Annotated in this window: 99 protein-coding genes, 6 pseudogenes and 1 riboswitch (2 of these 106 only partly in view); of the genes and pseudogenes, 58 read left to right on the forward strand and 47 right to left on the reverse strand. The window is 61.7% G+C overall.

Annotation, left to right across the window (positions count from 1 at the left end; genetic code table 11):
• The 4 genes from IMW82_RS13895 to IMW82_RS13910 form a co-directional block, all read right to left on the reverse strand.
• Window positions 1-227: the 5' end (the start) of a hypothetical protein gene (locus IMW82_RS13895; protein ID WP_211004949.1), read on the reverse strand. Its footprint begins 316 nt before the window's first position; only the first 227 of its 543 coding nucleotides appear in the window; it begins with the start codon at window positions 225-227; its stop codon lies beyond the left edge, outside the window.
• Window positions 228-472: 245 nt separating this feature from the next.
• A complete protein-coding gene (locus IMW82_RS13900; RefSeq protein ID WP_211004950.1) occupies window positions 473-1,156 on the reverse strand; it encodes a response regulator transcription factor in 684 nt (227 codons plus the stop codon).
• A gap of 126 nt (window positions 1,157-1,282) precedes the next feature.
• A complete protein-coding gene (locus tag IMW82_RS13905) occupies window positions 1,283-2,200 on the reverse strand; it encodes an NAD-dependent epimerase/dehydratase family protein (protein ID WP_211004951.1) in 918 nt (305 codons plus the stop codon).
• 10 nt (window positions 2,201-2,210) lie between these two features.
• Window positions 2,211-3,881 carry an ATP-binding protein gene (locus tag IMW82_RS13910; RefSeq protein ID WP_244754330.1) on the reverse strand — a complete coding sequence of 557 codons (1,671 nt, stop codon included), beginning with the start codon at window positions 3,879-3,881 and terminating at the stop codon, window positions 2,211-2,213.
• A 68-nt stretch (window positions 3,882-3,949) separates the two neighbouring features.
• Between IMW82_RS13910 and IMW82_RS13915 the strand changes: the two genes are divergently transcribed.
• The gene (locus tag IMW82_RS13915) at window positions 3,950-4,309 is read left to right on the forward strand and encodes a response regulator (protein WP_211004952.1); all 360 of its coding nucleotides are present in this window, start codon (window positions 3,950-3,952) and stop codon (window positions 4,307-4,309) included.
• A gap of 166 nt (window positions 4,310-4,475) precedes the next feature.
• The gene (locus IMW82_RS13920) at window positions 4,476-4,841 is read left to right on the forward strand and encodes a hypothetical protein (RefSeq protein WP_211004953.1); all 366 of its coding nucleotides are present in this window, start codon (window positions 4,476-4,478) and stop codon (window positions 4,839-4,841) included.
• A 52-nt stretch (window positions 4,842-4,893) separates the two neighbouring features.
• Here IMW82_RS13920 and IMW82_RS13925 read toward each other — a convergent pair whose 3' ends face one another.
• Window positions 4,894-5,340, reverse strand: a complete 447-nt coding sequence (locus tag IMW82_RS13925; protein WP_211004954.1) for a phosphohydrolase — start codon at window positions 5,338-5,340, stop codon at window positions 4,894-4,896.
• 666 nt (window positions 5,341-6,006) lie between these two features.
• Between IMW82_RS13925 and IMW82_RS13930 the strand changes: the two genes are divergently transcribed.
• A complete protein-coding gene (locus tag IMW82_RS13930; protein WP_211004955.1) occupies window positions 6,007-6,978 on the forward strand; it encodes an SOS response-associated peptidase family protein in 972 nt (323 codons plus the stop codon).
• 5 nt (window positions 6,979-6,983) lie between these two features.
• Window positions 6,984-7,622 (forward strand): hypothetical protein, encoded by a 639-nt coding sequence (locus IMW82_RS13935; protein WP_211004956.1) that lies wholly within the window; start codon window positions 6,984-6,986, stop codon window positions 7,620-7,622.
• Window positions 7,623-7,765: 143 nt separating this feature from the next.
• On the opposite strand, the gene IMW82_RS13940 is transcribed toward IMW82_RS13935, so the two are convergent.
• Window positions 7,766-8,758 carry a DNA-binding protein gene (locus IMW82_RS13940; RefSeq protein ID WP_211004957.1) on the reverse strand — a complete coding sequence of 331 codons (993 nt, stop codon included), beginning with the start codon at window positions 8,756-8,758 and terminating at the stop codon, window positions 7,766-7,768.
• A 168-nt stretch (window positions 8,759-8,926) separates the two neighbouring features.
• On the opposite strand from IMW82_RS13940, the gene IMW82_RS13945 reads away from it, so the two are divergent.
• On the forward strand, window positions 8,927-10,090 hold the full coding sequence (locus IMW82_RS13945; RefSeq protein WP_211004958.1) for a site-specific integrase: 1,164 nt from the start codon (window positions 8,927-8,929) through the stop codon (window positions 10,088-10,090).
• Window positions 10,087-10,395, forward strand: a complete 309-nt coding sequence (locus IMW82_RS13950) for a hypothetical protein (RefSeq protein WP_211004959.1) — start codon at window positions 10,087-10,089, stop codon at window positions 10,393-10,395. The genes IMW82_RS13945 and IMW82_RS13950 overlap by 4 nt, the downstream gene beginning before the upstream one ends.
• A 253-nt stretch (window positions 10,396-10,648) precedes the next feature.
• On the opposite strand, the gene IMW82_RS13955 is transcribed toward IMW82_RS13950, so the two are convergent.
• From IMW82_RS13955 to IMW82_RS13995, 9 genes and pseudogenes are all read right to left on the reverse strand, one after another.
• Window positions 10,649-11,605, reverse strand: a complete 957-nt coding sequence (locus IMW82_RS13955) for an IS30 family transposase (protein ID WP_211004960.1) — start codon at window positions 11,603-11,605, stop codon at window positions 10,649-10,651.
• Window positions 11,606-11,695: 90 nt separating this feature from the next.
• Window positions 11,696-11,875, reverse strand: a pseudogene (locus IMW82_RS13960) (helix-turn-helix domain-containing protein); the annotation flags it as partial.
• A 59-nt stretch (window positions 11,876-11,934) separates the two neighbouring features.
• Window positions 11,935-12,729, reverse strand: coding sequence for a phosphate ABC transporter ATP-binding protein PstB (gene pstB / locus IMW82_RS13965; RefSeq protein ID WP_211004962.1), 795 nt, complete (start codon window positions 12,727-12,729; stop codon window positions 11,935-11,937).
• Window positions 12,726-13,574 (reverse strand): phosphate ABC transporter permease PstA, encoded by an 849-nt coding sequence (pstA, locus tag IMW82_RS13970; RefSeq protein ID WP_211004963.1) that lies wholly within the window; start codon window positions 13,572-13,574, stop codon window positions 12,726-12,728. Before pstA ends, pstB begins: the two co-directional genes overlap by 4 nt.
• 10 nt (window positions 13,575-13,584) lie before the next feature.
• On the reverse strand, window positions 13,585-14,601 hold the full coding sequence (gene pstC / locus IMW82_RS13975) for a phosphate ABC transporter permease subunit PstC (RefSeq protein WP_345777135.1): 1,017 nt from the start codon (window positions 14,599-14,601) through the stop codon (window positions 13,585-13,587).
• Window positions 14,602-14,707: 106 nt separating this feature from the next.
• Complete coding sequence (pstS, locus tag IMW82_RS13980) at window positions 14,708-15,736, reverse strand: phosphate ABC transporter substrate-binding protein PstS (protein WP_211004964.1); 1,029 nt, start codon at window positions 15,734-15,736, stop codon at window positions 14,708-14,710.
• A 136-nt stretch (window positions 15,737-15,872) separates the two neighbouring features.
• Complete coding sequence (gene arsB, locus IMW82_RS13985; RefSeq protein WP_211004965.1) at window positions 15,873-16,952, reverse strand: ACR3 family arsenite efflux transporter; 1,080 nt, start codon at window positions 16,950-16,952, stop codon at window positions 15,873-15,875.
• The gene (locus IMW82_RS13990) at window positions 16,949-17,461 is read right to left on the reverse strand and encodes an arsenate reductase ArsC (RefSeq protein ID WP_211004966.1); all 513 of its coding nucleotides are present in this window, start codon (window positions 17,459-17,461) and stop codon (window positions 16,949-16,951) included. Before IMW82_RS13990 ends, arsB begins: the two co-directional genes overlap by 4 nt.
• Window positions 17,462-17,491: 30 nt before the next feature.
• Window positions 17,492-17,809, reverse strand: coding sequence for a helix-turn-helix transcriptional regulator (locus IMW82_RS13995; RefSeq protein WP_211004967.1), 318 nt, complete (start codon window positions 17,807-17,809; stop codon window positions 17,492-17,494).
• Window positions 17,810-17,860: 51 nt separating this feature from the next.
• On the opposite strand from IMW82_RS13995, the gene arsH reads away from it, so the two are divergent.
• The 3 genes and pseudogenes from arsH to IMW82_RS14010 all read left to right on the forward strand — a co-directional run.
• Window positions 17,861-18,646: an arsenical resistance protein ArsH gene (gene arsH / locus IMW82_RS14000; RefSeq protein ID WP_211004968.1), complete on the forward strand. Its 786-nt coding sequence runs from the start codon at window positions 17,861-17,863 to the stop codon at window positions 18,644-18,646.
• Window positions 18,647-18,666: 20 nt separating this feature from the next.
• Complete coding sequence (gene arsC / locus IMW82_RS14005) at window positions 18,667-19,071, forward strand: arsenate reductase (glutaredoxin) (RefSeq protein ID WP_211005092.1); 405 nt, start codon at window positions 18,667-18,669, stop codon at window positions 19,069-19,071.
• A 133-nt stretch (window positions 19,072-19,204) separates the two neighbouring features.
• Window positions 19,205-20,887, forward strand: a pseudogene (locus tag IMW82_RS14010) (DUF4158 domain-containing protein); the annotation flags it as partial.
• 64 nt (window positions 20,888-20,951) lie between these two features.
• Here the strand turns inward: IMW82_RS14010 and IMW82_RS14015 are convergent.
• The 3 genes and pseudogenes from IMW82_RS14015 to merR all read right to left on the reverse strand — a co-directional run bounded on the left by IMW82_RS14015 (window position 20,952) and on the right by merR (window position 25,423).
• A complete protein-coding gene (locus IMW82_RS14015) occupies window positions 20,952-24,035 on the reverse strand; it encodes a Tn3 family transposase (protein WP_211005093.1) in 3,084 nt (1,027 codons plus the stop codon).
• Between the two features lie 40 nt (window positions 24,036-24,075).
• Window positions 24,076-25,014 (reverse strand): annotated as a pseudogene (locus tag IMW82_RS14020) (site-specific integrase); the annotation flags it as partial.
• A 1-nt stretch (window position 25,015) separates the two neighbouring features.
• Window positions 25,016-25,423 carry an Hg(II)-responsive transcriptional regulator gene (merR, locus tag IMW82_RS14025; protein WP_211004970.1) on the reverse strand — a complete coding sequence of 136 codons (408 nt, stop codon included), beginning with the start codon at window positions 25,421-25,423 and terminating at the stop codon, window positions 25,016-25,018.
• A 65-nt stretch (window positions 25,424-25,488) separates the two neighbouring features.
• Between merR and IMW82_RS14030 the strand changes: the two genes are divergently transcribed.
• From IMW82_RS14030 to IMW82_RS14105, 16 genes are all read left to right on the forward strand, one after another.
• Window positions 25,489-26,094: a hypothetical protein gene (locus tag IMW82_RS14030; protein ID WP_244754335.1), complete on the forward strand. Its 606-nt coding sequence runs from the start codon at window positions 25,489-25,491 to the stop codon at window positions 26,092-26,094.
• A 124-nt stretch (window positions 26,095-26,218) separates the two neighbouring features.
• Window positions 26,219-26,440, forward strand: a complete 222-nt coding sequence (locus IMW82_RS14035) for a (2Fe-2S)-binding protein (RefSeq protein ID WP_211004972.1) — start codon at window positions 26,219-26,221, stop codon at window positions 26,438-26,440.
• Window positions 26,441-26,628: 188 nt separating this feature from the next.
• Window positions 26,629-26,913, forward strand: coding sequence for a DUF2282 domain-containing protein (locus IMW82_RS14040; RefSeq protein WP_211004973.1), 285 nt, complete (start codon window positions 26,629-26,631; stop codon window positions 26,911-26,913).
• Between the two features lie 8 nt (window positions 26,914-26,921).
• The gene (locus IMW82_RS14045; RefSeq protein ID WP_244754336.1) at window positions 26,922-27,797 is read left to right on the forward strand and encodes a DUF692 domain-containing protein; all 876 of its coding nucleotides are present in this window, start codon (window positions 26,922-26,924) and stop codon (window positions 27,795-27,797) included.
• Entirely contained in the window at window positions 27,772-28,521 is a 750-nt protein-coding gene (locus tag IMW82_RS14050) for a DNA-binding domain-containing protein (RefSeq protein ID WP_211004974.1), read from the forward strand. Before IMW82_RS14045 ends, IMW82_RS14050 begins: the two co-directional genes overlap by 26 nt.
• 84 nt (window positions 28,522-28,605) lie before the next feature.
• On the forward strand, window positions 28,606-28,968 hold the full coding sequence (merT, locus tag IMW82_RS14055; RefSeq protein ID WP_211004975.1) for a mercuric ion transporter MerT: 363 nt from the start codon (window positions 28,606-28,608) through the stop codon (window positions 28,966-28,968).
• Between the two features lie 19 nt (window positions 28,969-28,987).
• Window positions 28,988-29,266, forward strand: a complete 279-nt coding sequence (gene merP / locus IMW82_RS14060; RefSeq protein ID WP_211004976.1) for a mercury resistance system periplasmic binding protein MerP — start codon at window positions 28,988-28,990, stop codon at window positions 29,264-29,266.
• A gap of 19 nt (window positions 29,267-29,285) precedes the next feature.
• Window positions 29,286-29,714 (forward strand): organomercurial transporter MerC, encoded by a 429-nt coding sequence (merC, locus tag IMW82_RS14065; protein ID WP_211004977.1) that lies wholly within the window; start codon window positions 29,286-29,288, stop codon window positions 29,712-29,714.
• Window positions 29,715-30,017: 303 nt separating this feature from the next.
• Window positions 30,018-31,739 (forward strand): mercury(II) reductase, encoded by a 1,722-nt coding sequence (merA, locus tag IMW82_RS14070; protein ID WP_211004978.1) that lies wholly within the window; start codon window positions 30,018-30,020, stop codon window positions 31,737-31,739.
• A gap of 210 nt (window positions 31,740-31,949) precedes the next feature.
• Window positions 31,950-32,321 carry a mercuric resistance transcriptional repressor MerD gene (merD, locus tag IMW82_RS14075; RefSeq protein ID WP_211004979.1) on the forward strand — a complete coding sequence of 124 codons (372 nt, stop codon included), beginning with the start codon at window positions 31,950-31,952 and terminating at the stop codon, window positions 32,319-32,321.
• Entirely contained in the window at window positions 32,314-32,550 is a 237-nt protein-coding gene (gene merE / locus IMW82_RS14080) for a broad-spectrum mercury transporter MerE (protein WP_211004980.1), read from the forward strand. Before merD ends, merE begins: the two co-directional genes overlap by 8 nt.
• A 59-nt stretch (window positions 32,551-32,609) precedes the next feature.
• A complete protein-coding gene (locus IMW82_RS14085; protein ID WP_244754337.1) occupies window positions 32,610-32,822 on the forward strand; it encodes a DUF3330 domain-containing protein in 213 nt (70 codons plus the stop codon).
• 14 nt (window positions 32,823-32,836) lie between these two features.
• The gene (locus tag IMW82_RS14090; RefSeq protein WP_211004981.1) at window positions 32,837-33,844 is read left to right on the forward strand and encodes a CBASS cGAMP-activated phospholipase; all 1,008 of its coding nucleotides are present in this window, start codon (window positions 32,837-32,839) and stop codon (window positions 33,842-33,844) included.
• A 62-nt stretch (window positions 33,845-33,906) separates the two neighbouring features.
• Entirely contained in the window at window positions 33,907-35,253 is a 1,347-nt protein-coding gene (locus IMW82_RS14095; RefSeq protein WP_211004982.1) for an NAD(P)/FAD-dependent oxidoreductase, read from the forward strand.
• A 227-nt stretch (window positions 35,254-35,480) separates the two neighbouring features.
• Window positions 35,481-36,527: a DNA-binding protein gene (locus IMW82_RS14100; protein WP_345777136.1), complete on the forward strand. Its 1,047-nt coding sequence runs from the start codon at window positions 35,481-35,483 to the stop codon at window positions 36,525-36,527.
• A gap of 609 nt (window positions 36,528-37,136) precedes the next feature.
• Window positions 37,137-37,394 carry a hypothetical protein gene (locus tag IMW82_RS14105; protein WP_136257093.1) on the forward strand — a complete coding sequence of 86 codons (258 nt, stop codon included), beginning with the start codon at window positions 37,137-37,139 and terminating at the stop codon, window positions 37,392-37,394.
• Window positions 37,395-37,620: 226 nt separating this feature from the next.
• Here the strand turns inward: IMW82_RS14105 and IMW82_RS14110 are convergent, their stop codons facing one another.
• The 5 genes from IMW82_RS14110 to IMW82_RS14130 form a co-directional block, all read right to left on the reverse strand.
• Entirely contained in the window at window positions 37,621-38,985 is a 1,365-nt protein-coding gene (locus IMW82_RS14110) for a hypothetical protein (protein ID WP_211004984.1), read from the reverse strand.
• On the reverse strand, window positions 38,982-39,935 hold the full coding sequence (locus tag IMW82_RS14115) for an ATP-binding protein (protein ID WP_211004985.1): 954 nt from the start codon (window positions 39,933-39,935) through the stop codon (window positions 38,982-38,984). The genes IMW82_RS14110 and IMW82_RS14115 overlap by 4 nt, the downstream gene beginning before the upstream one ends.
• 3 nt (window positions 39,936-39,938) lie before the next feature.
• Window positions 39,939-41,813, reverse strand: coding sequence for a hypothetical protein (locus IMW82_RS14120; RefSeq protein ID WP_211004986.1), 1,875 nt, complete (start codon window positions 41,811-41,813; stop codon window positions 39,939-39,941).
• Window positions 41,800-42,483 (reverse strand): hypothetical protein, encoded by a 684-nt coding sequence (locus IMW82_RS14125; RefSeq protein WP_211004987.1) that lies wholly within the window; start codon window positions 42,481-42,483, stop codon window positions 41,800-41,802. Before IMW82_RS14125 ends, IMW82_RS14120 begins: the two co-directional genes overlap by 14 nt.
• A gap of 555 nt (window positions 42,484-43,038) precedes the next feature.
• Window positions 43,039-43,290 carry a hypothetical protein gene (locus IMW82_RS14130; RefSeq protein WP_211004988.1) on the reverse strand — a complete coding sequence of 84 codons (252 nt, stop codon included), beginning with the start codon at window positions 43,288-43,290 and terminating at the stop codon, window positions 43,039-43,041.
• Between the two features lie 345 nt (window positions 43,291-43,635).
• Here IMW82_RS14130 and IMW82_RS14135 point away from each other — a divergent pair, with 345 nt between their 5' ends.
• On the forward strand, window positions 43,636-44,103 hold the full coding sequence (locus IMW82_RS14135) for a hypothetical protein (RefSeq protein ID WP_211004989.1): 468 nt from the start codon (window positions 43,636-43,638) through the stop codon (window positions 44,101-44,103).
• Window positions 44,104-44,345: 242 nt separating this feature from the next.
• Here the strand turns inward: IMW82_RS14135 and IMW82_RS14140 are convergent, their stop codons facing one another.
• Entirely contained in the window at window positions 44,346-44,663 is a 318-nt protein-coding gene (locus tag IMW82_RS14140) for a helix-turn-helix transcriptional regulator (protein WP_211004990.1), read from the reverse strand.
• Between the two features lie 126 nt (window positions 44,664-44,789).
• Between IMW82_RS14140 and IMW82_RS14145 the strand changes: the two genes are divergently transcribed.
• The 6 genes from IMW82_RS14145 (at window position 44,790) to IMW82_RS14170 (ending at window position 62,427) form a co-directional block, all read left to right on the forward strand.
• Complete coding sequence (locus IMW82_RS14145; protein WP_211004991.1) at window positions 44,790-45,155, forward strand: hypothetical protein; 366 nt, start codon at window positions 44,790-44,792, stop codon at window positions 45,153-45,155.
• Window positions 45,156-45,250: 95 nt separating this feature from the next.
• Window positions 45,251-45,997: an SseB family protein gene (locus IMW82_RS14150; protein ID WP_211004992.1), complete on the forward strand. Its 747-nt coding sequence runs from the start codon at window positions 45,251-45,253 to the stop codon at window positions 45,995-45,997.
• Window positions 45,998-46,628: 631 nt separating this feature from the next.
• Complete coding sequence (locus tag IMW82_RS14155) at window positions 46,629-48,812, forward strand: type I secretion system permease/ATPase (protein ID WP_211004993.1); 2,184 nt, start codon at window positions 46,629-46,631, stop codon at window positions 48,810-48,812.
• Window positions 48,813-48,817: 5 nt separating this feature from the next.
• Window positions 48,818-50,239 carry an HlyD family type I secretion periplasmic adaptor subunit gene (locus IMW82_RS14160; RefSeq protein ID WP_211004994.1) on the forward strand — a complete coding sequence of 474 codons (1,422 nt, stop codon included), beginning with the start codon at window positions 48,818-48,820 and terminating at the stop codon, window positions 50,237-50,239.
• A 1,221-nt stretch (window positions 50,240-51,460) separates the two neighbouring features.
• Complete coding sequence (locus IMW82_RS14165; RefSeq protein WP_244754338.1) at window positions 51,461-58,924, forward strand: calcium-binding protein; 7,464 nt, start codon at window positions 51,461-51,463, stop codon at window positions 58,922-58,924.
• Between the two features lie 524 nt (window positions 58,925-59,448).
• Window positions 59,449-62,427 (forward strand): CHAT domain-containing protein, encoded by a 2,979-nt coding sequence (locus IMW82_RS14170; protein ID WP_211004995.1) that lies wholly within the window; start codon window positions 59,449-59,451, stop codon window positions 62,425-62,427.
• Window positions 62,428-62,687: 260 nt separating this feature from the next.
• On the opposite strand, the gene IMW82_RS14175 is transcribed toward IMW82_RS14170, so the two are convergent.
• Together IMW82_RS14175 and IMW82_RS14180 are read right to left on the reverse strand one after the other, a co-directional pair.
• The gene (locus tag IMW82_RS14175) at window positions 62,688-63,980 is read right to left on the reverse strand and encodes a hypothetical protein (protein WP_211004996.1); all 1,293 of its coding nucleotides are present in this window, start codon (window positions 63,978-63,980) and stop codon (window positions 62,688-62,690) included.
• A gap of 16 nt (window positions 63,981-63,996) precedes the next feature.
• Window positions 63,997-64,725, reverse strand: coding sequence for a trypsin-like peptidase domain-containing protein (locus tag IMW82_RS14180; protein WP_211004997.1), 729 nt, complete (start codon window positions 64,723-64,725; stop codon window positions 63,997-63,999).
• 549 nt (window positions 64,726-65,274) lie between these two features.
• Here IMW82_RS14180 and IMW82_RS14185 point away from each other — a divergent pair.
• From IMW82_RS14185 to IMW82_RS14210, 6 genes and pseudogenes are all read left to right on the forward strand, one after another.
• Window positions 65,275-65,418, forward strand: a pseudogene (locus IMW82_RS14185) (IS3 family transposase); the annotation flags it as partial.
• Window positions 65,419-65,599: 181 nt separating this feature from the next.
• Entirely contained in the window at window positions 65,600-66,658 is a 1,059-nt protein-coding gene (locus IMW82_RS14190; protein WP_280518375.1) for a DUF4238 domain-containing protein, read from the forward strand.
• Between the two features lie 65 nt (window positions 66,659-66,723).
• Complete coding sequence (locus tag IMW82_RS14195; protein WP_211004999.1) at window positions 66,724-67,236, forward strand: hypothetical protein; 513 nt, start codon at window positions 66,724-66,726, stop codon at window positions 67,234-67,236.
• Window positions 67,237-67,598: 362 nt separating this feature from the next.
• A pseudogene (locus IMW82_RS14200) lies at window positions 67,599-67,747 on the forward strand (leucine zipper domain-containing protein); the annotation flags it as partial.
• Window positions 67,748-67,920: 173 nt separating this feature from the next.
• Window positions 67,921-69,819 carry a hypothetical protein gene (locus IMW82_RS14205; RefSeq protein ID WP_211005000.1) on the forward strand — a complete coding sequence of 633 codons (1,899 nt, stop codon included), beginning with the start codon at window positions 67,921-67,923 and terminating at the stop codon, window positions 69,817-69,819.
• Entirely contained in the window at window positions 69,816-71,549 is a 1,734-nt protein-coding gene (locus tag IMW82_RS14210) for a hypothetical protein (RefSeq protein WP_211005001.1), read from the forward strand. Before IMW82_RS14205 ends, IMW82_RS14210 begins: the two co-directional genes overlap by 4 nt.
• Before the next feature lie 362 nt (window positions 71,550-71,911).
• On the opposite strand, the gene IMW82_RS14215 is transcribed toward IMW82_RS14210, so the two are convergent.
• Window positions 71,912-72,739, reverse strand: a complete 828-nt coding sequence (locus tag IMW82_RS14215; RefSeq protein WP_345777137.1) for a ribonuclease H-like domain-containing protein — start codon at window positions 72,737-72,739, stop codon at window positions 71,912-71,914.
• Window positions 72,736-75,144 carry a DEAD/DEAH box helicase gene (locus tag IMW82_RS14220; RefSeq protein WP_211005002.1) on the reverse strand — a complete coding sequence of 803 codons (2,409 nt, stop codon included), beginning with the start codon at window positions 75,142-75,144 and terminating at the stop codon, window positions 72,736-72,738. Before IMW82_RS14220 ends, IMW82_RS14215 begins: the two co-directional genes overlap by 4 nt.
• A 199-nt stretch (window positions 75,145-75,343) precedes the next feature.
• Between IMW82_RS14220 and lexA the strand changes: the two genes are divergently transcribed.
• The 11 genes from lexA to IMW82_RS14275 all read left to right on the forward strand — a co-directional run bounded on the left by lexA (window position 75,344) and on the right by IMW82_RS14275 (window position 88,482).
• Complete coding sequence (gene lexA / locus IMW82_RS14225) at window positions 75,344-75,964, forward strand: transcriptional repressor LexA (RefSeq protein WP_211005003.1); 621 nt, start codon at window positions 75,344-75,346, stop codon at window positions 75,962-75,964.
• Entirely contained in the window at window positions 75,964-76,587 is a 624-nt protein-coding gene (gene imuA / locus IMW82_RS14230; RefSeq protein ID WP_211005004.1) for a translesion DNA synthesis-associated protein ImuA, read from the forward strand. The genes lexA and imuA overlap by 1 nt, the downstream gene beginning before the upstream one ends.
• 12 nt (window positions 76,588-76,599) lie before the next feature.
• A complete protein-coding gene (locus IMW82_RS14235; protein ID WP_211005005.1) occupies window positions 76,600-78,003 on the forward strand; it encodes a DNA polymerase Y family protein in 1,404 nt (467 codons plus the stop codon).
• The gene (locus IMW82_RS14240; RefSeq protein ID WP_211005006.1) at window positions 78,000-81,071 is read left to right on the forward strand and encodes an error-prone DNA polymerase; all 3,072 of its coding nucleotides are present in this window, start codon (window positions 78,000-78,002) and stop codon (window positions 81,069-81,071) included. Before IMW82_RS14235 ends, IMW82_RS14240 begins: the two co-directional genes overlap by 4 nt.
• Window positions 81,072-81,472: 401 nt before the next feature.
• Entirely contained in the window at window positions 81,473-82,426 is a 954-nt protein-coding gene (locus IMW82_RS14245; RefSeq protein WP_211200246.1) for a LysR family transcriptional regulator, read from the forward strand.
• Window positions 82,427-82,524: 98 nt separating this feature from the next.
• Complete coding sequence (locus IMW82_RS14250) at window positions 82,525-83,235, forward strand: SDR family oxidoreductase (RefSeq protein ID WP_211005008.1); 711 nt, start codon at window positions 82,525-82,527, stop codon at window positions 83,233-83,235.
• 65 nt (window positions 83,236-83,300) lie between these two features.
• The gene (locus IMW82_RS14255; protein WP_211005009.1) at window positions 83,301-83,537 is read left to right on the forward strand and encodes a 4-oxalocrotonate tautomerase family protein; all 237 of its coding nucleotides are present in this window, start codon (window positions 83,301-83,303) and stop codon (window positions 83,535-83,537) included.
• Between the two features lie 86 nt (window positions 83,538-83,623).
• A complete protein-coding gene (locus IMW82_RS14260; protein WP_211005010.1) occupies window positions 83,624-84,826 on the forward strand; it encodes a YbfB/YjiJ family MFS transporter in 1,203 nt (400 codons plus the stop codon).
• 130 nt (window positions 84,827-84,956) lie between these two features.
• On the forward strand, window positions 84,957-85,367 hold the full coding sequence (locus IMW82_RS14265; protein WP_211005011.1) for a VOC family protein: 411 nt from the start codon (window positions 84,957-84,959) through the stop codon (window positions 85,365-85,367).
• A gap of 74 nt (window positions 85,368-85,441) precedes the next feature.
• Window positions 85,442-87,088, forward strand: a complete 1,647-nt coding sequence (locus tag IMW82_RS14270) for an acetolactate synthase large subunit (RefSeq protein WP_211005012.1) — start codon at window positions 85,442-85,444, stop codon at window positions 87,086-87,088.
• A gap of 2 nt (window positions 87,089-87,090) precedes the next feature.
• Window positions 87,091-88,482, forward strand: a complete 1,392-nt coding sequence (locus IMW82_RS14275) for an aldehyde dehydrogenase family protein (protein WP_211005013.1) — start codon at window positions 87,091-87,093, stop codon at window positions 88,480-88,482.
• A gap of 142 nt (window positions 88,483-88,624) precedes the next feature.
• On the opposite strand, the gene IMW82_RS14280 is transcribed toward IMW82_RS14275, so the two are convergent.
• From IMW82_RS14280 to IMW82_RS14300, 5 genes are all read right to left on the reverse strand, one after another.
• A complete protein-coding gene (locus IMW82_RS14280) occupies window positions 88,625-89,566 on the reverse strand; it encodes an aldo/keto reductase (protein WP_211005014.1) in 942 nt (313 codons plus the stop codon).
• A 17-nt stretch (window positions 89,567-89,583) separates the two neighbouring features.
• Window positions 89,584-91,038, reverse strand: coding sequence for an efflux transporter outer membrane subunit (locus IMW82_RS14285; protein WP_211005015.1), 1,455 nt, complete (start codon window positions 91,036-91,038; stop codon window positions 89,584-89,586).
• Window positions 91,039-91,054: 16 nt separating this feature from the next.
• On the reverse strand, window positions 91,055-92,551 hold the full coding sequence (locus IMW82_RS14290) for a DHA2 family efflux MFS transporter permease subunit (protein WP_211005016.1): 1,497 nt from the start codon (window positions 92,549-92,551) through the stop codon (window positions 91,055-91,057).
• Complete coding sequence (locus tag IMW82_RS14295) at window positions 92,548-93,561, reverse strand: HlyD family secretion protein (protein WP_211005017.1); 1,014 nt, start codon at window positions 93,559-93,561, stop codon at window positions 92,548-92,550. The genes IMW82_RS14290 and IMW82_RS14295 overlap by 4 nt, the downstream gene beginning before the upstream one ends.
• Window positions 93,562-93,689: 128 nt before the next feature.
• Window positions 93,690-94,253 carry a recombinase family protein gene (locus IMW82_RS14300; RefSeq protein ID WP_211005018.1) on the reverse strand — a complete coding sequence of 188 codons (564 nt, stop codon included), beginning with the start codon at window positions 94,251-94,253 and terminating at the stop codon, window positions 93,690-93,692.
• A gap of 185 nt (window positions 94,254-94,438) precedes the next feature.
• Between IMW82_RS14300 and IMW82_RS14305 the strand changes: the two genes are divergently transcribed.
• The 7 genes from IMW82_RS14305 to IMW82_RS14335 all read left to right on the forward strand — a co-directional run bounded on the left by IMW82_RS14305 (window position 94,439) and on the right by IMW82_RS14335 (window position 102,387).
• Window positions 94,439-94,816 carry a metalloregulator ArsR/SmtB family transcription factor gene (locus IMW82_RS14305; RefSeq protein ID WP_211005019.1) on the forward strand — a complete coding sequence of 126 codons (378 nt, stop codon included), beginning with the start codon at window positions 94,439-94,441 and terminating at the stop codon, window positions 94,814-94,816.
• Window positions 94,813-95,292 (forward strand): arsenate reductase ArsC, encoded by a 480-nt coding sequence (locus tag IMW82_RS14310; RefSeq protein ID WP_211005020.1) that lies wholly within the window; start codon window positions 94,813-94,815, stop codon window positions 95,290-95,292. The genes IMW82_RS14305 and IMW82_RS14310 overlap by 4 nt, the downstream gene beginning before the upstream one ends.
• A gap of 40 nt (window positions 95,293-95,332) precedes the next feature.
• Complete coding sequence (arsD, locus tag IMW82_RS14315) at window positions 95,333-95,701, forward strand: arsenite efflux transporter metallochaperone ArsD (RefSeq protein WP_211005021.1); 369 nt, start codon at window positions 95,333-95,335, stop codon at window positions 95,699-95,701.
• Between the two features lie 17 nt (window positions 95,702-95,718).
• A complete protein-coding gene (gene arsA / locus IMW82_RS14320; RefSeq protein ID WP_345777138.1) occupies window positions 95,719-97,482 on the forward strand; it encodes an arsenical pump-driving ATPase in 1,764 nt (587 codons plus the stop codon).
• Between the two features lie 10 nt (window positions 97,483-97,492).
• A complete protein-coding gene (locus tag IMW82_RS14325) occupies window positions 97,493-97,966 on the forward strand; it encodes a CBS domain-containing protein (protein WP_066692786.1) in 474 nt (157 codons plus the stop codon).
• Window position 97,967: 1 nt separating this feature from the next.
• Window positions 97,968-99,254 (forward strand): arsenic transporter, encoded by a 1,287-nt coding sequence (locus tag IMW82_RS14330; protein WP_066692783.1) that lies wholly within the window; start codon window positions 97,968-97,970, stop codon window positions 99,252-99,254.
• A 166-nt stretch (window positions 99,255-99,420) separates the two neighbouring features.
• Complete coding sequence (locus tag IMW82_RS14335; RefSeq protein WP_211005022.1) at window positions 99,421-102,387, forward strand: Tn3 family transposase; 2,967 nt, start codon at window positions 99,421-99,423, stop codon at window positions 102,385-102,387.
• A 243-nt stretch (window positions 102,388-102,630) separates the two neighbouring features.
• On the opposite strand, the gene moeB is transcribed toward IMW82_RS14335, so the two are convergent.
• The 3 genes from moeB to IMW82_RS14350 all read right to left on the reverse strand — a co-directional run bounded on the left by moeB (window position 102,631) and on the right by IMW82_RS14350 (window position 104,956).
• Entirely contained in the window at window positions 102,631-103,800 is a 1,170-nt protein-coding gene (moeB, locus tag IMW82_RS14340; protein ID WP_211005023.1) for a molybdopterin-synthase adenylyltransferase MoeB, read from the reverse strand.
• 144 nt (window positions 103,801-103,944) lie between these two features.
• Window positions 103,945-104,724, reverse strand: coding sequence for a carboxymuconolactone decarboxylase family protein (locus IMW82_RS14345; RefSeq protein ID WP_244754341.1), 780 nt, complete (start codon window positions 104,722-104,724; stop codon window positions 103,945-103,947).
• Between the two features lie 49 nt (window positions 104,725-104,773).
• Complete coding sequence (locus IMW82_RS14350; protein WP_211200248.1) at window positions 104,774-104,956, reverse strand: hypothetical protein; 183 nt, start codon at window positions 104,954-104,956, stop codon at window positions 104,774-104,776.
• A 184-nt stretch (window positions 104,957-105,140) separates the two neighbouring features.
• On the opposite strand from IMW82_RS14350, the gene IMW82_RS14355 reads away from it, so the two are divergent.
• Window positions 105,141-106,028 (forward strand): LysR family transcriptional regulator, encoded by an 888-nt coding sequence (locus IMW82_RS14355; protein ID WP_211005024.1) that lies wholly within the window; start codon window positions 105,141-105,143, stop codon window positions 106,026-106,028.
• Between the two features lie 254 nt (window positions 106,029-106,282).
• Here the strand turns inward: IMW82_RS14355 and IMW82_RS14360 are convergent, their stop codons facing one another.
• The 11 genes and pseudogenes from IMW82_RS14360 to IMW82_RS14410 form a co-directional block, all read right to left on the reverse strand.
• Window positions 106,283-107,290: an ABC transporter ATP-binding protein gene (locus IMW82_RS14360; RefSeq protein ID WP_211005025.1), complete on the reverse strand. Its 1,008-nt coding sequence runs from the start codon at window positions 107,288-107,290 to the stop codon at window positions 106,283-106,285.
• On the reverse strand, window positions 107,290-108,045 hold the full coding sequence (locus IMW82_RS14365; protein ID WP_211005026.1) for an ABC transporter permease subunit: 756 nt from the start codon (window positions 108,043-108,045) through the stop codon (window positions 107,290-107,292). The genes IMW82_RS14360 and IMW82_RS14365 overlap by 1 nt, the downstream gene beginning before the upstream one ends.
• 8 nt (window positions 108,046-108,053) lie before the next feature.
• On the reverse strand, window positions 108,054-108,965 hold the full coding sequence (locus IMW82_RS14370; RefSeq protein ID WP_211005027.1) for an extracellular solute-binding protein: 912 nt from the start codon (window positions 108,963-108,965) through the stop codon (window positions 108,054-108,056).
• Complete coding sequence (locus IMW82_RS14375) at window positions 108,962-109,312, reverse strand: hypothetical protein (protein WP_211005028.1); 351 nt, start codon at window positions 109,310-109,312, stop codon at window positions 108,962-108,964. Before IMW82_RS14375 ends, IMW82_RS14370 begins: the two co-directional genes overlap by 4 nt.
• Window positions 109,309-109,896 carry a molybdenum cofactor guanylyltransferase gene (locus IMW82_RS14380; RefSeq protein WP_211005029.1) on the reverse strand — a complete coding sequence of 196 codons (588 nt, stop codon included), beginning with the start codon at window positions 109,894-109,896 and terminating at the stop codon, window positions 109,309-109,311. Before IMW82_RS14380 ends, IMW82_RS14375 begins: the two co-directional genes overlap by 4 nt.
• Complete coding sequence (locus tag IMW82_RS14385) at window positions 109,865-110,374, reverse strand: molybdenum cofactor biosynthesis protein MoaE (RefSeq protein WP_211005030.1); 510 nt, start codon at window positions 110,372-110,374, stop codon at window positions 109,865-109,867. The genes IMW82_RS14380 and IMW82_RS14385 overlap by 32 nt, the downstream gene beginning before the upstream one ends.
• A gap of 1 nt (window position 110,375) precedes the next feature.
• The gene (locus tag IMW82_RS14390; RefSeq protein WP_211005031.1) at window positions 110,376-110,636 is read right to left on the reverse strand and encodes a MoaD/ThiS family protein; all 261 of its coding nucleotides are present in this window, start codon (window positions 110,634-110,636) and stop codon (window positions 110,376-110,378) included.
• Window positions 110,633-111,886, reverse strand: coding sequence for a gephyrin-like molybdotransferase Glp (glp, locus tag IMW82_RS14395; RefSeq protein ID WP_211005032.1), 1,254 nt, complete (start codon window positions 111,884-111,886; stop codon window positions 110,633-110,635). The genes IMW82_RS14390 and glp overlap by 4 nt, the downstream gene beginning before the upstream one ends.
• Window positions 111,883-112,896, reverse strand: coding sequence for a bifunctional molybdenum cofactor biosynthesis protein MoaC/MoaB (gene moaCB / locus IMW82_RS14400; protein ID WP_244754343.1), 1,014 nt, complete (start codon window positions 112,894-112,896; stop codon window positions 111,883-111,885). The genes glp and moaCB overlap by 4 nt, the downstream gene beginning before the upstream one ends.
• 3 nt (window positions 112,897-112,899) lie before the next feature.
• A complete protein-coding gene (moaA, locus tag IMW82_RS14405) occupies window positions 112,900-113,883 on the reverse strand; it encodes a GTP 3',8-cyclase MoaA (RefSeq protein ID WP_211005033.1) in 984 nt (327 codons plus the stop codon).
• Window positions 113,877-114,012, reverse strand: a riboswitch (molybdenum cofactor riboswitch). It overlaps the preceding gene by 7 nt.
• A 259-nt stretch (window positions 114,013-114,271) precedes the next feature.
• Window positions 114,272-115,045: pseudogene (locus IMW82_RS14410) on the reverse strand (IS1595 family transposase); the annotation flags it as partial.
• A 157-nt stretch (window positions 115,046-115,202) separates the two neighbouring features.
• Between IMW82_RS14410 and IMW82_RS14415 the strand changes: the two are divergent.
• Window positions 115,203-115,343: the 5' end (the start) of an arsenate reductase (azurin) small subunit gene (locus IMW82_RS14415; RefSeq protein WP_211005034.1), read on the forward strand. 408 nt of this gene lie beyond the right edge of the window; 141 of the gene's 549 nt are visible here — the first part of the coding sequence; its start codon is at window positions 115,203-115,205; the stop codon falls past the right edge of the window.

Below are 115,343 nucleotides of genomic sequence, written 5' to 3' on the forward strand. Positions count from 1 at the left end.
CCCACGACGTACATTGCCGTCGCGCCTTGGGCGATTTTTCCGTATTCAGCAATGTCTGCGTCGGTGGAGAAAGACATCGACGCTAAGTGCAACCCCGCCAGCCCTTCCTTGACGACGCATGTGACCGTGATGCAAGACGAGACCGCAGGATAGAAGATCTCCAACTTGTCGACCCCGTACCACTCCTGCCCCTGAGTCTTGATCCCGTTCGAGTTGAGTTTCTTCATGACGCTCTCCTTTCAGAAATGGCGGGTGACCCCGAAGCCCTTGGCGGGTCGACATCAACAAATTTACTGAACTCCTAAGGGCCGGTGCCGGGCTATTTTCACTTCGGCCGCTTACGTGAGCCAAATTGATCAGGCACCAGCCAAAGGACATGCGTGGATGTGAAGGAGTGGCTAGTCACGAGGCATCTTGGCGCTGCTCGGGGGCGGTGATCGATGGGCGCGTAGCGCTGAGCGCAGAACCACGCCTACGGCGGCGAATCGTCATCCAGCTCGCAAATGAGGCCATTGGCATACAGGTACGGCATGAGCTCGCTGCCGTCGCGCAGGTCGAGTTTCTTCAGGCCGTTGTATTTATGGGTCGTCACGGTGGAGTAACTCCGGCCCGTGCTGGCGATAATGTCGGACGCTTTGTCGCCCCGGCAGAACGCCAGGAGAATCCCGCGTTCGCTGTCCGTAAGGGAGGCCCAGGGGTGCACCTTGAGGGCCTTCATATCTATGCGCGCGTCGATGTGCGGTCGTTCAAGACTCGCTGCGACAACGGCATCCACGAGCTCGGTGGCCGGGCTGCTCTTGGATACGTAGGCCATTGCACCGGCGCTCATGACCGCCCTGACCAGAAACGCGCTCTCGTCGGCGGAATACACCACCACGCGCGCCTGGGGGTCGGTCTCAAGAACCGCGCGAACCAACGCCGCTCGCTTGAGCTCGCCAGGCATAACGAGGTCCAGCACGATAATCCGGGGCAGGGAGCTCGGAGTCGCGCACAGGTCGAGGAGCGCGCGGCTGCAGAGCGCCGTTTCGAATTTGTCACTCTCCGTGCCCAACCAGCTCTCGCAGATCTGGCACACAGCTAGTGACACCGACGGATGATCGTCGGCCACAACGAACGCGAACTGACCGCGGAGCTGGCGGGGCACTATGGTGTCCATTCCAGCTCCTGCCGCCGATTCCAGGCGGACATGTTGCGTTGCGTTGTGGGCGCGATACTCATGTGGATGACAACATCATCCTCCTTGTTGCATTGTTGTCTCGACCTGACCGGACCAATTGACTGGTCAGGCCTTGTTGAGCGACTTGAGAGCGTCCTTTCTGGCATCCCAGGCCGATCGCTTGGCATGCCAGCCCAGATCGCGCGTGGCCTTGGCACAGGTGGCCGTGGACGTCGTATCCAGCATCGCGATCAGAGTGAGCAGGTCCTTCTGCATGAACAGCCGACCGAGTTTTGCAAAGGCTCGAACGACGCCGAATCGCACTCGGCGGATCTTGCGGCCTTCCTCCTGACCCTTGCGGATGTAGTCGCCGCCTAATGCGATGATGTCCGGAGCCGCGAGGTTGTACAGCCCACTCACGTTTTGCTGCAGGCCGGCGATGACGGCATCGACGACGTCGTCCTCGTGGACAACCTGCTGCTTGGGCTGCTTGGAACCGAAGTCGAGCCACACTGGGAGCAGGAAAATTTCACGTAGGAACTTCCGCGCCTTTGCGCCGACGATCAGGTGCGCGCGGAACTGGATGGCATCAGGCAGGTTCTGCTGGATGTACTTCTCGACAGCCAGCTTGTGCTGCGCGTAGGGGAACCAGGTCGGGGGTGCTGGCACCAAGGTCTCAGCCATGTTCTCCCCGCTCCCGTAGACCGAGATACTGCTCATGTTGATGAACTTGCGCACGCCGGCGGCTCGCGCGGCGTTGACCACTTTCGCGCTTCCATCCACGTTGACGCTACGCATTTCCGCTTCGGAGCGCTTCTCTTGGGCGACGACGAACGCGAGGTGAATCACGGCATCGTGGCCCTGCATGACGATCGGGAGCTGGTCGTCGCGGATGTCTAGCTGCGTGTTCTTGAATTTGTCGTGAGTAAAGGTGCCTGGCACCACGTCGACGCCAGTGACCGACTCCACGAAGGACTGTTCGCACAGGACAGGGAGAAGCGCCGAGGCAAGACAGCCAGAGGAACCGGTGACAAGAATTTTCATAGATGACTCATCATGGAGTGGATAGGACGTCGACTTGCTGATCGTTCCGCGTAGGACGCAGCCGCTCGACTGTTGCAAGGAGCGTAGTGGGGTGCAAAGGCTTCTGAAGCGCGCCGTCAAGGAGACTTGTTTCGAGGGCTTGCGTGAAGACAGACGGTCTGCTGCCCATTTTGTCGGCACTGATCGCGATCAGCCGCATAGCTGGCTGGCGTTCCCGGATCGCTGAGGCCAACTCAATACCGTTCATGCCGGGCATCCGGTAATCGAGGACGCATATGTCGTAGCGATTGCCGGCATCGATTGCAGCAAGTGCCTCGACGCCTGACGCCGCCGAGTGAACTACGTAGCCCGCTTCGCGGAGCACGCCGGACCAGGCATTGCGACTTTGGAATTCGTCGTCAACGAACAACACCGTCGCCGATTGGGTCACTGCCGACTGTGCCGATGAAGGCGAACTCACGACGGACGGTACGACCGAGCGCTCGGCAATGGTCACTGGTGCGTGTAGGCGGAAGGTGGACCCAGCGCCGGAGCTCGTAAGGTCGACCCTCCCGCCGATCCTTTCAATGGTGTCTTTTACAATGGCGAGGCCAAGGCCAAGTCCGTCGACGGTCGCGGGGACGGAGCCGCGGTGGAACCGGTTGAAGATGAGCTGCTGCTGGTCTGCTGGTATTCCAACACCGTCATCAGAAACGTCGAACACGAGCCCGCCCGGTTCCTCGGCCACTGAGAGCGTCACACGCGACCCGGCAGAATGCTTCGCCGCGTTGTTAGCGAGATTCATCAGGCAAATCGAGAGCGAGTGATAGGGACCATGAACGGTGCCAAGCATGCCGCCGCGGGCAAATTCGATATGGATGCCGCGACTTTCTGCCAAAGGCTTGACGATGGTCGCTACCTGTTTCAGTAGATCCGCAGGAATGAAGGATTCGTCGGGCTCGTCGTAGCTGAGATCCTCGGCGGCCGATCGACCAATGATGGCGCGGATCTGGCGGGTCAACTGGTAGGCGTTGATGCGAATGCCGTCGACGGATGGTGGGGTGAGCTGGCAGTAACCGATGATGGAGCTCACCGGCGTCAGCAGGTCATGGGACACGTCGGAAATGAATCGCGTTTTGGTCCGATTGGCTTCGTCGAGGAGCTTGTTGGCAGCGTCCAATCGCTCAAGAAGTTTGATCATTTCCGTCATTGGCCGCATCAGCGCCAGCGGAATGATGATCAGGGTGAACAAAAGCGTGAGGAACACACCGAGGTTCTGCCAGTTCGTCACGAGAGCGGAGACGATGAAGGTAACGCTGGTGAGGAGCATGCCGAGCTTGAGGTAGAGCGGGCTGCGGTAGCGCAGGCCATAGCCGATTGATACCCAGAGCAAGACTGCGAACATGCCCATCATGCCGCTGCCGAAGCCGATCATCACCAACCCAATGATCGAGCAGTCGTAGATGAGGGCACCAATGTGACGGAGACGGTCACGACCAACTCTGCGCCACGCCATGCCCAGCCAAAACAGGGTCGCGAGGAAGGCTAGGACCGTAATGTCACGCAGATATGTGGTGTCGTACTGCGAGAAGCAGTAGGCCATGCACGAGACAAGTATGACGACGCGAAGATAGGCTTGGGCCAGCTCGCGCCGATCCTCGTTGATGCAGACCTTGCCTTCCAGTTGGCTTAATATATTCATCCCTGGCTCTTCGCGTTGGTCGGTGTTTACCGGAGCGTGATCGTCAATTTAATTCGAGCGAACGACTCATGTGGGTCTTGGTCATTGACGATGCAGTATCCAACACCATCTTCATCACCGAAGCGCTCAAAATGCTCGACCACCGTGCGGTCGTGTCACACGACCCTTTGGCGGCGCTCCTGCTGCTTGACCAGATGGCGTTCGATTGCATACTTGTTGACTTCCACATGCCGAGTATCAATGGGGCAACCTTCTTGACGTCACTGCAAGCCAAGCTGGCCACCTCAAACTCGATGATTCCCGTCTTCGTGATGACTGCGGACAGATCACCTGACCTGGTAACCCAAGTCACCAACCTGGGTGCCCTCACGGTATTGCACAAACCCGTCGGCATCAGCGTCCTTGGAGCCGCGCTGAATAGCCTTTGACGTTGGTTTGCGCCGACCGCTCCCCGCACTCGACAGGCGGATAATACCGCAATCCGGGGAATACTCCGTACGGCGCCGTACCCTGTAGGCGGTGGCTCACTCGTACGAACGGGCCTGGTTTCGCCGCAGATGGTTGTTAAGTCCAGTGGAGACAGAGGCTCTCGCTATGTTCGACCAAGACAATCTCGCGGTCGAGGTAGGCTCTCAACTCGCCATCATGGCGCAGGTGAACCGGGTGGCATGCATCCGATACGCGAACGCGCTGCTAGCGGAGTTGGAAGGAGCTCTGATCGCCGGTACGAAAGACGCCGTCACGGGTTCCCCGGTGGCCGCTTTCGAGCAGATCCACGCGCTGAAGAACCTGGTAATCCCGACGGGCTCTCAGCCTCTTCTTTCCGCGTGCACCGCACTCCACGCCCGCGCTGCCTGGTCGCGGCACCGAGTCGAGGTCGCTGCCGACTTTACGGCAATCGCCGAGGCTACCCTGAATCTGGTACAAGCGTTTCGACGAGAATTGGACGGCGGCACCTAAGGTTGAACAAGTACGGGCCAACCGTTCACCAATGGCTCGGGTCCACGATAGGTCAGGACGCGTCGAGCTCGAGCGCGCGGCGCGCGTGCTGATACTTGGCGGACAGCCGCGTGGCTATGTGTTCAGGTAGAAGTGCAAGGCGATCGGGGTCGGCATTGTCATCGAGGTCGGCACGCTTGACGGCCAAGGCTACGGGTGAGGTTCTGATCCGGTCGTAGTACGTCTCCGTAGGTGTGGAGCGCGTGCGAGTGAGTAGCCTAACGGCGTCGACGATGGCAACTGGAAACGTGTTGACTTCCGAGGCGTACGCCGGGCAATCCTCGAGGACGTCATGAAGCCACGCGACAGCTTCGGCTCGGTAGTTGCCGGCGACGGCCGCGGCGACACGGGCCACATGATCCGTGTATGGCCTCCCAGCCTTGTCAACCTGGTGAGCATGAGCTTTCAACGCGAGGGCCTTGGCTCTGGAGACCGTGTTGGCGTCGATGATGTTCACCATGGGAGATTCTGCCGGAAGTCCGTAAGGAGTGTAGTGCGGCTACACAGCGACCAAATAACCGTTCAGCCTTGGCGGGTGTCCGCGGCCCTGCGGAGGACGCGGCGTTCGGCGTCGGAGATTGGCATGGGACGATCAGGACGTGGCTGGGTACCGACAGCTTTCCGTGCTCGACGAAGCCACTGCAGGCACTGGGCGGGCGTCATCGCTGAGTCGTGGATCGTGACGGACCGGGCACCGAGCCATGAGAGCACATATACGGCATCAGCGGGAGCTATCTCCCGTCGAAGTTGGCGTTCGACCCGTATGGCTTCGTTCAAGCAGCGGCGCTGCTTCATGGTGGCCGCACGCCGAAGTGCCGCTTGGGGATTCGCAGCCCCCATGAGTGCCGCCGGAGCGCTGACTGGATCGACAAGCGACGCGTAGCCTCGATTCGTGCAGGTCAGCGAATCGTCCGTCCGTGTACGCACCTTTCGATCCTTCATGGTCGAGTCTCTTGAATTCTGATACCCACCCATCTCACGGTTCGAGACAGACGTTCACCCTTCGGGATATCAAGCCTGTTCTATAGGTCACAACGTGGGTGGTGGTCAGCCGCGTAGACGAAACCAATATCATGCCAACTTCGCGTTACCATCAAGCTGTCGCTTGGCCACAGGAAATCTGATCATGTGCTTTTCCGCGTGCGAATGGGCCGACTACCGCCACTTCGTCAGAACCTTCGGTGCGATCATGTCCATCGGAGAATACGTGCGGCTTTTCAGCGATCGCGCACGTGGTGCAAAGATCAAGATTCCAAAGGCGATGACGGACGCCTTCGCCAATCCGAAGTCAGATCAGGAACGACAGGCGAAAGCTTTCATCGCCGAGTTCGATGTCGCACAGGCAGGCCTGCTGGAGCAGGAACTATTCAAGCAAAAAAAGCGCCTGGCAGATGCCGAGCGGGTGTTGGTTGGTCCGAAGCCCACGAAGAAGGCGACGGAGGACCGGCGCATCGCAAATCAGAAGATCCCAGATATCCAGGGGAAGCTGGCTGATCTTCATCGGACGGAACCGCAGGCCCGTGACTCTCGAATTTTCCCCGACAGTTACGCTTCGGTGATGCTCGTGCGGGAGGGGAAAAGGGTCGTGATGCCCATGCGCTATCACTGCCGTCCAGAAGGGATGCCCGCGTCAATCGACAGAACGAAGGATGGCCGGGTCTCCGGCACGTACAACGCGCGCCGGGACAATCTGGAGCGCTTCTGGAGAAACCAGTTTGGGCATACGCATGCTGTGATGGTCGTGAACCGGTTCTATGAAAATGTGGCTCGCCACACCATGGAACATCGCGATCTCGCCCCAGGCGAACGGGAAGAGAACGTCGTGCTTGAGTTCAATCCTGAGCCGGCACAGGACATGATCATTGCCTGTCTCTACTCGCATTGGACGTCGGCAACTGAGGATCTATGGTCATTCGCGGCCATCACGGACGAGCCACCACCGGAGGTCGCCGCCGCTGGCCATGACCGGTGCATCATTCAGATCAAGCCGGAGCACGTCGACGCCTGGCTCAATCCGGATTCCGCCAATACCTCCGCGCTGCAGGCCATCCTGGATGATCGTCCGCTCGCGTTTTATGAGCATCGGCTCGCGGCGTAATCCTCATGTTGAAGGATCTGCTTTTCGCGTCGGACGCGTTCCAGAAAGCAATGGAGCGCCAGTTGGATCAAGCTCCCCCTCTGCAGTTGGAGGAACCTCGCCACCGATCGGCTGCTGTGGCAGCCATGCTATCAATCGAGCACGGCTCGGCTGCCCGAGGATGCTTTGCAGTGGACTGTCCCCACTCTGGAACTTCCCTTATCAGGCTTCAGTTCGAAGCGTTGGTGCGCGGAGCATGGGCGCTCTACGCCGCGCCTGACGAGGCCATCCAACTGATGAGTGGGCCGCTGACCATGGAATCGGATGTCGCTGCTCGAAAGCTGCCTGGTGCAACGGTGATGCTAAAGGAACTCATGGAAAAGGCACCTCACGGCTTGTCCGAACCGCTTCGACAGTTCCACGCCGCGTTCTGGCATGGCCTAAATTCCTACGTGCACGCAGGCATCCATCCCCTACACCGCAGCGGCAACGGCTATCCCGTTGCATTGGCTGGTCAGCAGTTGCGAGGGAGCAACGCAATTCTCCACTTCGGCTATCGCCAGTTGGCGGCACTTTCTGGCTCGCAAGCGATCATGCAGCGCATCACCGAACTGTGGATGGAGTACGCGCCCTGCTTGCCGGTCGAGGTCTCTACGGCTAATTGAGGTACGGCCGGGATTCTGGAAATTTTCGCAGGAATGCAGCTAAGTAACTGTATTAAGCCTAGTAATAGCAGTTTCTGCGGAGCTGGTGGCTTACGCTGAACAACTCCCGGACGCTGAAGCTCGGCATTGAAAATGCCTCTTCGTCACTGTCCCTTGGAGTCCACACGTTTCTTCCGCTGGGCAGGTTTGCGCGTTTCGCCGGTGCTTTTCTTTGTACCTGAGGCCTTGGCAGCCAGCAATTGCAAAGCCAGTTCCATTCCATCGATTTGCCCCCGGTTCGATAGCACCTGCCGCGTCAACGTCTGCCGTTCGGTCGTGAGGGTTTCGATCTGTGTGCGCTGCTGTTCGAGCTTTTGAAGCTGTTCGCGGTATCGCAAACGTAATTCGGTAAGCTCCGTTTGCTGCTCCTCATGTCGCCGCTGAGCCTTGGCCAGCGCCCTTTCAGCATGACGCTGCCCTTCGCGTGCTTCATCGATCTGCCGGAGCATATGGTCCTGCGCCGCTTCCAGTCGCTGGGTGGTGGTACCGAGTTCGGTCTGAAAGGCCAGGTCACGCTCGGCAAGACGAGCCTGAAATTCGGTGGATTGCTTCTCCTGGGCGGCGATTGCTGCTTCTTGTTGACGCATGGATTCGGTACGTAGACTGGCGATTTCCTGCTGCAACCCGCGGATCTGGCCAAGCGCATCGTTTTTTGTTGCACTCTCACTGACCAGCCGCTGCTGCAGTTCGGCCAACTGCTCGCCGAGCTGCGCCACCTGCTGCACTCGCTGCTGTCCGTCGGCCATCGCCGCATCGCGCGAGGCCGTGGCTACGTCGCGTTCTACTTGGATCGAGCTCAGCTCGGCTTCCATTGCCTCACGCTGTTCGGTAAAGGCCCGCTCCCCTTGTTCCACGGCGGCGACCCACAGCGAGCGCATGGCGTCGGCCACTGCCGGTGGCAAGTCGGCACTGAGCGCGTCGACTTTCGTTCGCTCGTCTTTCCACAGTTTCAACTCATCGTTGATGGTGGTTCGACTGCCCTGCTGGATGACGGCATAGATCTGGTCAACGGTGATTTCGTGCGGCCGTTTCGCGCCAGCAACGAGCTGGGCGGCGGCTTCACGGGTACGTTGACGGGTATCGCTGACACGGCTCATGGGTAGTTCCAGTCGCTCAGAGGGTCGATTTTGAAGAATATGAACTGTGTATATCACAGTATTACGTTATATACATAACGATTCATCCATGAAATTTACGATAACTCCTATAATCGAAAGTCTTTTGGCAGTACGCTGCTTCTCCCGTGGTGCCGGACATCGGAAAGCATGACTGAGCCTGCAGCGAGCCTTTTAGCCTTGCCCCAAGCGTTGCCGCCCGCTCTGTCGGGATGCGCCGGCACTAACCGCGCCCCGGCCAGCGTGGCGCGGCAGATCGCCGCCAACGACGACGTAGCCGCGATTGGCTTGTGGCTGGCGGAATATCATGACTCGCCGCATACCTTCCGCAGCTACCGCAAGGAGGCCGAGCGATTGCTGCTTTGGGCCACGCAAGTGCGTGGCAAACCCGTGTCGAGCCTCACCCGCGAAGATGTGATCGCCTACGAGGCATTTCTTGCCCATCCCCCTGCAGCTTGGTGCGACGCCGATCTCGCCCGTCGGGGCGAGCATCGACGACTACTCGTCGGACCATTGGCCGAGCGTAGTCGGCGCCAGGCCTTGGGCATTCTGGCGGGCTTGTTCAACTACCTCGTGCGCGCCGGCTATCTCGCCGGCAGCCCGTTTGTGTTGCAGCGACGGCGGGCACGTCGCGGAACACGACGCACGATCGAACGCTACCTGGACCGTGCCCTCTGGGAAGAGGTATTACACGTCGTCGACGGTTGGCCACAGACAACCGCGCGGGAACGGCAACGCTACGAACGCGCTCGCTGGATCCTGCGCTTCCTCTATGAAACCGCGCTGCGGGCCGCCGAAGCCGCAGCCGCCGGCGAAGGCGACTTTCAACATATCCGTGGCCGGTGGTGGTTGCATACCGTGGGCAAAGGCGACGTCGAAGGCACGATACCCCTGAGCGAGGGTCTCATGGAGGACTTCGCACGCTATCGGCGTTTCCACGGACTGCCTGCATTGCCTTCGGGCGACGGCAATATCCCGGCCATTCTGGGCATCGCCGGACGTCCGTCCCTGCTGACGCCCACGGCGATCTACCAGATCGTCAAGGACACCTTCCGGCGCGTGGCAGAGACGCTGCAACGACAGGATGAGGCCAAGGCCACACGTGTGCGCCGTGCATCGACGCATTGGCTACGGCATACGGCCGCTACGCATCAGGCCGAGGACGGCACGCCCATCCATCACATCCAGCAGAACCTGCGTCACAGCTCCATTGGCACCACATCGATCTACCTTCATGCCGAAGAGGATGCACGACATGCCAGCACCACGAAAACACGCGACGAGCCATCGGTGTCCTACGGAGACGTGTCATGACTGACCCCGACGATCGTTTTGGTATGCCGGAGAGCGCGTTCAAGGCGGCCCGGGAAAGCCATGGCTTGGATAGCCCGGTTTTTCGGGCGGGAATGTACGTACCCACCCGCCATGAGGTGGCCACATTGCCGGCCACTCAGCTCTCATCGATCGTGATCGACTGGATGTGGGAAAGTCCATCAGAGTTGATTCCAGACAACGCGCAGATCGGGGCGCTGCGGGAAATACTATTGGCCCGTTCTGACGTCGATCTACCCGAAGTACAGCAGTTGATCGCCGAGTGCGATGACTACTTGAAGGCGTAGCTCTACGTCGTCGGGTTTGCCCGGTGGCACAGACCTCATTCTAGTGAGGCGCGCCGCCGTCTGGGCGAGACGGATACCTTTTTAACGGCGGCCTTTTTCGGCGAGCGCGAGGCCTTGACGACGATGCACGATTCACCGCTGGCACTGCAGCAGTTTTCTGTCAAGAACCCGACCAGTCCATTCATGGCATCGATGATCGGTGCGTAGTAGACGAAACGCCCTGTCTGCCGGCTGGTTACCAGGCCCCGCGGATTCAACTACGAAGTGCACCACGGTTGAAGGAGATATCGAAAACGTGTTGTGGCGTACGGAAGTCTAAACGTTTCCTTGGCCGTTGGTTGATCTTGTCTTCAATCGCTTGAATGTCGGCGTCGGAGTAATTGCTCAAGTCACATCTCTTGGGCAGGTACTGCCGTATCAAGCCGTTGGTGTTCTCATTGGTGCCGCGCTGCCAGGAGGAGTACGGTTCGGCGAAATAGCTCCGAGCGGTCAGGGCGATGTCGACCAAGGCGTGCTCGGCGAACTCGCTACCGTTGTCCCAGGTCAGGGTATGCACGCGAGCTCGCAGGGGATGCAAGGCATGGATGATGGCGCGCATGACCGTGTCGGCCTCGCCGTTGGGCACGAGCCGCATGCGCAGCAGGCCGGACTTGCGATCGACCAGCGTCACGACCCGCGCCAGCCCTTTGCCGACGATGGTGTCGCCTTCCCAGTCACCCACCCGTTTGCGAGTCTCCACGATGGCCGGCCGCTCGGCGATGCGCCGCCCCCGAAAACGTTGACGCTGCCGCGGTGTGCCACAGCGATGGTGGCGGCGCCGTTGCTTGCGGCAGCGCAGATGCCGCCACAGCTCGCCACCGCGTTGGCGGTCGGCGGCGATGTGCTGATAGATGCGCTCGTGGCTGATGGATGCCTCGCTGGCGATCTGTACGGGGCTCCATTGCTCCGTCGTCAGCCGTGCTTCCACGGCAGCCCACTGCTCCGGCCCGATCCGAGCTTGCGTGCTCGCTGCATGTCGACGCTTCGCGCTCTGCCGTTGTGCGCTCCGCGCGTGATACTTGGCGGCGTCGCCCCGGTTGCGTCGAAGCTCCCGGCTGATCGTCGTTGCCGCGCGTTTCAACTCCGCGCTGATTTCGCGAGCCGAAAAACCGCCCCTACGCAGGTGCTGAATCTGATAGCGTTCGTCTTGGCTCAGGTGTGTGTAGCTCATGTGCAGTTCCACTTGGCGGTGAAGCTGTGCAGGCTACCGCACCTGCGCCGCTCCACGGCTTTGGGTGGTGCACTTCAGAATTGAACTCGCCCCCGCGTGCAAGAGTTCCTTCAAGTGGAACGACAGCGTGGCATTGGGAATGTCGAGTCGCTCGCCAATCGTGCCCACGGGCAGACCTTCCGGTCCTTGCGCTACCAACAGGCGAAAGATCGCCAGGCGCGACTCTTGCGCGAGCGCCGACAGCATCTTGACGGTCTGTGAGGTTTGCATGGTCGAGCATCTAGCAGCGAAGGTACGTGTCGATAGTGTAGCGAACTGGCCATCCGGCGCTACCCGAACCGACCGGTCACATAGTCGTGGGTCGCTTTCTTGTCCGGTGCCGTGAATATCTTCTCGGTCGGCCCCTGTTCGATCAGCTCACCGCGGTACATGAAGACCGTGCGCTGCGCCACACGCGCGGCCTGATGCAGATTGTGGGTCACAATAATGATCGTGTAGTCGGTGCGAAGTTCGTCGATCAGCTCTTCAATCTTCGTGGTGGCGATCGGATCCAGCGCCGAGGTGGGTTCATCCATCAACAGGATTTCCGGTTCGATCGCGATGGCCCGTGCGATACACAGCCGTTGCTGTTGGCCTCCGGAGAGTGCCAGCGCGCTCTTGCGCAGGTTGTCCTTCACCTCATCCCAGAGGGCGGCTCGGCGTAGCGCCAGCTCCACGCGCTCATCCAGCTCGCCGCGCGACAGCACTTCGTGGTGGTTCAGGGCCAGCGCAAGGTTGTCGTACACCGACATGGTGAAGGGGATGGGCGCCTGGAACACCATGCCGACTTTCAGACGCAAAGCCGATAGATCGTAGCTAGGCGCAAGAATGTTCTCGCCATCGAGCTCCACCTCACCTGCCGCACGTTGACCGGGATAGAGGCTGTAGACCCGGTTGAGGACGCGCAACAAGGTCGACTTGCCACAGCCGGACGGGCCGATGATCGCGGTAGCCTTGCCGGGCATGAAATCCACGCTGACCTTGTTCAAGGCCTGCTGCGCGCCATAGAAGAAGTCCAGATTGCGGACGCGCAGGTGTGGCTCGATGCTGTCGACCATCAGGGTCATCTCGCTCTTGACGTTCATGAGCGCAGTTTTTTGCTGCGATTCAACAAGGCCCTGGAACTCACTGCCAGCACCAGCACGAACATGGTCATGACGAAGGCACCAGCCCACGCGTAGGCGTGCCACTGGTCGTAGGGGCTCATGGCGTACTGGAAAATGACCACCGGCACGTTGGCCATCGGGCCGTTCGGGCTGGCATTCCAGTACTGGTTATTCAGCGCCGTGAAAAGGAGGGGCGCGGTTTCGCCACTGATCCGCGCCAGTCCCAGAAGAACACCGGTGAGGATGCCTGTGCTGGCCGCGCGTTGCAGTACACGGACCGAGACCTTCCATTTGGGAAGCCCCAGCGACAATGCCGCCTCGCGCATGCCGCCGGGCACGAGCTGCAGCATTTCATCCGTCGTGCGCACGACGACCGGCAACAGAATGATCGCCAGCGCCAACCCACCGGCCCAGCCGGAGAAATGCCCCATCGGCCGGACGACGAGCTCATAGACGAACAAACCGATGACGATGGAAGGCGCACTGAGCAGGATGTCATTGGTGAAACGAATCACCTGACCCATGCGACTACGCCGCTGGAACTCGGCCAGGTATGTACCGGCCAGCACGCCGATGGGGGTGCCGATGATCAGGCCGATCATCGTCATCAACAGGCTGCCATAAAAGGCATTGAGCAGACCGCCGGACTCGCCCGGCGCCGGCGTCATCTGGGTAAAGAGCTTCAGATCCAGCGCACTCGCGCCCTCGAAGAGGGTCGTGCCCATGATCCAGATCAGCCAGCCCAGACCAAACAGAGTGGCCGCCGTCGACGCCACCATGACGAGCGCATTCATGAGTTGGCGACGTCTATAGAGCGAGTTCATAGCCAGCGCCTCATGTCATCGCTCCTTCGCGACGCGTCGCATGCAACAGCAGGCGAGCCAGTGCGAGGATCACGAACGTCAGGACAAAGAGAATGAAGCCCAGCGCGATCAGTGATGACAGGTAGATGTCGGAATCGGCTTCGGTGAACTCGTTGGCGATGGCCGCTGCGATGGAGTTGCCCGGCTGCATCAGCGACAGGCTGAACTCGTGCGCATTGCCCAGCACGAAGGTCACCGCCATGGTTTCGCCCAGGGCGCGTCCAAGGCCGAGAAAGATGGCACCAATGGTCGCGGTGCGGCTATTGGGCAGCACGATGTCCTTGATCACTTCCCAGCGGGTGGCACCGAGCGCGAAAGCGGACTCCTTCAGCACCGTCGGCGTGGCCAGGAACACGTCCCGCATCACTGCGGTAATGAACGGGATGATCATGATGCCGAGAATGATACCGGCGGTGAGCATGCCGATGCCGATCGGCGCACCGTCGAACAAGCGACCGATGCCCGGCAGCGTGCCGAGGTGATCGATCATCCAAGGCTGGATGTGTTCGGCCATGAAAGGCACGAAAACGAACAGGCCCCACATGCCATAAATAATGCTGGGAATGGCCGCGAGCAGCTCGATGGCCGCGCCGACCGGACCGCGCAACCATGGCGGGGCGATTTCAGTGAGGAAGATCGAGATTCCCAGGGCGACCGGGACAGCGATCACAATGGCGATGGTGGCTGTGACGATCGTGCCCCAGATGGGCACCAGCGCCGAAAACTTGTGGGCGACCGCATCCCATTCGGTACTGGTGAAGAACGACCAGCCGAACGTATGGAAGGCCAAGCGCCCGCCCCATGCCATCGACAAGGCAGCAGCGGCCAGCGTGAAGAACACCAGATAGGCAGCGCCACCGGTGAGGCCGAGAAACAGCCGATCGGCGATGCGATCACTGATGCGTCGTTGACGACGGCGCGGCGCGCGTCGCGGTCGGCCAGATGGACCGGGCATCAATGGTATCGAAGGTATCAAATCGTCTGCCATCACCGACCACCTCGCACTGGGAAAAGGTGCCGCCCATCCAGGAGGCCCGGATGGGCGGCGTGGTAGCGCGGTGACGGAGCTACCAGGCACGATCACCGCACAGCCATTACTTGAAGTTCTTGGCCCAGTAGGCTTCGATCTGCTTGACCAGATCCGGGGGCAGCGGCACGTAATCCAGCGCGTTGGCCTGCGGCTGACCGTGTTCCAGCGACCACTTGAAGAAGGCGCGGACGGCGGCACTGCGCTCGGCATTCTTCGGCTGCTTGTACATGATGATGAAGGTGGTGGCCGTCACTGGATAGGCATCCGGGCCGGGGGCATCCGTCATGACCAGATCAAAGTCATTCGCATGAACCCAATCGGCGGTGGCCGCTGCGGCCTGGAAGCTCTCCGCGTTCGGCGCGACAAACTTTCCGGCCCGATTCTTGACCAGGCCGTAGCTCATCTTGTTCTGCATCACGTAGGCGTATTCGACATAGCCGATCGCGTTGGGAACCTGCTTGACGTAAGCGGCCACACCTTCATTGCCCTTGCCGCCCAAGCCGGTGGGCCACGCCACCGACGTGCCTTCACCCACCTTGGTTTTCCACTCCGGGCTTACCTTGGACAGGTAGTTGACCCAGTTGAACGTAGTGCCCGAACCGTCCGAACGATGCACGACCGTGATCTTCGCATCGGGCAGCTTCAGCCCCGGATTGAGCGCGGTAATCTCCGGGTCGTTCCACTTGGTGACCTTGCCCAGGAAGATGTTGGCCAGAAGGGGGCCGGTGAATTTCAGCGCGCCCGGTTGGATCCCGTTGATGTGCACGACGGGCACCACACCGCCGATCACCGAAGGGAACTGACCCATGCCAAGCGACGCAAGATCATCGACCTTCATCGGCATGTCGCTGGCACCGAAGTCCACCGTGCCGGCCTTGATCTGCGCGATGCCGCCACCGGAGCCGATCGACTGGTAGTTCACCTGCACACCGGTCTGCTGGTTGTAGGCCGACGACCACTTGGAGAGGATGGGATAGACGAACGTCGAGCCAGCGCCGGTGACTTCGGTGGCCGCTTGGGCGACGGTGCACAACGCGAAGCTGACGGCCAGGCCAAGTAGAGCGCGGCGTGCCAAGGTAGTGACGTGGAGCATGGTGGGGTTCTCCCTGTGGGTAATCTTTTATCTATATTTCTATAGACGTGTGATTATCGAAATGTAGGCGCAGAAGATGACGCTTGTATGACAGCAAGTCAGGGAAGCGAGGGGCGTGTGGCGGCCCCTCGCGGCCTCAGGCTCGCGCTTCGTACCACCCGCGCGAACGATTGACGATGCGCACCACGGAAAGCATGACCGGCACTTCAATCAGGACGCCCACCACGGTGGCCAACGCTGCGCCCGAATGCACGCCGAATAGCCCGACGGCCGTGGCGACGGCCAGTTCGAAGAAATTGCTTGCACCGATCAGCGCCGAAGGACCGGCCACGCAATGGGGCACACCGAACCGACGGTTCAGCAAGTAGGCTAGGCCGGAGTTGAAATACACCTGGATCAGGATCGGCATGGCCAGCATGGCGATGATCGCAGGCTGTTCGAGGATCTGCTGGCCCTGAAAGCCAAACAACAGCACCAGGGTCGCCAGGAGAGCCACCAAGGATACGGGCCCTAATCGATGCAGCATGGCCTGCAGCTTGTCAGGGCCGCCGTGCGAAAGCATCCACCGGCGCAGCGCCACGCTGATCGCCACTGGTACCACGATGTAGAGCAGCACCGACAGGAACAGGGTGTTCCAGGGCACGGTGATCGAGGAGATGCCCAGCAGCAACGCCACAATCGGTGCGAAGGCGACCACCATGATCGCGTCGTTCAGGGCCACCTGACTCAGTGTGAAGTTTGGCTCGCCGTTGCACAGGTTGCTCCATACAAAGACCATGGCCGTGCACGGTGCCGCGGCCAGCAGGATCAGGCCGGCGATGTAGGAGTCGAGCTGGTCAGCTGGCAGGTAGCCGGCGAACACATGCCGGATGAAAATCCAGCCCAGCAGCGCCATCGAGAACGGTTTGACCGCCCAGTTGATGAAGAGCGTCACGCCAATCCCTTTCCACTGGCGGCGTACCCCGGCCATGGCGCCGAAATCGATCTTCAGCAGCATCGGGATAATCATCAGCCAGATCAGTACGGCCACCGGCAGGTTCACCTGGGCGACGGACATGCTGCCCAGTGCCTCGAACGAACCCGGCAGCAGATGTCCCAGCAAGGTGCCCACCACGATGCAGAGCAGCACCCAGACGGTGAGATACCGCTCAAAGAACCCGATGCGCGCTGGCACCGGCTGGTCGGCGGCTACCGTGTCGACATTCAACTGCGTCATGCGTCGTCCTCGTCATCATCAGAAATCGTGCCGATATGGTCGAGCGCCTGCTTCAGCGCGTCTTGCGACATTGTCTCAACCGGTAGATTCATAAGAGCCATCAGCCGATAAATGATCAGCGTATGCGCCCGCCGGAACGCTGCATCGATCACGATCGCATTGCCTTTGACGGCGGCCGGATCGGGCAGACCCCAGTGTGCACGTACAAAATTACCGAACAGGACGGGGCAAGGCTCCTTGTCCGCACTGTCGCAAACGGTGATCACGATATCGAGCGGCGGTGCATCGTCGCCGACAAAGCGATCCCAAGATTTGCTCGACAGGTTTTCAACCGATATCCCTTCGCTGGCCAACAATTCCAGCGCATAGGGATTGACCTGTCCGGTCGGCTTGCTGCCGGCGCTATAGGCCTCGAAACGACCTTTGCCCAGATGATTGAGGGTGGCTTCCGACAGGATGCTGCGTGCGGAATTGCCGGTGCATATGAATAAAACGCGGCACGGATACATGACGATGCTCTCGGGTGAAGAAGGAAGTGGTCAGACGGGTTTCATGGGCTGGCATCGCTCCGGATGCCCATCGCAACAATGCTGGGTGAGGTAGTCGACCAAACCCTGCATGGCGGAGAAGTTGGCGCGGTAGCGGATGTAACGTCCTTCGGAAAAGGATTCGGCAAGACCGGCATGCACCAGGCCCTTCAGATGAAATGACAGGGTGGAGCCGCTCAAGCCCGCGTGTTCGCTGATCTCACCGACCACAGCGCCGTCTGGACCGCAGGTCACGAGGTAGCGGAAGATGCCAAGACGGCTGTCCTGAGCAAGCCCGGCAAGGGAGCGAATGGCGGTGTTGGTTTCCATATTTCTATGATGATAGAATAATAGAATCAAAGCAACCGGGACGTACGAACGATGACCCTGCAGGATCTGCCCCACATTGCAGCGGATGTGCTGGAAACGCCGAGCTTGGCCAAACTGGCATTGCCGGCGGACTCCCGCCATGCGCCGCGCATCCTGATCCTGTATGGCTCGCTGCGACCCCAGTCGTTCAGTCGCAAGCTGGCGTTGGAGGCCGAGCGCATCCTGCGGCAGTTCGGCGCCGAAACGCGGGTGTTCGATCCGCACGAGCTCCCCATTTTGGACAGCGTGCCCAACGCGCATCCCAAAGTGCAGGAGCTGCGTGCGCTGTCCTTATGGTCGGAGGGCCAGGTCTGGGTCAGTCCGGAGCGACACGGGGCGGTGACGGGCGTGTTCAAGAATCAGATCGACTGGCTGCCCCTGGAAGACGGCAGTGTGCGCCCGACGCAGGGACGTACCCTGGCGGTGATGCAGGTCAGTGGCGGGTCGCAGTCCTTCAATGTCGTGAACGCACTGCGCGTACTCGGCCGCTGGATGCGCATGGTGGTCATCCCGAACCAGTCGTCAGTCGCCAAAGCCTGGCAGGAGTTCGACGACGCCGGCCGCATGAAGCCCTCGCCGTTCTACGATCGCGTCGTGGACGTGATGGAAGAGCTGTTCAAGTTCACGCTGATGGTGCGCGATCGCAGCGACTACCTGGTCGACCGCTACAGCGAGCGCAAGGGTGCGGCCGAGGCGCACGCCTTGTTGGTGGCCGCCGGCGCAATCGAAGTGCCTGCGCCGGCTCCGGTGGTGGTGGAATCGGCCAAGACCCGTTGCTGCGCCAGTGGAGGGTGCTGACGATGAGCACGGCGACACCGATGACCGCCACGATCTATCACAACCCGGACTGCGGCACCTCACGCAATACGCTGGCGCTGATCCGCCACGCCGGCATCGAGCCCACCGTGATCGAATACCTCAAGACGCCGCCGAGCCGCGAGCAACTGATCAAGCTCATCGACGAAGCCATGCTCACGCCGCGCGAGGCCCTGCGCGAAAAGGGAACGCCCTTCGCCGAGCTGGGATTGGGCGAGGCCGGCATCACCGATGACGTCATCCTCGATGCCATGTTGGCGCATCCGATCCTGATCAATCGTCCTTTTGTGGTGACCGCTCTGGGCACACGGCTATGTCGTCCCTCGGAAGTCGTGCTCGACATCCTCCCGCCGATCACCCTGCCGTTCACCAAGGAAGATGGGGAAGTTGTCGTGGGCCGTCCGTAGCGAGGGCCTCGGCGATCGTCCCGGTTGCTGACCCGCGTGGGTGTTTTGCGCGGGCCGTCAAGCCGTCGGGATTTCCATGCTCTACCTTTCGTCTTTGTGGCTTCGGCCTGCACGTGTCGGATAGCGGATTTGCATGAGCACGATTCAGGATACGGCCTATCCCCGATTGAAAAAGGATCTCAGCGTCCGCGACCTGACGGCGATTTACACGCCCACCGCCGACGAGTGCGCTTTTGCCGTGGCGATCTCCGCCCGTAAGCCGACCCAGGCCTTGCTGCTGATCCAGCTCAAGATCCTTCAACGCTTGGGCTACGTCGAACCGCTGTCAACATTGCCACGAACGATTGTCGATCATGTCTGCGGTAGCACCCAGATGCGCGTTCCCACCGCGCGCGAATTGAAGGCGTACGACGCATCGGGTAGCCGCTCGCTGCACCTGCAGAAGATTCGCGACTTCGTCGGCGTGCGCCGGTTTATGGACACCGATTGGACCTGGCTGGAACAGATCGCTCGCGAGGCGGCTTCGACCAAACAGGAATTGGAGGACATCATCAATGTCCTTATCGAAGAGCTCGTGCGGCAGAAATATGAGCTGCCGGGATTTACCCAGCTCGTGCGTGCGGCGCGTGCCGCGCGCAATGCGGTCAACTCGGCCATTTTCAAATCGATCGACGGACAATTGTCGGCCGAGCAACGCCAGATGCTTGATGATCTCATCGTACGGCGGCGTGGCGTCACCCTTTGGGATCAACTCAAACAGGAACCGAAACGGCCCACCGTTCGCGAAGTAGCCAAGTTTCTTGAGCATATCCGCTGGCTCAGAAGCCTGGGCCACGGTCTACCCGATACGCGCGAGATGGCGGTGACCAAACGCCATCAGATGATGCTGGAAGCCCGTGCGTTGGACGCCAAGGACATCCGTGCCGTCAAGCCGCTCAAGCGTCATACGTTGGCCGTGCTGCTGATCCAGTCCCAGCTGGAAAAAGCCACCGACGATGTCGCGAGCATTTTCATCAAGATCATGCACGGCATCGACAACCAGGCCGAGGAGCGTCTGCGCCAGTACCGATTGGATCATGCCGAGCAGACCGATCGCCTGATTGGCCAGTTTCGCGAGGTGCTGGCCGCCATGCAGGAGGGCGAGTCGGCCAAGAGCCGCGTGGAAAACATGGAACGGGTGCTGGGCGACGATCCGGAACAGTGGATCATTCAATGCGATGAGCATGCCGCCTTTGCGGGGAATAATTATCTGCCTTTCATGTTGAAACCTTACAGCGACAAGCGTGCCTTGCTGTACCAATGCCTGGAAGTGCTCGAACTTCAATCCAGCTCACAAGACGATACGCTGGTCAGGGCCATCGCCTGGATCCGGGAATGGCGCACGGCACGCCGCGAACACCTCGATGTCGCGGTCCTTCCCAAAGGGATCGACCTGAAGCGTTGGCTGCCCGATGCCTGGCACCGTTTGGTCGTGGTGGTGTCGCCCGACGACGAACCACGCATTCACCGAAAATACCTTGAACTGTTCATCTGCATGTCGATCATGAAAGACCTGCAGTCCGGTGATCTGTACTCAGCGCACAGCAACGATTTCGATGACTACCGCGAACACCTCGTATCGTGGGAGGAGTACGGCGGCGAACTGGGCCGCTACTGCGAGATCACCTCGCTGCCCAAGGACGGTGCCGGCTTTGTCGCCCAGCTCAAGGCAGAGATGTCGACATTAGCCAAGCACGTGGACGAAAGCTTTCCCGAGAATGATTTCGTACGGATCGGCGACAACGGTCTGGTCATCCAGCGGCTCGAACGCAAGCAGGCTATTTGTGCCCATCCCCCGATATTATAAAATAGCTTTCACATCAATATCTTGATGTTCAATTTTAGGCTATTCCGGGATCATTGAGGTCATGGTTCGCCTGGTTCCAGTTGACCAAGTCCACCAAGCGCGCGGCTAACGCATCGAGATCGACCCTGGTCTCGCCGGGACTGAACTCGAAGGTGCCGAACAAATTGATGTTCTGCCAAGCCACCGGCGACATGCCTCTGAGTATCTCGATGGCGGCCTCGTCTCCCGCGGTGAGCTTTTGGTCATAAATGCGAGAAAGCAACGCTGTGTTGTAGTAGATGATCGCGTTGGCGATCAGGCGCGAGCAGTCGTTCCAGATCTGCTGTTCTGCTTCGGTTTGCACGCGAAATTTTCCGCTATTGACGTAAGCGATCGCGCGGCGGAAGCGATGGTAGGCCTCACCTCGATTGAGCGCCTTCTGCACGCTCTGACGCAAGCCGACATCGTCGATGAAATCGAGGATGTAGAGCGTCCGGTAGATGTTGTCCAGTTCCCACAGGGCTTTCTTGGTCTGATTCCGCCGGGCATAACTGCTCAGCTTGCGGATGATCGTGGCCTGGGTCACCTCCTTCTGCCCCAAGGACGCCATGATCCGCTGGATATTGGGCCACTCGGCCACGATCAGCGCCTCATTGACCTTGCGTGCTGGCTTGATGAGAGCATTGCCGTACTGATTCGGTGATTTGAAGCTGACCAAGGAATCGACCTTCGTACGCAGATCGCGGTAGCGCGGCGCGAAGCGATAACCGAACGCGTGCAGCACCCAGAAATTGACCTGGTTGGTGCCGTGGGTGTCGGTCGAATGCTGTTCGGGCTTGATCTCGGAGGTATTGTTGAACAACAAGTCGAACACGTAATGACTCTCGTGCTCGTGCGCACCGATGACCTGCCCGTTGATCGGCACGTGGTTGGCCACCACCGTGCAGACGCTGACACCTTTTTTCATGCCGAAATACTTCGGTGAGTGTCGCGCGTTGATCGTGTCGATCTGGGTTTCGATGCGCTGACCGTCGCTGCTCGAATGCAAGTGATTGCCAATATTGAAAAGATGAAACGCCGACAACTGTGCTGTGGCATTGCTGATGGCATCGTTGGCGCCGCGTATGGTCTCCTGCCGCAGGAAGCTGCGGGCGGTGGCCAACAAGGAGGCATGGCTGAGACCGGAGACTTCGGCCATCTTCCACAATCCCATATTGGTACCCATGGCAACGATGCAGGCGAGAATCTCGCGAGGGTCCGGCGGCTGCTTAACGTAGCGCTCCAGCACATGCGAAAACGCTCCAAGAAATCCCGTGTTTCCGGCCACAAACCACAACAGATCGGCAATGCCGATGCCCGGAATTTGCGCGTAGAACGGGTTGTTGAGGGACTCGTCAAGAGCGGGATAAATCAGGTTCCAGCGTCGTTTGTCGCCTTTGCCGCGCACCGTGATGTGCGCATTGTCGCCATCGGCGATGTGGGCGTTCACCGCTTGAAACTTCTCGTCCAGCTGAGTGCGCAACGCGGCCAAGGTCTCTTCAATAGGGGCCTGCAGGATCGGGGCATCGAGGTCGCGCAGCACCGCCTCTTTGTCGATCCAGCGCTCATCACTGATCAGATCATCCTCGAAGCGCCGATATTCGTTGCTGTCCATGACGAATACATTGCCGGCCTCCATCGCGTCGCACAATAAACGATAGACCAGAAATTCGTACCGATCGACGTCGAGCCGCTTGGCTCGCCCTTTCTCATCGGCGGTGGTGAACAGATAGCCACGTAACCGCTTGGGAATGAGGTCGACGGGAAACGAGGCCGGGTCGATCTGTCGTGGGGTATGCCCCAGCCGCAGATGGCCTTGCAGGAAATCGACGGCCGCCATGAGTGGCGCATGTTCGACCCGGCCAGCGAAATCCAGATCGGTGAATAGGTGACGCAGGTTTCGCTTGAAGGTCGGCGAGAGCGTGGTGTAGTACGCCCACTGGAAACCGACCTTGTCGAAGGCGATGTTGCGCATGTAGTCGGCCACCAGCGGAATGCGCTCGGGACCCAGGTAGCTAAACGCTTTGGCTTTTACCGTCGCGAACGAGGCATTATCAGGAATCGTATCGTCGACAAACAGATGAAGCACCTCACCGGCGGCCTGCAGATGCTCGCTCGCATCGGTCAACGCTTGCCGCATCGCTTCTTCGCTGGCCAGTTTGGCCTGCTTGCCGTAACCCTCCACTCGAACCATGAACGCTTCGATCAAATGGTCGTTGATCTGCCGGTAGCGATGGTAGGCGAAACACAGCAGGTACAGTCGTGTGGTGGCCGGCGCCATGCGCTGCAGCTTGTAGACGGTGTAGTACATCACAAGGGATGCGAAATATTTGCCACTCTCCTGCGAGATACCTGCCGCTGCCAAAAACTGCTGAGCGAACGCATGCAGCGGTTGGAAGAGCTGACGTCGTTCGACTTCTTGCTTCAGCGCCTTGTAACTGAAATCGTTCGGTTCGTGTTTGAGAGCGCTGATTCGATACATGGATTCACCGGCTTGCAGCAACGCGTCGAGCTGGCTGCGCATGTCGGGCGTCAGCGCCTGTTCCAGCAAACCCGCCAGTCGCACGCGCTCGTTGGTGACTACCAAACCGATGATGTCTTGGAACGTGCTGTAGGCCGGTGTAACAAGGCGTTCTCGTTCCACGTAATGGAGCGCTTCGCGCAGCAGGTAGCGCGGTTGAGTCGAGCGCATGGCGATATGCTGGATGCGCTCAATCAGTGCCCCCCGTGCGGAACGGTTCCACGGGCGAACATCGAGTAGTTGCAGAACGAGCTTCTGCAGTGCGACACGTGTCGGTTGCGTGGGGGACTGAATGGCCTTCCAGGGGTTACCCGGGAAATGCCGCGCGAGGATGTGATTCACATCCTCGCGCACGGCTTCGGGTTCAACGTCGAAGAACTGTCGCTTGGCTTTGAAATAACCCAGCTGCAGCACGAGATACACACCAGTCGTACCCCGACGCGCCGCTACCGCCGCGTGCTCGGCGGCACTCAGGTCGAAGTACAGCAATCGTTCGTCTTCTGTGAAACGTGGCAGGCCGTAAAGTTCGTCGATTTCTTCGCCGGCGAGGATCGCCAAGCGGTGCTGGTTAGTCGTCATCATGTCCCACGTGCAAGGTAACTATGTCGGCCAGCCCACGTTCGATGCGAGCCTGCGCGAAGGGATCGTTCCCTTCGAGGTAGCGCATGGCCGAGTGCACATCTTTCCAGCCGACGTATTCCATCAGCGCCTTCACATCCCAGCCGTTGGTATTGGCCCAGCCGGCAAAGCCCCGTCGCAGCGAGTGACCGCTGTAGAGGTCCGGGGCGGACAGGCCGGCCCGAGTGAATAAGCGTCGCAACAGCGGAATGATGCTATTGGCGTGTAGCGGGCGTTCCGGCACGTGCCCCCAGCGATCGACCTGGCGAAATAACGGCCCCTGGATGAGCTGCGCGGCGGCAATCCAGTCCCTCGTGGCCGTGACGGGGCACCAGCGCGACAGCGCCGGAACGCGAAACGTGGTGCCCTCGTGCTGACGATCACCCTTCGTGCGTGGAAGGAAGCAAGTCATCCCCTGACCCGGCACGAGCTGAAGATGCTCGACCTGCAGGCCAATCAGCTCGTCGCTGCGGAAGCCTCGCCAGAAGCCGAGCAGAATCAGGGCACGGTCACGCCGGTACCGCAGAGCTGCGGCACCGTTGCTCCGTCCAAGCGCACCTTCGATGACCAGGTCGAGCCAATCGACAACTTTGGCCAGTTGGATCAGTTGCAGAGGCTCGGCCCGCTTTTCCATCGCTGGATGCAGGGCCTGGATTCCCTTGAGCACCTGTTTCACGACGGATGCGCCGGTTGGATCGACAAATCCTTGCGCAGTGTGCCATTGCGCAAGTGCAGCGAGGCGCTGCTTGAGCGTATTGATCGACAAAGTGCCGGCATAGGCGGCCAGATAGCGCGCCACGCTGTCGGCAGTGGCCGGCAAGTGTCCACCCCAGGTAACTTCGAAATGACGCACCGCCGACGCATAGCTGCGCCGGGTATTGGCGCGCGTGGCGGCGGCGAGGTACCGATCGATCGACGGAGGTGGCGGAGAAGCACTCATCTCAGCCACTGTGCAGTGAGGCAATCAGGGGACAGGCAATCGTGCCGTGATGCGAATCGCACTGAGCCACCAGTCGGGACAGGACCGTCTCCATGCGCTTGAGGTCTTTCAGGCGCGCGCGCACGTCGACCAGATGCCGCGCGGCGAATTCCGCCGCCTCGCTGCAATGGGTGCCATCCTCCAACGTGAGCAGCTGCGCGATTTCGTCGAGGCTGAAACCCAGCCGTTGGGCGGATTTGATGAATTTCACCCGGGCGACATCCACACCACCATAGCGCCGGATGCTGCCGTACGGTTTATCCGGTTCCGGGAGCAGGCCCTTGCGTTGGTAGAACCGAATGGTTTCCAGGTTGACCCCGGCGGCTTTGGCAAACGAGCCAATGGTCAATGGCTCTGAACTGCTTCCCATACCGGTTGACTCCGTATATGACTACGGAAGTAGCTTACGCCCGGTTCATCCCTTTGGAGAAGCCCATGTCCGTGTCCGTTGGCATCTACTCGGTGCCGCTTGTGTGCGAGGCGGTGCCGCAGATCGGTTGCGGGTGCCTTGCCAAACCCGTGTTGGCACGCCTGGAGGTTCATCCTGATATTGCAGAGGCTTGGCTACACCATCGCGGCGACGTGATCGCAATCAAATGGCTGCGTGAGCTTGGGGTCGACCAGCAGGTCGGCCTCCTGCGTGCTGCCCTCGGCGGTGACGGTGACAGCCAGGTGGCTTTGGTAGCTGCCGCGTCGTCGTCGCCGTTGCTTGCCACATTTCCGAACCCTTCGTACTGGTACCAGCGCGAGACAGTCGATCAGCTCAGTCAGGAGGAGGCGCACACCATCGCCGCCCGTCTCGTCCAGCGGCTGTCGCAAGCACGCGTTCCGTTGCCCGATGGGACTGCGCTGCAATGCGATCTCGCGTGTGCGCTACAAGAGGTTCTTGTGGTCGACGAGGCCATGCCCATCGAAGCTCGGCTTGCCCGGCTACTCGGGGTGGCGCGAGACACATTCCAGCAGCATCTCGGATCACAGGCATTGTCGCAGCTGGATGCGTGGTTGACGCCCGCGGCGCTCCTACCCGAGGACGCGGGTTGACGTGCCGACTTCGCGCCGTGGATCGTGGATACAACCCCGTGTTTCAGGCTAATGCAGGGGCCGACGCCTGCGATCTGCAGCGTCTCAGGCTACGGCTGGACGGCTTCGCCACGCGAGCTGGATCATGAATGACGTTTGCGTGTGCAACAGCGTGACCGAGGAGGACATTCGCCGCGCGGTGGTGGCAGGGGTGCGCAGTTTCGAAGCATTGCAGTGGCTCACCGGTTGCTCGGGTGGCTGCGGAGGCTGCGAGCAGGAAGCACGCCAGCTGCTAAGCGACATCATCATGGAAATCGCATGCGCACATCCGACCTTCCATCTCAGGCCGGGTCAAGATGGACAGTAGGCGTCGGCCAAGGCTCCCGTGGGTCTTGGAAAATCCACGCTTGATGTCGTACCAAAGTACGGGAGTAGGCTCTGCGCCAATAGCGGGCATTGACCGGTCGCGCGATTCGAAGATGAGGATGTCGCTGTCCGCGTGTCACCTTCAAATGAAGGCCGGAGTGTTTCTGGCCACGTACTGGAGAGTTGAGAATGAACACCGCAGCCATTCTGAAATCCGTTCTGGCAGGAGGACTCACGTTGGGCCTGACCACCGTCGCTTCGGCCGCAGGCATGCAGAGCAAACCGATGTCGATGAGTCACATGGAGAAGTGCTACGGCATCAACGCGGCGCAGAAGAACGACTGCAAAGCTGCAGGCCACTCCTGCGCCGGCCAGGACACCAAAGCCCGCGATCCAAACTCGTTCGTCGCGGTGCCCAAGGGCCTGTGCGAGAAGATCGACGGCGGCAAACTCGAACCGGCACAAAAGGGCTGAGCAACGCCATGATGCACGACGCGAGCACGCTCGCGGCGCGACCGATCTCAGCTCCTTATGGAGTCGGGATCGGTCTGCGCGCGCCACACCTGCAGCGGGTGTTGAGCGAACGTCCGCGCGTGGCGTGGTTCGAGGTGCACAGTGAGAATTTGTTTGCAGACGGCGGAGCACTGCATGCGGCGATCGAGTATGTGCGCGCCGACTATCCGCTGAGCCTGCACGGTGTCGGCCTCTCGCTGGGATCGGCCGACACATTCGACGACGAGCATCTGGCGACGCTGTGTGCGCTGGTGCAACGCTTCGAACCGGGGCTGGTTTCCGATCACATCTGCTGGGGCGCGATCGGCGGCATCCACCTCAACGACCTGCTGCCGCTACCGTTCACCCGGGAGGCGCTGGATCTGATGGTGACGCGCGTGCAGCAGGTGCAGGACGCGCTGGGCCGCGAGTTCCTGGTCGAGAACGTTTCCAGCTATCTCACGTTCCAACACGCCGAGATGAGCGAGTGGGAGTTCGTCGCCGAACTGATACGTCGCAGCGGCTGCGGCCTGCTTCTCGACGTCAACAACGTCTACGTCAATAGCGTCAATCACGGCTTCGACGCGCATGCTTATCTGCGTGCGATGCCGCGCACGGCGGTGCGCGAGATCCACCTGGGTGGATTTACTCGCAAGACCGATCTCGCGCTACCGCTATTGATCGACAGCCACAGCCGGCCGGTGGATGCTGAAGTCTGGGCGCTTTACGCCGAGGCACTGGACCTGTTCGGCCTCGTGCCCACCCTGATCGAATGGGATCAGGACATTCCCGAACTTGAGGTGTTGCTGGCGGAAGTCGGTCGCGCCGAGGCCCTGTTCAATGGTCACCGCACCCACATTGCTTGAGTTGCAACGCGGTTTCGCCAACGCCGTGCTCGATCGCGGCAGTGACTTCGCGCAGTGGGTTGTCAGTGCCGGCCTCGCCCCCGCTGCACGGTTGCAGGTGTACGGTAACGCCATCGCCAGTACGCAGATTGAAACGCTGCGCGCCACGTACCCCGCGGTGCGAGCCTTGGTCGGCGAGGACTTCTTCGAAGCCACCGCGATGCGCTATCGCCTGCATCATCCGTCGACGCGCGGCAACCTGCAGGCGTTCGGCGGCGCCTTCGCCGCGTTTCTGGCTACGATGCCCGAAGCGGCAGCATTTGCCTATTTGCCTGATGTGGCGCATTTGGAGTGGCTACGCCAGCAGTCCGCACTGGCCGCTGAAGCATCGCCACTGGCCCCGGCCACGCTCGACGACACGCCACCGTTACCCTGGCAGTTGCATCCCAGCGTGCGCCTGCTGGCCAGTGCGCATCCGGTGCTGACGATCTGGCGTTACGCCACCGCCCCCGAAGACGAGCGGCTGCAGCTGGATGGTCGCGGCGAACAGGTCGTGTTGTGGCGCGATGGCGGTGAGGTGGCGATGACAGTGCTGGACGCAGCGAGCTTCGCCTGCATCGCCGCGCTGATCGATACGCGTGATCTGGAGGCCGCGCATGCGGCGGCGCGGGCCATCGACGGGGCATTCGATCTCGCGGTTTGTCTGCGCAGCCTGCTGGAGCACCAACTGATCGCAGCGGGTTGACGCTAGAAATCCTGGCGCTTGACTCTGTACCTAAGTACGCGAATAGAGTGCTTCCATAGCTTCCCCATCCATGCAGAGCCCTCCATGAAAAATACCCAAGGCATCCAGAAAACAGGTTCCGGCGCTCTTCTGGCCGGGGGTATCACCGCACTACTGGCGTCGACCTGTTGCCTTGGTCCGCTGGTCTTGGTCGCCCTTGGGTTCAGTGGCGCCTGGATCGGCAACCTGACCGTGCTTGAGCCGTACCGCCCGTACTTTATTGGCGCAGCGCTGATCGCGATGGTCTTCGCCTGGCGACGCATCTACCGGCCTGCCGCGGCGTGCGCGCCCGGTGATGTCTGCGCTGTGCCGCAGGTCAGGACCACCTACAAAGTCTTGTTCTGGATCGTCGCAGCCCTGGTGCTCGTGGCACTGACCTTTCCCTATCTCACCCCGCTGTTTTACTGACCCGTCGGAGGATCCACCCATGAAGAAACTTGCCGCTCTCATCGTCCTTGCCAGTGCCATTTCCGCGCCTGCCTGGGCGGCTACGAAGACCGCCACCCTGTCGGTGTCCGGCATGACGTGCGCCGCGTGTCCCATCACCGTCAAGAAAGCGCTGTCCAAGGTTCCCGGTGTCGAAAAGACCGAGATCCTGTTCGACAAGAAGGAAGCCGTTGTGACCTTCGATGATGCCAAGACCAGCACGCAGGCACTCGTCAGCGCCACGACGGATGCGGGCTACCCCTCCACCGTTAAGCACTGAAGCGTCCAAGGCCATTCCCATGTCCCTTCCTAATCCTCTTACGCGCACGGCCGACAAAGCCGGCGTGATCGGTGCCATCGTCACGGCGATGGGCTGCGCGGCGTGCTTTCCCGCCCTCGCCAGCCTGGGTGCCGCCATCGGGCTGGGCTTTTTGAGCCAGTATGAGGGCGTGTTCATCCGTTACCTGCTTCCGCTGTTCGCCGTCCTCGCCTTGCTAGCCAATGTGATCGGCGGACTTCGTCATCGGCAATGGCCACGGATGATCCTTGGCATGATCGGTCCCGTCCTGGTGCTGGCGGCCGCCTTGCTCATGAGCACCATGGGGTTGCCCACGGCGTGGTTGCTCTATCCCGGTCTGGTGTTGATGGTCGCGGTATCGATCTGGGATCTCGTATCCCCGCCGGGAAAAAGTCACGGCGGAGCGAGCCGAGACCGCACCTGCTGCTGAGTGGCCGCCATGACCTTCGGCTGGCAGGGACCTTGGATCGAGCCCGCGAATAGCCAACGGTCAGGCTCCTTGGCAATACATCCGGAGATGAAACACATGAAGGCGTGGCTGATTGCCAAGAAAACCGACCTCATCACAGCGGCGATCGTCATCGGCATCGTGCTTCTGTTGATCGTCGTGGTGCCCTATTGCTGCTGATCGGGCCATGCCGCGACTGCGATGTTGGTATGACCCTCTATCGATTCAACGGTGTGCCGCTCGGCTCGAAACCGAAGCGGCACACCCCTATTTGCCAGGAACATCATGAACGAACAAACCCTTTCCGTGACCGGCATGACCTGCGCGGATTGTGCTCGGCATGTCGAAAAGGCGCTCAAGACGCTCACCGACATCGTCGCGGCCGACGTCACCTACCCGCAGGGCGTGGCGCACATCCGCAGCATCCAGCCCTTGAGTCTGGATCAACTCAACGCGACCTTGCCGAAAAACTACCGCGTCGCCGCAGCTCCGTCATCGCACGCCGACATACCCGCGGCCAAGCCGTCCAGGCTCAACCAGGCGCTGGATTCGTTGGGCGGTCTGTTCAAGCCCCGCAGCGATGTCGACACCAAGCCCATCGATGCCGAGCAGCGTCTGCGTGTCGCTGTCATCGGCACCGGCGGCGCGGCCATGGCTTCGGCACTGAAGGCCGCGGAACTCGGCGCTCGCGTGACGGTCATCGAGCGCGGCACCATCGGCGGCACCTGCGTCAATATCGGTTGTGTGCCCTCAAAGATCATGATCCGCGCCGCGCACGTGGCGCACCTGCGCCGAACCAGTCCGTTCGATGATGGCATCTCCAGTATGGCGCCGGTGGTTCGGCGTGACCGACTGCTTGCCCAACAGCAAGGTCGTGTCGACGAACTGCGTCACGCCAAGTACGAGGGCATTCTCGACACCAACCCCAACATTCAGCTGCTGCATGGCGAAGCGCGTTTCAAGGACGCGCACACGCTGGTCGTCAAGTCGATGGCGGGGGATGAATCGGAGGTCTCCTTCGATCGCTGCCTGATCGCCACCGGTGCCAGCGCGGCGGTTCCGCCCATCCCGGGCTTGAAGGAAACCCCGTATTGGACATCCACGGAGGCACTGGTCAGCGGCACCATTCCGCCAAGACTCGCTGTCATCGGCTCGTCAGTGGTTGCGGTGGAGCTGGCGCAAGCGTTTGCCCGATTGGGCAGTCACGTGACGATCCTGGCGCGCAGCACGCTGTTTTTCCGTGAAGATCCAGCCATTGGTGAGGCCATCACGACGGCGTTCCGCGCCGAAGGCATTGAGGTCTTGGAGCACACGCAAGCGAGCCAGGTCGCGTATACGAACGGTGAATTCGTGCTCACCGCCGGGCGCGGCGAAGTGCGTGCCGATCAACTGCTCGTCGCGACCGGCCGCACCGCCAATACACGCGGTCTCGCGCTGGATGCCGCGGGTATTGCCGTCAATGCCCAGAACGCCATCGTAATCGACCGCAGTATGCAAACCAGTGCGACGCACATCTACGCTGCTGGCGACTGCACCAACCAACCACAGTTCGTCTACGTGGCGGCCGCCGCCGGTACGCGTGCCGCCATCAACATGACCGGTGGTGAAGCGGTGCTGGACTTGACCACGATGCCAGCGGTGGTGTTCACCGAGCCCCAGGTCGCAACCGTGGGCCTAAGCGAAGCGGAGGCTCACCTGAAAGGTATCGAGACCGATAGCCGCACGCTTTCACTGGACAATGTGCCACGGGCGCTCGTCAACTTCGACACCCACGGGTTTATCAAGCTGGTCGCTGAGGCCGGCAGCGGCCGGCTCATCGGGGTGCAGGCGGTCACGCCAGAAGCGGGCGAGATCATCCAGGCTGCCGCACTGGCCATCCGGGCACGCATGACAGTGCAGGAGCTCGCCGATCAGTTGTTCCCGTACCTGACGATGGTCGAGGGCTTGAAGCTGGCGGCGCAGACCTTCACCAAGGATGTAAAACAGCTGTCGTGCTGCGCGGGATAGCCGAAAGGAAGGTAGAACCATGAGCTGTTGCAGCCTGCCAGTGGTCGAGTGCGTTGTTTGCGGTACGTGGATTCCTTACGACTCAGTGTTCGTGTTTGAGGACGGACAGGATTCCGAACCGGTTTGCAGCACGGCATGCCGCGCTGCCTTCCTGAAGCCGCGCTCCTTCACCGAGGAACGCGGCAAGGCGAGCATCGAAGCGAGACGACCGTGACCGCCTACACGATATCCAAACTGGCGCAGGACGCTGGCGTGAGCGTTCACGTGGTGCGCGACTACGTGTTGCGTGGCTTGGTCCACCCAGCGTGGCGCACAGAGAGTGGCTACGGCATCTTTGATGGCCCGGCGTTGGCGCGGCTGCGATGCGTGCGCATGGCCTTCGAGGCCGGCATCGGCCTGGATGAGTTGGTTCGCCTGTGTCACGCGCTGGACCGCGGTACCACCGACGTCGAAGAATGCGTGGCGCGCCTACATTTGTGGATTGCGGCACGACGCGAGACGCTGGCGCTGCTGGATCAGCAGTTGGTGACGATGGTGACTGCCCAGTCTTCGCGCGCTGAAGCGGAAAGCACCCATGCGTAATACCGATCTCAACGGAGCAACACACACCTCGCGTGGGCGAGCCTACGCCTGGGGTGTGCTCGCCTTGCTGACGTGTCCTTGCCACCTTCCGCTGTTGGCACTCCTCCTGTCAGGGACAACCGCGGGTGCTGCGCTCAGCAACCACTTCGGTGTTGCCATCCTCGGGTTAGCCACACTATTCATACTGTCATTGACGAGCGCGTTGCGAGCCTTGCGGAAGCGGTCATGACCGTGTCGCCGGCCGACGGTGCGCTGATCACGAGACCTCGACCGCAGGGGGACCTCCCCATGAATACGCTCCACACCCCCATCGTCAATTGCGCGATCTGTTGCACAGAGATCCCGCTGAGCGCCGCGCTGACGCCGGAAGGCATGGCCTACGTCGCGCACTTCTGCGGCCCGGCGTGCTTGCAGCGTTTCTCGGCGCGCGCCGAGCACGAAACGGTGCCGGCGGCGACGCCTTCCTCGGAAAGTAACAAGACGGATCAGGCTCAGAGCTAAACGCCCTGTCACCCATGAATCCCGTGCCGCCCCCAACGCCTCATGCTGATCCCGCAACCTCGTTGTTTTCGGTGCTGACACTGGATGGCGGTGGCGCCCGCGGATACCTGACCCTCAAGATTCTCGAACGCGTCGAGGGGTATCTGAATATGCTGACCGGCGTCGTGCTTCCTTTGGGTGCCCGGTTCGACCTCATCTGCGGCACCTCGACCGGCGGGATCATCGCTCTGGCACTGGCGCTCGGCCAACCGGTGAGCGAGATATCGGCGTTGTACGAGGCACATCTGCCACGCATCTTCGGCTCAGCGATGCGGCGCTTCGGGTGGATGGGGAACTTCCGCCCCCGTTACCGCAGCGATGCGTTACGTGAGGCCATGCAAGCCTTTTTTGGCGACCTGACGCTAGCTGAGGTGCAGACCGATGTCTGCGTCACTGCAGTCTCGCTGATCAACGCTCGGCCTCATCTGTTTCGGAGCGACTATGTCAAGCCAGGGGTATGGCACGACGATGATCGCCTCGCCGAACTGGCGCTGGCCACATCCGCTGCACCGACCTTCTTCGCTGCTCATTCGACGGAACATCTGACCGACCTCGTCGACGGTGGGCTGTATGCCAACAATCCCGCACTGCTGGGTGTGGTCGAGGCGTTCCGGTTCGGCCGCCCGAGTCGTCGCGGCATCGCACCGCCCTACGATCTTGGTGCCACCTGTCTGGAACAACTGGCCGTGCTGTCGGTGGGCACCGGCGAACAATGCGCCATGCCCTACGACCCGGATCGCTTGCGTAGCGGTGGGCGCCTGGCTTGGGGCGCGCATTTCCACAACGTCGTCAACGAAAGCCAGTCGCAGTACATCAATCTGTTGGCGGCAGGCCTGCTCGGCTCGGCTTACCACCGCGTCAACCCCCACCTGGATTTTCCGATGGCCATGGACGAGGTACGCCGCCTGCCAGCACTGAAGAACCTGGCGGACCTATCCGAACAGGATGAGGAATTCCTACGCACCCGAATTGCCGCGTTCTAAATTACGTAGGGCCTTCACGTGTGACGGACAACAATCCCCTTACCGAGTTAAAGGAGAGCGCCATGGTCAAACCGTATGATCTCGTCGTGATCGGGACCGGGACTGCCGCGATGGTGGCTGCGATGCAGACACGTGCCGCCGGCTGGCGTGTGGCGGTCATTGATTACCGTCCCTTCGGCGGTACCTGTGCTTTGCGTGGTTGTGATCCTAAAAAGATGTTGATCGGCGGCGTGGATGCCACCGATCACGTCCGACGGATGCGGGGTAAAGGCGTGACCGGAAACGTCGCGATCGACTGGCCCGATTTGATGACGTTCAAGCGCAGCTTCACGGATCCCGTGCCGGCGAACCATGAACAGCGATATCGCGAAAAGGGGATCGATACCTATCATGGGCAAGCCAGGTTCACGGGGCCGAACACCATCGCGGTCGGTGATGACTGCCTCGATGCCAAACACGTAGTGATTGCCTCCGGTGCGGAACCGGTCAAACTGCATATCCCGGGCGAGGAGCATCTGGTCACCAACGAGGACTTCCTGGCGTTACCGGCGTTGCCGCAGCGTATCGTACTGGTCGGTGGCGGCTACATCGCGGCTGAGTTCTCGCACATCGCGGCTCGCGCCGGCGCACAGGTGACCATTCTTCAGCATGGTGCGCGCCTGTTGAACGGATTTGATCCGGATCTCGTCGGGTGGCTGATGCAGGCGTTCGATATCCTCGGCGTGGATGTGCGTCTGGAAACCACGGTCGAGGCGATCGAAAAAACAGTCGCTGGCTACCGGGTGCGCTCAAGCTCCCATGGTGAAAGAACGACCGTCGACGCCGATCTCGTCGTACACGCCGCCGGGCGAGCGCCTGCCCTGGAATCGCTCGATCTCGAAGCGGCGGGCATCGCCAACGAGCACGGTCGCCTCATTCTCAACGAGTACCTGCAGAGCGTGTCCAATCCCGCGGTTTTCGCGGCGGGCGACGCCGCCCAGGCCGGACCGCCGTTGACACCCGTATCGAGCCACGACGCAAAAGTGGTGGCTGCAAACCTCCTCAAGGGCAATCACCGGCGACCTGATTATCGGGGCGTGCCGAGCGTGGTCTTTACGATCCCGCCCATGGCGACCGTGGGGCTGAGCGAAGCCAAAGCCCGCGAGGAAGGGCTGAAGTTCAAGATGAAATCGCAAAAAGCCTCAGGCTGGTTCACGGCCCGCCAAGCGGCCGAGCCCGTCTACGGATTCAAGGTGTTGGTCGACGAGGCCAGCGATCGCATTTTGGGCGCCCATCTCGTGGGTCCGCATGCCGAAGAAGTCATCAATCTCTTCGCACTCGCGATCCGCCACGATCTCACCGCTGCGGACCTGAAGAACACGATATTCGCTTACCCAACCGGCGCCTCCGACATTGGTTACATGGTCTGAGCATTCGATTGATGCCCGGCCGTTCTGGCTAGCCGCTCAGTGTCAGGCATCTGTACGGGAGTCGGGCGCCTTTTTCGCGTCTAAGCAGCATCGGGCGGGATAATCCAACATTATCCCGCCTCAGAAATTACGTTTCTCTCTGACATTATTCGTATTGATTGGTATGTAATTACATGGTATGTAATGCATTATGAAATCCATCGGGGACTGGTATGGCACGTGGCGGCTTGTACAAGATCGAGGTCCAGAAGGCGCGAGACAGTCTGTTGGCGCAAGGAAAGCATCCGTCGGTCGACGCCTTACGGGTGGCCTTGGGTAATACCGGCTCCAAGACCACCATCCACCGCTATCTGAAGGAGCTGGAGGCCGAGGACGGGCCTCGTGTCGGCGCGACGGTGGCGATCAGCGATGCCTTGCAGGATCTGGTCGGCAGGCTGGCCGAACGCCTGCACGAGGAGGCCGAAGTCCGGATCACCGCGGCGCAAGAACGCATCACGGCGGAACGCCACGCGCTGACCGCAGCTGTGGAACAGCACCGCCAAGAAGCCACAGCGCTCAGCACGCAGCTTCAGCGCACCGATATCGCCCTGCAGGACGAAAAGGCTGCGCACGAACAGACCCAGCAGGGGCTTCGTGATCGCGCGTTGCTCGTCCAGCAGTTGGAGGAGCGGGTCGCCGGCATGGCTACTCGGTTGACCGAGCACGAAGCGCACATTCAGTCGCTGGAAGACAAACACCAGCACGCCCGCGATGCCTTGGAGCACTATCGGACGGCCGTCAAGGAACAGCGCGATCAAGAGCAGCGCCGACACGAACACCAGGTGCAGGGACTGCAGGTCGAGCTGCGACAAGCCAATGACACCGTCACGAGCAAGAACCACGAGCTACTGCAGCTCAACCGCGATAATGCCCGGATGACTGAGCATATCAATCAGCTCGACAAGGAGTTCCGCCAGTTCCGCACCGAGCATCAGAAACTGCAGCACGCCTACGACGCGAATCTGCCGCTGGCCAAGGAGCATCCGACCCTGCAGATGCGGTTGGCTCAGGCCGAACAAGGGCAGGCGCATCTGCAGGCCCAGCTCGGGGCGGCCGAAACTCAACTGACCACCGAACGGGACCACCGGCGAGAAGCGGAGACCCAGCGCGCCGCCAGCCAAGCACGGCTGGACGTATTGGAAGAAACATTTGCTCGACTGCGCAACGTCAATACATCTGACGCCCATGAGGCTGAAGTGGTACTGGATGCGGCCAAGAAACTTAGGCCGCAGTAACTACTTGAAAAACTTAGAAACACGTGTCGGACTATCGCTGTGCTTGGTACCAGACCGTGCCAGGAAAGTTATGCCAGCGCGCGCTCGTGCCAAGAGACTTATACAACGCGCGCCGGCATGCCAAGAAATTTATGCAATGGAACTCAATCGACCAAAAAACTTTGGCCGCTGAGTTGACCAAGGCGGCTAGCTTTCGCGAAACAGCCTGAGTGACCTCATCGCAGGTGTCGCTCCGCGAAGGTCCGACGTGCTCCGATCGATAACAAATGCGCTTCGCCACCCGCCAGCAGTCCGGATTTGCTCTACGGTAGCTCCAGCACGCGCCAAATCCATGGCGCCCCCAACGCGGGGAGAGTAGGCAGTGAAGTACCCAATGAGGCCAGCCGCCTGAGCCCGTCGACGAAAGATGCGGCTGAGCTCTTGCGATCTAAGAGCCAGTGACGAGGCGTCTTTCGGTCCCTTACGCCGTCCCCCGATTGGCCTAGCAAGCGGGCCGTGCAGAATACCCGCCGCTTCGCACCAACGAAGGACTCGCCTCAGGGTATCCGGCGAGATCCATCGCGTATCGGAGTAGGCAAATGCCGAACCGTTTTCAGGTATGAAGCAAACTTGGCCACTCCCGTCGGCGGATTCGATGATGTGCTCCCGGCAAAGCTCGACCAGTTCCGATGGCTTGAAGAGCGTGTCGAGAGCCAGAGCCAGCAATGCACCGTCGCGAAGTTCGTGCAGAGAGTCGCCGAGGGTAGCCAAGACCTTAGCGACGTTGACCGCATTCAATTCGTCGGCTTGCGAACGTTCAGTCTGTCCATTGAGCTCAAGCTTCGCCATGAGTTGATCCCAACGAGGCTTCCACGATCGCTGCTTTGACGGAGGGATGAATCCTCGGGCTTCGTGCGCTTGCCCTACGCTGTAGAGGAGGCGCCTGATCGTGGAGACTTTAAGGCCTTCGTCGATCGCATCCTCCAACCAAGCCGCGACTTGGTCCTCGGAAGCTGGGATCGGCATCACCTCCATCCGCTGGCACCACGAACAGTACCTCGCTAGGTCTGACTCAATAGCGACCCGTGTCCGTTCGCTGTGGCTATCCAGATGTTCATAGAGAGTCATAGGTGGTTCCTTGCGTGGTGGTTACAGGAAGCTGGTAGCCGATACGGATATGCAGCGTAGGGTCGAACGAAACCAGCGCGATCGGCTGGCCAAGAATCAGTGCGAAGTGGGGCTCCTCACGCCCGGATCGGATGTACTCGACTGTGGTGCGAATGTTGTCGATGGCACAAAGCGAAGTCAGATACGAAAGGGCATGCGCAAGCACCTTCGCTGACCGCGACTGCATCGCCCACAAGGTGAGCTCATCCATCGGTGTTAGCCAATCCGCGCCCGTGGTTGCTTCCGGCGATGCATAGACAGCAAGTAGCAACTGCCGTCCGACACTTTTTGCGCTGGCGATCGATGCGTTGACGGCAGCTGCAGGAACCCGATCCGGGTCGATTGTCAGGATTGGAAAGCCAAGCACAGAGATGTTCGCCGAGCTCACCTCAATAGTGGTCGCCGAGAAGTTCAGCGCATCGAGCTGGCGTCGGGCATCCAATCCGTACGCTACGACCTGATCGCAGTGCTCCTTGAGGACAGGACAGGGGAGGCCTGGTCGTAAGAAGGTTGGCTGCCACCACGTTCGCAGGATCGCTCCGACTTCCTCGTTGCTTGTCGCATGCCCGATAGAGTGTTCGTCGAACCCAGACCGTGCGAATGGAGAGGAGGCGCAAAGCTCGTCGCTGCCCCGAGGAAAGGCATTTTGTGAGACAAACCTGTAGTCCTCCCTCTTATAGAGGCGACCCGCGGGAAGAAGGCGAGTCGTCTTTCTTGTTCGACCCGTAGAGTGGAGATACTCGTGAATCGCGCGAGTCACCTGATCCTTCGGCCACTGATGCATGCCGAGTAGCGCTTTGTTGCGTTGGTAGTGATCAATCCCACAAGGACAGTGAAGAAGTCGGAAGTCGGCACTGCGCCCCTTGTGCGGTAGCAATGAGCGCCCACACGTACAATTTTTAACAAGGCCGTCTCCGTGCCACGGACAGGTCGCGATCCACGGCAACTGGTGGAGCATGGTGTGGAATCCATACGCAAGACACTGGCGGCAGCCGCGCAGAAGGTCTGCGTGAGCCTCGGATTTGTCGCTAAAGGGATGCCAGTCCTCCCAATGGTGCGGAAGAAGGTCATGCTCCCGACCCCAAAGCGATGCCTCCCAGCCGTCCATCTCTTTCCATGGAACGATTCCGCCGCGGAGCCCTGCTTGAATCGTGGAAGTTGTCTTGAGCACTTCGGGCAATTGCGTCAGCCAAAGGCCATTGAGCCGTGAAAGTCTGTAGGCGCGCCCAAAAGAGGAGATGTAGGGGACCTGTGCAAGATCGCCACCGATAAGCCTTTGGATCTTGGTAAGTGCCGCAATGTGTCTATTCATCCGCGCAACTGCCTCGCGCGAGAGAATTCCAATTTCAAGTAGCCAGCGCGCATGATGGCCTCCTTGATGCTTTCGTAGGAGAACTCTCGAAAGACCTCTTGGCCACCTGCGATATGAACCAGCAAGCGCTTGACGGCCAGTTCAAGAATCATCATCGGGAAGTCACTCTGGCCGTTTAGATTGGCCTCCTTTCGGATCTCGTCGACGGCCTTCACGAATTTCTGTGCATCACTGGCGAAGCGCCATCCCTTTTCGTACGCCTGAGGCGCGAAGTACGCGCTAAACGGGACACCCTCGTGTTCCATGGCGTCGTAGCGACCCAGCGCTTCCGCAATTTCAGCAATGCCGACCAAGCCACGAAAGGTGTGATCCGCCATAAAGAAACGGCGGACAACGTGCGGCGGCATGTCATCGATCTGGCAGCGCCGGTTATCCTTTTCAGCCGATGAGTCATCCGACTGGTTGACGAACACGCAGAAGAGCCGATACCCGTCCAGGCTTACGCCGTCGTCTATATTGGCGAGGTACTCATAGTCATCCTTGCTCAATCGCTGGGCTTCATCGATGAACAGGACGAATCGGCGGGCGGCCATCTGCTCGCACTCGGCTGAGATCCGGTCGACGATGTGAGAGAGGCGATCAATCGCTGCGGCCCGTGGATGGGACGTAAGGTTGAGCGCTCCTTGGATCACCTTATAAAAGACATTGTCCGATCCGTTACTCCGCCGCGGCATGCTCACCCACGCGGTCGGCGTGGGCTGCTTGAGCCAACTGGGGTGCGAGCGAAGGTAGCGGGACGCGGTGGATTTTCCGTCTCCGGATCGCCCGGCCACTTGAATGCCTCGGTAGCCATCCTCCAGCGCGATCAAAATAGCCTCGGCCAGGAGAATCGTCGGCCGGGTGGCGACTTCGGGACGCCCTTCATCTTTGAACATGGGATGCGTGCTCATGGATCAGTCCTTCACGTGGTCAAAGGAAACGCGGCCAGTGAGCGGCGTCTCCGTGGAGGGTTTCACGTCTTGAGGAGCGGCTGGGTCGGAAAACGACACGGTTATCGCCCCACTGGTGGTGAGTTGCATCAGGCGAGCGATCTGATCAGCGGCGTTCGCGCGGCCTTCTTGGCAGCTCTTGAGCGTGAAGGCTGCGTAGGCGGAAATCGCGCTGTGCGCGCCGCGGATTTCCAGTTCGCCACTCCGGCTCAGCTTGAGAATGCGACGGCGCGTGGTGATGTCGTGGCGATGGATGTTCCAGGGCGACGACGCGGTCAATGTGCACACGTGATTGAGCGATTCGTCGATGAGCACCAGCGTGCGCAAATCTTCGAGATCAATCTGGGCTTTGTAGTTACTACCCAACAGGTCCCAGTTCTTGTCGAGAGTAGGGTGGCGATAAACGACACCCATAAAACGCACATGGACGGGTTTATTGTGGCGCTGGGAGCCGCGAAACCTGACGGTACGAATTTCAGAGGTCAGTGCCTTGGCATCCAGTTCGTTGTGCGGCGGTGACGGCCAGAAATGCGGGGTATTGGGGTAGTTGAGAAGGATGTCGATCGGGCTGCGATTTTGCCGAGCGGGCAACGGCGTGATGTTGTAGCTGGTCATGATCACGTCCATGACGTCTTCCAGTGCCTGGAAAGAGATGGGGTGATCTGTGCTTCGCCATTCGGATACGGGCGTGGCCTTTTTCCCGAGGTGACGTGTCGGGATGTAGCCTCCGGGCAAATCGCGGAGTGCACCAATTTCCAGGCGGTTGAAGAAGTGCTCGACCGCGGGCCTCCCCTCCGGCGTGTGCGGTTTGCCCAAGTGCAAGATGCCGTCGTAATTGCCCACCCATGCTTCGAGGGGCAGGCTCGCCTTATGCGCCAAGGCGTTGTCCATCGCCGTGACCCGGCCACTCATGGCCCCGAACTCTAGGTTCTGCGGCATGGTCGCACCCGGCTCGTAGTTCAAATCGGGAACACAAAGCGCCCTTGGAGTCCACGGGCGCAGGGAGGATGCATAACATTGAGCGACATCGAGAGCGGTGTATCCGCGCCCGAAGACGATCTTCCACGCCAACACAGCGGAGGAGTCGACCTCAACGACAACCAGAACCCAGACTTTCGAAATCTTGAGCTTGATGGGTTCCCCGCGTGCGTTGGGCACTTCCAGCATGAAGTGCACATCTTTGCAGTGGGCATCAAATTCACAGCGGTCGTACGGTTGGCGATGAAACAGTTGGCTGAGCGACTGGATCTTGGGCTCAGGCAAAGTCGTTGCGTCGAGGTTGCCGGCAACGAGCGCGTCTTTGCGCATGCCCCTGATGTAGCGAGCAAACGCCCGTCTTCCCTTGTCTTTCTGGCCCAGCGGCCAACAGTTGTTGCCGAAGCGTTTCGAGACGATTCCGCGAATCTCTCGCATCAACCGGCAGAACGAGGGCGGCAATCTTCCGGGCGGCAGGGGCGCAATGAAAGTGCCGGTCAGATCCCGGACTTCGGGGAGTACTTTTAACAGGGACTTGAGCGCATAGGGCGCACCCTGGGTTGGAACGGAAGCAACCATCTCCGAGGTTTGGCGCGCACCCCAGGGCAGGCACGCCCGATAGCCGTACAGTCCTCCATCTGGGGCGACCGAAAAGGCCTTCGCGATCACGCTGGTGAGTGTCACTCGGTTGACCCCGTGGTCTATCGCCGCGTGACGCACCGAGGCGCCAAGTATGTAGGCCTGCAAGGCATCGCAGCGCGACTGGAATTGCGCCTGATGGCGATCGAGGACGAGCCTTTGATCCGGACGCTTCCAACGGAGCGCATCCGCCATTTGTGCAGCGGAGACGTCAGTAGCCATCATTCGCCCCCCGCGTCAGGCGACTGTGGCTGCTGAGCGGCAACTCCTTCTGAAACCCCAGCCAACCCTCGTGCAGCAAGGTGCACGTAGCCATACGCACTACATCTGCCGGGATTTGGCTCAACGACCCTTCAATTTGCTGGAAGGAGAGTGAGGTCACGACCGGAGAGAACAGCTCCTTCACCCTCCCAGCAATGGAGGGAACCTCGGCACGGCGTCGCGCTGCTTGGATGTGGGGTAAAAGGCGCAGGTAATTGGCAATGGATTGCGCTCGATGCTGCAGGTCGTGCTCAAAGACGAAACGTAGTGAAAGGCCTGCTCGATGGGCGGCCTGATCCCAAACGGTGGCGTCCTTGGCCTGGAGGCCGCCCTGGACACGTTCGCATTCCTCGATACCTTGGACTGCCCAAAAGGTTTCGCGGCCGTCGGTCCCGCGTGTCCAAAAGTCGAGCTCCACGGTACGGCCTGAATACAGCTCGAGGCTGCGTGGCCGCTCGACCACGGCTTCCGCCGCCGGGTCAAACTCGTTTTTGAGAAAAAAGGCCAGGCGGGTAATGCCGACAAGCGAGACGGCACGTGCGGCCTTTGGCGAATAGGTGATGTAGACATCCTCATTGCTGAGTTCGCTTGCGGTGAGGGCCCGTGGATCGAATGGAAGGGCTGCCGATGACATGAATTTTCTCCAAGTGAATGCGTCGACCCTGCCGGTGATGGCAGATCGATTGAGTGCAGGCTGGGGTGGTAGGCGCGTCCCAGACACGAGCGCCCGCTGGGCAATGCGCCCAGTCATGGAAGGCGTCGGTGGTGGGGCGCGCGTTTTGGCGCAGCGAGGACTAGCCGCTACGACGAAGGATTGGTGGCACCACGGAGCGCGTCGCGGCAGTTGGGTAGGCCGACGATGTGTAGATGCGTGGAGTTCTTGCGGCACGAATTTTCCCAATGGGTGAGTCAACTTCCTGGTTCGAAACCAGGCAGCGGGGAGCCGCGGCCGCCCAAGAAAGGGCGCCCGTTGCTTGACTAGGGAGGGGATCGCACACTAAATTGCGGGCAAGTCGTGTACCAGCAAAATCAAAGTCCGTAGCGTTGGCGCGCTGTGGGCTTTTTTTGTGCGCGCGGGATTGGCGGCTAAATCGACTAGACATCCATCGGATGGGACCTCCTGCGTCTACGGGGGCGGGTAGAAACCCAACCAAGGCGCTTGAGCTAAGGACTTCGGGGGTTGGGACGGTTAGTCAGGCTGGTTTGCCTGCTTGCGCGCCTCTTCGAGCGAAGCTAAATATTCCGCGACCGCCTCGGCGGTTGCGAACCATCCTCGCCGTCCCGTCATCTTGACGAGCTGCACAGGCAACTGACCACGGCTATTTGCTTTGCGGATGGCGCCAACGCTGGAGTACCTCAGCACCACGGCCAAGTCTGTCAGTGTCAGTACGTCACCGAATCGGGTGCGGAGATCCGCTTCGCGCTCTGTCTGAGTGGCCATCTATGCAATGTCTTCTGCAGTCTTGGTAGGGCGTGCTTGGTCACACGTCGGCCCAACGGTAGGGCTTGCTAGTGCTCGGATCGAGACTCGTGAGTTGGTGTGCAGCGCGCATTGCAAAACATTGGTCTAGACTTCACGACACTTCGGTGATAGGAGCGCGCAGGCGCGATGAGAACAGAACTACGCATCCTGGCAACCCGACTTTGGGTGCGGCACGCTTGGCAGGCGTCAGGTGACACCAAGATAGACGCGTTCATCGACCGATTCGACGCCTACGCATCACCTCAAAGTGGCGATGGCTTGAAGCGAACACTATTGAGCGAGTGGAGGCGCGGAAAGCGGTATGTGAGCGAGACCTGGGTCAATCGATTCGAGCAGGCGATTCCCGGGACGAAATGGGTCCACGCGGTCGGGACGTTGTTAACGCCGAACCGTCTGAGCGCCAACGCTGCTCGAGGTACGGTCTCACCATTTTTCGTGACGGAGCCCAACAACGAGAGACGATGGATCATGCTCTACGATGGTGCACCTTCGCCGACGGAATGGGAGGATTCTGCGGCACTCGCCCTGCGTGGTGACTTTTTCGGCTTCATCGCGATATTGGCGCTGGTTCGAGAAGCGTTCGCTTGTCTCGACTACGATCGCCTTTGTCAGCACCTGGCGGCTCTGTACACGCTACTACCGTCTATTGCTCGGATTGATTGGGTGCGCCCTGATGTGGGCCTGCTCATCCAGTGCATCGAAAGCATGATGGCTAAGGATATCTATTGGCTCCCAGCGCGTGTCGAGATCGATTGGCAAGAATTTTCGTGAAGAAGTCGAGTATCCCCGGCGCTGGGCTTACGATCCGCCGTGGATTGTTTCGAAGCGCGGCGATAGGCCCGAAAACGCGCCGAATCGACTATTACGCCGTCCGGTGCCCCTCTTAGGAGGGGGGTTGCCCTTGGCGGACTACGTCAGCCCACAGAAGAACGAGGTGCAACAAAACAATACGCCGCAGCGCACATCCTTTCTCGACCGGTTGTTGAATGGCAAGGAGGCCTAAGGGAGAGCACTTACGCGTGTTCAATGGCCTGTAGAAGCCTATCTTGCTCAGTGGCATCCAGCGCGCTGAAGGCACGGATCATTCGAGCAAGCCGTTCGTTGTCGGCGTAGAGATACGCCAGCGGCACGCCGAGCGCTTTCGCCAGGCGCTTCGCCGTCGCTTGATCCGGGGCATGAACGTCCTGCTCGTATCGATTGATGCGTGTGCTAGCCACGAAGGGATCCAGACCGGCGAGGATGCCCAGATCCTTCTGGGATAGACCGGCATCCTGACGCGCTTGCCTCAGCCGCTTGCTGAAGATGGATGACGGTTCGCTTGGGCGCGACATGGAATTCTCGTGGAGGATAACCCCTACGAGATTCGTTGCTTTGCCGCGTCGCCGATACTACGATATTCGTAGTTTTGCTGATAGCCTCAGCGTTTGGCCACCCTACGACCGATAGGAAACCAGTCCATGCTCCTGCAACTGGTGTTCGAAGATCAGTGGTCCATCCCCGTGCCGATGGACGATCGGCTCGGGGAGGCGCTTGGCGTGCAGCGTGAGCGGGCCTGCCACGAAGAGTTCGACCTCGCATTTGTTGAGCGCTTGTCAGAATGTTTTGCGAATTCGCTCGCAGCATGCCTTGATCCCGACCTGCAGCTGCCGACCGACAGCCAAGTGAAGTACGCGATGGACATCGCTCGCGAGTTGGGTGTGTCTTTACCTGCCGACGCGCTACGCTTCCGCGGTGCGGCGCACGACTTCATTGACCGCTTCGAGGACGTCTTTCGCGCGAACCGCGAAAGACGCCGGCGCTTGACGAGCCCACCCGGCGGGTAGCTTCGTCGGAATGATCTGCCAATACGGCGTCGGAACAATTCGTAGGTGCCGATCGCACCCATCGCCGACGCGAACCAACTTTCGTCGAATGTCGCATGCCCAAGATAGCCAGATCACCACTTGACGCGTTGCTTGAAGCGGCGAGGGCCGCCTCGAATCCCACGGATATCATGGATGCCGAGCAGCGCTTCTATAAGGCACTCATGGAGGCCACGGTGTATGCGCACGTTCCCACCGGACCTGCGCCGCCCGATCGCATCCGGTTCGTTCAGTTCATCAGGCCCGACAACGGACAGACGGTGTTGCCGTTTTTCAGTGATCGGGAACAAGCGGAGGTAGTGGCAGCCGCAGGCAAGGTCATGATCGTGGCCATGGCCGGGCGGCGGCTCTTTGAGCTGACTCGCGGCGCAACCCTGATACTCAACCCTAACCGAGATCAGCTGACGTTCTATCCGCCGGAGATCGGCGCTCTCCTGGAAGGCCGCCCGCTTGGCGTCTTTTCTAGGGAAACGCTGGGGACGAATGAGCAGGTCGGAGTGTGCCTACCATCCGTGCCGACGGATGCCTTGGTGCTGGCGCTCCGTGGTCTCTACGAGCGTGAGCCCTCCGTGCAAGCCGCCTATCTGGTGGAAGCCCACCGCGGGTCGGACGATTCAGACGTTTTCTTGTTGCTCACCTTGGTGGTGGCCAAGGGAAACAACGAACGTATGGTGCAGCTCACGACGCTGGAGCTGACCTCCGTGTCACCGCCGTTGGCGCTTCCCGTTACGATGACGTGCGTTCTTCCCGACGAGCCGCTCCCCGAGCTATGCCATCACGGTATCCAGTTCTACGGAACCTGAGAAGCCAAGGCCGTCGCTCACCACCGACATCCTGATACATCGGCAGCGTCTCGAAGCTGGCTTTGAGTCACGATCCTATGACTATCGGTGATTGGCGATCGTTATCAGGGTTAGGGCGTGTGCTTCGACCCGGAGCGGTTCTCGGGGCGCTCCGGCCGGGAGTGACATAGGGCTGGCTATCTCGGTGCTCCGGGTACGCCTTTGCGTCAGGGCCTTGGAAATTAGCTAAAGAATCGAAATTTCCTAACGCTTGGGCAGCGGAACTCCTTGAAGATGCGCGCTCCGCCGTGATGCAGACAGCTTTGCCGAGCTGACATTGTCGGCCCATGCCGTCAATGTTTATCAGGGAAGCCCGACACGACAAGCCCCAGTGAGCCGCCACCAGGCTTCTATTCAGATGCCCCTCTTACAACTGCGATCTACTTCACAAATGCCGAATTGTATTTGTCATCGTCCGCGGGCAGACTTAGTAAGAAATTACGGTTGCGCACGATGTTGCGTTTCGTAATGCAGGGGCGAGCGCATGCGTGTTGAGAACAGGTATTCCCCTCTGGAAAGAGGCCAATCCCTAACGCGTATTACGTGATGGATGCATGCCTCTCTAATCTTGTATGAGAAGCCGAGGCTGAGCATGGATGGCGCAGTAACTGCTGATGATCTTGCCGACGAACCGCAACGCGAAAAGCTTGAAACTTCGGAAGCGGCCGGTGCCGCAAACGATCAGCCGCTCCAAGGGCTGGTGTTGCTGGCCCAGTTTCACGGTATTGCGGCGGACGCGGCACAACTGCGGCACGACGCTGGCAGGGGCAATCAGCCTTTCGATGAGACCGCGCTGCTGCTCGCGGCTAAGCGCCTGGGCCTCAAGGCCAAAGTAGTCCGACAACCTGCCGAGCGTCTGGATCGCGTGGCGTTGCCCGCGCTTGCCCTCATGAATGACGGCACGGCGTTCGTCGTGGCCAAGGTCGACGATGCGAAGGTACTCATCCACGACCTTGCGCTCCAGCGTCCCAGCATCCTGTCCCGCCATGAGCTCTTGGCTCGTTATGACGGCCGTTTGCTGACGGTCGCCTCGCGCGCCTCGATGGTGGCCGAGCTGGCTAAGTTCGATTTCAGCTGGTTCATTCCGGCGGTGGTGAAGTACCGCAAGCTGCTGCTGGAAGTGCTGATTGTCTCATTCTTCCTGCAGCTATTCGCCCTGGTCACACCGCTGTTCTTCCAGGTGGTGATGGACAAGGTGCTGGTGCATCACGCGATGACCACATTGACCGTCATCACGGTCGGCCTGGTGGTCATCACGCTGTTTAATGTCGTCCTATCAGGGCTGCGCACGTATGTGTTTGCCCACACCACGAGTCGTATCGACGTGGAACTGGGTGCCCGTCTGTTCCGGCACATTCTCGCGTTGCCGTTGGCCTACTTCGAATCGCGTCGCGTGGGCGACACGATCGCCCGCGTGCGCGAACTGGAAAACATCCGTAACTTCCTGACCGGCCAGACGTTGACCTCGGTGCTGGATCTGCTGTTCACCTTCGTCTTTCTGGCGGTGATGTTCTTCTACAGCGGTTGGTTGACCCTGATCGTGGTGATCTCGCTACCGCTCTATGCCATCTGGTCCGCGGCCATCACGCCGACCCTGCGAGCCCGCCTCAACGAGAAATTCGTGCGTAGTGCGGACAACCAGTCCTTCCTGGTCGAAACGATCGCCGGCATCGGTACCGTCAAGGCAATGGCGGTGGATCCACGCATGGTGCGCACCTGGGATAACCAGTTGGCGGGCTATGTCAGTGCCGGCTTCCGCGTGACCCACTTGGCCAACATCGGCCAGCAGGGCGTGCAGCTGCTGCAGAAACTGGTCGGCGTCGCAGTCCTGTACTGGGGTGCCCAGATGGTGATCGACGGCACGCTGTCGGTCGGTCAGTTGATCGCTTTCACCATGCTGTCGGGCCAGGTATCCACGCCGATCGTCCGTCTGGCGCAGCTATGGCAGGATTTCCAGCAGGTCGGCATTTCGATGGAGCGGATGGGCGACATCCTAAACACCCGAACGGAGGCGGGTGGCAGCCGTATGGCGTTGCCGCCGATCCAGGGCCGGGTCACGTTCGAAAACCTCAGCTTCCGCTATCGCCCCGATACCGCCGAAGTGCTGGCGGGTATCAACCTCGACATCCAGCCGGGTGAGGTGGTCGGTATCGTCGGGCGTTCCGGTTCCGGCAAGAGCACGCTGACCAAGTTGGTGCAGCGACTCTATGTGCCCGAACGCGGCCGCATCCTGGTCGATGGCACTGATCTGGCGCTGGCCGATCCCGCATGGCTGCGGCGCCAGCTGGGCGTCGTGCTGCAGGAGAACTTTCTCTTCAATCGCAGCGTGCGCGAAAACATCGCGCTGATCGACCCGGGCATGCCGCTGGAGCGAGTGATTCGGGCGGCTGAATTGGCAGGCGCCCACGAGTTCATCGTGGAGCTTCCGCAAGGTTACGACACCATCGTTGGCGAACACGGCGCCAGCCTATCCGGCGGACAACGCCAGCGCATCGCGATCGCCCGCGCACTGGTGGCCGACCCACGCATTCTCATTTTCGATGAAGCCACCAGTGCACTCGACTACGAGTCGGAGCGCGCAGTGATGGCCAACATGCGTTCCATCTGCCAAGGCCGCACGGTACTGATCATTGCCCACCGGCTTTCCACCGTGAGGCATGCCAACCGCATCGTCGTCGTCGACAAAGGTCGCATCGTGGAAACGGGGTCGCCCGATGAATTGCTGAAGCACCCCGATGGGCACTTCGCGCACCTCTCCCAATTGCAGCAGGGCTGACGCACATGACGAGCAGAGTGGGCGCCATAGGGGACGTGCTTCGGCGCTACGGTCAGGTCTTTCGTGTGGCATGGGCGGAGCGTCGTGCCCTGGAGCCGATTCGGCGCACGCGCGAGGAACTGGCGTTTCTGCCGGCACATCTGGAGTTGGCCGACACGCCCCTGTCCCCGGTACCACGCCGGAGCCTGTGGGTCATCATGGCGCTGTTCACCGTGGCATTGCTTTGGGCCTGTGTGGGCAAGCTCGACGTCGTTGCCGTAGCCATGGGGAAGACGGTTACCAGCAGCCGGACCAAGGTGATTCAGTCAGCCGAAACGGCGGTGGTGCATCGCGTGCTGGTTCATGACGGTCAAGCAGTAAAACAAGGCGAGCTTCTCGTTGAACTGGACGCGACCGCGACTTCGGCCGATAGCAAAAAGGCTGAAGAAGCATTGATCAGCGCGCGACTTGCCGCCGCAAGATCCACGGCCTTGGTCAAGGCGATGGATGCAGGGGCGCTCCCGGCAATGGCGAACGAGGCCTGGCTGCCTGCGGATCGGTTTGAAGCCACCCGGCAACTGGCACTCAGTCAATTTGCTGCCTTCGCGGCCAAGAAGCAGAGCCTTGAGGCGATGGTTGCGCAAAAACAGGCGGAGCTGCGTACGGTCGAGTCGGCGATTGTTCCACTGGAGCAGTATCTGGAGATCTCGCGCACCCGGGTGGTGGACTACGAAAAGCTGCTCGGCAAGGGTTACGTTCCCAAGCAGGACTACCTGCAGCGCAAGCAAGAACGTATCAACGCCGAGCGCGACCTTGCTGGGCAACGCAGCCGCCAAGCGGAACTGCGTTCCGCCATCACCGGAGCGAGAGAAGAGTTATCGGTCACCGTGACCGATACGCGCCGTCAGTTGCTAGATGAGTTGCGTCAGGCGCGCGAGCAGATCCAGCAATTCGAGCCCGAAGTAGCCAGGACCACCCAACGCAATGCCCTCATGCAGTTGCGCGCTCCTGTGGCCGGTACGGTCCAACAGCTGGCGGTGCACACCGTAGGTGGTGTGGTCACGCCCGCCCAGCCCATTCTCTCCATCGTGCCCGAAAACGAGCAGCTGGAAGTGGAAGCTACGGTGCTCAACAAGGACATCGGCTTCGTGCAACCAGGGCAGCGAGCCACGATCAAGGTCGAGAGCTTTCCGTACACACGCTACGGTTACATTGAGGGCATCGTGGAGAGTGTCTCCCATGACGCCATTCAGGACGAGAAGCTCGGGTTGGTCTATCAAGCGCGGGTGAGGATGATGAAGACGGCGCTGGTGATCGATGGTGTAACTGTGCATTTGACCTCAGGGATGACTTTGACTTCTGAGATCAACACTGGAAAACGTCGTGTGATCAACTACATTCTTTCGCCGCTTCAGAGAGGGGCACAAGAATCAATGAGGGAACGATGAGAACAAGGTAGTTAATCGAACCACGGTAGTCATGAAGCTGGAGAAAGTCCAGTTGCCATTGCGAGAGCCCATGAACTTGAAGTCCATCAACACACGGTTCTCATGGGCACCGATGACCATTCGATTGGCTGGCATGGATTCGTGACAAGAGTCCTGCTTCTTGCGACAACAGACGTTTTCTCATGGGAGTCCATTACAGGAACATCTCATTCAGACATATCGCCGCGCACTACCGTTCACATCGATGGCGTAAATGCGGCTCAATGTTTCACACACAGGTAGGTCGTTATGGACAAAACGCTGCTTTCTCTTCTCCTTGATCAGAGTCACCATACTTCGCCTCGGAAACGTTTCACACGTGCCAGCTTGGCCGTCGCATTGATGACAATAAGCGCATTCGCGTCTTGCCCGCAGGTGTCGTGGTCTCAACAGGCCGTCTCTCCAAGTCCAGCAACGCAAGATGAGACCTTAGGTAAGCTTCGTAATGCAGCACTTCGACGCTGTGCCATAGCTAAGACGGAATACAACCTAACACCCGAAACGTGCCAGTCGCTCGTTAATTCACGCAGCGCGGCCTGCGCAACGCCTGCGAGGACGCAGCTATTGGGCGCTGGTAACAATGTAGACAGGCAGAAAGATGCCAAGCGATCCTTCATGGAATGCATTACCCCGCACTACTTCTGCCATGGCGTCGAAGTCAAGGACCTAGTGGAAGCCACGAAATACTGCAGGTCGTAAATTAATGGAGCGGCCGATAGCTCAAGGTCTTGGGGTTGAGTCACCGTACGTCGACGCAATGACTGCACGATCACCCGGTAGGGGCGCCAGGTCATCCCGACGGGTGCCGGCTATTCTCGCAGTCACGCTGCTGATGGTTCTACAAGTTCACGCACAAGAACAACCCATGACGGTAGCAGCCGTCTACGAAGGCCGAGCCTCGGATGATGTGATTTACGCGTTCAAAGTGAAGGGCATACGCCGGACGTTTCGCTGTGGGTTCTGTCCGTTCTATTTCCGAGACATCAAGCGCGGCGAACCCATGGAGCTGCACATCCACCGAGCCGCCATACTTTCTATCACGCTGCCGGACCGTAGGGTCATAGATGAGAAAACTGCTCGACCAAAGAAGTTCCTGTGGCTATTCAAGGTACTTCTATTTATCGGGTTGCCACTCCTACTTCTAAATCACGTCACTAAACGCAGGCATAAGGAGATGAAGCGATGAGTACTCTACCTAGTTGGCTGAAAGTGAAATACAACGTAACCACGAACCAAGTGAAGCTTTCCGCCAAATCCGGCACCCCAGGGGGCACGGCGGGATTTTCCGTAGATCCGCAAGGCAACGTCAGCGTATCCGGAGGTGCCGCGACATCCGGGGGCATGGAGGTCAAGGTTGCCGGGAACTATTCGATTGATGATGGAGGAACGTCCCTTTCAGCCGAGTCAATAACGCTGGGCGTTAAAATACCTGGGCTGTCCGTCGTCGGAGGGACAATTGGGATTAATTTGACTCCAGGACCATGGCTCCCGCACCCCACTGATCCCTACGCACCTCCTATTCCATCGGTACGTATCAAGGCGACGATTGGCACCAAGTATATTGAATTTGATCGGCGCATAGACGATGAGTTCACTACAGACAAATTGTTCGATCAGGAGCTCAACGGATTTTTGTCTGGTGGTTTGTACGGAAACGCTTACACGAAACTTCGTCATCGGAAGCGAGCGATTGACCAAGCGATCGAAGAGGCAGAGGGGAACATCAAAAGTGATAATACCTATCGGATTGTGCGCTACGACCCCGTGGCACTGGATCTTGACGGCGACGGCATAGTCCGGACGAAGGCAGAAGGGAACGCGGATGGGGCCCTGTTTGACAATGATGGTGACGGGATACGCGAAGCCACAGGTTGGGTCGATCCTTCGGACGGGCTATTGGTTCGCGATATCGACGAAAACGGGACCATCGACTCGGGAAGCGAACTCTTCGGCGACCAAACTCTACTTTCCAACGGTCAAAGAGCTTCGAATGGGTTTGCGGCTCTAGCTGATCTTGATTCAAATGGCGACGGAAAGGTGGATCAGTCCGACGCAGCATTCGGCTCCCTAAGGGCGTGGCGGGATCTGAACGGTAACGGCATCAGCGATGCTGGTGAGCTGTTCACTTTGGACCAGCTGGGTATCCTTTTCTTTAATACGAGCCTGACGAGCTCCGCTAACGCAGCAGTCGATGGCGGTCAACTGAAAGGTGGTGGCAGTTTCGAACGACGTAATGCCGATGGTTCCGTCTCCAGTCACGTCATGCAGGACTTCGACTTTGACGTTGACACGCTTCACACCCGCTATAGCGAAGCCGTGGTGATTTCTGAGCAGATCAAGCTTCTCCCAAGTCTGCAAGGCTTCGGCAAGTTGCGCGACCTTCAGGCAGCCTGTGTCGCGTCACCCGTATTAGCGCAACTCCTGGCAACCTACGCGACGGCGACTACGCGAGATGACCAGCGCTCCACGCTCGGAGCCTTGCTATTTGAATGGGCCAAGACTAGCCCGTCTTACAGCGACGACGACATCGTTCTCCACGCCTCGGGTGGTGTGCTGGATCCTAACTCCACGAATGTCATCAACCTTCGGCCCAACGAGGTTATTGCGAACACTCCACCCGTGACGCTGGATGACGACACGCGACACATGATTCGGGTCGTGGAGGCATTACTCGGGTACCAACCAATCACCGATCTCTGGTGGGGTAGCTCGACCATTGAGTCGTATCGCAAGGTGTACGACACGTTCTTTGAAGATTCGTATATGACGCTGGCGACTCAGACTCGTCTGAAGGCGTATATCGACGCCATCGGGTTGAGCGTGTCCTCGCAAACCCTTCGACTGAGCTTTGACTTCACAGCGTTGGATGAAGCGCTCACCGCGAGGCGAGTCACCGACCCGTCGAATGCCTTGCTGGACCTTGCTGAGTTGATGCAACTCCAGGGGGAGGACTATATCGGCATGGGTTGGGATCAGGGCGCGACGCTACTCAGGCAGTGGTTGGGAGAAAGTATTGATCAGCCAGGTGTTGCTAGCACGATGGCATCGATCGGCGTTTTCTTCAGTCAAGGCACGTCAAACTTTGCAGCGACCGGAAGCAGTAGCAACGATGTCATCGTGGGGCGGGATCAGGTGGCAGGCCAATCCGAGACCCTAACCGGTGGCGCGGGCGCTGACATCATGTTGGGTGGTGGCGGCTCCGACTCGCTAGAAGGCGGCGCGGGCGATGACATGTTGTTAGGAGATGACGGTAACGACTCACTCTCTGGGGGTGCGGGCCACGACATTCTTCAAGGCGGTAGTGGCAACGACTCTCTGCGAGGTGGGGTCGGTGACGACCAGCTCGTAGGCGATGGCGGCAATGATTTTCTTAGCGGCGACGCCGGTAGCGATCTCTACGTTTTTGGCCAGGGGATGGGGCACGACACTATCAATAACTACGACGTGTCGGCGGGCCGGAAGGACACGTTACAATTTGAAGCGGGGCTCTTACCGGAGGATCTACGCGTCTGGCGCAGTGGCGATGATCTTTGCATGCAGTTTATCGGCACAGATGATCGAGTCGATGTGCAGTACTACTTCCGCAATGACGGTGCCAGTGACTACCGCCTGGATGAAATCCGCTTTGCAGACGGTACGACGTGGAATATCGAGGCGGTGAAGGCCATGGTCCTCGTCGCTGGTAACGGCAACGACGATATCTACGGTTACGAAACCGACGATGTCATCGTGGGCAGCGCTGACAATGACTGGCTGGTGGGTCGCGGTGGTAACGACACGATCTCTGGTGGTGCCGGTGCGGACAGCCTCAGCGGTGACGATGGCAACGACACGCTTTCCGGCGACGATGGCAACGACTCGCTTTCGGGCGGTGCCGGCAACGACGTTCTGTACGGTGGAACCGGCGACGATCGTCTGGCCGGCGGTGATGGCAATGATCGCCTCACAGGTGGTACAGGCAGCGACTATCTGACAGGTGACGCCGGCAACGATACGTATGTGTTTGCGCGGGGCGATGGTCGCGACACCATCTACAACTACGACGCCGGTGTGGGTCGGATCGACAGCCTCGAATTCGCTGCAGGCATTGCTGCATCGGACGTAATCGCCACGCGAGTGGGAGACGACCTGTCGCTACAGATCAATGGCAGTGACGACCGTGTCTATGTGCAGCAGTATTTCCGGGACGAAGGCGCGGGCGCGTTCCGTCTGGATACGATCTGCTTCGCCGATGGGACCGTGTGGAATGTCGACGCGGTCAAGGCGCTGGTGCAGGTGGGTACCGATGGCAACGACATCCTCACCGGTTACGTAGGTGACGACGTGCTGTCCGGTAGCCTGGGCGACGATACGCTGACCGGCGGGGCGGGCAATGACACCTTGTCCGGTGGAGCCGGTGCCGATTTCCTCGACGGCGGTGACGGAGCGGACACGCTGTCGGGCGAGGACGGCAACGACACGTTGACCGCCGGGTTGGGCGACGACCATCTGCTCGGTGGTGCCGGCCTCGACGCGATATACGGCGGTGAAGGCAATGACGTGATGGACGGTGGCTCGGACCGTGATTGGCTTTCCGGTGAAGCGGGCGACGACCAGCTTGATGGTGGCGAGGGTGACGACGAGATCCATGGCGGTGCCGGAGCTGACACCCTGGCAGGCGGAACGGGTAGCGACCTTCTGTACGGCGGCCAAGGCGATGATCGCTATGTGTTTGCGCAGGGTGATGGCAAGGATAGGATCTCGGACACGGAGGGCCTGAGCACCCTCGCGCTTGACGGGTTGGCGGCTTCCGACGTGCGCATGCGTCGCGACGGTACCACCCTGGTCGTCCGGTTCGCGAGCAGCGCCGCCGACGAGATTCGTTTTGAGCAGTTCTTCGATGCGGCTACGGGACTGGCGAAGATGGCGTTGGCCATCGACACCGGATCGCTGTGGAGTCTTTCTCCTGAAGACATCGATGCGCAGGTGCTGCTGGGCACGTCGGTCGACGATGCCATCTTTGGCAATACGCTGGGCAACACCATCAATGGCCTGGCTGGCCTGGATGTCGTGCATGCCGATGCGGGCGATGATGTCGTCGATGGTGGCGATGGCAACGACCAGCTCTATGGTGAAGCTGGGAGTGACCAACTGGTCGGCGGTGCCGGTGACGATGTTTTGGAAGGTGGCGACGGCTTGGATACGCTTTCCGGCGGCATCGGCAACGACCAACTGAATGGCGGCACGGGCGAGGACATTCTGGACGGCGAGGATGGCATCGACCATCTGGCGGGCGGCGCGGGCAACGATGTGTTGCGCGGTGGTGCCGGCAACGACGTGCTCGATGGTGGCTCCGACCAGGACCAGATGTCCGGTGGTGCCGGCGACGACATGTATGTCGTGGATAACATCGGTGATGTGGTGGTCGAGGTGGCGGACGAGGGCGTGGACACGATCCAGAGCAGCGTCAGCTACACCTTGCCGGCCCATGTTGAACGCATGGAACTGTCCGGCTCCGCGTCAGTCGACGGTTTTGGCAACGCGCTCGATAACGAACTGATCGGCAATAGCGGCAGCAACCGTCTCGAAGGTCAGGACGGCGACGACGTGCTGCTGGGCAATGGCGGGAACGACACGCTTGTCGGAGGCGCCGGCAACGACCAGCTTGATGGCGGCTACGGTGTCGACCAGATGACCGGCGGCATCGGCGACGACACCTACGTCGTCGATACCGAAAGCGATGTCATCGTCGAGCAGGTCGGCGAAGGCTTCGATGTCGTCAATGCGCACAGCAGCTATTCCCTTTCCGGGAATATCGAAAAGCTGGTGCTCGTGGAAGGCAGCGGTGCCTGGCAGGGCACGGGCAACAGCAGCGATAACACGATACTCGGCAACTCATCCTCAAACCGACTGGATGGTGGCACGGGTGCCGACACGTTGACGGGTGGTCTAGGTGACGACACCTACGTCGTCGACAACGTGGATGACCAAGTTGTCGAAGCACCCAGCGAAGGCGAGGATACGGTCGAGTCGAGCATCGACTACGCGCTGGGTGCCACGCTGGAAAACCTCACCCTGCTGGGCACGGCCAATCTCAACGGCACTGGCAACGATCAGGACAACGTGTTGATCGGCAACGATGGTAACAATCGTCTGGAAGGCGGCTTGGGAGCCGATTCGCTGCATGGTGGGTTGGGCAACGACTACTTCATCGAGGAGTCGAGTGCCGATTGGGTCTACGAAAACGTCGATGAGGGGCTGGATACGGTCGAGCGCCGCTACGAGACCAATCTGGTGCTCAAGGACAATGTCGAGAACCTGATTCTGGCCAGCGGTGTCACGACCGGCAACGGCAACGAGCTGGACAATACGATCACCGGCAACACCGGCGACAACACGCTTGGCGGCTGGGACGGTGATGATCTGCTGCAGGGCCTGGCCGGTGACGATGCGCTGTTTGGCGGCAACGGCAGCGACCGTCTGACGGGCGACGCCGGCAACGACTACCTCGACGGTGGTGCCGGGATCGACCAGCTGGAAGGTGGCGCGGGCAATGACACCTACATTACCGACGATACCGCGGATGTCGCCATCGAAGCCGCGAATGCGGGCACCGATGCGGTGCAGACGACGGCGTCGTACACACTCTCCGCCAACATCGAGAACCTGTTCCTGATGGACGTCGCCGGTGCCATCAATGGTACCGGTAACGCGCTGGACAACTACCTATCTGGCAATAGCGCGGCCAATGTCCTGAACGGCATGGGCGGCAGCGACACCATGGTCGCTGGCGGTGGCGACGACTTGCTGATCGGTGGTACCGGCGACGACAAGTATGTCTTCGATGCGACCAGCGGCAGTGATGTGGTCGACAACACCGGCGGCGGCAACGATGGCGTCTTCTTCACCAACGGCGTGGACCGCGCTCGCCTGTCCTTTGGCCGGGACGGCGACGACTTGTTGATCTTCGTCGACGCCGCCACGACGCCATCGGTGCGCGTGACGAACCACTTCCTGGGTGGCGACGCGGCGATCGACTATGTGCAGCCCGATGGCGGCTTCATGCTGACGACGGCACAGATAAACCAGATCGTGGCTGGTGGCGGCACCGGTGGCCAGTACGATCAGGTTATCGAGGGCACGGCTGCCGCGGAGCAACTGGTAGGCAGTGCCGGCAAGGACCTGATCAAGGGACTGGCCGGTGACGACCAGCTGTTTGGTCTGGCGGGCGACGACATGCTGCAGGGTGGCGATGGTGACGACTACCTTGCTGGCGGTGATGGCAGCGGCAGCGGCTCAGGCGTGGATCGTTTGGAAGGCGGGGCTGGCAGCGACACCTTGAGCGGTGAGGATGGCACCAACATGCTCCTTGGCGGTGCGGGTGACGACAGCTACGTCTATGGCGGCGGGCAGGACACCATCGACAACACCGATGGGGGCTTCGACGGCGTGTTCTTCAACGACGGCATCACCGCGTCGCAGCTGGGCTTCAGCCGCGATGGCGATGATCTGGTGATCACGGTGGACGACAATACCAGCAGCACGGTGCGCGTCACCAACCATTTCCTGGGTGGCGACTACGCGATCGACTACGTGCAGCCGGCCAGCGGTTCGATGCTCGATACCGCCGCGATCAATGCCTTGGTGGGCGGCGGCAGCGGCGATCCCGGCACGCCGGGAGAACCCGGCAATGACAGTGACTACACCACCACCGTCGATGGCACTGCCGCTGGGGAGCAACTGCTCGGTACGAACGGGCGCGACCTCATCCACGGGCTGGGCGGTAACGACACCATTTTCGGCTTCGGCGGCGATGACAAGTTCGTCGGCGGTGACGGTGATGATTACCTGTCCGGTGGCAACGGCTCCTTCAGCGGCTCGGGTAACGACATCCTAATCGGCGGTGCTGGTGTCGACACCCTGGTGGGTGAGGACGGCAACGACCTGCTCCTTGGTGGAGTCGGCAACGACAAGTACCTCTGGCAGGCCGGTTCCGGCAGCGACGTGATCGACAACACCGGCGGCGGCACCGATTGGCTCTTCTTCAACGGCGTCAACCGCACGAGGTTGAGCTTCCATCGCAGCGGGGACGACCTGATCATCTTGGTGGATGGCGACGAAGCCCAGCAGGTGCGTGTGCAGAACCACTTCCTGGGTGGCGATCTTGCCATCAGCTATGTGCAGCCCAGCGACGGCTACGCAATTCCCGCCTCGCAATTTGGAAGCTTGCTCACGCCGTTACCTGCAGGTTTCACGGCGGCCAGCTTCTCGCCGTCGTCAACGTCTGCCATGAGTCTTGTGCCAGATGCTCAGGCCATGGCGTTCGGAACGAACGATGCCGCCAATTCGGTAACCGACAGCACGTCTTCCGAAGTCCTTTTGGACAAGCGCGGACGTCTCCACGCCGCACTATGGGATTGGCCGAGCGAGCAGGGTTCCATCCATCGTGAATCGCATGTTCGCAGCATAGATAGCGTCGCGCGCTTTGGAGAGGGTGTAAGCGTAAGTCGTGAGGCGCAGCAGTTGATCGAAGCCATGTCGCGTTTCAACCCCGTTTCCGGAGCATCGGAAAGTCACGAAAACAGTGCTTGGAACGGTTCAACTCTGACGCTGAGTCATGTCACGGATCACCCGTTCAAGCAGCGTTCCATGGTGTCCGCTTTGTAGTCGAGAACTGAAAGCACGTAAGGTTTGGGGTGCCGCTTCAAGTTTTTAGAGGCGGCACCTTCCAGGCCAAACAATGGCGACCGGTCTCGCGGGAGAGAGGCCGTTTTCGACGCCGACCCCCAACGAGGCCTAAAGGGTGACAATCCAAGTTGGGAGACTTCTACTGGGCGAAAAACCGATGCCCGCGCCGAATCGTTACACCCCAGATCCGAGTTACAGCGGACATTCGCCCACTTACTGGATGGGATCTTGCATGCCTTGCCCCTGCATATCTCCAAGGTGAATCATCTAGGGTTCCGGAGACACTTCTGAGAGATAGACTGTGGCTCAGACATCATGGACGTCGGGATCAGCGGGTCGCTATGAATCAGCAGAACGGTTATCGGAATTGGGAGCCAAGGATCCAGCAGGGACTCGCTCGGTGCGACCAAATGCTTGCCAATGGAGAGGTAGGAGCGGCGCTAGCGCTACTAGAAAGCTTAGGGCTGGCGAACGCGTCTGATACAAACATGCTAGGCGTCCAGATGCTGCACGCTGCAGGCTTGCCAGATCAAGCCTACAGAGAAGTAAAGCGCTTGGTACTTCCGGATGACCCTGCCCCAGAAGCATTGCTCCGCTTAGCGCATGTATGCGCAGACGCCGGTGCTGATGCAGAAGCGAAGACCTTTCTTGATCCTATAGGCGACGAAGCATTCCCGGTGGACTCGCTGTACGTAGCGTCCCGGATAGCCCAACGAATTGGCGCCACGGATCTTCAGGCCCATTTCGAGACGCGCATGATTAATGAATACCCCTCCTGTACCGGCGTCCAGAATCTTGTCTGGCAGCGGGCCCTAGCCGAGGAGCGCTTCGCCGATGCGGCGATGGCGCTCCACGCCGAGTTCATGGGCTCCCGTGAGTCCCTTTTTCGTTTGCAGCAGCTCGCAGATGCGGATTCGCCTGATATCGAGGCGATGGTGGGACTGGCCCACGTATCACGTGACAACTTGGTGCCCCTAGCTGTTCTTCGATACCTGCTTGCAAGACAGAAGGTCTTAGCGGCGCTTGAGGTCGGAGTCCGCCTCGTCGGATCGAAGAAAGAGGACGAGGTTAGAGGAATGCTGGCCGCTCTCGACGCATTTCTGCTGAGGAGAGGGGCAATTGATTTCTCGCTCGTTGAGTCCAGAGTTGTGGACATCATCAAGGGAATCGTTGGCTACTTGGCTGTGCGTCCGGAACGGGGCTACGTCCGACAGCGCCTGATAGAGCTGCTGTCAGTTGATCGAAGTGGCGACATCGGGCTACCACTGATCCTGAAGGTTATCTTCGATCTCATTGCTGAGGGAGGGCTCATCCTCGGCCCAGATATGTCGCCCGCACCTAGCTCATTTGGGGCGCTAAAGAACAGCAATTTCCCAGAGACTTGCGCGCAATGGCTCGTGGATCGAGAGCCATGTATACCTGGTAAGACCAAGCTGCCGCGCGAGCTAATCACTATTAATCCAGACGTGTGCATGGCAACCATCTGCGCGCTGATGAGTTCAGGGGCCATAGCAGTTGAGTCCGTCGAGGACACCAATGACTTGAAGAACTGGCTTCTCCTGGGGTGTGGTGTTGCACCTCACACCTCTGCGCCCGACTTCACAGTCGTTTTGTTCCGGGTGGCAATGACTAGGCTCGCTAACGCCGGATACCCACAACAGGCCAGAGACCTCTGCGAAGAGCTGCTCTCACAATGCAACGATTCACGGTCCAGGGCACAAGCTGCATGGTTCAGCATGGCCGATGTCTACAGTCGTCTCCAGGACCGTCGAACCAGCTTGGTTGCTTTTGCGTGTGCCATTGCAGGCCCCAACATCGGGCAGACGCCGCTGACCAACTTCAATGAGATCAACCTCTGGGTAAGACTGCTTAGGGAGTCCGAACTACTTGACCATGCCCTGGAAGCGTTGGAACTATCTAACAGCGCTTTGTGGTCTAGCGGAAGCTATAGCGAGCATCGGCACCAGCAGATCCATATTGGACTTACGATCGAGTTCGAAAGGCTCATTCGCGACGTCCCAGCCCGTGTCGACGAACTCCCTGACCTCCTCCGACGTGCCTCTGAAGGTGCGCGGGAGGCATTTGATAGAGGTGAGGAAGGCGTTCAGGCGATGACGCTGCTCGGCCAGCTCATCAGGCTTTCCAAGACCTTCAACGCTGATATTCCCGATGGGGTAGCTGAAACGTTGAGCCTACTGGCCGACAACCCCTTCTCATCAAAGCGGTTCGTTCAATCGCTGGTAGATAGCAAGGATCCGATCGGCGCTCTTTGGGTGCAATACAGGTCTTTAGAGCCGGCAAAGTTCGCTACCGATGCCGCGTACGACTCAGCGCAACTGACCGTCGCCGCTAGGACCATACTGACCCTTGAGCGCAATCGCGTAGAGCCCAAGGAGCTTTTGCTGGTGTTTGAGATTTTGGCTGACAGGGGCGTCGCCGCCCCGGGATGGACGCGGCATGCAAGCCCCCCTGTCGCGTTCGGATCCAATACGGAAATCACGGAAGTAGCCGAGTATCTGCGTGAACGTGGGATAGCGCTAGTGATGGCTTCGTTCGACAACCGCGGAGAGCTAGTCTCCCTGAGGTATGAGGAAGGTCAGTTCAGGCTTGTGGAAGAAAAAGCCTTCAGCTACGAAACCTTTAAGAAGTGGTCCAGGAAGTACCCATATGACTACTGCAAGGACGTAGGAACCCAGAGCTGGGAGAAGGAAGACACGATGCAACGGTCCCTGACCGGGTGTAAATGGGAGGCTCTCCCATCGAGCGCTACCCTTGTCGTGATGGAATCAGAACTGCGTTCGATGCCAGGCAATCTGCTGTGGACCAACAACGGCTTTTTCGGCACCTATCAACCTGTTGGTGCGGCACCGTCCCTAGCTTGGCTCGCGCAGTCGTTCAAACGCCTTCCTGCTGCCTCACCGCGACTAAACGCCTGGATATCCAACGCCGGGGATCAGACACAGACACTCAACGTACTACTTGGCTATCTGCAGGGAGAGTTTGAGGACCATGGCGTAGTATTGGATACCAGCAACCAGCCGCCCACCGCACTGGCAGGCTCGGATCTAGTGTTTATCGCGGCCCACGGACAAGTCTCTCCTGAGGGCAATTACTTCCATACTTTGAATGACGAGGGGACGCTGAAGGTCCCGGCTGACGTGGTCGCAGCGGCTGTTCGAAACTCGCGTGTGGCGGTGTTGTTTGTTTGCAGCGGTGGCCGCTCAGACAAGGTGCCGGACGCCAACACCACCAGTGGCTTAGCCAAGCAGCTTCTGTCCATGGGCTGTTTGACGGTCATTGCCTCCCCTTGGCCCATCGAAGCCATGGTCGCAGCAAGCTGGGCGCCGAAGTTCCTGAAGCATTGGAAGTCAGGCAAGGTCGCTGTTCAGGCCTGCCACGATGCGAACAAAGAAATTAGCGGTGATCCCTCTCGAACCTTGGCAATGAACCTCTATGGCGATCCCTGCCAGACATGGGTCTAGTCTCGTGACTTGAGAGTCGGAATCTCTACAGGCCAATTGTCCTAGAATCTGAATTGCCCCGGGTTCTGATCGACGTCCACCCCCGCCTTTATCGCAGGACGGTGCCTCATTTGAGGGCGGGCAAGCGATTAGGGCGCGTTATCGGGGGTAGGGCAATTCAATTAAAAGCCGCCGACAGCCCACAGAGGCTGTGACATCTGTGCCATTGGCAGCCGGCCTTCTTTTGGGATCACTGATCCACCTTCCAGTGATTGCAGAACTTAGAGGACTAGGACGGCGTTCAACTGGGTTTCGCACTCGACTTTGGATTTCCCATTGATCTTGATGGAGTCCGGGCTGAGTGCACCTGTTGGGTGCTTGTCCTTACTGCCGGCCTCTTGCAGCGCCCACAGAGCGCCGCGGGCCGCTATCCGTGCGTTCGGATCGCTGGGTGCAGCAACGCACGCTTTGAGGGCGGTAATGGCCTGCCCCTGCACCTTGTCGAAATCGGCCTTCGCGGCGGCGTTGGTAGCGTCCTCGGCTGCTGTCGCGTCGTTCCCGACGGAAGGAATCAATGCCCTCTGAAGCTCTTTGGTGATCGAGTCTTGAGTCGCTCCGAAGACATCTCCCACGAATTGCAGGAACTTGGAGGGGTTTTGGGTTTCGGTAACGAGGGCCTGCAGCAACATAGGAGTGGGCTTATTAAACGACTTGACGGTGAACCAGTTGCTTTCAAACGGGCTGCGCATCAGGAAACGCAGGTGGTCAATGTCGTCTTGAGAGGGGCATCCCCTCCCGGACGGATAGAGATGGTTTCTGTCAGTCGTTTTCCTTGTCCAGGCATCTTCAGCGCACATAGCGTCCTCAAGAGGACTCTTGGCTAACTTCAGTCGCTCGCTGAGCTTCATGGCACCAAGGGTAATCGTCGCACCACCGCCTTTTGAGATATCTGTGGCCGCCCCGACCTCGCTTAAGGCGAACGCGACCATCACGTAGCGCGTGCCCGAGGGACGCAGGAGGTTTCTGCTGGCAGGGCTGTTCAGGACGGCTTCCATCGGCATGATCGCGTTGGCCGACTTATCTGTAGACGTGGTAAACCTTCCAACAAAGTAGAAATCCGGCGTCGCTGCCAGATCGAGTCCAATGCGCCAGAACTTGCCGCTGACGGTGTCTGGCGTCGCTGAGAAAGACGCCCCAGGAACGCTGTAAAAATCGGCGCCGCTATCGTGGTGCTCTCTGAAGAACCACCCACGCGCCACGAAAACGCAAGGTGGAAGACCTTCATCGGTCTGGAGCTCGATATTCCGGCGGGCATTGAGTGTCTGCGTGTCCAGCTGACCGGCTGCCTTGATGGCGTCCCCGATTTTGGAGACGCCCTTCGCGATGACCGCCGAGCCTAAGGCCACAAGGAGCGCGCTCTCCCCCTGACCAGGACAAGGGCCCATCACAGTCTGGGTGTCGTAGTAGACATCTTTGCCTTTCAGCGCCGCAGGTGGCCCCTTGCTGCCGGCAACAGTCACGCACGATGACAGTAGGACAGCCCCTGCCAGCACAAATACGTACCGAATGAACATGGCACTCTCCTATGCCCTATGCCGTGATGCGGACGGCGCTGTTGAGGCAACCGTTCTCCGCGTGGGCCGCGCCCGTGAGATATTCCCGTGAATCTGAAAAATAGCCCACATGGATGCCGCACACTTTCTGGTGGTAGAAAATGGGACAGCCACTGTGGCCTTCGCCGGTTTCCGCCTCGTATGTGACGAAAGGACCCACCACGCGCCCGGTTCCCGCGTGCTCCACCAAGACGTCGCCCTGGAAACCGATCGCGCGATACAGTTCGTCGTCAGGCAAATCCAACTGTGCCTGGCAGTCTTCTCCCGCTATCGGATCGATGTGGATACGAGCGAGGTCGAAGGGCGAGCACGGTTGCCCGACGCCGCGGCGCCTGTAACCCGGGTCAATCTCGATGCTGCCTGAGGGCACCGGGATCCAGCTCGTGCTGTTCGCGAAACGGATGGAAAAGGTCTGGTACCCGGCGACGACATGGGCGGCCGTCAGAACAAGTCCGCTTGCGTGGTACCAGCCGCTACCCTGCGAGGTCACTGCGCCGTCGTCTCCGCAGCTAACCGCACAAATGCGCCGGTAGGGCGGCCTTGTTAGGTTGGGAGCGGAAACGGCCGTCCACCTCGGCACCTCTCCGCGATAACCGAACGTTCGGCTGGTGAAGTCACGAGTGATGGGGGGGCCGAGATCATCCACCTTCAGATATGCCCGCCCCGGGCTTGCTGGCTCTACGTTTCCATCCTTGTCGTTTGACATCGTCAGTCTCCTGCTGCGAAGAAAGAGACTGACAGACCGTGCCCGAACAACGGCGACTGTCTGTGGCAGTCGGAATGAAGGGTCGAATGAACAGATGGCAGCAAGAACGCCAGGTAGTAGTGGGGTAACTGGCGTAGCGGGGACAGCGCGAGGCTGGCGCGTGTGGTGGGGGGTGGCCAAGGCTCGGCGACCTGCAAGGCGACGGGCGGTCTGTCCGCCGACGAAAGCTGCGACCCACGCGACACGTCCATGACGCCTCCTGCGAGATCCCTGGCTAGCCTTTCCCCTGCGTGTACTTCGGCTGAATTGCTGACCGACCCGGACACGTGACGGGCGTACGAAAGTACGGAGAAATTATCGGGCTCGCCAAGATGAACTGGAAATGAATAAGCGGCGCTTCTGGTCGGTGTCCGCCGTGGTTAGCGGGCGCCTGGCTAAACGGTTCTATCAGGGCACGGCAGCGCAGCGCCGCGATGCCCACACGTGGTTTTACAAGGGCGCGTCTCGCACTGCTACTGCGATCAGTTGCATCACGCCAGCGAGCAGGTCAACAAGGGCTGGTTGATCGACTTCATGTCTGACGCCTTGTGGAATGGCCGACGCTTTCGCGCGTTCAACGTGATCGACGACTTCAGTAGCGAGGCCCTGGCGATCGAGATCGCCATCAACCTGCCTGCCGCGCGTGTCAGGCGAGCAACCGTGGGATGTGCAAGCGCAGACTCTGAGAACAGGAAGGATACGGTAGCAACCGGACATCGTCAGGTTATGGCTCTGCCTTGTGATTTTGCATGCGCTATCCAGCCCGGGTGCTTCTTGTCTCGACCGGTGAGACCACGCAGCCCTATGCTCGGCGAAGCCGATCAGGGGATACATGATGTCTGGCGTCAATCAGCACTACCTACCGCAGTTCCTCATGCGTGGCTTCGCCACGAAAGGAGGGACTATGAAAAGCCCCGTCTACAAAGCTGTTGAGCACCACAAGTCGCGTGGCGTGATGCACGCCCGCAACGTTATGAGCATTGGTGCGCAGCGGAACTTCTACGGCAAGGAAGGGCCTGAGTCCATCGACGACGCGATCGACCGCCTCGAGAGCAGGCTGGCGCCGGTGGTTCGTCGGCTCAATCTGGGCGAGCTGCTCTCAGACGACGACATCCCCCAGGTCGCTTCACTGGCGACGCATCTGGTGATTCGTGCGAAGCACATGCGCTCGCTTCTAGAAGATGGGTTCCGGGAGATGGGCGGGCTGATGCGGAGCTATGCAAATGATGGACACCTGCTCGAACGAGGCGTGCAGCGTATTGATGACGCGGAGCTCGCGCGGATGATCGAGGAGGAGGCAGCAAAGCGTCGTGTGACACTGACGCCGGGGCAGAGACACCTGTTCAAGAACCTGGCGAGGGCCAAAATTCAGCGGAAGAAATCGGATCCAGTCTTCAAAAGAGAGCTTTCTGAAATCATTGAGAGCGGGGCAAACAGGTTCGAGCAGGAGGCCGTCGAACGTTCGGAGCAAACCCACCTTAAGGCACTTGGTAAGGGGCTAGATCCTGCCCCGCGCGTTGCCCTGTTTCAGCAACTGACATGGTCGGTAGCTCACTTCTCAGGCGAGATGCTTATCTTGTCCGACGTACCTGTCGTGGCGTTTTCCGCAGATGGAAAGGGCATGAGCGCCGTCTTGCACAAAGACAATCCGCCGGCGTTGGTTGCCTTGCCCATCTCGACTGAGCGAGCGTTGATTGGTTCATCGGTCGAGGGGCAGTTGCCCATTGCCGATGACATCAATCGGGTAGGGGCTAAATTCGCGCACGAATTTTTCATTACCGAGCGCGCCACGGAGGTCACACGAGCACTTGTGGCCTCGATTGGTACTGCACCGACAATTTTCGATGACCCGGAATGGCGAGAGATCAGGCGAACGGCGCCGAAAGAAGACTAGACTTAATAGCGGACGCCTAGTTTGAGGAGGCAGACACACGTTTGTGGCAAGCGTTGGGGGAAAGAATGGACAAATATTCTGGATCGGATGACATCTATCAGGTATTGGTTGAAGAGTCTGAGGAAAATTGGCTGCTGGGATTGTTGGCGTTTGCGGTGGTTGAGGAGCAGCGAATCGAGTGGGTGAAACATCACCTTAAAACCACAGGTGTTTCGCCGGCGCCGGATGACATTCGGACGTGGTATGAATCACAACCCGAAAGCGTGCTGGTAAGAGCAAGAGCTGAGGCAGAGAATGCTCTGAAGAGTTACGGAGCAGAAGCGGTCGAAGAATTTGACGATGCGTATAGGAAAGAGATAGCCCAAGGAATTGTGGTGGCTGAGATACAAAAACTCGGCCGATGGTTGCCGCAATTTGGAATGAACGTTGCCGGCGGTGTTGTTTCATCCATTGTGTTTGCCGCCATTCTTGTTGTTCTAGCGCTTTTTGTTCTAAAAAATCCGTCGACTAACGACATCGCAACGAAGCTAAACAGTCAAATGGGAGCTCAAAATGGCCAAGTCGGAAGTAACAAGTAAGCGTGCAGCGTCATCGGCCTCAAAAGTTTTGCGCGACAGCGGATCTAGCAAGTCAGCGAAATCGGCTGCGGGTTCGGCGCTTTCTCAGAGAAGCACATCAAAAACGACGTCCTCTGGTGCAGCTTCGGCGGCATCTAAGGCGCTTAAGAATGCCGGCTCAAGCAAGGCAGCTCGGTCGGCTGCAGGATCGGCCCTAACGCAGAAGCCTAGCGGGCGTAGGTGATCGTGGCGATCAGCGACTGTTATCGTGGGTTGGGATGGGGATCGTCGTCCGGACGCAACCATTCGAATCTTGCCTGAGGAATCGGGGCACCTTTGGAAGATGGGTGTTGAGAAGTCAACCAAGCCCTCGGAAGCCCCGGATGAACCTGCATAAACGTGCCTGTCTGGTTCTTGCAGTCGAGCTCTGCTTGTCGAGCGGATCCTCGTTCAGGGCTTGCGCGTGGAAGAAGTGGCCCATGCGGCCGGCGTGAGCGTACGAACCGCCCCGAAGTGGCTCAAGCGCTTCCGTTGGGAAGGGCTTGATGGTCTCGTACGCCCGGCCAGAGAATTGCGAACTTAGCAAAGTAGGAGATGTTGTGCCCCAGGTTCGCCAACATTGGCAGCTAGCGCGCATCATAATTTCAACTGGCTATCCTTCATGTCGCGAGCTTCTAACCCACGGTGCGCGGTAGCCTGACGAACATGAGCGAATCCAAATCCAAGCTGGACGAGTTGGCCTGGCTGTCCCTGACAAAGCCGGACACAGCGAGCATTGAGGCTTTAGGGTTGACCTCTGACGATGTCAGCGAAATCTGTGACCTGTCGGACAGTCGGGTGTCCTTCCGCGATCCGGAGTACGCGAAGGAGAGAGCAATCCGACATATCCAGCTTGCCGTGATTGCTCCCGCTGCCAAGACGCCGTCTGAGATGTTCAAAGTATTGCAGCGGTGCTGGCTTGCCTCCGGGCCGACGCGCGAGAAGAACCTCTGTGGGCTCGCGTTGGCACGGCTCCATAACTCGGGCGAAATGGACGCCCTGCAAGCTGCGATCGAGGCGGTTCGAGAGGGAGGGGACGCGTTCGCCGTTTCCAGGGTGCTATCAGCGAGCCTGCCGTTCTTCGATGGAATCGACGTGCCCAACTTGCTGGTCCTGGCTGGGCTGGCAGGTCCGCAAGCGCTCCTTCACCACGCGGCAGGGGAATGGATGAAGGACCATCCCTCGTACCACGACGAGATCGTGGCCGGCTGCCTGGCCATTCGGAGCGAGGGATTGGTGCCGCTGCTGCGGACGGCGCTGATTCGGGGAGCTGCCGTCGACAGGGGTTCCTGGCTGGCGCGCATCCATGCGCTGGTGGTCGACAGCAATGAACTCGTTTCGCTGCCGGCAATCGAAGCTTTGGGCCTACTGGATTGGAGCGACGCCCGAACCGAGGACACTGAGAAGGCAGTCGAGGTGATCCGCTTAGGTCTGCAGTCGAGCGTAGAACGCCGGCTTGTGGCCGCAGTGGGAGCCGGCCTCAATCTGGTCAGCACCGCTCCCGATCAGCACAGATTGATCGACGAAATCGCCGCATTGGATCGACCCTATGTGGTTCAGCAGATTGGGGATCATCTGGCATACCGGGGCGAACATCTGAAAATGCAGCCGTGGTACCAGCAGAAGATCGACCTGCTGGCCACCAAGTCCGGACAGGGCGAGGGCGCCTATCACGGTCTTGATCACATCCTAGCTGCCCGCTGCAAGTCATCGGACAAATCCGCAAGTCTGCGGTGGCTGGACATGTGGGCAGCCGCGAACGCGAACGATACGCCGTCGTTTCCCAAGCGTTTTTCCGAGCTGTTCGAAGCTCTTGCGCAGGACAATGAGGCGCTTGGGGCGTTGCTCGCCAGATGGCTCAAGCACGACGACATCGGCATCGTGAAGATGGCGAGAAGCGTTCTCGACGATCTCGGCTTGCGCGAAAGAGGTGGTCTGGCATTCCCAGCATCCGTCCTCGACGGAATGTCTCAACCAAGCCTATTGCACCTGGTTCGTCGCATGCTGGCAAACGTTCTTCGCGAAGAACAGAGGATTTCCCTTGTCTGGTCGTTGACTCGCACGGATTCCGCGGAGTCTCGCACGTATTCGCTGGTGCGCGACGCGATGGTGAACTTTGTTGGCTATGACTATCCCACAGCAACCAGGGAATACCTGGAGGCTGTCGTGGTCAAGGAGGGACAAGCGCCGGCGGGGCAGTTGGCGCAGCAGATCCTAGAAGCAATGAAGGAGTACTACGACGCGCTGGATGCGTTGCCTGTGATCGAGGAACTGCGGCCGCTTTCCGAGGATCGCCATCGATTCGCAAAAGAACATTACCGTCTGACGAACAAGGCGTTCGAGGAGGCCAGTAAGAACTCCATCTTCCGTCAGATTGCCACCACAGTTCACCTCAAAGCAGGTCGCTCATCGTTCTCCATGCGGAACGGTGAAGTGGGTGAAAAGATGCACATGTCGTCCATGTCCCATTTCATGTCCCTGCCGCGCAGCGAGTCGACAGACAAGGTAGGTAGTGACCTGCAGCGCCTACAATTCAACCTGGACAAGGACGGCGGCGAGCAATGAAGCTGATTGTCAAGGAGTTCCTCAGTCAACTGAAGGAGTCCGGGGAGCTGGATCGCCTGCTTCCCGACTTGCTGGCGCGCATGAAGATCATTCCTATTAGCCGTCCCCAGATCGGGGTGCGGCAGAACGGCGTGGACGTTGCGGCCGTTGGCAGGGACAAGGGCGGAGCGAAAGCGCTCTTCCTGTTCGTGCTGAAAGTCGGCGACCTAGGGCGCCGGGACTGGGATGGCGGGGTCAATGCCGTGCGGGCGACGTTGAATCAGGTGAAGGATTCCTACCTGCACAGCTTCGTTCGTCCAGAGCACCGGAGTTTACCTGTCAGGATCGTGGTTTGTTCCACAGGCCAACTGAAGCAAGATGTGACGCAGGATTACAACGGTTATGTCGCTGACAACCAGACCGAACGTGTGAGCTACGAGTTCTGGTCAGGTGATGATCTTGCGGCTCTTATTGAGACGCATCTTCTTGACGAATACGCGATCGACCCATCGGAGCGCGCGGATCTTCGACGGGGCATCGCGCTGGTCGGTTCCAGGGATTACGACCTGCGACATGTATACAAGCTGCTGGATGCGCTTCTGCTGGGAAGCCACGACGGCAGCGTGCGTCCCACTACAGCACATCGAAAGAAGTTCATCCGTAAGCTGAGGACCGCAGCGCTTGTGTTAGAGATCATCTTCCGCTGGGCGAATGAGGAGGGAAATCTGCTAAACGCCTTCAAAGTTGGGGAACGATGCTGCCTATGGGCTTGGGAATTCATCCGGGTGCGCGAGCTGTTCAAGTATCGACCGGCGATGGCTTCGTTCAGGGACATCTACCAGATCCACGGTCGCATCTGCAGGGCCTACTATGACAAGGTAGGGCCGTACTTCATGGCGCGCGATGGGATTTCCGTCTATGCGGGCGAGAACGCGCTGGTGACGGGCAAAGTGTTCGAGCAGATCGGCGTGCTGGCCGAGATTGGGCTAGTGCAGCTTCAAAATTCCAGTGGCGAGGACGGTCAAGTCGCCGCCGGAAACGCCGATGCCATCGCAAAGGTCCTGGTTTCGCTGACCAAGAACAATCCCTCGTCCGGATCGCCACGCTATGACGAGAACGCGATCGAGCTGTCAATGGCGTTCATGCTGCTTCTGGGGACGGGCAACAATGAGGCTGCGGAGGCGTGGTTGGATGAGCTTGCGAACCGCGTGTCCTACTGTCTCAGGACGTCGAAATGTTTCCCGATTTCCACAGATTCCTTCGATGACCTGGTTGCTTTGGAGGTTGGGGAGCTAACGGAAGAGGAAGTCGGGAAATTGAAGGATCTCAGTACGCTGGTGCCGACACTCATGTACTGGAGCGTCGTGTTTGGCCATGACGTACTCTATCGCAAGTTGCAGAGCATCCAGGGGAGTATCTTTGATGGCATTTGCCTGCAGCTTTGGTATGCGGACGAAGCGACCGAGTCGCTCGTGTATCGTGAGTCTGCGCAGTACGAAAGCGGAACCACGGAAGCGCCCATTGTCTTCCCTGCGGATGTGGATGAGCTGATTGCGGGAGAGAAGAAGAAGCTGGATTCGAAAGCGATCGTCGGCTTGGACGCATTTTCAGCCGTTCGGTACGGCATGTTTGTGATGGTGATGATGGCGTGCCGGCATTACAGAACGCCATTTCCTCCGCAATTCTGGATGTCGTTTATTGTTGCCCGCTCGAGAGTGCCAGCCTCCGATCAGAACGATACAACCCCATAGGATTGCGATGGGCTTGGTGTGCCACCGTAAGCTCGAGGGCAAGGGCGACGTCTCCGGCAAGTCGCAATCACGCGCGACTGATCTCTGACCTGTTCAGTCCGGGCAGACGTGGTGTCCATGACGCAGGACGTGGGCGATGAAAGCCCTTTGTGCACTGGATACGAGACGACGCAGGTGACTCCATCGTCGCTAGTGCCGCGCAATCAGACGGCCCGTTGCTAGTGGGGGCGCGCGTGATGATGGCCGCAGAATTTCTGTCGAGTTCGATGGAAGTAATGCCTTGCGATCGAACCAGATAAGGCAAGGAAGAGCGATTAGATGGGGTTATCGGGCGTAGGGCACCGGGTCAGCTAGCCCGATGCCTAATGAGGCAGTCCGGCCAAGTGCAGTAACACGCCAGCCAAACTTTTCAAGTCTTGCGCGTTGTGTGCCAACACCCGCCTAAGATTCAATGCAGACCCTCCGCGCAGATAGCCGAGCCAGGCGGCGGGGGCTTCCGAGCCCGGCAAATCGTCTTCCCGTACTACGCCGAGCAGCTCGCGCTCGGCAGTGACCAGGCGGCAGTTTTCCCACACGCCTTTCCAGCGTCGACGCACGGGATGGAGCAAATCCAGATGACCGAGCCCGAACAACGGATCCGGCAATCGCGCCAGGCGGTAGCGCGCTTTCAGCAGGGGTGAGTCGTAGCACTTGCCGTTGTAGCTGACGAGCACGGTGTCGGGTTGCAGCCACTGGGCAAAGGTTCGCAACATCGCGGTTTCGGCGGCCATCGTGGTGGTGGTCAGCTGGCGCAGGCGAAAACGCCCGTCGGCCAGCCAGTCCGCCGCCCCGATCATCCACGCGCGCGTGCCGGTGCCGCCAGCAAGGCCGGTCGTCTCGGTATCGAAATGCAGCAGTCGGCCGTGGGCAACGGGTTCGTCCCAGCGCGCAAACGCGGTATCGATCAGCGCAGCAGGGCGTCCCCCATCCACGATCGCTTCGGTGAAGAACAGCCCTGGCGCGATCTCGGCTCCTGGCACGAACCGGTCACTGGACGGAGCACGTTGTGCCACGCCCTGCATGCGCGAGCGCGCCTGAATCAACCGGAACACGTCGGGCGCGAGGGCGGGTTTTGGCGTAGCCGCTTCGGACAGGCGCGATTGGCCTGACTCTGTGCGCAGCTGCCGCAACCGCGCCGCCAAGGCGCTCACAGCGCCACCAGCAGCGCCAGCACGCGCAACGCCAAAGCCTTGGGTGTCGTGGCCGCGTCCTCATCGGCCGCAAGCACCGGGCCCACGCAGCCCGGGCAGCCGCCGCGGCAATCGCATCGTTCGATGAGGGTCACCGATTGCGCCACCAGGTCTTCGCGCCGGTTGAACAGCGGTTCGCTCTGGCCGATGCCGCCGGGGAACGCGTCGTAGAGATAAACCGTCGGCGTGAACGGCGCGTCAGGCGCCAGAGCGGCAGGCTGCCCGTCGCTGCCGCGGATCTGGCCGCGGCCGCTGATGTCGGCGCTGACGAACCATGCACCGTCGCCGCTGCCCACGGACTTTTGCAGGTCGCGCGCCTCGGCCATCACGGCGACGGTCGCCACGATGTGGAGTGCGTAGGCCGCTCCAAGGAAACCATCAAGCGCCTGCTGTCGCTGCTCGAACGCCGCATCCAGCACCGCCTGCGGGAGCTGCCACCACACCGCCGTCGTGTGCAGTTCCTGGTCGGGCAGGTTGACGGGGCCGAAGCCGATGTTCTCGTGCGAGTAGAAGCGGATCTTCTTGTAGCCGGGCACGCGCCTCACGACATGCACCTCACCATGGTGGGCCTGCCCACATCCGGCGTTGGACGTGTCGAAGCAATCGAGCACCTTGAGTTTCGTGTAGTCGATCGCGTCGGTGTAGTAGTCCACGTGGGTGCGCGTGACGTAGGCCTTGCGGCCTTCCCAATCCAGCCGTTCGACCTGGTAGGGCACGGACTGGATCATGTGGATGGCGCCCTCATAGAGCGTCACCGGCGCAGCGGTGTAGTCGACTTCGGCAATGATCGTCTGGCGTCCGTTGGTGCGATCGACCACCACGAAGTTGCCGTCCGCCACCGAGCGCAGCGACACGGCGATGGCCGGGTAGCTGTCGGCGATCCACTCCCAGCGATCGCCTTCGCGATGCAGCACGCCTTCCTCGCCCAGCACGTCGAGCCAGGGCGTGGCGACTTCGGTGCCGAACATCTCGTCGCCGATGAAAGGCAGCTCGAAGGCAGCGCAACGAATGTGGTCGAGAAGGATCAGCGGCTGATCGGGCTGGATGCGTGCGTGCTCCGGCGGCGCGCCCTGGAAGAACTCCGGGTGTCGCACGAGGTATTGATCAAGCGGGTCGGAACTCGCCACCAGCACACCCAGAGCCGACTGCTGCCGGCGACCGGCGCGGCCAAACCGCTGCCACGTGGCGGCGACGGAGCCGGGATAGCCGTTGAGCACGACGACATCGAGACTGCCGATGTCCACGCCCAGCTCCAGTGCCGACGTGCTCACGATCCCGTCGATGGTGCCGGCGCGCATCTCGCGTTCCGCCGCACGCCGTTCCTTCGGCAGATAGCCACCGCGGTAGGCGCGGATGCGCGCGGGTTTGCGCGGGTCGCTGTCGAACACGTCTTTCAGATACTTCGTCAGCACTTCGACCATGGTGCGCGACTGGGCAAACACCAGCGTCTTCATGCCCGACTTGATCGCCAGGCGCGCAATGCGGTTGGTCTGCGACCGCGCCGAGGCGCGCAGGCCGAGATCGGCATTCACCACCGGCGGGTTCCACAGCAGCACATGCTTGTCGCCGGTCGGCGCACCGCTTTCGGTGATGGCAGCCACCGCATCCTCGATCAGCGCTTCGGCGTGCTCCTTCGGATTGCCGATCGTCGCGGAGCAGAGAATGAATTGCGGCGTCACGCCATAGAACGCGCACACGCGCTTGAGCCGGCGGATCACGTTGGCCACGTGCGAGCCGAACACGCCGCGGTAGGTGTGCACCTCGTCGATCACCACGTAGCGCAGGTTCTCGAAGAACTGCGCCCACTTGGTGTGATGCGGCATGATGGCCTGGTGCAGCATGTCCGGGTTGCTGACCACGATGTCGCCATGCAACCGGATCGCCTGGCGTGCGTCGCCGGGCGTGTCGCCATCGAAGGTGAAGGCTTTGACGCCCAGTTCGCCGGCCTGGTTGAGTTCGAGCAACTCGGCCACCTGGTCCTGCGCCAGCGCTTTCGTCGGAAACAGATACAGGGCCTTGGCGTGCTGCTTCATCGCCGCGGTGATGACCGGCAGGGTGTAGCAGAGCGACTTGCCCGAAGCGGTAGGCGTAACGATGGCGACATGCGCGCCGGATTGCGTCGCCGCCCATGCCTCGGCCTGGTGGCTATACAGCTGCTCGATGCCACGCGAGCGCAGGGCGTGTGCGAGCGCAGGTGGCAGATCGGCGGGCAACGGCGCGAAGGAACCTTCACGGCCGGGCACGACGAAGGCACCGGTTATCCTCGTCGCATACCGCTTCGAGAGCCGCTGGGCCAGCGTGCGGCCATCGCTGGGGTTGCGCAGGACCAGTTCATCGGATGCGTAGCGGTCGGGAAGGGCGTTCATGCGGTGGCCTGGTCGGATGATGGGCAGTGAATCGCGGCGCCATCTCATCCCGTGAGATGGCTTCGGCGGACGCTGGGACGGAAGCCGCATTCGAAGTCGGATGCGATCAGCGCGCTAAACCCTTGATCTGTCTCAGGTGGTCCGGCGCGGCTTTTTTCCATCTTTCATTTTCACCTATTTAGGTGAAACTATGTGAGCCATGACCATCCAGATCACCAGCCGCCAGTCGAACGTCCTTGCTTTCATCCGCGCCCGGATCGAGCGCGATGGGCAGTCGCCCACGCTCGAAGAGATCGGCGAAGCCCTGGGGATCGGCAATGTGAGCGCGGTGCTCAAGCACGTCCGCTCGCTCGAGGCGAAAGGCCGGCTGACGATCGAACCCAACCGCGCCCGCAGTATTCGCCTGGTGCGCGAGTCCGACCCCATGGATGCCGACACGCTCGATCTACCCCTGATCGGCCGCATCGCGGCCGGCGAACCCTTGTTTTCGGAATCACGGGTCGATCGCAGCCTGCGCGTGTCGCGCTCGCTGTTCCGGTTGCGGCCGGACTACCTGGTGAAAGTGGTTGGCGATTCGATGCGCGACGAAGGGATCCTCGACGGTGATCTGGTGGCAGTGCACGCCACGCCGGTAGCCCGGCACGGCCAGGTGGTCGCAGCGCGTGTCCGCGGCAACGAATTCACCATCAAGCGGCTGCATTGGAAGGGCGACGTGATCCGGCTGATGCCGAACAGTCCGGGCTTCAAGCCGATCGACGTGGACCCGACGGAAGACTTCGCGATTGAAGGTCTGTTTGCGGGCCTGTTGCGAGGCAGCTGATGAGCGCCGTGGTTCCGCTGTCCGCGTTGCTCGATGCCCGCCAGGTCTGGCGCGGTCGTGCTCCCGAGGTGCCGATCGGCGAGCAGCCTACGGGATGGGGCGCACTCGATGCCGTGCTGCCCGCAGGCGGTTGGCCCGAGGCTGCGCTGTCCGAAATCCTGCTGCCTGTCGATGGCGTGGGTGAACTTCGACTCCTGCTGCCCACGCTCGCCCGGTTGACCCAAGGTCAGCGCCACGTGGTGATCGTGTCGCCACCGTATGCACCGTGTGTCGCTGGCTGGCGTCAGCAGGGTGTCGACATGCGCCGGGTGGAAATCGTGGCTGCCTCCGAGAAGGATGTGCTCTGGGCGACCGAGCAGTGCCTGCGCTCAGGAAGCTGCGCCGCCGTGCTGGCGTGGCCGCATCACGCCGACGATCGCGCCTTGCGTCGCCTGCAGGTCGCCGCAGTCACCGGGCAGGCCCTCGCTTTCGTGTTCCGCGATCGCTCCCACCTTTCCAACGCCTCGCCTGCCGCGCTGCGACTGGAACTGGAAGCACCGCCGCGCCCGCAGGTCTGGGTGCGCAAATGCCGAGGCGGGGCCGTGCCCGCCCAGGCCATTCCCTTGCCGCGTTCTGTCCATTGATGGCGCTCAGACATGTTATGGGCCTGCATCAACCTGCCAAGTCTGGCGCTGGATGGGATTCTCCGACGCCGTCCCACGGAGGGACCGCTGGTGCTCGTCGACGGGCCGGTCAACGCACGCACGATCGTTTCGGTCAATGAAACCGCCCGAGCGGCAGGTTTGCATATCGGACAACGACTGAGCGCTGCGCAAGCGCTGTTGTCGCACTTCGAAGCGATCCCGTATGACCGCGAGTCGGTGGAACGGTGGCACCGGTTCCTGGCTGCCGTGGCCTACCGCTACAGCTCCGAGGTCAGCCTGCTGCCGCACGCGATCGTGCTGGAGGTCAGCAAGAGCATGGGCCTGTTCGGGCCGTGGCCACGGCTTGAATCCATGCTGCGGGCGGACTTCACCGACCTGGGATTCCGCCATCGCATGGCGGCGGCGCCGACCGCTCACGCCGCGCATGTGCTGACCACGGTGTCCGACGGGCAAGCGGTGCTGTCCGTCGACACGCTGCGCAACGCCCTGCAGCGGGTGCCGATCGCGAAGAGTCAGTTACCCGCGAATGCCATCACGGCACTGCCGAGCATGGGCATCCGCACCCTGGGTCAAGTGCTGGCGCTGCCGCGGGACGGACTGCGTCGACGCTTTGGCGCAGAACTGTTGGCGTCCCTGGATCGCCTGACCGGTGACCTGCCTTCTGGCCTGGCGTCGTATCGGCCGCCGGACACGTTCGATCTGCGCATCGAGTTGCTCCACGAGGTCGAGAACCAGTCTGCGCTGATTTTCCCGGTGCGGCGCATGGTGGATGATCTGGCCGCGTATCTGGCCGGTCGCGATGGTGGAGTGCAGCGCTTCCTGCTGCGCCTGGAGCACCGCGAGGGGCGTTTCACCGATGTGCCGGTGGGCCTGCTGACGCCGGAACGTGACGGCGCCCTGTTGTTCGAGTTCGCGCGCGGTCGATTGGAACACGTGACGCTGCCCGAGCCGGTGCTGGCATTGCGTTTGAGCGCCCGCGATCTGCCGGCGTTCGTGCCCGCGGGTCGCGACCTGTTCGACGAGCGGCCGGCGAATGCGTTGGCGATCGAGCAGTTGCGCGAGCGACTGCGCGCGCGGCTGGGCGATGGCGCGGTCTATCGGCTGGGCAGCACGCAGGATCCCCGGCCTGAGCGTGCCCAGCGCGAGGCCACGCATGACGAAGTGCCGATCGAACCGCACCCACGCCCCACCTGGCTGCTTCCACGTCCCATCCCCTTGCGCGGCGGGAACCCGATCATCCTGGCCGGTCCGGAGCGTGTGGAAACGGGTTGGTGGGATGGCGGTGAAGTCTGCCGCGACTACTACGTCATCGAGACTTCACTGGGGCAGGAGGCCTGGGCGTTCTGCGCGCCCGATGAGCAGACCGGCTGGATGATTCACGGGTGGTTCGCATGACGGCCTACGCGGAACTCCATTGCCTGTCGAACTTCTCGTTCGGGCGGGGAGCATCCAGTGCACGCGAATTGTTCGAGCGCGCGAAGACGTGTGGCTATGCCGCGCTGGCGATCACCGACGAATGCTCGCTCGCCGGCATCGTCCGTGCGCTGGAAGCGTCCCGTGAAACGGGTGTGCCGTTGATCGTGGGTTCGGAAATCCAGCTCGACGATGGCCCGAAGATCGTCGTGCTGTGTGAAACGAAGGAAGGCTATACGTCACTGTGCAGCCTGATCACGACGGGGCGACGCGCTTCCGGGAAAGGCACCTATCGCCTGACGCGTGCCGACGTGGCCACCGGCTTGCCGGGCACGCTGGTCCTGTGGGTACCTGACTTGATCGTCGACATGGCGCACGGTCGCTGGGTGCGGCAGACGTTCGGCGATCGCGCCTGGCTGGCCGTCGAGCTGCATCGCGGACCGAACGATGCGCGGCGGGTGCGTGAACTGGAAGCGATCGGTCGCGAGGTCGGCCTGCCGCTAGTGGCAGCAGGCGACGTGCACATGCACATCCGGCGGCGGCTGGCTCTGCAGCACACCCTCACCGCGATCCGTCACCGCGTGCCGATCGCTGAGGCGGGCGGTTTGATCGCGCGCAATGGCGAACGGCACCTGCGTCGCTGCCACGTGCTGGCCAAGCTTTACCCCGAAGCCTTGCTCGACGAGAGTGCACGGATCGCCGCGCGCTGCACCTTCACGCTCGACGAACTGCGCTACCGCTATCCGGCGGAACTCGTCCCGGAGGGTCATACCCCCACCAGCTGGTTGCGTCTGCTGACCGAAGAGGGAGCGTGTTGGCGCTGGCCCGAGGGCGTGCCGGAGAAAGTACACAAGCAGATCGAGCACGAGTTGGGATTGATCGAAGCGCTGCACTTCGAGGCCTATTTCCTCACCGTGCACGACATCGTGCGTTTCGCGCGCAGCCAGGGAATCCTGTGCCAGGGTCGAGGCTCGGCCGCCAACTCCTCGGTGTGCTTCGCGCTCGGCGTGACCGAGGTCGACCCGATGAAGATGAGCCTGCTGGTCGAGCGGTTCATCTCCAAGGAGCGCAACGAACCACCGGACATCGACATCGACTTCGAGCATGAGCGCCGCGAAGAGGTCATTCAATACATCTATCGCAAATACGGGCGGGAGCGTGCGGCCCTGGCGGCTACCGTCATCTGCTACCGCGGCAAGAGCGCCGTGCGGGATGTGGCCAAGGCCATGGGCTTGCCGCTGGATCAGGTCGATCAGTTGAGCCAGGTGTTCGCGTGGTGGGACGGCGATGAGTCACTCGCTGAGCGGCTGCGCGAGCGGGGGTTCGACCCTGAGAGCGCAGTCATCCGGCGCATCATCAAGCTGACAGCCGAGATCCTGGACATGCCGCGTCACCTGTCGCAGCACGTCGGCGGCTTCGTGATCGCGGATGCGCCCCTGAGCGAACTGGTGCCGGTGGAGAACGCTGCAATGCCCGATCGCACGATCATCCAGTGGGACAAGGATGACCTCGACACGATGAACCTGTTGAAAGTCGATTGTCTGGCCCTGGGCATGCTCACCTGCGTGCAGAAATGCTTGAACATGCTGCGCAACCAACGGGGGAAGGATTACACGATGGCCACACTGCCATCGGAAGATCCCGCCACTTACGCCACGATCCAGCGGGCGGACACGGTGGGTGTGTTTCAGATCGAGAGCCGGGCGCAGATGGCCATGCTGCCGCGACATCGCCCTGAGAACTTCTTCGATCTGGTCGTGCAGGTGGCGATCGTTCGCCCAGGTCCTATCCAGGGTGACATGGTGCACCCGTATCTGCGGCGCCGCAGAGGCGAGGAGCCTGTCGACTATCCGTCGGAAGAGTTGAAGGAAGTGTTCGAGCGCACGCTGGGTGTGCCGCTGTTCCAGGAACAAGTGATGAAGCTGGCCATGGTTGCCGCCGGGTATACCGCCGGGGAGGCGGATGGACTTCGGCGCGACATGGCCGCATGGAAGCGGCGCGGTGGATTGGAGAAGCACCGCGAACGCATCCTGACCGGCATGACCGATCGCGGCTACACCACGGCCTTTGCCGAGAAGCTGTTCGAGCAGATGAAGGGCTTCGGCAGTTACGGCTTTCCCGAAAGCCACGCGGCCAGTTTCGCTGGCATCGTCTATGCGAGCTGCTGGCTGAAGTGCCACGAGCCCGCTGCATTCGCATGCGCGCTTCTGAACAGTCAGCCCATGGGCTTCTACTCGCCGAGCCAGATCGTGCAAGACGCCCGGCGTCACGACATCGACGTTTTCCCCATCGACGTGCAGTGCAGCGATTGGGACAACACGCTGATCACTCGTGACGAAGAGCCTCCCGCGATCCAGCTTGGTTTGCGCCAGGTGCGCGGGTTCAATGAAGATACTGCACGGCGGATCATGGCGGCCCGCGCACAGCGCCCGTTCGCCGACATCGCGGATCTCTGCGCGCGAGCGGCCGTGGATAAACGCCATCAGGAGTTGTTGGCGCAGGCCAGCGCGTTGCGAGGTTTGTCGCGGCATAGGCACCACGCACACTGGGAGATCGCCGGCGTCGAAAAGCAGCTGCCGCTGTTTGGCAACGTCCGTCCGGCAGACAGCGAAGTGAAATTGCCGAAGCCGACGCAGGCCGAGGACACGCTGGCGGATTACGCGCGCACCGGCCTGACGTTGGGGGTGCACCCCATGGCACAGATCAGGGATCGGTTGCGTGCTGCCCGGTGTACCGACTCGCGGACGCTGCGCAAACGACCCCACAATACCTATGCGCGTGTTGCCGGGATCGTCACGATGCGTCAGCGACCTCAGACAGCCAGCGGGGTGACGTTCCTGACGATGGAAGACGAACACGGTCTGGTCAACGTCGTCGTCTGGCGCGATGTTGCCGAAACGCACAGACGGGCGCTGCTGGAATCAGAACTGCTTGGAATCGATGGACGATGGGAGGCGGTCGACGACGTGTGCCATCTGATCGCCAGTCGGCTGCTCGACATGAGCGAGCTGCTCGGAGGGCTGGATGTGCGGTCGCGAGATTTTCATTGAGACGGCGCAGAACGAGTGCGTGCACCGTAAAGCGGTGATCGCTCTTCAGTCAGCATGCGTCGGCGCAGCGCTGCAGATCACCGACTGCGGAAGCAAATTGCCATCTGTCGCTGGCAGATATCGACCCAAAGCCGACACTTGCTAATCCTCAATGCACCAGGTCTGACAGCCCCCTGCAAAAGCGGGGATGGCCTGCTTTCGATCAACGAATATCTGCTTCGCTTAACGAGTACGCTCTGAAAGTTAGTATTCAGATGTACTCCCGTTTCAGGGCAGAGACGCTATCGAGCTGGCCCATATGACGTGGAACCGCGCTTCGCGACCGCCCGATTGGGCAGGCGCGTAAGATCTCCAGTCCCGATGCTGTGCGAAGAGGCCTACCGGTGGACCGAATTGATGCCATGAGGGTCTTCATCGCCGCGCTGGACGAGGGCAGCTTGGCCGGTGCCAGCCGCCGGACCGGGCGCTCGGCGGCCGCAGTGAGCCGGGCCATCGCTTTCCTCGAAGCGCATGTCGGCGTGCCGTTGCTGCACCGGACCACGCGCTCTCTCAAGCTGAGCGAAGCAGGTGAACGCTATGCGCTCGCCTGCCGGAAGCTGCTGACTGACCTGGAGGAGGCGGACCGCCAGGCGGCGGGCGAGCGGTCGCTGCCGCGAGGGGTGCTGGCGATCTCTGCCACCGTTTTCACAGGCGTCGAGCTGTTGCGACCGATCGTCGACGCCTTCATGGAGGAGTTCCCCTCGGTTAGCGTGCGGCTGCAACTGCTGGAGCGTCCGGTGAACCTGATCGACGAGGGCATGGACCTGGCGCTGCGTATCACGCATCTGCCCGATTCCTCGCTCGTCGCACTCCCCGTCGGTGAGGTGCGGCGGGTCGTGGTGGCCTCGCCACGCTACCTCGCTACGCATCCGCGGATCAGCGAACTGTCCGACCTGGGCAAGCACCAGATCATCGCCATGGCACACATGGGACAGGAGTCCTGGACTTTCCCGCCCCAGGACGGCTCCTCCGTGCCGCATGCGGTGGCGTTCGTCCCGCGCCTGGTGGTCAACAACGTCAGTGCTGCTGTGGCGTCGGCCGTGGAAGGACACGGCGTGACCCGCGTGCTGTCGTATCACGTGGCGTCGGAGATCCGGCAGGGCTTGCTGCAGGTGGTTCTCGCCGAGGTGGAACCGCCGCCGGTGCCGGTACATCTGGTATCGCCGTATGGACGTCTATCGGTGCCGAAGGTGCGCGCATTCGTCGACTTTGCGCTGCCGCGCCTGCGCACGCGTTTTGCCAGCCTTGCGCGGGAGGCGGCGATGTCACCGCCGGCACCGATTCGTGCGCGACGCGGAAGAATGTCTGCCGGATAGCAGGGATTCGCAATGCTCCGGGGCGAGCCTAGATTGCCAGGCATCGGGCAGTTGCCCGGTCGGCTTCAAGCCGCATCCCATTCCCGGAGACGCATCCCATGAACAATCAACAGAAAGTCGCCATCGTGACCGGCGCATCCCGCGGTATCGGCGCGGGCCTGGTCAAGGCATTCCGTGACCGCGATTACCGCGTGGTCGCCAACGCCCGTTCCATCCAGCCGTCCAGTGACCCTGGCGTTCTCGCCATTCCGGGCGACATCGCCGATCGCTCGGTTGCGCAACGGATCATCGCCGAAGCGCTGGCCCAGTTCGGTCGCATCGACACGCTGGTCAACAACGCCGGCATCTTCACCGCCAAGCCGTTCACCAGCTTCACGCTGGAGGACTATGCGAACAACCTGGCGGTCAACCTCGACGGCTTCTTCCACATTACCCAACTGGCCATCGCGGAGATGGAGAAGCAGGGCAGTGGCCACGTCGTGAGCATCACCACCAGCCTGACCGACCACGCCATCGACGGCGTCCCGTCGGTGCTGGCTGCACTTACCAAGGGTGGCCTGAACGCAGCGACCAAGTCGCTGGCGATCGAGTACGCCAAGCGCGGCGTGCGCGTGAACGCGGTCTCGCCCGGCGTGATCAAGACGCCGATGCATGCGCCGGAGACGCACGGCGCGCTCGCCGGCCTGCACCCGGTGGGCCGGATGGGCGACATCGCCGACATCGTCAACGGCGTGCTGTACCTGGATTCGGCCGGGTTCATCACCGGCGAGATCCTTCACGTCGACGGTGGCCAGAGCGCCGGTCACTGAGTTCCCAGTAAAGCCGAGGGCGGGCGGCTCGCCGCTCGCCCTCGGCCCCCATCGAGGACACGATCATGCCCTACGTAAACATCCGGATTACCCGTGAGGGAACCGCTCCGGGCCGCAACGCGGCGACCGCCGAGGAAAAGGCCGCGCTCATCAAAGGCGTCAGCGAGCTTCTGCTGAACGTACTGAACAAGCCCGTGACGTCGACCTTCGTGGTCATCGACGAAGTGGACACCGACAACTGGGGCTGGGGCGGGCTCCCCGCGCTCGAATTTCGCAGACAGCAGGCGGGCGCGAAGAAGTAGCGGCTCCATCGCCGGCCGCCCTGCGGCCAGGCTGCGCACCTCGACAGGCCCGGCAGGGTTCGCTCCGCCGGGCTCGGAGATCTCACGTGTCGATATCCCTGGAAGTGCATCCGGTTTCGCCCTGGCGGGTCACCCTGGCAGGCTTCTGCGCGAGCCTGGTCGGCATCGGTTTCGCCCGCTTCGCCTATACCCCCTTGCTGCCCGCACTGGTGAGCGCCCACTGGTTCGCCGCCTCCAGCGCGGCCTACCTCGGGGCGGCGAACCTCGCCGGCTACCTGGCGGGAGCCGTGGCGGCGCGCCCGTTAGCGCGCGCCGTCGGCCCCCGCGCGGCGATCAACGGGATGATGCTGCTCGCCTCGCTCGCTCTGGCAGCCTGTGCGTGGCCGTTGTCGTTTGCGTGGTTCTTCGTGTGGCGCTTCGCCTCCGGCCTGGCCGGTGGCGTGCTGATGGTGCTGGCGGCGACGGCGGTGTTGCACCACATCCCACCGCACCGCCGCGGCCTGGCCAGCGGTGTCATCTTCATGGGTGTCGGTGCCGGCATCGCGGCCTCCGGCACGGTGGTGCCGCTGTTGATCCGCCAAGGCCTCGCGGCGACCTGGCTGGGACTCGGCGGCCTGTCGCTGGCGCTGACCGCGATGACGTGGAGAAGCTGGCCCCACGGCGCCGCGCAGGCCGCATCCCTGGCCGATGGCGCTCCGGACGCAGCCGGCCAGTCCACGGCGCTTCGCGCGCTGTATGTCGAATACGCATTGAACGCGGTCGGACTGGTGCCGCACATGCTCTTCCTGGTCGACTTCGTCGCACGAGGCCTGCATCAGGGCGTGCAGGTCGGGTCCGGCTACTGGGTGCTGTTCGGGTTGGGTGCGCTGATCGGGCCGGTGCTTGCAGGGCATCTGGCCGATCGCATCGGCTTCGGTCGTGCGCTGCGCCTGGCGTTCCTGGTCGAAGCGGCGGCCGTGGCGTTGCCGGCGCTGGGGCAGGGCGCGAGCGCACTGATGCTGTCCAGCGTCGTGGTGGGCGCCTTCACGCCGGGCATCGTGCCGCTCGCACTTGGCCGCATCCACGAGCTGCTGCCCCACCGTCCCGCGCAGCAACGCGCCGCGTGGAGCCGGGCAACCACGAGCTTCGCCGTCCTGCAGGCCACGGCGGCCTACGGGATGTCCTACCTGTTCGGAAGGGATGGCAGCTACACGCTGCTGTTCACGCTCGGCAGTCTGGCGCTGGTGGCGGCACTGGCGGTGGACGCTGCGCGTGGATGGCGGTACCGCACAAAAGGCATCGCGCAGTAGCGCGGCATTCTTCCGGTATGCGCAACAGTGTCTGCCGGACGTCAGCTATTCGTTTGGTCTCACTGGCGGCGTAATGTTGTCGGCGATTCCGGCCGGGCATGTGTCCGGCCATCATGCAGGAGTACGGTCTGTGGCAGACGCGAATCCCTACACCCTGGGTGTCGACCACGTCGGCCTCACGGTGAGCGACATCGAGCGCTCCCGCCGCTTTTTCGTCGAGTGCCTGGGCTGGAAGGTGGTGGGCGAGAATCCCGCGTACCCGGCCGTTTTCGTGTCCGATGGGATGACGCGGGTGACCCTGTGGCAGGCCGATGGCGACCACGTCGCGTTCGACCGGCGCCGAAACGTCGGCTTGCATCATCTGGCCCTGAAGATCGGGAACCTCGATGTCCTTTTGGAGCTTCACGCGCGCGTCTCGGCCTGGCCGGACGTGGTGGTCGAGTTCGCGCCCGAGCCGGTGGGCAAGGGGCCCAGGGTGCACTGCATGGTTCGGGAGCCCGGCGGCGTCCGTATCGAGCTGGTCTGTACGCGCTCGGGCTGACGGTTCATGCCGGGATCACCGGCGGCGGCTCGCATGAAGCACGCCGGGTCGCCTGGCTATCGTGGAGATAGGTCATGTTGAAAGCTTCGGATCTGTTCGTCGCCGCGCTCGAGAACGAGGGCGTGGAGCGCATCTTCGGCATCCCCGGCGAGGAAAACCTCGACCTGGTCGAGTCCATTCGCCGGTCGTCGATCCAGCTGGTGCTGACTCGGCACGAGCAGGCCGCGGCCTTCATGGCCGCGACCTACGGCCGGCTCACCGGCAAGCCGGGGGTGTGCATCACCACGCTCGGGCCCGGTGCGCTGAACCTCGCGACGGGGGCGGGATACGCGCTGCTCGGCGCCATGCCGATGATCATGATCACCGGCCAGAAGGCGATCCGCTCATCGAGGCAGGCGCGGTTCCAGATCGTCGACGTGATCGCCACGATGAAGCCGCTGACCAAGCTGTCGCGCCAGATCGTCTCGCCCACCATGATTCCCGCCATGGTGCGCGAGGCGTTCCGCGTCGCCGCGGAGGAACGGCCCGGGCCGGTATTGCTGGAACTACCCGAAGACATTGCCGCGGAGTCCTGCGAAGAGACCGCGCTGATTCCGGCGCATCCGATCGAGCTCCCCGTCGCGAGCACGGAGTCCATCGAACGCGCGGCGCGGCTGATCATGCAGGCGCAGGCCCCGCTGCTGATGCTGGGCGCGGCAGCGTCGCGTCCGCGCTCCTCGTCCGATCTCGCCACGTTCGTCCTGCGCACCGGCATCCCGTACTTCACCACGCAGATGGGCAAGGGCACGGTACCCGGCGGCAGCGAGCTCTATATGGGCACCGCGGCGCTTTCCGAGCGGGACTATGTGCACGAAGCCATCGAGCGGGCGGACCTGATCGTCACCATCGGTCACGACACGGTCGAGAAGCCGCCGTTCCTGATGGGCGCCAAAGGGCCGAAGGTCGTGCACATCGGCTACGAGCCCGCGCATGTCGAACAGGTCTACTTTCCCCAGGCCGAGGTGGTCGGCGACCTGGGGCCTTCGCTGCGGCAACTGGCCGATCGCGTCGAAGGGAACATCCCCAATGCGCAGGCGCTTCTGCCACTGCGCGAGGGCATCCTGAGCCGGATTGCTGCACGTGCCACCGAGGATCGCTTCACGCCACAGCGGCTGGTGCACGACGTGCGCGAGGTCATGCCGGCCGACGGCATCCTCGCCCTCGACAACGGCATGTACAAGATCTGGTTCGCGCGCAACTACCGTACGCAGGTCGCCAACACGCTCCTGCTCGACAACGCACTGGCGACCATGGGCGCGGGCCTGCCCTCGGCGATCATGGCCGCGATGCTGTATCCGGGGCGCCGCGTCATGGCCGTCTGCGGCGATGGCGGATTCATGATGAACAGCCAGGAGCTGGAGACGGCCGTCCGGCTCAAGCTCGACCTGGTGGTGCTGATCATCGAGGACCGGGCGTTCGGGATGATCCGCTGGAAGCAGGCGGTCGATGCGTTTCCCGATTACGGCATGACCTTCGACAACCCGGACTTCGTGACCTATGCGAAGGCTTATGGCGCGACCGGGACCCGGGTGGAGTCGGTCGGCGAACTGCGCCCCACGCTAGAAAAGGCGTTCACCGATGGCGGTGTGCAGCTCGTCGTGGTGCCCATCGACTATTCGGAAAACAAGCGCGTGCTGGTCGACGAGTTGCAGCAGCGCTTGCCCATCCAGAAGGAGGCCTGACCATGACACACCCACTGCAGGTAGTGCAGGCATTCGACCGCGCGGTGATTGCCGAGATAGCCGTCGACGATGCTGCCGCCCTCGAAGCCAGGCTCGCCACGGCCAGCCGCATGCTGCGCGACCGCGACGCGTGGCTGAAACCCCATCAACGCAGTGCCGTGCTGCTGCGCACCGCCGGATTGCTGCAGGCACGGCAGGGCCATTTCGCCCGGCTGATCGCCCAGGAAGGGGGCAAGCCGCTGGCGGATGCGACGGTGGAGGTGATCCGGGCCGTCGACGGATTGCGCAATGCGGCCGAAGCGATCCGCACCTTCGCGGGTCGCGAGATTCCGATGGGCCTGACGCCCGCCAGCGAAGGACGCTGGGCATTCACCACCAAGGAACCGATCGGGGTGGTCGCCGCCATCTCCGCGTTCAACCATCCGCTGAACCTCATCGTTCACCAGGTGGCACCGGCGATCGCCGTCGGTTGTCCGGTCATCGTGAAGCCGGCCGCCGTCACCCCGTTGTCCTGCCTCGGTCTGGTGGATCTGCTGCGCGAGGCCGGGCTCGACGAGGCGTGGTGCCAGACCTTCATCACCGACGACAACGCGCTGGCCGAGCGTCTGGCCACCGATCCGCGGGTGGCCTTCCTGAGTTTCATCGGCTCGGCCAAGGTCGGCTGGTACCTGCGAAGCAGGCTGCCTGCCGGGACGCGCTGTGCGCTCGAGCATGGCGGCGCCGCGCCGGTCATCGTCGATCGCAGCGCGCCGCTCGATGCCATCATCGAGCCGATCGTGAAGGGCGGTTACTACCACGCCGGCCAGGTCTGCGTTTCCACCCAGCGCATCTTCGTCCACGCGGACATCGCGGACGGCTTCATCGAGCGGCTGGCCGCCCGTGTCCAGGCGCTGCGGGTGGGCGATCCGTTGCTCGGGCACACCGAGATGGGCCCGCTGATCGCGCCGCGCGAGGCGGATCGCGTGCTGTCGTGGACGGACGAGGCGGTGTCTGCCGGCGCGAAGATCGTGGGCGGCGGACGCCTGTCCGAGACCACGCTCGCTCCCGCCGTGCTGCTCGATCCACCGACGGAGGCGAAGGTGTCGCAGCTGGAGATATTCGGCCCGGTCACCTGCGTCTACGGCTACCGGGATCTCGATCAGGCCATCGACGCCGCCAACGCGCTGCCCTTCGCGTTCCAGGCCAGCGTGTTCTCCTCGGATATCGCCCCGGCGATGCGCGCCGCCCGGCGCCTGGATGCGTCCACGGTGCTGGTCAACGACCACACGGCGTTCCGCACCGACTGGATGCCGTTCGCCGGTCGCCGGCAATCGGGTTACGGCGTGGGCGGCATCCCGTATTCGATGGAAGACATGTCCCAGGACAAGATGGTCGTCCTGCGCTACGAGGGTTAGCCCGCCGACTCCGCCCGCCGCGGCGGTCCTGGCCCGACGGCCTGCCTGCGCGGCAGGCCAAGGCGTTCAGCCCTTCTGCTGCCGGATGTGCAGCCCGGAACCTGACACCGATGCGGCCCCGACGGCCGCATTGGCGGCCGCATCAGCCGGCCTTGGGAACGAATCCCGGTACGCCGGTATCGACCACGGCATTCAGCCGGAACGTCGTCTCGATGCCGCTGCGCATTTCCTGCATGGCGTCTTCGGGCAACGGCGAGATCGCGAAGTTCTCCCGGATGTGCTCGGGGTTGGTCGAGGTGGTCAGGAAGGCACCGCCACGCTGCACGGCCCAGGCCAGGGCGACCTGGGCTGGCGTCCTGCCGAGCCGATGCGCGATGGCCTTGATCACCGGGTCGTCGGTGACGCGCGGTTCCATGCCGTGGCCCAGCGGGGCGAACGCGAGCAACACGATGCCGTGGGCCTGACAGAACTCCAGCAGCTCCCACTCGGGCAGGTAGGGATGGCATTCCACCTGCACCACGGCAGGCATGATCCGGGCCACCGCGACGATCTCCTTCAGCCGCTCCAGGCGGATGTCGGAAAGACCGATGAAGCGACACTTACCCTCGTCGACGAGCCGCTCCATCGCCCGCCATGTCTCCACCAGCGTCACTTCCCGGTCGTACGCGGGCTGGCCGTCCTCGTCGGTCGGATACTGTTCGTCGCCGGGCCGGAAGGCGTAGGGCGTGTGGACGAGGTAGCCATCCACGTAGTCGAGCTGCAGGCGCTTGAGACTCGCCTCGAGCGCGGGGCCGACCCGCTCCGGCCGGTGATTGTTGTTCCACAGCTTGGTGGTGACGAACAGATCCTCGCGCTTCACCGTGCCGGCATCGAAGGCCTCGCGCATCGCCTGGCCGACGACGTCCTCGTTGCGATAGAGCTCGGCGCAGTCGAGATGGCGAAAGCCGGTCTCCAGCGCCACCTTGATCGCCTGCCTGGCCGCGACGGGGTCGCGGATCAGGGTGCCGAATCCGACCGCGGGCAGCGTTCCGGCCCCGTTGGCCAGTGGGAGGGTGGATTCGTAAAGATGTTCTGCAGGTTGCATGTCGGTTCTCCAGGTCATCATTCGTTTTCGCGGGCCATCCTGAGGGCAAGAGCGCCATCGGAATGGCCACCCAGCGCAACGGAGAGCTGCGCCGTGTCGAGGTACTGCGCCGTCTTTGCGCGGAGTTGCCCGATCAATGCGCGCTGGTAGGCCCGCTGGGCGTCGAGTACCTGCGGCAGCCCGGTCTCGCCCGCCTGGTAGCCCGCCTGGCTGATCCGCAGGCCGGTTCCGGCGGCGTTCAATGCGCGCTGCTGCGCCGAGTATTCCTCGTTGTCGTGGTTGATCGCCTGCAACAGGTCGGCCACCTGGCCCAGCGAGCGGATCACCGTTTGCCGGTAGATCGCGAAGCTGGCCTGGTAGGCGTCGACGGCGCCGCGGCGGTTCGCCTTGAGGGTACCGCCGTGGAAGAACGGTCCGGTCAACGCCCCGGCGACAGCCCAAAGCGTGCCTGCGCCCGGTCCGGCCCGGCTCACCGATGCGGAGAGCTGCAGGTGCGGATAGAGGTCCGCGGTGGCCGCGCCGATCGCGGCGCTCGCCGCATGCAGTTCGGCCTCGGCCTCGAGGATGTCCGGGCGCCGACGCGCGAGCTCGGAGGGCAGGGTGAGGGGAAGATCGGCCGGCAGCACGAAATCGGATAGCGCGAAGTCCGGCGGCGTCCAGTCGGCAGGACCTTTCCCCGCAAGCACGGACAGCGCGTGCCGTGCCGTATCCCGCTGCTGCGCCAGCAGCGGCAGCAAGGTCTGGTCCTGCGCGAGCTGATTCAGCGCGAGCGCGACGTCCACCTGGGTCGCGCTGCCGTAGCGCTCGGCGGAGCGGACCAGCTCGAGGTTCCTGCGGTCGTCGGCCAGCAGCTCGTCGAGCGCGTCCATCTGCGCCCGCGCGGAGGCGAGCAGGATGGCCTGGCGGGCGACATCGCCGGTCACGGTCAGGCAGGCGGCATCGAATCGATGACGCTGCAGCTCGGCCAGCGCCGCCTGCTCCTCGATCCGCCGGCGGTTACCACCGAAGAGGTCGAAGTCGAAGCTGACCTGCGGGCCGACCGCGTACTGGGTGGCGGTGGTTCCGCGCCCTGTGCGTTGGCGCCCGCCCTGGGCGGCGACATCCACCTGGGGCAGCAGCGCACCACCGGCCGCGGCGACGGCTTCGTTCGCCTGGGCGATGGTCGCATCGGCAGCGTCGAGGTCCAGGTTGCCGGCGACCGCCTGGCGCATGACCTGGTCCAGCTTCGGCGAGCCGAACACCGTCCACCAGTCGTCAGCGGGCGCGCGATCCGTGTCGATGTGCTGCGCGCGTTCCGGCACGCCGGGCGCGGTGAGCGCCCGCTCAGCCTGCAGGTCGTAGTGGCGCGAAGCGGGTGCGGCCGGTCGCGAGAAGTCGGGGCCGACCATGCAGGCCGACAGGAGCAGGGCCAGGGCGGCAAACAGGGCCGCCCTGGCGACGCGCCAGGAAAGGGATGATCCAGACAGTTTCATGCGCGGCTCCGGCCTGTCAGAGGCGTTGGCGGGGTTTGCGGAGGAACAGGACGAGCGGACTGGCCGCGAGCATGACCAGCATCAGCAGCTTGAACTGGCCGATCACCGCGATCAGTGCCGCCTGGCCGGTGACCATCTCGTTGATCGCGCCGAGCGCCGGCCCAGCGAGCGGGCCGGCCGCCTGCGCGGCGACGCCGTAGGGCCGCAGATGCCTGGCGAGCGCCAGGTGCATGGCCTGGGTGTTGTTGTAGAAGTAGATCTGGACGATCGCGACGCCGATCGTGCTGCCATAGAGCCGCGACAGGTTGAACAGCACCGTGCCCTCGGCACGGAACGTCGGGTCCAGCGTGCCGAAGGCTTCCCGGGTCAGCGCGGGCATCATCATGCCGAGGCCCGCGCCCTGGAGTGCACCGGCGACCATCACCGGCATGCCATCCATCAGCGGCGAGTAACCGAGCATGCGCCAGTTGGCATAGATCACCAGCGCCATGCCGAAGGCCACCAGCAGCCGGTTGTCGATCACTCGGGGCGCGCGCCAGGTCAGCATCAACGCGCCGATCAGCGCGGCGCCGCGTGGGATCGTGAGGTAGCCGGCGGTGTCGGCGGGGTAGCCGAGCAGTTCCTCCAGCATCGGCGAGGTCAGCGCCAGCGTCGGCAACAGCACGAAGCCGAAGGCGAAGAAGATGATCGCGCTGAGCCCGAAATTGCGGTCCCGGAAAAGCGCTTTGCTCAGGAAGTGCTCCCGCCGCGTCAGCGCGTGCACGATGTACAGGTAGAAGCCCAGCGCCGAGACGACGGCTTCCACCCGGATCTCGGTCGAGGCGAACCATTCCAGGCGCTCGCCGCGATCGAGCAGCATCTGCAGCCCTGCGACGCCCAGGGTGAAAGTGAGCAGCCCGAAGAAGTCGAATGGCGGCCCCTTGGCGAATTTCTTCTCGGGCAGGTACAGCCCCATGGCCGGCAGGATGAACGCGACCATCGGCAGGCTGAACCAGAACAGCGCATGCCAGCCGCAGTACTCGCTGAGCCAGCCGCCGATGCCCGGCCCGCTGAGGATGCCGAGCAGCGAGGTCACGCTCCACACCATGCCGATCCGCCCGTGTCGCAACGGCGGCAGCTCGTCGAGCAGGATCGCCATGGACAGGGGCGCGAGCGTCCCGCCCGCGGCCCCCTGGAAGATGCGCGCGACCACGAATTGCAGCGGTGTGGTTGCCAGCGTGTCGAGCACCAGCGCCACGCTGAAGAGCACGATGGACGTCTGGAACACGGTCTTGCGCCCGAACCGCGCAGCCAGCCAGTGCATCAGCGGCATCACGATGGCGCTTGCCGCGATGTAGGAGGTGAACACCCAGCCGATCTCGTCGTCGGTCATCGACAGGCCGCCCTGGATGTGCAGCACCGCGGCATTCGGCAGCGAAATGTTGACCGCCTGCATATAGGTCGCGAGCAGGGCGGCGGCGACGATGGCGCGATGGCCAAACGACGTCGTGCCCGGGGCAGGGGACGTGCTCACAGGCGTGCGTCCGCGACAGTCCCGGCCGGAGTCCGTTGCACCCCGGTATCCACCCGTGCGGTCACGCTGATGCCGGAATACAGCGGCCAGCGCGCGTCAGTGGCATCGAGCTCGAGGCGCACCGGCAGGCGCTGGACCACCTTCACCCAGTTGCCGGTGGCGTTCTCCGGCGGCAGCACCGAGAGATCCGACCCGGTACCGGGACTCATGCTGACCACGTGGGCGTGGAACGGGTGCCCGGGATAGGCATCCACCTCCACGGTGGCCGGCTGCCCCGGGCGCATCCGGGTCAGGCCGGTCTCGCGGAAGTTGGCCTCGATCCAGACGTCGCGGCTGGAGATCATCGAAAACACCGCCGCCCCGCCGTGGACGAAGTCGCCCACCTGGAGGTCGTCGACATGGGTCACGATGCCGTCATCGGGCGCGACGACGTTGGTGTAGGACAGGTCCAGTCGCGCGCGGTCCAGTTGGGCCCGGGCTTCACGTACCGCCGGATGCCGATCCACGTCGATGTCCGGATTGCCGTCCAGCCCGGCCACGGTCCGCGCGACCTGCTGCTGCACCGAGGCGAGGTGCTGCCGGGCGACCTTGAAGTCCGTCTCGGCGCGTTCATAGGCGGCGCGGGAGGCGAAGTTCGATGCGAGCAATCCTTTCTTGCGCGCGAATTCGCGCCGGTCGAAATCGGCCGCATCGCGGGCGGAGAGGGAGTCGGCCAGTTGCTGGCGATAGGTCGCCTTCAGCGCCTGGATCTGCATGCGCGCACTGGCCAGCCGCGCCTGGGCCTGGGCCACGGCGAGCCGGTAGGGTTGCGGATCGACGCGGAACAGCAGCTGGCCTTTGCGGACCCGCTGGTTGTCCTTTACCCGGATCTCCACGACCTGGCCGGACACCCGGGCATTGATCGAGTCCCTCGCCGCGCGGACGAACGCATCGTCCGTCGAGACGTAGCGCATGTCGGCGAGGAACCAGGCGGCACCGCCCAACGCCAGCACCACCGGCAGGGCAAGCATCAATGGCCAGCGCAGCCTTTCCCTCGTCGTGCGGGTCGCGGCCGCAGGCCCGTGCCCTGTGTCCGGGGCCTTCGTGTTGTCGTCGACTTCCTGAAGGGGTCGTCTCAGAAAACGGAAAACAAAGCACGTTAAGCTCGAATTTCGCGCAGGTACTGGTACAACGTTTCGCGGCTGATGCCAAATTCACGGGCCAGCTTTGCCTTTTGCTCGCCGGCATTGACGCGTTGCAGAAGTTCAGCGGCGCGTTCGGGCGAAAGCGCTTTCTTGCGGCCCCTGTAAGCTCCGCGCTGTTTGGCGAGCGCAATACCTTCTTTCTGTCGCTCACGGATCAAGGCCCGCTCGAATTCGGCGAACGCGCCCATGACCGACAACATCAAGTTCGCCATCGGTGAATCCTCGCCGGTGAAGGTCAGGCATTCCTTGACGAACTCGATGCGCACACCGCGCTTGGTCAGCTTTTGCACGAGGCGACGCAGGTCATCGAGGTTGCGGGCCAGGCGATCCATGCTGTGCACCACCACCGTATCGCCTTCGCGCACGAAGGCCAGTAGTGAGTCAAGTTCGGGCCGCTGGGTGTCCTTGCCCGATGCCTTGTCGGTGAATACCTTTCCGACTTCGGCCTGCTCCAGTTGCCGCTCCGGGTTTTGGTCGAAGCTGCTGACCCGGACGTAGCCGATACGTTGACCTTGCAAGATGCCTCCAAATAGAAAGTGTCAGGAAGAAATCTATGACCTTGCGTAGCTTGTGTCAATAAATTAAGTACGCGAGTCTATCCGGACGTTTCGGGATAGGCTGTCCTGACGCCCGGTTAGGGTATAGCCTAATCGGACGCGACGGCATGATTGAATCATTTTAATAGTTGTAGTACAATTTGAGCATGGAAAAGCAAGCCGCAACATCGATCTTCGAATCCCTCTCCTCGGGCCTGCGCTTGGATGTGTTCAGGCTGTTGGTCAAGAAGGGGCCGGGCGGCATGGTGGCAGGCGAGATTGCTAACGCGCTGGACATACCGCCGGCCAACCTTTCCTTTCACCTCAAGGCGCTGTCACAAGCTCATCTGGTGACGGTTGAGCAGGAGGGTCGCTTCCAACGTTACCGAGCGGACATCCCGTTAATGTTGGATTTGATTGCGTACCTCACCGAAGAATGCTGTTCGGGTAGTCCCGATCAATGCCTTGAACTACGTACCGCCTCGAAGTGTTCCGAGGAGTTCTTGCCGCTCCTGTCACCCACTCCAACGAAAGCGACAACATGAATATTCTGTTTCTTTGTACCGGTAACTCCTGCCGTTCCATCCTGGCGGAAGCGACCTTCAACCACTTGGCTCCGACAGGCTGGAAAGCGATGAGTGCGGGAAGTCAGCCGACAGGGACGGTCCATCCGCGTTCCCTGTCGCTCCTGACACATGAAGGTATCGACACGGGCGGACTGCACAGCAAATCATGGGACAACCTGCCGCTGGCCCCGGATGTGGTCATCACTGTGTGCGCAAATGCTGCCGGGGAAACCTGCCCGGCTTATCTTGGTCCGGTACTGCGTGCGCATTGGGGTGTTGACGATCCCGCTCATGCCACAGGGACCGAAGCGGAAATCGAAGCCGCGTTCCCGACGGCCTACCGTATCTTGCGGCGTCGCATCGAAGCCCTCCTCGCGCTGCCGTTGGCGCAACTTTCGCACGACCGGACACGCTTGAAGGCGGAACTGGATCGGATTGGGGTGCTTTCGGCGTAGTTTTTTTGACTTATATTTGAATACTTGATGGAGAGTTTAAATGAAGAAGATCGAAGTGTTTGACCCATCGCTGTGTTGCAGCACCGGCGTCTGCGGCGTGGATGTTGACCAAGCCTTGGTGACTTTTGCTGCTGATGTTGATTGGGCGAAGCAGAACGGCGCGCACATCGAACGCTACAACCTGGCGCAGCAGCCACAGATGTTTGCCGAAAATGCGACCGTAAAAGGTTTTTTGCAGCGCTCCGGTCAGGATGCGCTGCCACTGATCCTGGTCGATGGTGAAGTGGCCCTCGCAGGGCGTTATCCAAAGCGGGCTGAATTGTCCCTCTGGATCGGCATTGATCAACCTGCAGATGCCGCCATACCGGCGACGGGCGGTTGCTGCTCCGGCCCGCGTGGCTGCTGCTGAACAACATGGAGAAAATGATGATGATATTCCTGCAACTTCCTCCCCGCTTTCTGTTTTTCACGGGCAAGGGCGGCGTCGGCAAAACCTCGATTGCCTGTGCCACGGCTATTCAATTGGCCGAGGCCGGAAAACGCGTCCTCCTGGTCAGTACCGACCCAGCATCCAACGTCGGGCAGGTATTTGGTGTTGATATCGGTAATCGCGTCACACCGATTCCGGCGGTTCCACGTCTTTCTGCCTTGGAAATTGATCCCGAGGCAGCGGCCAGTGCCTATCGGGAGCGCCTGGTCGGCCCGGTCCGCGGCGTGCTTCCTGATGACGTGGTAAAGGGCATCGAAGAATCGTTGTCCGGCGCGTGCACCACCGAAATTGCCGCATTTGACGAGTTCACCGCGCTACTGACCAACGCGGCACTCACGGCTGATTACGAGCACATCATCTTTGACACAGCGCCCACCGGCCACACTATCCGCTTGCTGCAACTGCCGGGCGCGTGGAGCGGCTTCCTAGAAGCCGGCAAGGGCGATGCCTCGTGCCTCGGCCCGCTGGCCGGTCTGGAAAAGCAGCGTACTCAGTACAAGTCGGCTGTTGAAGCCTTGGCCGATCCGCTGCAAACCCGTCTGGTGCTGGTCGCTCGCGCCCAGCAGGCGACCTTGCGCGAGGTCGCCCGAACCCACGAAGAACTGGCAGCCATAGGCCTCAAACAGCAACATCTCGTCATCAACGGCATCCTGCCTCACATCGAAGCCGCTACCGACCCACTCGCCGCTGCAATCCACGAACGGGAACAAACGGCGCTGAAGAACATCCCGGCTACGTTGACTGCGCTTCCGCGTGATCATGTAGAACTCAAGCCCTTCAATCTCGTCGGCCTTGAAGCACTGCGGCAGTTGCTGACCGACCTTCCTCCACAAGCACCCACAGCGGTTGATTCCCCGATCGAACTCGACGAGCCCAGCGTGGCCGAGCTGATCGACGGCATCGCGGCGGATGGACACGGGCTGGTCATGTTGATGGGCAAGGGTGGTGTAGGCAAGACAACCCTGGCGGCCGCCATCGCGGTCGAACTGGCGCATCGCGGCTTACCGGTGCATCTGACGACCTCCGATCCTGCTGCCCACTTGACCGACACACTGGATTCCTCGCTCGATAATCTGACCGTGAGCCGAATCGATCCGCATGCCGAGACCGAGCGCTATCGCCAGCACGTCCTGGAAACCAAGGGCGCTCAACTCGATGCCGAAGGCCGCGCGCTGTTGGAAGAGGATCTGCGTTCGCCCTGCACGGAAGAGATTGCGGTCTTCCAGGCGTTCTCCCGCATCATTCGCGAGGCCGGTAAAAAGTTCGTCGTCATGGACACGGCCCCGACCGGGCACACCTTGCTCCTGCTCGACGCGACGGGTGCGTATCACCGCGAAGTGTCACGACAAATGGGCAAGACCGGCGTGCACTTCACGACGCCGATGATGCAATTGCAGGACCCGAAGCAAACGAAGGTACTCGTCGTCACGCTGGCAGAGACGACGCCGGTATTGGAGGCCGCCAACCTGCAAGCTGACTTGCGCCGTGCCGGGATCGAGCCATGGGCCTGGATCATCAATACCAGCGTGGCGGCAGCCTCGGCCAAGTCGCCGTTACTGCGTCAGCGTGCGGCCAACGAGCTACACGAAATCAGCGCCGTGGCGAATCAGCACGCAGACCGTTACGCGGTTGTCCCGCTTCTGAAGGAAGAGCCAATCGGTGCAGAACGACTGCGTGCGCTCATCCATCCCCAAACATAGGAGATCGACCATGTTGATCCGGAATTACATGACGCCCGATCCGGTAACCATTCAACCTGAAACACCGGTTGAGGACATTGCGAGCATGCTGCTTGCCCATCGCATCAACGGCGTTCCGGTGGTCGACGGCGCTGCTCGGCTGATCGGCGTTGTAACTGCGCAGGACTTGATTCACCGGGGAGCGGACGAACGGCTTGAACCACGTGAATCGGTTTGGAAGGAGAATTTCTGGGTTTCCTTTCTTGGCCCAAAGGGGACGCAGCGCGACAAGGCCGAGGGGCGTACTGCCGCAGAGGTAATGACCACGGAAGTGCATAGCGTCGCGCCTGCCATGCATCCCTCCGTTGCAGCCCGGCTGATGGTGGAGCATCAATTAACGTCCCTTCCTGTCGTGGAGGATGGGAAAGTGATCGGCGTCATCTCCCGGATTGACCTCTTGAGCCTTCTTAAAGAACTCGAAAACCCCCTGAAAAGAGAGAATTGACGTGATTGCCGCCCTTCTGATTTTTCTTGCCACTATCGTCCTGGTGATCTGGCAGCCGCGCGGGCTGGGCATTGGCTGGAGTGCAACGCTTGGCGCTGTCGTGGCGCTACTGTCCGGCGTCGTTCACCTCGGTGACATTCCTGTCGTCTGGCAGATTGTCTGGAACGCCACAGCCGCATTCATTGCCATCATCATCATTAGCCTGTTGCTCGACGAGGCAGGGTTTTTCGAATGGGCAGCGTTGCACGTCGCACGCTGGGGCGGCGGGAAAGGACGTCTGCTGTTTGCGCTGATCATCTTGCTGGGTGCAGCCGTCGCCGCGCTTTTTGCCAACGATGGCGCAGCGCTGATTCTCACGCCAATCGTCATGGCCATGTTGTTGGCACTGGGGTTCAGTCCGGCGGCAACGCTCGCGTTCGTCATGGCGGCAGGGTTCATCGCAGATGCCGCCAGCCTGCCACTTGTCGTATCCAACCTGGTCAACATCGTCTCTGCCGACTTTTTCAATATCGGGTTCAATGACTACGCTGCGGTGATGGTTCCAGTGAATATTGTCGCCATCATTGCCTCTCTGGCCGTGCTGTCGATCTATTTCCGCCGCAGCATCCCCGCACGCTACGACGTGAATCAGTTGAAACAGCCGAATGAGGCCATTCGCGATGTGGCTACGTTTCGTTTCGGCTGGGTGGTTCTGGCCCTGCTGCTGGTCGGATTCTTCGGCCTTGAGCCGCTAGGCGTGCCGGTTAGCGCCGTGGCTGCCGCAGGCGCCCTGCTGTTGCTCGTCGTCGCTGCGCGCGGGCATGTCATCAGCACCCGCAAGGTGATCCGTGAAGCGCCTTGGCAAATTGTCGTTTTCTCGCTGGGAATGTATCTCGTGGTCTATGGGTTGCGTAACCAAGGCCTGACCGAGCATATCGCAAGGCTGCTGGATTACTTCGCACAAGGCGGTGTATGGGGCGCCGCCTTTGGAACTGGCTTCCTCACAGCGCTGCTGTCCTCGGCCATGAACAACATGCCGACGGTACTGGTCGGCGCCCTGTCCATTGATGCCACAAGCGCAACGGGCGTGGTGAAGGACGCGATGATCTACGCCAATGTGATCGGTAGTGACCTGGGGCCAAAGGTCACCCCGATCGGCTCGCTGGCGACGTTGCTTTGGCTGCATGTGCTGGCGCGCAAAGGAATGACAATCACATGGGGGTATTACTTCAAGGTGGGCGTTGTGCTAACCGTCCCCGTGCTCGCGGCGACCCTGGCAGCGCTGGCACTGCGCCTGAGTCTCACTTGATGCGTGCGGAGCGCTGTTTGCAGACATACAGTATTGGAGTGAAGAAGGGTGAGCGGCTTGGCGTATGGCTATTCTCTTGAGTGCAGTCATCGGGATACCGCTCTATATCCGCGCCTTTTTTTAGCGGAACTGGACTTACTCGGCCACAGAAAAAAAAGGTGTATCCATGCCACGCCGTTCGATCCTGTCCGCCGCCGAGCGTGACAACCTGCTGGCATTGCCGGACGCCAAGGAAGAGCTGATCCGACATTACACGTTCAGTGATACCGACCTCTCCATCATTCGGCAACGGCGCGGGCCTGCGAACCGCTTGGGCTTTGCAGTCCAGCTCTGCTACCTGCGCTTCCCTGGCATCTTCCTTGGCGTCGATCAGTCGCCGTCCTTGCCCCTGCTGAAACTGGTCGCCGACCAGATCAAGGTCGGCGTCGAGAGCTGGGACGACTACGGGCAGCGAGAGCAGACCCGGCGCGAACACCTGGTCGAACTGCAAACGGTGTTCGGTTTCCAGCCGTTCACCATGAGCCACTACCGGCAGGCCGTCCATACGTTGACCGAGTTGGCCATGCAAACCGACAAAGGCATCGTGCTGGCCAGCGCCTTGATTGAGCATCTGCGGCGGCAGTCGATCATCCTGCCCGCTCTCAACGCCATCGAGCGCGCCAGTGCCGAGGCCATCACCCGCGCCAACCGGCGCATCTACGATGCCCTAGCCGAACCGTTGTCGAACGGGCACCGTCATCGTCTCGACGATCTGCTAAAACGCCGCGATAACGGCAAGACAACTTGGCTAGCCTGGCTGCGCCAGTCGCCCGCCAAACCGAACTCCCGCCACATGCTCGAACACATCGAACGCCTCAAAGCCTGGCAGGCCCTCGACCTGCCCGCTGGCATCGAGCGGCTGGTGCACCAGAACCGCCTACTCAAGATCGCCCGTGAGGGTGGCCAGATGACGCCCGCCGATCTGTCCAAGTTCGAGCCGCAGCGGCGCTACGCCACCCTCATGGCGCTGGCCATCGAGGGCATGGCCACCATTACCGATGAAATTATCGATCTACATGACCGCATTCTGGGCAAGCTGTTCAACGCTGCCAAGAACAAGCATCAGCAGCAGTTCCAGGCATCCGGCAAGGCGATCAACGCCAAGGTGCGGCTGTATGGACGCATCGGCCAGGCGCTGATCGACGCCAAGCAGTCGGGCCGTGATCCGTTCGCCGCTATCGAGGCCGTCATGTCTTGGGATGCCTTCGCCGAAAGCGTCACCGAGGCGCAAAAGCTCGCGCAACCCGATGACTTCGATTTTTTGCACCGCATCGGTGAGAGCTACGCCACCCTGCGCCGCTATGCACCGGAATTCCTTGCCGTGCTCAAGCTGCGGGCCGCGCCCGCCGCCAAAAACGTGCTGGATGCCATTGAGGTACTGCGCGGTATGAACACCGACAACGCCCGCAAGGTGCCCGCCGATGCGCCGACCGGCTTCATCAAACCGCGCTGGCAGAAGCTGGTGATGACCGACACCGGAATCGACCGGCGCTACTACGAACTGTGCGCCCTGTCGGAACTCAAGAACTCCCTGCGCTCGGGCGACATCTGGGTGCAGGGTTCGCGCCAGTTCAAGGACTTCGAGGACTACCTGGTGCCGCCCGCGAAGTTCGCCAGCCTCAAGCAGTCCAGCGAATTACCGCTGGCCGTGGCCACCGACTGCGACCAGTACCTGAGCGAGCGCTTGGAGCTGCTGGAAGCGCAGCTCGCCACGGTCAACCGCATGGCGGCGGCGAACGATCTGCCGGACGCCATCATCACAGAGTCGGGCCTGAAAATCACGCCGCTCGATGCGGCGGTGCCGGACACTGCGCAAGCGTTGATCGACCAGACGGCCATGATCCTGCCGCACGTCAAGATCACAGAATTGCTGCTTGAAGTCGATGAATGGACGGGCTTCACCCGCCACTTCACGCACCTGAAATCGGGCGATCTGGCCAAGGACAAGAACCTGTTGCTGACCACGATCCTGGCCGACGCGATCAACCTGGGGCTGACGAAAATGGCCGAGTCCTGCCCCGGAACGACCTACGCCAAGCTCGCCTGGCTGCAAGCCTGGCATACCCGAGACGAAACCTATTCGACGGCGCTGGCCGAGTTGGTCAACGCCCAATTCCGGCACCCCTTCGCCGGGCATTGGGGCGACGGCACCACGTCATCGTCGGACGGCCAGAACTTCCGCACCGGCAGCAAGGCCGAGAGTACCGGGCACATCAACCCGAAATACGGCAGCAGCCCAGGACGGACTTTCTACACCCACATTTCCGACCAGTACGCGCCATTCCACACCAAAGTGGTCAATGTCGGCGTGCGCGACTCGACCTATGTGCTCGACGGCCTGCTGTACCACGAGTCCGACTTGCGGATCGAGGAGCACTACACCGACACGGCGGGCTTCACCGATCACGTCTTTGCGCTGATGCACCTGCTGGGCTTTCGTTTCGCGCCGCGCATCCGCGACCTGGGCGACACCAAGCTCTACATTCCCAAGGGCGAAACCGCCTATGACGCCCTCAAGCCGATGATCGGCGGCACGCTCAACATCAAGCATGTACGCGCCCATTGGGACGAAATCCTGCGGCTGGCCACCTCGATCAAGCAGGGCACCGTGACGGCCTCGCTGATGCTGCGCAAGCTCGGCAGCTACCCACGCCAGAACGGCCTGGCCGTGGCCCTGCGCGAGCTGGGCCGCATCGAGCGCACATTGTTCATCCTTGACTGGCTACAAAGCGTGGAACTGCGCCGCCGCGTGCATGCCGGGTTGAACAAGGGCGAAGCCCGCAACGCGCTCGCCAGGGCGGTGTTCTTCAACCGGCTGGGCGAAATCCGCGACCGCAGTTTCGAGCAGCAGCGTTACCGGGCCAGCGGCCTCAACCTGGTGACGGCAGCCATCGTGCTGTGGAACACAGTTTATCTGGAGCGAGCCGCGAATGCCCTGCGTGACCACGGCAAGCCCGTTGATGACTCTCTGTTGCAGTATCTGTCGCCGCTGGGCTGGGAGCACATCAACCTGACCGGCGATTACCTCTGGCGCAGCAGCGCCAAGATCGGCGCGGGCAAGTTCAGGCCGCTACGGCCGCTGCAACCGGCTTAGCGTGCTTTATTCTCCGTTTTCTGAGACGACCCCTACCAGGTGAAGAGCGGCGGAAAGAACGGTTATCGAATCCATGCTGCGCAGTCGGCCACCGAAGGGAGTCTTGCGTGACCAGGAAGGGAGGAGCTTGCCAAGCGGAAGCAACGTATCCGAATGCCTCGAGCCGCATGGCGAATTTCAAATGATCCCCATATTCGTCCCGGCACTACGGGCAATGCCATGCGTCGATTCCGCCAGAAGAATTCACCCAGCGGAAGCGCACAGCAGGGCAACGTCCTCGTAGCCGCGAAACACTGCATTGCGGCCGCAGCCGGGGCAGCCGGGATCGCGTGGCAAGCGTGTTTCGTGAAAGCGCATGCCGAGCGCGTCGAACGACAGCAGTCGGCCGACCAGTGGCTCGCCGATACCCAGGATCAGCTTCAGCACCTCGGTCGCCTGCAGCAGGCCGATGATGCCGGGAAGCACGCCCAATACGCCGGCCTCGCTGCAGTTGGGCGCATCAGCCCTCGTAGGCGGCTCGGGGAACAGGCAGCGATAGCACGGCGAGGCCGCGTTTCGTGGATCGAACACGCTCACCTGCCCGGTGAAGCGCTCGACCGCGCCGTACACCATCGGAAGCTTCAACCTGAGTGAGGCCGCGGACAGCAGATAGCGCGCGGGGAAATTGTCGGCACCATCAATCAGCACATCGTGTCCGGCCAGCAACGTCTCGACGTTGGCCGCCTGCAGGCGTTCGGCATGCGTGACCACGCGCACGTGGGGATTGAGTGCGGCCAGCGCGATCCGTGCCGATTCGACCTTGGGCATGCCCACGCGAGCGTCGGCGTGAATGACCTGGCGATGCAGGTTGGACCGCTCCACGCGGTCGTCATCGATCAGGGTGAGCTGCCCCACCCCGGCAGCGGCGAGGTAAAGCGCCGCTGGCGAGCCAAGGCCACCGGCACCAAGCAGCACCACCCTGGCCGCGGCGAGCTTCGCCTGTCCCGTTTCGCCCACCTCCGGCAAACGTAACTGGCGTGCATAGCGTTCGGCCGCATCGGCATCGAGTGCGCCTGCTGTCATGGGCAGGCCCTCGGACTTCCAGCGTTCGAAGCCACCGGCAACCGACCGCACGTCACGGTAACCGAGCCGTTGCAACGACTCGGCCGCCAACAACGAGCGCGTGCCACTGCCGCACAAGACGAGGATCGGGTGATCACGGTCCGGCTGGACTTGCTCGATGCGCAATTCGAGAAAACCACGCGACAGGCCCAGCGCACCAGCCGGCGAGCCTGGAGCACGCTCGGCGTCGTCGCGCACATCGATCAGTAGTGCACCCTGCGCCTGCTGCGCCATAGCCTCCGTGGGAGGGACCTCCGGGATACGCCGGCGCAAATCGGCCAGCCAGGTCGTGCTGTCGGAATGAGTGGACATGAAAACAGTGTAAGACACACCGGTGCCTTACCCGAGCTTCCTTCAACGACGAACCACAAGCCACGCCTTGCACGCGATTGCCCGCAGCCGGACAATCCAGATGCACGCGCAGTCCGATACGGTGCCATACGCTCCGATCCAGACTCAAGGGGAAGCATGAATCACCTGATCGAGAAGGCGAAGAATCTGCTGGAGCCTGGTTCGACCATGGGAGCGGTCTTCTTCGGCCTGTTTTTTCTCGTGCTGGCCTTTCTCGCGGCGATGGCCATCCGGCGGGGTGCGCGCCGCATCGAACACGGGTTGTCCGATACCACGGTGCTGCAGTTCGCCAGCGTGTTTGCGCAGTTGCTGGTCTATCTGATCGCCTTCGTGCTTTACGCCCATCTCGTGCCACCGTTGCGCGGTGGGAGCGAAGTCGAACAATGCTCCTTTCACCGGCCCGCCCGAGAGTTTTGTCTGGTTCGCGGTGCCGGCGGCCAGCAGGGCTTCACCCGTAGGGATGCCATGACCGGGGGCTTGGCCAAGCGCATCGTCGATGCCTTTCTCTTTACGCGACGCCACGACTTTCATCAGCTCGCCAAGTGCATTGAGGCTGCGCGGAAATCCAGCATAGGCGTAAAGCTGCAGAAGAACTTCCCGAACGTCGCTGATCGTAAGGCCGGCATCCAGCCCTTCATTCAAGACGATATCAAGCTTGGTCATGTCACCCGCTGCGGCGAAGGCGGCGATGGGCACGATGGCTTGTTGCCGGGTCGAGAGCGTTTCCGATGTGCGTGATGTACTTGTCATGGTTTTCGATTCCTCTTTGGTGGGAGCCGCCTGACTTAGCGCCGATGCCAGTCCCAGCGCAACGAGCAAGGCACTGGCGTTGCAAAGCCTGATGAATTTCTTGATACGCATTGATGGCTTATGGATGTCGCTCATGTGCAGTCACCTTGGTTGTCGCAGCCCGTGCCCTCGAAAGTCCGCGGGCTCAGATGCACAACATCGTCATCGTCTTGATCGCGCGGCGCTCGTCCATGGCCTTGTAGCCTTTGGCCACTTCGGCGATCGGCAGCACCAGATCGAACACCTTTCCCGGCTGGATCTCGCCCTTCTGCACGCGCTCCATCAGCTCGGGCAGGAAGCGCCGCACCGGTGCTGGACCACCGAACAAGCGGTGCTGGTGCCGGTTGAACTGGCAGCGTTCGTCTAAATGCCAGGAGCGGCCGCTTCATGCTTCCGCCCCGGGATCAGCAGGTTGAGCCATTGTCCCCCGCGCGATGCCTAATTGAGAAGATGATGAATACTTGTATGCCTTATTAGATGTACTAATTAATCAGGCATGCCAGAATAGCCCCATGGCACGACGCAACCTCAATGATTTGCTGGCCTTCGTCACGGTCGCCCGAGAAGGAAGCTTTACGCGCGCGGGCGCCGCTCTGGGTGTGAGCCAGTCGGCGCTCAGTCAGGCCATCAAGGCATTGGAAGAACGACTGGAGATTCGACTGCTGACCCGCACCACGCGCAGCGTGTCGCCCACCCCTGCGGGTGAGCGTTTGCTTCAGGCGATTGGTAACCGCTTCGACGAAATCGAATCGGAACTGGAAGCGCTCACGGCGCTACGCGACAAACCTGCCGGTTCGGTGCGGATCACCAGCGGCGACCACGTTCTGCGCAACATCGTGCTGCCCAAGCTGACGCCGTTGATGCATCACTACCCGGACGTCCACATTGAATTCGACGTTGCCTACGGGCTGCGCGACATCGTCGCCGATCGCTTTGACGCCGGCGTTCGCCTGGGCGAAAGCATCGACAAAGACATGATCGCCATGCCCATCGGCCCGAGACTGCGAATGGCGGCGGTCGCGTCGCCAAGCTACTTTGAGAATCATCCTGTGCCGAAGTCACCGGATGATCTGACCAAGCACCAGTGCATCAACATCCGCTTTCCCACGCACGGCGGCCTCTATGTCTGGGAGTTCGAGCGCCGTGGTCGACAAGTGAATGTGCGTGTCGACGGCCAGGTCACTTTCAATACGTCTCCGCACATCGTGCTGGCGGCACTGGACGGACTGGGCATCGCCTTCCTACCCGAAGAAGAGTTCTCGCCGCATCTCGAAAACGGCAGGCTCGTACGCGTGCTCGAGACTTGGTGCCCGCCGTTTCCGGGCTACCATCTGTACTACCCGAGCCGTCGGCAACCCTCGCCCGCATTTTCTCTCGTCCTTAATGCGTTGAGGACTTAAGGTGACGGAGTTGGAATAGGCAATGCTCATCCGGCCAACCTGTGACCCTCCTGCGCATCATGCCGTTTTCTTTGAACGACTGCTTCGGGTCGACAAGCGCCCCTCGGTCGAATGGTCACTGGTTGGCGACGCCGGTCAAGTCGGTGGCGAGCTTGGTCAACTGTACTGGCAACAACTGATCGACAAACCGGCAATTTGCACCTGGTGGCAACATGGCCATGTGGCGCGCTCATCCATGAGCGCCCGGATGACCCTCACGGGTACGCACATCCATGGGCGAGCCAACAACGGATCGCCGACGGTGGCAGCCACAACATGATGGGTGCCATCGGCAGCGCTTGTCCCGGCGGCAGTGTCACCCAGAGTCGGGCCTGTCCGCAGCGCAGTCCCAGGTAGCCGCCATGCGCGCCGGTCTGCCGCAGTTCCAGCGAGGCGGCTACTGCTCCGACCGGTGCCGTGGTTGCCTCGTGCAGCGTCACTGCCGAAGGCGCGATATGCCAGTCCACCGGCGTGCCGTCGGGCAGCGCGGTGTGTACCGGCAGCGACACGCCTGCCTCCGTCCACAGCAGTTGCTGCGAGGGTCCGGGTGCGCCGACGAGGCGGCCGCGCTGCACGTTGCGCAGGCCCAGCAGTCGCGCCACCGCGCCGCTGGCCGGCTGCGCATGCACGTCTTCCGGCGTGCCGGTCTGCACGATGCGACGGTCGTGCATCAGCACCAGTCGATCGGCCACGGCGGCGAGGGCCGGGTCGTGGCTGACCGCCAGCGCGGGAATGCCCGCCTCGTGCACTTCCGCGATTAGTTCGGCAAGCACGTCTTCGCGGGTGGACGGATCCAGCGCCGACGTGGGTTCGTCTAGCAGCAATAGGCGCGGTTGTCGTGCCAGCGCGCGTGCCAGCGCCACGCGCTGTTGCTGGCCACCGGATAGTTGCGCGGGCCAGCGCTCGGCGAATTCGGCCATGCCCACGCGCTCCAGCCAGGTCATGGCCTGCTGGCGGCGGTGCGCACCGCGCAGCGCGAACGCCACGTTCTGCCATGCGCGCAGGTGCGGGAACAGCGCGTGTCCCTGCGGCATGTAACCCACCGCGCGCTGTTGCGGCGGCAGCCCGTCGAAGGGCTCACCGCGTGCCGGCACCAGTCCGGCGATGGCGCGAAGCAGCAGCGACTTGCCCTCGCCGCTGGCACCCAGCAGCACGGTAAAGCCTTCCACCTCGAAGCGGGCGTGAAGCGCCACCGGGTGCTCGATGCGGTAGTCGATGCGCATCAGGACAAGCGCCTGCGCACGGCCAGGCCCAACACCAGCGGCAGCGGCAGCGCCACCAGGAAGAACACCCACAGCAGTGGGTACACCGCCTGCAAGCCGCTGTCCTGCAGGTTCACCCACAGCTTCACCGGGATGCCCTGCGGGTAATAGGCGACGATCAGCACTACGCCGAATTCACCCAGCGCCCGCACCCAGGCCAGTGCCACCGCCGCCGCCAGGCCCAACCGCGCCAGCGGCAGGCTCACGTGGACGAAGCTGCGCCATGGCGAATGGCCCAGGGTCAGCGCGATCTGTTCCAGTTCGCGCGGTACGCCCTCGAACGCGGCACGCGCCGCGATCACGTAGTACGGCAGCGCGGCGTAGAACTGCGCCATCACGAAGGCCGGTGCCGAGTTGGTGAGCAGCAGCCCGACGCGTTCCAGCAGACTGCCAGCCGGACCGTAGGGACCGTACATGGTGGTCAGCAACAGGCCCATCGCCAGTGGCGGGGTGAGCAACGCCAGCAATAGCAGGGCATCGATCAGCCACTGCCCGCGCACGCGATGCCGCGCCAGCCACCAGGCCAGCGGCGTGCCCAGCGCCACGATCAGCACCAGCGCCAGCAAGCTGTAACCCAGCGATACCGCCACCGCACTACCATCGCCGTGGGCGAAGCGGAAGTGGTGCCAGTCGGTGGCCAGCAACAGACCCACGAAAGGTGTGGCCAGCAGGACCAGCGCGAAGGCAGCGACCAGCGCAGGCAACCGCAGGCGCATGGCTGGTATCACAGTGCATCGCCATGCGGTGGGCCGTAGCCGCGCTCACGCAGCATCGCCTGTCCTTCGGCGCTCTGCAGCAGACGCACGAAGTCCGCACCCAGCGCGGGTTGTTTCGCATTCGTCGGCACTGCCGCGTAGAACACCAGCGGCTGCGCCTTGATCACCTTGCCGTCGGCCAGGGCCAGGTGAGCCTGCGAGTACCACGATGCCTGCATCGCAGGCTGCGCCAGGTCGATCTCGGCCGGCAGGTCGATGACGGGCAGGTGATGCGAATGCGCCGCGCTGGCGTAGCCGATGGCGGCGTCGATCTGGCCGGCCTGCAGGCGCGACATCAGCGAGGGTTCGGCGAAGATCTGGCGGGGGTTTTGCAGCGCGCCGGCGACCTGTTGCAGCAGGTGTGGCTGATGGTAATAACGCTCCGCCAGTTGCAGCGTGAGCAGCGCATTGGCACCTTGTGGATCGATGGATGGATCGGTGCGCCCCAGCCGCAGGCCAGGTTCGCGCAGCACGTCGTACCAGCGCTTGTCACCGCGCGCGGCGGCGGCGAAATCGGCGGCGTAACGGCTGTCCGGGCTGTAGATCACCACCATGCGCGTACTGGCCACCGGCACCGCGTGATCCACCAGCGCGGCCTGCTGCAACACCTGCATCGGACCCGGTGTGATGGCTACGAATACGTCGGCCTGCATCTGTTTGCCCGCCAGCAACCGGGCCAAGGCATAGGAACCCTGGCCGATGCCCTGATAACCGGCGCGATGCGTCCTGGCGAAGGCCGGGCCGAGCGATTGGTCCATCACCACGCCCATCGAGCCGGCATAGGCCACGCGCAACACAGGGTCGTCGGCGGCCAGCGCGGCCATGCCGACGAGCATCAGCAGCGGCGCGAGCCAGCGCGCCAGGTGGCGAGTGGGGGTCATGCGCCGCTCTCCTTTCCGGCGCGGCGTTGTCGCACGCTGTCACGCACGTCCACGTCGAACAATACCTGCAGGGCTTCCCCGTCCTGCGTCGGGAGCGACAACGACAGGCCTTCGCGGCTGGGCAGGCGAGCGCCCAAGGCGCGCACTTCGCTCTCGTCCAGCACTACGCGCCAGCCATCACCGTCGCGCTGCCAGCCATGGCCGTGGGCCAACGCCAGCTGTTGGCGCTCCACCCGTCCGTCGGGCCAGCGTGTTTCGTTGCCCACGGCGGCACCGGCGAGCAGCTGCGCCAGTTCCGCTTCGTCTATGCGCAGGCGCAATGCCTGGCCCTGCAGTTGCACTTTCATCCGGCCACCTCGTTCCAGTTCGCTTGGGTATTGCAGTCGGTCAGCTGCGTCGCCTCGGCGACGTTCAACGCGATCTCGCTGCTGCCGGTGGCGGCCTGCAGCGCACGCAGCGAGCGTTGGCGCGGATCGTCACGCTGCAGCAATGCAAGCAACATGGAGCGGCTGTGCGCATCCAGGTGCCAGCGCATCGGCAGTACATGCCCGGCGAAACGCAGGCAGCGCGCATGGGGCTGTTCATCGCGCAGGCGACGCAGCAGCGCGGCGTGCAGCAGCGGCATGTCCACCGGGATCACCAGCAGCTCGGCGTCGCTGACCAGCGCATCGGCGATGCCAGCCAGGCCGCCGAGCGGTCCGGCCTGCGGCATGGCATCGACGACGCCGTGATAACCGGGTCGATGCCCGCTGACCCGTACGTCATCGATGCCTGCCTCGCGCAGCACGGCGAGCTGGCGTTCGATCAGCGGACGTCCCTGCCAGTCGAGCAGCGCCTTGTCGCGGCCCATGCGCGAAGACAGGCCGCCGGCCAGCACCACGCCGATGCATGGCAGCGGCTCAGTGGCCGTGCCCACGACCGGTTTCGTCATGGTTGGCATGCGCGCGCTCGGCTTCGCGCTGCTCTTCGCATAGCGAGCAACCTTCGCTCCAGGCGCTGTCGCCGTCGATGTAATGCTCCTGCTTCCAGATCGGTGCCTCATGTTTCACCGCCTCGATCGCCAGCCGGCAGGCGCGGAACGCCTCGTCGCGGTGCGGCGTGCCGACGGCCACCAGCACGGCGAGATCGCCGACGGCGAGGTCGCCTTTCGCGTGCGCGATGTACAGCTTCAGCGGCGCGCCCGCCTCGGCGCGCGCGCGTTCGCCAATGGCGCGGAACATGCGCAGCGCGAGCGGCTCGAACAGGTCGTAGCTGATCCCGGTGACGACGCGGCCCAGGTTGTGCTCGCGCACCCGGCCGATGAAGCTGGCGATGCCGCCGAAGCGCGGATCGGCTACGAAATCCAGCGCCGCGGCCACGTCCAGCGTGGCCACGCGCCGTTCCACCACAGCGACGTGCAGATCGTCCATGTCAGCCTCCGCTCACCGGCGGCAGCACCGCCAGCTCCACGCCTGCGGGCACGGTGCGGTGGTTGTGCAGGATTTCCTCGGCACTGGCGAAGGCCGAGCGCCGCACCAGGCCTGCACGGATCGTCGGCGCATGCTCGTGCAAGTAGGCCGTGAGCAGTTCGCGCAGTTCGGCAATGGTGCTGTCGGGAGGCACGTCCAGTTCGACATGGCCGCTCGGATCGGCCTCGCGCAGCGCGCCGTACAGTGCAATTCGGGTTTTCATGCGGCGCTCCCGCCGAGATTCGGGCTTTCCAGATGGCCCAGGCCATAGACGTCCACCAGCGTTTCCGCCGGCATTGCCGTGGCTTCGACCGGCACCACGACCCAGGCGTTGGCCGCGGCCAGCGAGCGCATGCGATAGGACTCCTGTCCCTGCAGCACGGTGGCGGCGAGGCGACCGGCAGCATCCACGCCCACGCGTGATTTCAGGTGGAAGCGCAGCCTTGGTTTCTTGGCGTAGGCCGCGCTCAGCGGCACCCGCCACGGCCGCTCGCACGGCAGGCCCAGCATGGCGCGCAGCGCCGGCTCCACGAAGAAGCGCAGCCCCACGGCCACCGCGATCGGGTTGCCGGGCAGGCCGAAGAACAATGTGCCATCAGGCAATCGCGCAAACAGCAGCGGTTTACCAGGGCGGATCGCCAGCTTGTGGAAACGCACTTCGGCACCGAGACGTTCCAGCGCCTGCGGCACGAAGTCGTAGCGGCCCATCGACACCGCGCCGGTGGAAATCATCACCTGCGGGCGGGCAGCACGGGCGCGCTCGAACGCGGCGAGGAAGGTGTCTACTTCATCGCCCACCGTTTCGATGTGAGCCAGTTCGGCACCGGCCAGCGGCAGCCGCGCGGCAAGGAAAGGACCGTTGGAATTGCGGATCTGCCCCGGTGCCAGCGCTTGCGCCACGTCGTCGACCAGTTCGCGGCCGGTGCACAGCACGGCGACGCGTGGCCGCACGATCACCTGGACGCGCGCCACGCCCAGTGCCGCCAGCAGCATCAGGTGCTGCGGTGCCAGCACGGTGCCGGCGGCCAGCACGGTTTCGCCCGCGGCCACGTCGGAACCGGCGGTGCGCACGTTTTGCCCCGCTGCCAACTCCGCCAGCAGGCGCACGCGTGGCGGTGCTTCCAGCCGTTCGGTCTGCTCCACCGGAATCACCCGATCCAGTCCGTCGGGCAGGCGCGCACCGGTCATGATTTCCCAGGCACCGCGCACATCGTGGCGCACACCGTCGCCCGCGGCCTGTTCGCCTTCGATCGGCCATTCGCTGCCGGCCGGCAGCGGTTCGGCACCGCCGCCGAGCGCGTAGCCGTCCATCGCCGAGTTGTCGAACGGCGGCAACGCGCCGGCGCTCCTCACCGGTTGCGCCAGCACGCGACCCAGTGCGGCGACGACGTCACAGTCCTCCGCCGGCAGCGATGCGCAGGCATCGAGGATGATGTCCAGCGCCTCGGCCGGATCGAGTAGATCGTGGCTCATGCGTGGCCTCCGCCGGCGACCATGTCCAGCGCATGCGCGAGAATCGGCGCGAGGATGTCCATGCCCTGCGCTACCGCCTTGGCACTGCCGGGCAACGCGATTACGAGCGTCTCGCCCACCAGCACGGCGTCGGCGCGGCTCAACCATGCCAGCGGCGTGTGCTGGCTGCTTTCGCTGCGGAACAGTTCGCCGATGCCGGCGACGTGGCGGTCGGCGGCCAGCGCCAATGCCTCGGGCGTGCGGTCACGCGGTCCCAGCCCGGTGCCACCGGTGCACAGCACCAGCCGCATGCCGCTGGCGGCCAGTTCGCGCAGGCGTGCGGCCAATGGTTCGGGTTCGTCGGGACGCAACTCGGCCGGGCCGATGTCGGCACCCAGCGCGCGCAGTCGCTCCACCAGCAGGGGGCCGGAGGTGTCCTCGCAGTCGCCGCGGCTGGCGCGGTCGCTCAGCGTGATCACCGACGCCGGCACGCCTTCCAGCCGTGCCGGCTCGCGCGGACGGTAATGCTCGCGCTCGGCATCGCTCATGCCCTCGGGATGGAACCACAGGCCCTTCTTGCCGCCCTCCTTGAACAACAGTCGCACGCTGCCCATCGACAAGGCCGGCTGCACCGGCTTGGTCAAGTCGTAGAGGGTCAGCAGGGCCGCGCTGACCCCGGCCAGCGCTTCCATCTCCACGCCGGTGCGGGCGAAGGTGGCCACCTCGCAGTAGACGCGGATGGCCTGGCGTTCGGGCACCGGTTCGCAGCGCAGCTCGATGTATTCCAACGGCAACGGATGGCACAGCGGCATCAGCTGCGAGGCATTCTTCGCGCCCTGCAGGCCGGCGATCTCGGCCATGGCGATGGCGTCGCCCTTGGGCAGGCGTCGTTCCACGATGTCGTCATAAGCGCTGCCGGCGGACAGCTCGCCCACCGCCACTGCGCGGCGTGCGGTGATGCGCTTGCGGCGCACGTCGGCCATGTGGAACGTACCGTTTTGAAGCGGGGCGCGCTTCTCGCGCTCGTGCATGAATTAGCCTCCGGTGGATGCGAGATGGGGAGTGATGCCGGTGCGGCCTTCGTGCAGGAAATGGCCTTGCTCCTTGCGCCCGATCTGTCCGCCGATGGCGCGCACCAGGTCATCGAGCTGGTCGTCGTCCTGCAGCAGCGGGCGCAATGGGATGCCGAATTCGCCGAACAGGCACAAGCGCAGGTCGCCGGTGGCGGTAACGCGCAGGCGATTGCAGCCAGCGCAGAAATCCTTCGAGTAGGGCGCGATGATGCCGATGCGCCCGGCGTAATCCGGGTGACGGTATTCGCGGGCAGGGCCGGCATCGGCGGCACGCGGCAGCACTTGCCAGCCGGCGTCCAGCAACTCAGTCTCCAGCGTCTCGGCACGCACGTGGTGGTCGCGGAAAAAAGCCAGGTTGTCGCCGGTCTGCATCAGCTCAATGAAGCGCAGGCTGATCGCGTGGTCGCGCAGGTAATCGAGCCAGGTGGGCAGTTCATGGTCGTTCACGCCGCGCAGCAATACGGCATTGAGTTTCACCGCGGTCAGCCCCGCGGCCAGCGCCATGTCGATGCCGGTGAGGATGTCGTCCAGCCGGTCGTGCCCGGTGATGCGCGCGAAGGCGGCGCGGTCGAGGCTGTCCACGCTGACGTTGATGGCAGTGAGTCCGGCATCCATCCATTCGCCCAGCCGACGCGACAGCAAGGTGCCGTTGGTGGTCATCGCCAGCTTGTCCACGCCCGGCACCGATGCGGCGGTACGCAGCACCTCGGTGAGGTCATGCCGCACGCTGGGTTCGCCACCGGTGATGCGCAGCTTGTGCATGCCCATCACGGCGAAGCCGCGCAGCAGCCGTGTGATCTCCGCCAGGCTCAACGGCGCGGCAGCACCCGCCGCAGCGTGGTAGCCGTGCGGCAGGCAGTACGTGCAACGGAAGTTGCACGCGGGAATGATCGACAGTCGCAGATACGGAAAGCGACGACCGAAGCGGTCGGCCAGCGGGGCCATGATCCTTGCTCCTTTCCAAAGTCGGGAGGCGGACGGGTTTCCCCGCCCACCCGGTGGCTCACAGGCCACGGACGCACGACCTTGTTCTGATGGGAGCGAAGGTCGTGAGCCTCGGAGTTGTAGGGCACTACATTACAACTATTCGGCCAGTCGCAATTTCTACGCTAGCACCCGACAGGCAAGAGAAACCCACTCGCTCTTAAACCCAAGCCTGCCCCTGCTCAAGGCAGAAGGGGGGGCAGACTGTTAGCGCCGTAGCGTATGCATCACAGGACCGATCGGCGATTGTCGCCGTGGCCATTTTGTACCCTTGCCACGCAGTCAGTTCTTGTCGATGGCAGCGCCAAACTTCGAGAGAAATCCTTCAAAATTTGGCGCAAGCGCCAATCTTTCGAAGAATGCATACGACTCGGTGCACTCCTGGGAGCACTTCGTGCGCATCTTTGCCGGAACCCTTGATGGAGGTACTTTGGTGGGCGTAATCGGTCCCGGCTGCTCCTGGATAGGATGCCAGTCCGTCAGTATGGATCGTGGAGCCGGGCTCAACATGAGCCAGGAGAAAGGATCGCAGAGCGCCAGTTTCGGCGTGGGGGATGACTTCAATCCGGCACCGGCCGAATCCTTTGGGTTGCATCTGTTCAACCGCCACCGCGACGAGAGACTTGCCAGCAGCCCCGCGGCCGCGCTTCCCAGGCCGAACGCCGCCAATCATGGTCTCATCCACTTCGACATCGCCGGACAGCCGATCATGCTCGGCGTGACCAATGGCGCAGCGGAAGCGGTGAAGCATCGCCCAGGCAGTCTGGTAGGAACCGAATCCAAGAAGGCGATGGAGGGTCTTGGCGGACACCCCGTTCTTCGGCACCGTCATATGCCAGGCGGTCGCGAACCATACCGTAAGGGGTGTTTTCGTGTGATGAAAGAGGGTGCCTGCTGTGGCAGATACCCGGCGACGACATGCCTTGCACCACCATCGGCTATCCTTCGTACTCCACCCCGCGTTGCCAGAGCATGCGGGACACAAAAAGCCATCCGGCCAACGGAGCCAGTCAAGATAGTCGAGGCAAGCGGTATCATCAGGGAACCAGCCGAGAAAGTCTGCGTAGTTCTTGGGGTAATCCTTGCCGGCCACTGGCCGACGTTGCGGCTTCGGGCTCTCCATCCAGAAATGCTAGCATCGCCGCATTTGTATGGATACCCCACTTTTCTTAAGTATTTGAACAGAAAGAACTATAAAAATGTTCCGGCGCAGGGCGCCTGGGCATACCACTTGCATAACACCGTCGGACTCCAAGTCTTTCCAGTCCCAAGGAGATGTCATGAGTGAGAGTGAACAGTTGTCCCGTCGTAAATTCCTGAAGATTGCCGGCGTGAGTGTAGCCGGTGCCGGCGCCGCGATAACTTCTGGTGTCGGTCTGGCGGCAGCAGCTTCCGGCGCAAAGAGTATTCCGGGAGCAAAC

It is taken from the genome of Rhodanobacter sp. B2A1Ga4, from assembly GCF_018101315.1.
Lineage (GTDB): Bacteria > Pseudomonadota > Gammaproteobacteria > Xanthomonadales > Rhodanobacteraceae > Rhodanobacter > Rhodanobacter thiooxydans_A.

What these genes read in the sequence shown, in the direction of transcription:
- IMW82_RS13900 (WP_211004950.1), bottom strand. Translation starts at nt 1,156, where the DNA reads ATGGACACCATAGTGCCCCGCCAGCTCCGCGGTCAGTTCGCGTTCGTT.
- IMW82_RS13905 (WP_211004951.1), bottom strand. Translation starts at nt 2,200, where the DNA reads ATGAAAATTCTTGTCACCGGTTCCTCTGGCTGTCTTGCCTCGGCGCTT.
- IMW82_RS13910 (WP_244754330.1), bottom strand. Translation starts at nt 3,881, where the DNA reads ATGAATATATTAAGCCAACTGGAAGGCAAGGTCTGCATCAACGAGGAT.
- IMW82_RS13915 (WP_211004952.1), top strand. Translation starts at nt 3,950, where the DNA reads ATGTGGGTCTTGGTCATTGACGATGCAGTATCCAACACCATCTTCATC.
- IMW82_RS13920 (WP_211004953.1), top strand. Translation starts at nt 4,476, where the DNA reads ATGTTCGACCAAGACAATCTCGCGGTCGAGGTAGGCTCTCAACTCGCC.
- IMW82_RS13925 (WP_211004954.1), bottom strand. Translation starts at nt 5,340, where the DNA reads ATGGTGAACATCATCGACGCCAACACGGTCTCCAGAGCCAAGGCCCTC.
- IMW82_RS13930 (WP_211004955.1), top strand. Translation starts at nt 6,007, where the DNA reads ATGTGCTTTTCCGCGTGCGAATGGGCCGACTACCGCCACTTCGTCAGA.
- IMW82_RS13935 (WP_211004956.1), top strand. Translation starts at nt 6,984, where the DNA reads ATGTTGAAGGATCTGCTTTTCGCGTCGGACGCGTTCCAGAAAGCAATG.
- IMW82_RS13940 (WP_211004957.1), bottom strand. Translation starts at nt 8,758, where the DNA reads ATGAGCCGTGTCAGCGATACCCGTCAACGTACCCGTGAAGCCGCCGCC.
- IMW82_RS13945 (WP_211004958.1), top strand. Translation starts at nt 8,927, where the DNA reads ATGACTGAGCCTGCAGCGAGCCTTTTAGCCTTGCCCCAAGCGTTGCCG.
- IMW82_RS13950 (WP_211004959.1), top strand. Translation starts at nt 10,087, where the DNA reads ATGACTGACCCCGACGATCGTTTTGGTATGCCGGAGAGCGCGTTCAAG.
- IMW82_RS13955 (WP_211004960.1), bottom strand. Translation starts at nt 11,605, where the DNA reads ATGAGCTACACACACCTGAGCCAAGACGAACGCTATCAGATTCAGCAC.
- pstB (WP_211004962.1), bottom strand. Translation starts at nt 12,729, where the DNA reads ATGAACGTCAAGAGCGAGATGACCCTGATGGTCGACAGCATCGAGCCA.
- pstA (WP_211004963.1), bottom strand. Translation starts at nt 13,574, where the DNA reads ATGAACTCGCTCTATAGACGTCGCCAACTCATGAATGCGCTCGTCATG.
- pstC (WP_345777135.1), bottom strand. Translation starts at nt 14,601, where the DNA reads ATGGCAGACGATTTGATACCTTCGATACCATTGATGCCCGGTCCATCT.
- pstS (WP_211004964.1), bottom strand. Translation starts at nt 15,736, where the DNA reads ATGCTCCACGTCACTACCTTGGCACGCCGCGCTCTACTTGGCCTGGCC.
- arsB (WP_211004965.1), bottom strand. Translation starts at nt 16,952, where the DNA reads ATGACGCAGTTGAATGTCGACACGGTAGCCGCCGACCAGCCGGTGCCA.
- IMW82_RS13990 (WP_211004966.1), bottom strand. Translation starts at nt 17,461, where the DNA reads ATGTATCCGTGCCGCGTTTTATTCATATGCACCGGCAATTCCGCACGC.
- IMW82_RS13995 (WP_211004967.1), bottom strand. Translation starts at nt 17,809, where the DNA reads ATGGAAACCAACACCGCCATTCGCTCCCTTGCCGGGCTTGCTCAGGAC.
- arsH (WP_211004968.1), top strand. Translation starts at nt 17,861, where the DNA reads ATGACCCTGCAGGATCTGCCCCACATTGCAGCGGATGTGCTGGAAACG.
- arsC (WP_211005092.1), top strand. Translation starts at nt 18,667, where the DNA reads ATGACCGCCACGATCTATCACAACCCGGACTGCGGCACCTCACGCAAT.
- IMW82_RS14015 (WP_211005093.1), bottom strand. Translation starts at nt 24,035, where the DNA reads ATGACGACTAACCAGCACCGCTTGGCGATCCTCGCCGGCGAAGAAATC.
- merR (WP_211004970.1), bottom strand. Translation starts at nt 25,423, where the DNA reads ATGGGAAGCAGTTCAGAGCCATTGACCATTGGCTCGTTTGCCAAAGCC.
- IMW82_RS14030 (WP_244754335.1), top strand. Translation starts at nt 25,489, where the DNA reads ATGTCCGTGTCCGTTGGCATCTACTCGGTGCCGCTTGTGTGCGAGGCG.
- IMW82_RS14035 (WP_211004972.1), top strand. Translation starts at nt 26,219, where the DNA reads ATGAATGACGTTTGCGTGTGCAACAGCGTGACCGAGGAGGACATTCGC.
- IMW82_RS14040 (WP_211004973.1), top strand. Translation starts at nt 26,629, where the DNA reads ATGAACACCGCAGCCATTCTGAAATCCGTTCTGGCAGGAGGACTCACG.
- IMW82_RS14045 (WP_244754336.1), top strand. Translation starts at nt 26,922, where the DNA reads ATGATGCACGACGCGAGCACGCTCGCGGCGCGACCGATCTCAGCTCCT.
- IMW82_RS14050 (WP_211004974.1), top strand. Translation starts at nt 27,772, where the DNA reads ATGGTCACCGCACCCACATTGCTTGAGTTGCAACGCGGTTTCGCCAAC.
- merT (WP_211004975.1), top strand. Translation starts at nt 28,606, where the DNA reads ATGAAAAATACCCAAGGCATCCAGAAAACAGGTTCCGGCGCTCTTCTG.
- merP (WP_211004976.1), top strand. Translation starts at nt 28,988, where the DNA reads ATGAAGAAACTTGCCGCTCTCATCGTCCTTGCCAGTGCCATTTCCGCG.
- merC (WP_211004977.1), top strand. Translation starts at nt 29,286, where the DNA reads ATGTCCCTTCCTAATCCTCTTACGCGCACGGCCGACAAAGCCGGCGTG.
- merA (WP_211004978.1), top strand. Translation starts at nt 30,018, where the DNA reads ATGAACGAACAAACCCTTTCCGTGACCGGCATGACCTGCGCGGATTGT.
- merE (WP_211004980.1), top strand. Translation starts at nt 32,314, where the DNA reads ATGCGTAATACCGATCTCAACGGAGCAACACACACCTCGCGTGGGCGA.
- IMW82_RS14085 (WP_244754337.1), top strand. Translation starts at nt 32,610, where the DNA reads ATGAATACGCTCCACACCCCCATCGTCAATTGCGCGATCTGTTGCACA.
- IMW82_RS14090 (WP_211004981.1), top strand. Translation starts at nt 32,837, where the DNA reads ATGAATCCCGTGCCGCCCCCAACGCCTCATGCTGATCCCGCAACCTCG.
- IMW82_RS14095 (WP_211004982.1), top strand. Translation starts at nt 33,907, where the DNA reads ATGGTCAAACCGTATGATCTCGTCGTGATCGGGACCGGGACTGCCGCG.
- IMW82_RS14110 (WP_211004984.1), bottom strand. Translation starts at nt 38,985, where the DNA reads ATGAATAGACACATTGCGGCACTTACCAAGATCCAAAGGCTTATCGGT.
- IMW82_RS14115 (WP_211004985.1), bottom strand. Translation starts at nt 39,935, where the DNA reads ATGAGCACGCATCCCATGTTCAAAGATGAAGGGCGTCCCGAAGTCGCC.
- IMW82_RS14120 (WP_211004986.1), bottom strand. Translation starts at nt 41,813, where the DNA reads ATGATGGCTACTGACGTCTCCGCTGCACAAATGGCGGATGCGCTCCGT.
- IMW82_RS14125 (WP_211004987.1), bottom strand. Translation starts at nt 42,483, where the DNA reads ATGTCATCGGCAGCCCTTCCATTCGATCCACGGGCCCTCACCGCAAGC.
- IMW82_RS14130 (WP_211004988.1), bottom strand. Translation starts at nt 43,290, where the DNA reads ATGGCCACTCAGACAGAGCGCGAAGCGGATCTCCGCACCCGATTCGGT.
- IMW82_RS14140 (WP_211004990.1), bottom strand. Translation starts at nt 44,663, where the DNA reads ATGTCGCGCCCAAGCGAACCGTCATCCATCTTCAGCAAGCGGCTGAGG.
- IMW82_RS14145 (WP_211004991.1), top strand. Translation starts at nt 44,790, where the DNA reads ATGCTCCTGCAACTGGTGTTCGAAGATCAGTGGTCCATCCCCGTGCCG.
- IMW82_RS14150 (WP_211004992.1), top strand. Translation starts at nt 45,251, where the DNA reads ATGCCCAAGATAGCCAGATCACCACTTGACGCGTTGCTTGAAGCGGCG.
- IMW82_RS14155 (WP_211004993.1), top strand. Translation starts at nt 46,629, where the DNA reads ATGGATGGCGCAGTAACTGCTGATGATCTTGCCGACGAACCGCAACGC.
- IMW82_RS14160 (WP_211004994.1), top strand. Translation starts at nt 48,818, where the DNA reads ATGACGAGCAGAGTGGGCGCCATAGGGGACGTGCTTCGGCGCTACGGT.
- IMW82_RS14165 (WP_244754338.1), top strand. Translation starts at nt 51,461, where the DNA reads ATGAGTACTCTACCTAGTTGGCTGAAAGTGAAATACAACGTAACCACG.
- IMW82_RS14170 (WP_211004995.1), top strand. Translation starts at nt 59,449, where the DNA reads ATGCTGCACGCTGCAGGCTTGCCAGATCAAGCCTACAGAGAAGTAAAG.
- IMW82_RS14175 (WP_211004996.1), bottom strand. Translation starts at nt 63,980, where the DNA reads ATGTTCATTCGGTACGTATTTGTGCTGGCAGGGGCTGTCCTACTGTCA.
- IMW82_RS14180 (WP_211004997.1), bottom strand. Translation starts at nt 64,725, where the DNA reads ATGTCAAACGACAAGGATGGAAACGTAGAGCCAGCAAGCCCGGGGCGG.
- IMW82_RS14190 (WP_280518375.1), top strand. Translation starts at nt 65,600, where the DNA reads ATGTCTGGCGTCAATCAGCACTACCTACCGCAGTTCCTCATGCGTGGC.
- IMW82_RS14195 (WP_211004999.1), top strand. Translation starts at nt 66,724, where the DNA reads ATGGACAAATATTCTGGATCGGATGACATCTATCAGGTATTGGTTGAA.
- IMW82_RS14205 (WP_211005000.1), top strand. Translation starts at nt 67,921, where the DNA reads ATGAGCGAATCCAAATCCAAGCTGGACGAGTTGGCCTGGCTGTCCCTG.
- IMW82_RS14210 (WP_211005001.1), top strand. Translation starts at nt 69,816, where the DNA reads ATGAAGCTGATTGTCAAGGAGTTCCTCAGTCAACTGAAGGAGTCCGGG.
- IMW82_RS14220 (WP_211005002.1), bottom strand. Translation starts at nt 75,144, where the DNA reads ATGAACGCCCTTCCCGACCGCTACGCATCCGATGAACTGGTCCTGCGC.
- lexA (WP_211005003.1), top strand. Translation starts at nt 75,344, where the DNA reads ATGACCATCCAGATCACCAGCCGCCAGTCGAACGTCCTTGCTTTCATC.
- imuA (WP_211005004.1), top strand. Translation starts at nt 75,964, where the DNA reads ATGAGCGCCGTGGTTCCGCTGTCCGCGTTGCTCGATGCCCGCCAGGTC.
- IMW82_RS14235 (WP_211005005.1), top strand. Translation starts at nt 76,600, where the DNA reads ATGTTATGGGCCTGCATCAACCTGCCAAGTCTGGCGCTGGATGGGATT.
- IMW82_RS14240 (WP_211005006.1), top strand. Translation starts at nt 78,000, where the DNA reads ATGACGGCCTACGCGGAACTCCATTGCCTGTCGAACTTCTCGTTCGGG.
- IMW82_RS14245 (WP_211200246.1), top strand. Translation starts at nt 81,473, where the DNA reads ATGAGGGTCTTCATCGCCGCGCTGGACGAGGGCAGCTTGGCCGGTGCC.
- IMW82_RS14250 (WP_211005008.1), top strand. Translation starts at nt 82,525, where the DNA reads ATGAACAATCAACAGAAAGTCGCCATCGTGACCGGCGCATCCCGCGGT.
- IMW82_RS14255 (WP_211005009.1), top strand. Translation starts at nt 83,301, where the DNA reads ATGCCCTACGTAAACATCCGGATTACCCGTGAGGGAACCGCTCCGGGC.
- IMW82_RS14270 (WP_211005012.1), top strand. Translation starts at nt 85,442, where the DNA reads ATGTTGAAAGCTTCGGATCTGTTCGTCGCCGCGCTCGAGAACGAGGGC.
- IMW82_RS14275 (WP_211005013.1), top strand. Translation starts at nt 87,091, where the DNA reads ATGACACACCCACTGCAGGTAGTGCAGGCATTCGACCGCGCGGTGATT.
- IMW82_RS14280 (WP_211005014.1), bottom strand. Translation starts at nt 89,566, where the DNA reads ATGCAACCTGCAGAACATCTTTACGAATCCACCCTCCCACTGGCCAAC.
- IMW82_RS14285 (WP_211005015.1), bottom strand. Translation starts at nt 91,038, where the DNA reads ATGAAACTGTCTGGATCATCCCTTTCCTGGCGCGTCGCCAGGGCGGCC.
- IMW82_RS14295 (WP_211005017.1), bottom strand. Translation starts at nt 93,561, where the DNA reads ATGCTTGCCCTGCCGGTGGTGCTGGCGTTGGGCGGTGCCGCCTGGTTC.
- IMW82_RS14305 (WP_211005019.1), top strand. Translation starts at nt 94,439, where the DNA reads ATGGAAAAGCAAGCCGCAACATCGATCTTCGAATCCCTCTCCTCGGGC.
- IMW82_RS14310 (WP_211005020.1), top strand. Translation starts at nt 94,813, where the DNA reads ATGAATATTCTGTTTCTTTGTACCGGTAACTCCTGCCGTTCCATCCTG.
- arsD (WP_211005021.1), top strand. Translation starts at nt 95,333, where the DNA reads ATGAAGAAGATCGAAGTGTTTGACCCATCGCTGTGTTGCAGCACCGGC.
- arsA (WP_345777138.1), top strand. Translation starts at nt 95,719, where the DNA reads ATGATGATATTCCTGCAACTTCCTCCCCGCTTTCTGTTTTTCACGGGC.
- IMW82_RS14325 (WP_066692786.1), top strand. Translation starts at nt 97,493, where the DNA reads ATGTTGATCCGGAATTACATGACGCCCGATCCGGTAACCATTCAACCT.
- IMW82_RS14335 (WP_211005022.1), top strand. Translation starts at nt 99,421, where the DNA reads ATGCCACGCCGTTCGATCCTGTCCGCCGCCGAGCGTGACAACCTGCTG.
- moeB (WP_211005023.1), bottom strand. Translation starts at nt 103,800, where the DNA reads ATGTCCACTCATTCCGACAGCACGACCTGGCTGGCCGATTTGCGCCGG.
- IMW82_RS14345 (WP_244754341.1), bottom strand. Translation starts at nt 104,724, where the DNA reads ATGAGCGACATCCATAAGCCATCAATGCGTATCAAGAAATTCATCAGG.
- IMW82_RS14355 (WP_211005024.1), top strand. Translation starts at nt 105,141, where the DNA reads ATGGCACGACGCAACCTCAATGATTTGCTGGCCTTCGTCACGGTCGCC.
- IMW82_RS14360 (WP_211005025.1), bottom strand. Translation starts at nt 107,290, where the DNA reads ATGCGCATCGACTACCGCATCGAGCACCCGGTGGCGCTTCACGCCCGC.
- IMW82_RS14365 (WP_211005026.1), bottom strand. Translation starts at nt 108,045, where the DNA reads ATGCGCCTGCGGTTGCCTGCGCTGGTCGCTGCCTTCGCGCTGGTCCTG.
- IMW82_RS14370 (WP_211005027.1), bottom strand. Translation starts at nt 108,965, where the DNA reads ATGACCCCCACTCGCCACCTGGCGCGCTGGCTCGCGCCGCTGCTGATG.
- IMW82_RS14375 (WP_211005028.1), bottom strand. Translation starts at nt 109,312, where the DNA reads ATGAAAGTGCAACTGCAGGGCCAGGCATTGCGCCTGCGCATAGACGAA.
- IMW82_RS14380 (WP_211005029.1), bottom strand. Translation starts at nt 109,896, where the DNA reads ATGACGAAACCGGTCGTGGGCACGGCCACTGAGCCGCTGCCATGCATC.
- IMW82_RS14385 (WP_211005030.1), bottom strand. Translation starts at nt 110,374, where the DNA reads ATGGACGATCTGCACGTCGCTGTGGTGGAACGGCGCGTGGCCACGCTG.
- IMW82_RS14390 (WP_211005031.1), bottom strand. Translation starts at nt 110,636, where the DNA reads ATGAAAACCCGAATTGCACTGTACGGCGCGCTGCGCGAGGCCGATCCG.
- glp (WP_211005032.1), bottom strand. Translation starts at nt 111,886, where the DNA reads ATGAGCCACGATCTACTCGATCCGGCCGAGGCGCTGGACATCATCCTC.
- moaCB (WP_244754343.1), bottom strand. Translation starts at nt 112,896, where the DNA reads ATGCACGAGCGCGAGAAGCGCGCCCCGCTTCAAAACGGTACGTTCCAC.
- moaA (WP_211005033.1), bottom strand. Translation starts at nt 113,883, where the DNA reads ATGGCCCCGCTGGCCGACCGCTTCGGTCGTCGCTTTCCGTATCTGCGA.